The sequence below is a fragment of the Pseudomonas tohonis genome (assembly GCF_012767755.2).
Lineage (GTDB): Bacteria > Pseudomonadota > Gammaproteobacteria > Pseudomonadales > Pseudomonadaceae > Metapseudomonas > Metapseudomonas tohonis.
On the sequence record NZ_AP023189.1, the window covers coordinates 3,541,692 to 3,657,034 of the forward strand.

Here is a 115,343-nt window from a genome sequence, read left to right on the forward strand (position 1 = left end):
TTCCCCTTACGCGCAGCCATGGAGCGCTGCTCGAGGAAGACGGCACCACACGCTTCGCCCTCTGGGCGCCGGATGCCGGCTCCGTCGAGGTGGAACTGGCCGACGGCAGCCGCCACCCGCTGCGCGCCCACGGAGAAGGCTGGTACTGCAGCCGCCTGCCCCTGGGCGCCGGCACCGTCTACCGCTACCTGATCGACGGGCACCTGCGCGTGCCCGACCCGGCCTCGCGGGCCCAGGAGGACGGCCCCCACGGCTTCAGCCGGGTGGTCGACCCCAAGGCCTACCGCTGGCGCCACGCCGACTGGCGGGGCCGCCCCTGGCACGAGGCGGTGATCTACGAACTGCACGTCGGCCTGCTCGGCGGCTTCGACCGCGTCGAGGCGCTGCTGCCCGGGCTCAAGGAGCTGGGCGTCACCGCCATCGAGCTGATGCCCCTGGGGGAATTCCCCGGTGCACGCAACTGGGGCTACGACGGCGTGCTGCCCTTCGCCCCGGACAGCTCCTACGGCCCGCCCGAGGCGCTCAAGCGGCTCATCGACAGTGCCCACGGCCTGGGCCTGATGGTGTTCATCGACGTCGTCTACAACCACTTCGGCCCCGACGGCAACTACCTCGGCCAGTACGCCGGGGCCTTCTTCAACCGCGAGCGCAAGACCCCCTGGGGCCCGGCCATCGACTTCCGCCAGGTGCAGGTGCGCGACTTCTTCTGCGAGAACGCCCTGATGTGGGTGCTGGACTACCGCGTCGACGGCCTGCGCTTCGACGCCGTGCACGCCATCACCGAGAAGGACTTCCTGGTGGAGATGGCCGGCCGCCTGCGCGCCGCCGCCGGCAAGGGCCGCCACCTGCACCTGGTGCTGGAGAACGAGGACAACGACGTCGACCTGCTGGAAAAGGGCTACGACGCCCAGTGGAACGACGACGGCCATAACGTGTTGCATGCCCTGCTCACCGGCGAACGCGAGGGCTACTACGCCGACTTCGCCACGGAGACCACCAGCAAGCTGGCGCGCTGCCTCGGCGAGGGCTTCGTCTACCAGGGCGAGTCCACCCGGCGCGGCCACCTGCGCGGGCAATCCAGCGCGCACCTGCCGCCGACCGCCTTCGTACTGTTCCTGCAGAACCACGACCAGGTCGGCAACCGTGCCTTCGGCGAGCGTCTGGCCAGCCTGGCCGAGCCGGACGAACTCAAGGCCGCCACCGCCCTGCTGTTGCTCAGCCCGATGATCCCGCTGCTGTTCATGGGCGAGGAATGGGGCTCGCGCCAACCCTTCCTGTTCTTCACCTCACACAACGAGGAGCTGGGCCGCGCGGTGCGCGACGGGCGGCGCAACGAGTTCCGCGAATTCGCGGTGTTCGCCGACGAGCAGATCCGCCGCAGCATTCCCGACCCCAACGCCCTGGGCACCTTCACCGGCTCCATCCCCGACTGCGCCACCTGCACCGAGCCCGGCCAGCAAGCCTGGCGCGTCTACTACCGGCGCCTGCTGGAGCTGCGCCACGCGCAACTGGTGCCACGCCTGCCCGGCAGCCAGGCCATCGGCACCCGGGTGCTGGAGGAAAAGGCCGTATCGGCCAGCTGGCGCCTGGGTGACGGCAGCCTGCTGCGCATCGACCTCAACCTCGCCTCCGCCCCGGTACGTGCGCCGCTGCCGCACGACGGCGCGCGGGTGATCTTCTCCAACCGCATGGACCTGGACGACTACCGCCAGGGCCTGCTGGCGCCGCGCAGCGTCGCCGTGACCCTGGAGGACAGCGCATGAGCGACGCCCTGTTGGCCGACCTGGCCGGTGCCGCCGGCCTCAGCATCCACTGGACCGACGCCGACGGCCGCCCGCAGCAGGTGGCCCCCGAGGCCCAGCGCGCGTTGCTCGAAGCTTTGGGCTACCCCGCGCAGAGCGAGCAGCAGATCCACGCCAGCCTCGCCCACATCGACCAGCAGCGAAGCAGCGCCGCCCTCGCCCCCCTGCTGACGCTGGACCAGGGCCAGCCGCTGTCGCTGGCCCGGCATTTCGCCGCCGGCACGCCCTTCCAGCTGCAGCTCGAAGACGGCGCCCGGGTCGACGCCCGGCTCGACCACGAAGGCCGCCTGCCCGCCATCGCCGCCTGCGGCTACCAGCGCCTGCTGATCGGCGACCAGGCGCTGACCCTGGCCGTGGCCCCGCCGGCCTGCCAGAGCGTGGCCCAGCTCTGCGACCACCAGCGCCGGCACATCTGGGGGCTCACCGCGCAGCTGTATTCCCTGCGCCGCCCCGGCGACGGCGGGCTGGGCGACACCCAGGCGCTGGAGGAGCTGGCCCGCAGCGCCGCCGCCAAGGGCGCCGACGCCATCGCCCTGAGCCCGGTGCACGCCATGTTCAGCGCCAACAGCCACACCTACAGCCCCTACTCGCCCTCCAGCCGCCTGCTGTTCAACGTGCTGCACGCCGCCCCCGGCTGCATCCTCGGCGAGCGCGCCATGCAGCAGGCGATCGCCGCCTGCGGCCTGGGTGCCGAACTGGCGCGCCTGGAAGCCCAGCCGCTGATCGACTGGCCCGCCGTGGCCAGCAGCCGCCAGGCCATCCTGCGTGCGCTGTTCGACGGCTTCAGCGGCCCGGAGAACGCCTTCAGCGCCGACTTCGCCAGCTTCCGCGAGCACGGCGGCGACGCCTTGCTGCAGCACTGCCGCTTCGAGGCCCTGCACGGCTTCATGAGCCGCAGCGGCCTGCCCACCGACTGGCGCGTCTGGCCGGAGCAGTACCGCGATCCCCAGCACGAGGCGGTGCTGCGCTTCGCCGCCGAGCACGAGCAGGAAGTCACCTTCCACGCCTTCTGCCAGTGGCTGATCGCCCGGGGCCTGGACCGCGTGCAGAGCGCTGCCCGTGGCGCGGGGATGAAGATCGGCCTGATCGCCGACCTCGCCGTCGGCGCCGACGGTGCCGGCAGCCAGGCCTGGGCCCGCCAGGCCGAACTGCTGACCTCGGTGACGGTCGGCGCACCGCCGGACATCCTCAACCGTTCCGGGCAGAGCTGGGGGGTCTCGGCCTTCTCCCCCGAAGGCCTGCAACGCCACGGCTACCGCGCCTTCATCGAAATGCTGCAGGCCAACCTGGCCCACGCCGGCGGCATCCGCATCGACCACGTCATGGGCCTCAAGCGCCTCTGGGTGCTGCCCCAGGGCGCCCCGCCGGAAGCCGGCGCCTACCTCAACTACCCGCTGCAGGACCTGCTGCGCCTGCTGTCGCTGGAGTCCTTCCGCCACCGCGCCCTGGTCATCGGCGAAGACCTCGGCACCGTGCCCGCCGGCCTGCGTGAAGAATTGGCGCAGCGGATGATCCTCGGCATGCGCGTGCTGCAGTTCGAGCAGGCCGACGGCCGCTTCCTGCCGCCCCACAGCTGGCCCCGCGACGCCCTCGCCACCACCACCACCCACGACCTGCCGAGCATGCGCGGCTGGCTCCTGGGGCGCGACATCGAGTGGCGCGAGGTCACCGGCCAGCGCAGCGCCGAGCACAGCCACGGCGACCGCGAGGCCCGCGCGCGGGAGAAGCTGGCGCTGACCACGGCGCTCTACGCCAGCGACCCGGGCCACGGCCCGGACAGCGACAGCGAGGCGCAGCTGGAGGCCTGCATCGGCTTCGTCGGCCGCACCCCCGCGCCCCTGGTGCTGCTGCCCCTGGAAGACGTGATGGGCAGCGAGGAGCAGCCCAACCTGCCCGGCCCCGGCGACCAGCACCCCAATTGGCGGCGGCGCTGGAGCGAACCGGCCGCCAGCATGCTCGACGGCCCGGGTGCCAGCCGCCGCCTGCAACGCCTCGACGACGCACGCCGCCAGCTGGAGGGCCAAGGCCATGAATGAAGTCCGCGCCACCCTGCGCCTGCAGTTCCACCGGGGCTTCACCCTGGACGACGCCGTGCCCCTGGTGCACTACTTCGCCCGGCTGGGCATCAGCCATGTCTACGCCTCGCCGCTGCTCACCGCGCGCAAGGGCTCGGTGCACGGCTACGACGTGGTCGACCCCACCCGGGTCAACCCCGAGCTGGGGGGCGAGGCGGCGCTCAAGCGCCTGGTCGCCGCCCTGCGCGAGCAGCGCATGGGGCTGATCCTCGACATCGTCTCCAACCACATGGCGGTGGGCGGTGACGACAACCCCTGGTGGCTCGACGTGCTCGAATGGGGCCGGAGCAGCCCCTACGCGCAGTTCTTCGACATCCAGTGGCGCTCCCACGACCCGCTGCTGCGCGGCCAGCTGCTGGTGCCCTTCCTGCGCAGCGACTACGGCGAGGTGCTGGCAGCCGGCGAGATCGCCCTGCGCTACGACGCCGAGGACGGCAGCCTCTACGCCCAGCACTTCGACCATCGCTTCCCCCTCACCCCGCCCAGCTACGGCGAACTGCTGCGGGCCAGCTGCGAGCCGTCGCTGGCGGACCTCGCGGCGCGCTTCGAGGCCCTGGACGGGCAGCCCGATGCCTGGCAACAGGCCCGGGAGCTGCGCCGCCAGCTGGCCGAGGCCACCCCGGACGACGTGCCCATGGCCCGCGCCCTGGAGCATTACCACGCCGACACCCCGGAAGGCCTGGAGCGCCTGCACCAACTGCTCGAGCGCCAGCACTACCGCCTGGCCAGCTGGCGCACCGCCGCCGACGACATCAACTGGCGGCGCTTCTTCGACATCAACGAACTGGGCGGCCTGCGCGTCGAGCGGCCCGAGGTGTTCGAGGCCACCCACGCCAAGGTCTTCGAGCTGATCGCGGCGGGCCTGGTGGACGGCCTGCGCATCGACCACGTGGATGGCCTGGCCGACCCGCGCGGCTATTGCCGGCGCCTGCGCCGCCGGGTCGAGGGGCTGCTCGCCACGCGTCCACGCGCCCTGCTCGGCCAGCACTTCCCGATCTACGTCGAGAAGATCCTCGGCCAGGGCGAACGCCTGGCCGACGACTGGGGCGTGGACGGCACCACCGGCTACGAATTCATGAACCAGGTGTCCCTGCTGCAGCACTCCCCCCTGGGCGAGCTGCAGCTCAACGCCCTGTGGAGCACCCTCAGCGGCCGCTCCGGGCGCTTCCAGGACGAGGTGCTCGAGGCACGCCAGCTGGTGCTCACCAGCTCCCTGGCGGGGGATCTGGAAAACCTCGCCCAGGGCCTGCTGCTGGTGGCGCGCGAAGACATCGCCACCCGCGACCTGACCCTGGGCGCCATCCGCCGCGCACTGCTGGAACTCATCGTGCATTTCCCGGTGTACCGCACCTATGCCGGTGCCTGCGGCCGCTCCGAGCAGGATCGCCGCGTCTTCGAGCAGGCCCTGGCCAGTGCCCGCAGCACCCTGGGCGAGGCCGACCAGCCGCTGTTGCAGCACCTGGACCGCTGGCTCGGCGGCCAGCCCCTGCGCGAGGTGCCGCCCGGCCCGCAGCGCAAGCAGCGGCGCAAGGTCCTGGCGCGCTTCCAGCAACTCACCTCCCCGGCCGCCGCCAAGGCCGTGGAAGACACCGCCTGCTACCGCTCGGCGGTGCTGCTCTCGCGCAACGACGTGGGCTTCGACCCGCAGCAGTTCAGCGGCTCGGTCGCCGAGTTCCACGCCCAGTGCCTGGCGCGCTCGCAGCACTTCCCCGGCAACCTGCTGACCACCGCCACCCACGACCACAAGCGCGGCGAGGACAACCGCGCGCGCCTGGCCGTGCTCAGCGAGCGCTCCGCCTGGTTCGCCGCCCGCTGCGAGCACTGGCGGCGCCTGGCAGCGCCCCTGCGCGCGGTGCTGGACAGCGACGGCGCCCCCAGCGCGGCGGACGAGCTGATGCTCTACCAGTGCCTGCTCGGCAGCTGGCCGCTGGACCTCGACGCCGACGACCGCCACGCCCTGGAGGCCTACCTGGAGCGCCTGCTGCGCTGGCAGGAAAAGGCCCTGCGCGAGGCCAAGCTGCAAAGCAGCTGGAGTGCCCCCAACGCCGCCTATGAAGTGGCCTGCCGCACCTTCCTGCACGACCTGCTGGCGCGCGACACCGCCCGCGAGCTGCGCATCGACATCGCCGCCGCCGCCAACGCCATCGCCCCCGCCGGCGCCCTCAACGGACTCGCCCAGTGCCTGCTGCGCATGACCACGCCCGGCATCCCCGACCTCTACCAGGGCACCGAATTCTGGGACTTCAGCCTGGTGGACCCGGACAACCGCCGCGAAGTGGACTTCGCCCGCCGCATCGACGCCCTCACCGAACCGGCCGACCAGCGCCAGCTGATCGAGCACTGGCGCGACGGCCGCATCAAGCAATGGCTGATCACGACCGTGCTCTCGGTGCGTTATGCCCGCGCCGACCTGTTCGCCCGGGGCGACTACCAGCCGCTGCAGGTGGAGGGCGATCACGCCGAGCAGGTGCTGGCCTTCGCCCGCAGCCAGGGTGGCGACTATCTGGTGGTGCTGGTGCCGCGCCTGGCCAGCGAGCTGCTGGACGAGGCCGTCACCCCACACATCCCGCCAGCACGCTGGGGCGACACCCGCGTGGTGCTGCCCACCGCCATTGCCGACAGCACGCTCACCGGCGTGTTCTCCAGCGCGCCGCTGCACCCCGTCGATGGGCGCATCGCTCTGGCGCAGGCGCTGGCGGACTTCCCCGTCAACCTCTTGTGTTTCAGACCTCACCAGGAGCCACAGCCATGAGTGCAGAAGAACAGCGCATCCGCGAATTCGCCTACCAGATCTGGGAATCGGAGGGCAAACCCACGGGCCAGGAAGCCCGCCACTGGGAAATGGCGCGCAAGCTCGCCGAGTCGGAAACCCGCGGCGAGCGCCCGCCGGCGCCCAAGCCGCGCCGGGTCAGCAAGCCCAAGGAAGTACCGGCCAGCCCGCCCGCCGAGGCCCTCGTCGCCCAGCCGGCCCCGCGCAAGCCACGTGCCGCCAAGGCCCCCGCCGAAGAAAAACCCGCGCTGCTGAAGAAGCCGCGCGCCACCAAGGCCACGCCCAAGGCGCCGAAAGCCTGAGCCCAACCGAGTCGTTTGAGGAGAAGCACCAATGAGCAGGCAACGCTCACGGATAACCGAAGGCCACCCCTTTCCCCTGGGCGCCACCTGGGACGGCCTGGGGGTCAACTTCGCGCTGTTTTCCGCCCATGCCACCAAGGTGGAGCTCTGCCTGTTCGACGCCAAGGGCGAGCGTGAACTGGAGCGTATCGAACTGCCCGAATACACCGACGAGATCTGGCACGGCTACCTGCCCGACGCCCACCCCGGGCAGATCTACGGCTACCGCGTGCACGGCCCCTACGAGCCCGACGCCGGCCACCGCTTCAACCACAACAAGCTGCTGGTCGACCCCTATGCCCGCCAGCTGATGGGCGGGCTGCGCTGGTCCGAGGCGCTGTTCGGCTACACCATCGGCCACAAGGACGGCGACCTGTCCTTCGACGAGCGCGACAGCGCGCCCTTCGTGCCCAAGTCCAAGGTCATCGACCCCGCCTTCACCTGGCCCGAGCAGAAGGCGGTGCGCGTGCCCTGGGACGCCACGGTGATCTACGAGGCCCACCTGCGCGGCACCAGCATGCGCCACCCCGCCGTGCCCAAGCACCTGCGCGGAACCTGCGCCGGGCTGATGAACGCCGAGCTGTTGCAGCACATCCGCTCCCTGGGCATCACCACCATCGAGCTGCTGCCGGTCCACGGCTTCGTCAACGACCAGCACCTGCTGGAAAAGGGCATGAACAACTACTGGGGCTACAACAGCCTGGCCTTCTTCGCGCCCCACGCGGCCTACCTCGCCAGCGGCCACATCAACGAGTTCAAGGAAATGGTCGCGCACCTGCACGACGCCGGCCTGGAGCTGATCCTCGACGTGGTCTACAACCACACCGCCGAGGGCAACGAACTGGGCCCGACCCTGTGCATGCGCGGCATCGACAACGCCACCTACTACCGCCTGCTGCCCGACAACCGTCGCCACTACATCAACGACTCGGGCACCGGCAACACCCTCGATCTCAGCCACCCCTGCGTGCTGCAGATGGTCACCGACTCGCTGCGCTACTGGGCCACCGAGATGCGCGTCGACGGCTTCCGCTTCGACCTCGCCACCATCCTCGGTCGCCATGCCCACGGTTTCGACGAGCGCCACGGCTTCCTCGTCGCCTGCCGCCAGGACCCGGTGCTGAGCAAGCTCAAGCTGATCGCCGAGCCCTGGGACTGCGGCCCGGGCGGCTACCAGGTGGGCGGCTTCCCGCCCGGCTGGGTGGAGTGGAACGACCGCTTCCGCGACACCGTGCGGGCCTTCTGGCGCGGCGACAACGGCCAGATCGCCGGCCTCGCCAGCCGCCTCACCGCCTCGGGCGATCTGTTCAACCAGCGCGGCCGCCGACCCTACGCCTCGGTCAACTTCGTCACCGCCCACGACGGCTTCACCCTGCGCGACGTGGTCAGCTACGACCACAAGCACAACGAAGCCAACGACGAAGGCAACCGCGACGGCAGCGACAACAACTATTCCTGGAACCACGGCGTCGAAGGCCCCACCGACGACCCGGACATCCGCGAGCTGCGCCTGCGCCAGATGCGCAACATGATGGCCACGCTGCTGCTCTCCCAGGGCACGCCGATGCTGGTGGCGGGCGACGAGTTCAGCCGCACCCAGCAGGGCAACAACAACGTCTACTGCCAGGACAACGAGCTGGGCTGGATCGACTGGGAACTCGACGACGAGGGCCGCAGCCTGCTGGACTTCACCCGGCGGCTGATCAGCCTGCGCCGCGCCTACCCGATCCTGCGGCGCGGCCGCTTCCTGGTGGGCGAGTACAACGAGGAACTCGGGGTCAAGGACGTCACCTGGCTGTCGCCCTGCGGCAACGAGATGACCGAGGAGCAATGGCAGGACGGCAACGCCCGCTGCCTGGGCATGCTCATGGACGGCCGCGCGCAACCCACCGGCATCCGCCGCAGCGGCGCCGACGCCACCCTCCTGCTGCTGCTCAACGCCCACCACGACGTGGTCAACTTCCGCCTGCCGGAAGTGGCCCAGGGCACCGCCTGGACGCTGCTGCTGGACACCAACCGCCCCGACGACCGTTCCCTGGAGCGCTTCGAGTTCGACACGGAGTTCACCCTCACCAACCGCTCGCTGCTGCTCTTCGAACTGCAACGGGAGGACGGCTGATGGGCGGCGCCCCGGCCTGCTCCGCCGACCGCCTGGAAGGCGACCTGGCGGAGTACCCGCGCCGGGGCGCCGACACGCCCGGACCCGGTCGCCTCGCCACCTCGGCCGCACAGGGGAGCTGGATGCCATGAGAGCCCACCTCATCCACGGCGACGGCACGCCGCTGCAGGCCTGGAACGCCTCGCAGCACCTGAGCCTGGTGCCGACCATCCGCTGCGAGCGCCTGGTACCGCCGGAAGCCCGCGCGGTGATCGTCGCACCGCACCCGGGCGACGAGGTGCTCGGCTGCGGCGGCCTGCTGCAGCTGCTGTTCCAGCTGCACCGCCAGGTGCTGCTGATCTCGGTCACCGACGGCAGCGCCAGCCACCCCGGCTCGCGCTACTGGACCGCGCACCGCCTCGGCATCGTGCGCCCCCAGGAAAGCGCCGAGGCGCTGCATCGCCTGGGCATCCCGGTGGCGGAGCTGAAGTGGCTGCGCGGCGGCTTCCCCGACACCGGCGTCGGGCGCCACCTGGGCGAGCTCAAGCGCTTCCTCGCCACCTACCTGCAGCCCTCCGACGTGGTCTTCACCCCCTGGCGCGAGGACGGCCACGACGACCATGAGGCGGTGGGGCTGGCCGCCCTCGAAGTCGGCAGCGAGATCGGCGCGCTGGTCCACGAGGTGCCTATCCGGGCCTGGCACTGGGCGAGCCCGGAAGACCCGCGCATCCCCTGGGAGCGTGCGCGCAAAGTCGAACTCGACATCTGGACCCTGGCCCGCAAGCGCCACGCCGTGCAGGCCTTCGCCAGCCAGCTGTACGCCGACCCCGGTGGTGGCCCGCCGGCGCTCGGCAGCGCCAGCCTGGAACGCCTGCAACAGCCCTTCGAGCTGTTCTTCCTATGAGCGTGGCCGACACCTACTTCGACAAGCTCTACCACGACAGCCGCGACCCCTGGGCCTTCCGCCGCCGCTGGTACGAGAAGCGCAAGCGCAGCCTGGTGCTCGCCGCCCTGCCCCGCGGCTTCTACGACAGGGTCTTCGAGCCCGGCTGCAGCAGCGGCGAGCTGAGCCTGCGCCTGGCCGACCGCTGCCACGACCTGCTGTGCTGCGACACCTCGGCGCGCGCCGTGGAGCTGGCCGCCCAGCGCCTGGCCAACAAGCCCAACGTGCGCCTTTTGCAGGCGCGCCTGCCGCAGCAGTGGCCGGGCGGGCGCTTCGACCTGATCATCCTCAGCGAGCTGTGCTATTACCTCGACGCCGACGACCTCGACCGCCTCATCGCGCATTGCCTGGAATCGCTGAACCGCAGCGGCACCCTGCTCGCCTGCCATTGGCGGCCGGAGATCGACGGCTGCCCGCTGACCGGCGACCAGGTCCACGAACGCCTGGCCCGGGGCCTGGGCATGCCGCGCCTGCTGCGCCACGAAGAGCCCGACCTGCTGCTGGAGGTCTGGTGCCACGACGCCACCTCGGTGGCCGAGCGGGAGGGGCTGCGGGAGCACGGTGCATGACCGGCGTCATCCCGGAGCACAGCGAGGAACGGCTGCTCGGCCCCCGCATCGAATCGGTGCTGGCGGCAGCCGCCCGTGTGGGAGCGAATTCATTCGCGATCGACGCCACACCACACACCGTGTTTCACCCGACCTACCCGCCGCCCCGCCATCGATGCCCGGGCCTCACATCGATGCGCGCGCCGCCTTCCCAGGTGCGCGCAGCACACCCTACGGCCGTGCACCGCGCCTCCCCGGACCTGTAGGGGCGAATTCATTCGCCAAGCGGTGCGCAACGCCGCCCGCGTGGGAGCGAATACATTCGCGATCGGAGCCACACCACACGCCGGGTTTCACCCGACCTACCCGCCGCCCCGCCCTCGATGCCCGGGCCTCACATCGATGTGCGCGCCGCCTTCCCAGGTGCGCGCAGTACACCCTACGGCCCTGCACCGAGCCTCCCCGGAGCTGTAGGGGCGAATTCATTCGCCAAGCGGTACGCAGCGCCGCCCGCGTGGGAGCGAATTCATGCGCGATCGGTACTCCACCACACGCCGGCCCGAAACCCGGGCTGCGCCTCGTGCCCAACGGGCAGAAAACCTGAACCGCTCCCTCGCTGCCCAGTCGGAACTATCACAGGTGCCGCCAGGGCACCTGCCGTTTTCCATGCCTGGTCGCCGGCGAGCACCGGCCCGGGCCCGAACAGGAGCCACCCATGAAGGCAGTCGTATTCCATGACGTGGGCGACATCCGTCTCGACGACGTCCCCGAGCCGACCCTGCAGGCGCCCACGGACGCGATCATCCGCCTCACCGCCTCGGCCATCTGCGGCACCGACCTGCACTTCGTGCGCGGCACCGTCAGCGGCATGGTCAAGGGCACCATCCTCGGCCACGAGGGCGTCGGCATCGTCGAAGCCCTGGGCAACGACGTGCGCAACCTGCAGATCGGCGACCGCGTGGTGGTGCCTTCCACCATCGCCTGCGGCAACTGCTCCTACTGCCGGGCCGGCTACTACGCCCAGTGCGACGTGGCCAACCCCAACGGCAAGGAGGCCGGCACCGCGTTCTACGGCGGGCCCCAGGCCACCGGCCCCTTCCATGGGTTGCAGGCGGAGAAGGCCCGCATCCCCCACGCCAACATCGGCCTGATCAAGCTGCCCAGCGAGATCAGCGACGACCAGGCCATCCTGCTCTCCGACATCTTCCCCACCGGCTACTTCGGTGCCGAGATGGCCGAGGTCACCCCCGGCGACACGGTGGCGGTGTTCGGCTGCGGCCCAGTGGGTCAGTTCGCCATCGCCAGCGCCAAGCTGATGGGTGCCGCCCGGGTGTTCGCCATCGACCACCTCGACGACCGCCTGCGCATGGCCCGCCAGCAAGGCGCCGAAGTGATCAACTTCGACCTGGAAGACCCGGTCAAGACCCTGCGCCGGCTCACCGATGGCATCGGCGTCGACCGCGCCATCGATGCCGTGGGCGTGGACGCCGAGCACGCCTGCCACGACCACCACGCCGCCGGACGCATGCGCCGGGAGATGGCCGAACTGACGCCGCGCACCCACCCGGACGGCGACAACTGGCACCCAGGCGATGCCCCGAGCCAGGCCCTGCAATGGGCGGTCGAAGGCCTGGCCAAGGCCGGCACCCTGTCGATCATCGGCGTCTACCCGCAGCAGGCGCGCAGTTTCCCCATCGGCCTGGCGATGAACAAGAACCTGACCATCAACATGGGCAACTGCCACCACCGCAAGTACATCCCCAAGCTCATCGAGCTGACCCTGAACAAGCGCGTCGACCCGGCCAAGATCCTCACCCAGGTCAAGCCGATGAGCGATGCCATCGAAGCGTTCAAGGCCTTCGACCGCCGCGAGAGCGGCTGGATCAAGGTGGAGTTGCACCCACAGCGGATGCAGCCGGCGGGCGATGGCGGCGAAGAAGTGATCGCCGACGAGGCGCAGCTGGAACGGACGCTCGCGTCCGTCACCCCGGCTCCGGGACGCTAGCGGAGGCGAGGATGGCAGAGATCCGTATCGGCATTTCCGGCTGGCGCTACGCCCCCTGGCGGGGTGATTTCTACCCCAAGGGCCTGGTGCAGAAGAAGGAGCTGCGCTTCGCCTCCCGCGCCGTCAACAGCATCGAGATCAACGGCTCCTTCTACGCCCTGCAGACGCCCGAGCGCTACGCCGGCTGGGCGGCCGACACCCCCGAGGACTTCGTCTTCAGCGTCAAGGCGCCGCGCTACATCACCCATGTGACGCGCCTGCGCGAGCTGGAGCAGCCCCTGGCCAACTTCATGGCCTCGGGGCTGTTCCGCCTGGGCGGGAAGCTGGGGCCGGTGCTCTGGCAATTCCCGCCCAGCTTCAAGTTCGACCCCACGCTGTTCGCCGATTTTCTGCAAGCCCTGCCCCACGACAGCGACGCCGCCCGTGACCTGGCCCGCCACAGCGACGCGCGCATGCACGTGGAGGGCTACCTGGACATTCCCAAGGGCCTGCGCCTGCGCCACGCGGTGGAGATCCGCAACGACAGCTTCCTCGACGAGGCCTTCGTCGCCCTGCTGCGCCGGCACAAGGTGGCGCTGGTGGTCGCCGACACGGCGAAGAAGTGGCCCTACGCGGAGGACCTCACCAGCGACTTCGTCTACATGCGCCTGCACGGCGACAAGCAGCTCTACGCCAGCGGCTACTCGGACGCCGCGCTGGACGCCTGGCAGCGCCGCATCGAAGCCTGGACCCGTGGCAGCCAGCCCGAGGACGCCCGGCTGATCAGCGCCAAGGCACCGGCCCGGCGCAAAAGCCGCGACCTGTACTGCTACTTCGACAACGACATCAAGGTGCGCGCGCCCTATGACGCCCGCCAGCTGCTGGAACGACTCGGCCTGGCCGGGCACCTGCAGACCGAACCCGGCCAGCCCCTGGAAGGAGCCGACCTGTGAATACCGTCACCAGTGCCCCCTTGCCCGCCACCGACCTGCTGCCGGCCGTGCACCAGCTGCGCATCATCACGGTGAACACCCACAAGGGCTTCACGCCCCTCAACCGCCGCTTCATCCTCCCGGAGCTGCGCGATGCCGTGCGCACCCTCGGTGCCGACCTGGTGTTCCTGCAGGAGGTGCTCGGCACCCACCAGCTGCATGCCAGGCGCTTCAGCAACTGGCCGCCGACGCCCCAGTACGAATTCCTCGCCGACAGCATGTGGACCGACTTCGCCTACGGCCGCAACGCGGTCTACCCGGAAGGCGACCACGGCAATGCGCTGCTGTCGAAATTCCCCATCCTGCGCTACGAGAACCTCGATGCGTCCATCGCCGGCAACGAGGAACGCGGCCTGCTGCATTCGGTGCTGGACGTGCCCGGCCACCGCGAGGTGCATGCCATCTGCGTGCACCTGGGGCTGCGCGAAGCCCACCGCCGCGAACAGCTGGAACTGCTCTGCCGCCTGCTCGACAGCCTGCCGCCGCTGGCGCCGGTGATAGTCGCCGGCGACTTCAACGACTGGCGCGTGCGCGCCGACGACATCCTCGCCAGCCGCGGCATGGTCGAGGCCTTCGTCAACGCCTATGGCGCCCCGGCACGCAGCTTCCCGGCACGCTGGCCGCTGCTGCGCCTGGATCGCGTCTACGTGCGCAATGCCACCAGCCACTCACCCCAGGTGCTGCTGCGCCGGCCCTGGTCCCACCTGTCCGACCACGCCCCCTTGCTTGTGGAGGTGCACCTGTGAAATTCGACTGGCGTGAAGGCAACCATGTCGAGTTGCTGATCAATGGCGAGGCCTTCTTCCCGGCGGTGTTCGAGGCCATCGACAAGGCCCGCCACGAAGTGCTGCTGGAGACCTTCATCGTCTTCGAGGACAAGGTCGGCCTGCGCCTCAAGGAGACCCTGATCGCCGCCGCACGGCGCGGCGTGCGCGTGGAGCTGACGGTGGACGGCTACGGCACCGCCGACCTCGGCACCCGCTACATCCGCGAGATGACCGAGGCCGGCGTCAACCTGCACATGTTCGACCCACGCCCCCGGGTACTGGGCATGCGCACCAACCTGTTCCGCCGCCTGCACCGCAAGCTGGTGGTGGTGGACGGCGAGCTGGGCTTCATCGGCGGTATCAACTTCTGCGCCGATCACCTCGCCGACTTCGGCCCCATGGCCAAGCAGGACTACGCGGTGGCGGTACGCGGGCCCATCGTCTGCGACCTGCACCGTACCTGCGGCCAGCTGCTGTCCCACAGCGCCAGCGAGGTGCACAGCCTGCTGCCGGAATCGCCGGAAAACCGCGAGGCCGGGCCTGCCCGCATGCTGCTGTCGATCCGCGACAACGAGCGCCATCGCAACGACATCGAGGAACAGTACCTGCGCGCGCTGCGCTCGGCCCGGCAGCGGCTGGTGGTGGCCAATGCCTATTTCTTCCCTGGCTACCGCCTGCTGCGCGAGCTGCGCAATGCCGCCCGGCGCGGCGTACAGGTGACCCTGATCCTCCAGGGCCAGCCGGACATGCCGCTGGTGCGCCTGTGCTCGCGGCTGCTCTACAACTACCTGCTGCGCGACGGCGTGGTGATACACGAATACTGCCAGCGGCCGCTGCACGGCAAGGTGGCGCTGGTGGACGGCGAATGGGCCACGGTGGGCTCGAGCAACCTCGACCCGCTGAGCCTGTCGCTGAACCTGGAGGCCAACCTGGTGATCCGCGACCCGGCCTTCAACCGGCAGTTGCACGACCACCTGCAGCAGCTCGCCGACGCCAAGTGCAATCGCGTGACGTTGCAGCGCATCACAAGGGGCCACTGGTGGCGGGCGCCACTGATCTTCCTCAGCTTCCACTTCCTGCGGCACTTCCCGGCCATCGCCGGCTGGTTCCCCGCCCACTCACCGCGCATCAAGTCGCTGCAGCCGCTGGAGGATGCCGGCGTCGAGCCGGTCTACGAACAACAGGAGAAAAGCTCATGAGCGCGCGCAAGGCCACCTGGAAGACCTGGGCCAAGCGCGGCCTGACGGCGTTCTTCTTCTGCCTGGTGCCGGTGCTGCTGTTCATGCTGGTGAAGAACCTCGACTGGCAGGAAGTGCGCCAGGCCATCGCCAACTACAAGGCCACCACCCTGGCGCTGGCCGGGCTGGCCTGCGCGGCGAGCTACGCCACCTACTGCTGCTTCGACCTGGTGGGCCGCCACTACACCGCGCACAAGCTGCCGGCCTGGCAGACCATCCCGGTCACCTTCGTCTGCTACGCCTTCAACCTCAACCTCAGCTCCTGGGTGGGCGGCATCGCCCTGCGCTACCGCCTCTACTCGCGCCTGGGGCTGGACGTGCCGACCATCACCAAGGTGCTCAGCCTGAGCCTGATCACCAACTGGCTGGGCTACATGCTGCTGGCCGGCTGCGTCTTCTCCCTGCGCCTGGTGGACCTGCCCGAAGGCTGGAAGATCGGCGAGACCGGCCTGCAACTGATCGGCTTCGCCCTGGTGGCCGCCGCCCTCGCCTACCTCGCCGCCTGCCGCTTCTCCAAGCGCCGCAACTGGCGCTTCCGCAACCAGGAGCTGACCCTGCCGAGCCTGCGCATGGCGCTGATCCAGGTCGGCCTGGGCATGCTCAACTGGTCGTTGATGGCGGCGCTGATCTGGATCCTGCTGCCCAAGGAAGCCTTCTACCCGTCGATCCTCGGCATCCTCCTGATCAGCAGCATCGCCGGGGTCATCACCCACATCCCCGCCGGGCTCGGCGTGCTGGAGGCGGTGTTCATCGCCCTGATGCAGCACCAGATGTCCAAGGGCACCCTCCTCGCCGCGCTGATCGGCTACCGCGCCATCTACTTCCTCCTGCCCCTGGCCATCGCCTGCGTGGTGTACCTGGTGCTCGAACGCCGCGCCAAGCAGATCCGCAAGCGCGATTGGGCGCATGAGGGGTGACGCCTATCGCTGTAGGGGCGACTTCAGTCGCCCAGCGATGCGCCGCATCGCCGTAGGTTGGCGCCGAGCGTAGCGAGGCCCAACGGCGTGAAACCCGGCCCCGTCATGTTGGGCTTCGTACCTCAGCCCAACCTATGGAGCTGGCGTTCTGGAGCCCAGCAGATTGCCGAGTTTGCTGATGGCTTCTGTTTCGCCTTGCCGGGCGAGTCCCTTTTAACAATCGCCTTAAAAGGAACCAAAAGCGCTCGCCCCTCCATACGGGTCTGGCTTCGCCAGACTTCCCTCACTCCATCATCGTTTCAGGGGCACGCCGCGAAGGGCCATCCATGGCCCATCGCGGCTCTCGCGACATCCATGTCGCTCAACCCCTGAAACGACGATTGCGCTCGGCCTCCTGAAAGGGGCGTTTGGCCGCTGCTCCAACTTCCTTCCCAGCGCTTCACATTGGTGTACGCATCACCCATCCACTCGCACACCCGCTTCACGTAGGGAGTGCTGTACGTACCGTCCCCGCACCGACTCCCCTTCCGAACGCTAGAACCAATCCCGGCGCTCATCGAAGGCGGCATGCACCAGGGCGACGAGGCGGCGGACTTCCTCGCGCTCTTCTTCGCCGGCACGGACAGCGAGCCAGGCCTGCATGTCCATGCGCGGTTCGAACAACGCCGGCAGGGCCATGAGGTTCTTGTCCAGCTGGCTGACGTAATGGGGCAACAGGCCGATGCAGGCGCTCCACTGGATCATCTGCCGGAGCATTTCGTAGGAGTTGACTCGGGTGACCCCGGCGCGGCGTTCGGCGATGGCCAGGTTCCAGGGTCGCAGCGCCTCGATGCCGGCGTAGCCGTGGAGGTCGACCAGCATGTAGTCCGCAAGCTCCACCAGGCTGCGCGGGCGGCTGGTCTCGCGGGAGTAGCGCTTGGCGATGTGGGGCAGGTATTCCATCTGGGCCAGGCACACCTGGTGGGCGCTGGCGAAACCCGGCCAGGGCGTGGCGTCACCGGGCGGGGCCAGCCATACGCGCAGGTCGGTGTCCGCCGCCGGCGCCTCGCCCTCGTCGAGGCGTGCCAGTTCCAGGCGCACGTTGGCGTGCTGGCGGAGGAAGGCCAGCAGGTCGCGGCCGAGGATGTCGTGCAGCAGCGGCTCGGCGACGGCGATGCGCACCAGCGGCTGGTCTTCGTTCTGCGCCAGGCCCGGGGACAGCACCGCCAGGCGCGCCGCCAGCTGGGTGCGCAGGCGCCGGCCTTCGGGGCTCAGCACCAGGGCGTTGCCCTGGTGCTGGAACAGCGGGTGCCCGGCCCAGGCCGCCAGCACCCCGAGCTTCTTGCGCAGCAGCGTCGGCTTGACGCTCAGGCTGCGCGCCGCCTGCATGAAGCAGCCGCAACGGGCGGCCACCACGAAGAAGTGCGCCGCCTCCATGTCCAGGCCGGCGAAGCCCTCGTCGGCCCCGTGCTCGCTCACGGCGCCGCCGCCGCTTGCCGGGTGGTCGTTCTCCTGCAATGCCATAAACCCTCCTCCGTAAGGTTGCCTCGCGCCGGGCCTCCCGCCCGGCGCCGTCTCAGTGGGCCCGCTCCAGCGCCTGGTTGAGGCTCGCACCGTCGATGCTCAGGGTCGCCGAGCTGACCATGCCGTCCAGGTAGGCCCGTGCCACCTGTTGCTGGCGTTGCGCACGCAAGGCCTGGCGCAGGCGGTCGCGCACCTCGTCGAGACTGGCGACGCGGCCGGGCTGCTGCTCGGTGAGCTTGAGAATGTGGTAGCCGGCCTCGCTGCGCAGCGGCTCGGTCACACTGCCCACGCGCTGGCGGGCGAGTACCTGGCGCATCGCCGGGACGAACTGCGCAAGCGGTTGCAGGCCGGTGTCGCCACCCTGCTCCGCCGTGCGGGCATCCTGGGAATACTGGCGCGCCAGGGCGGCGAAATCGGCGTTGGCAGCCGTCGCGCGGCGGGCCAGCTCGATGGCCTGCTTGCGCACCTGCTCCTCAGCCGCACCGGGGCCGACGGCGAGAAAGATCTGGCTGACGCGGTACAGCGCCGGGGTCATCCAGTTGTCCTTGCCGGCCTCGTAGGCGGCCTGCAGCTCGGCGTCGCCGGGGTAGTCGGCGGGCACCTGGCTGACCGACTCCAGGTAGGTGCGCAGGAGGATCTGCTCGGTGGCGGCGCGGGTCAGGCGCTGGATGTCGGGGCGCTCTTCCCAGCCCTGGGCCTGGGCCTGCTGCAGCAGGGCCTTCTCCGCCAGCCGCCCGCGCACCCAGCCTTCCAGGGCGCCCCGGTCGGCACGCAGCTGTTCGCGGGTGGCCGGCGGCAGGCCATCCAGCACCGCCTGCAGCTCGCCCTCGCCCAGTTCCAGCTCGCCCAGGCGCGCCACCGCACGCTCGGCGGGGGCGGCCTGGGTGGACACCCTCGCCTGCTGCACTTGGGGCGCGGCCTGCACCGCCGCTTCAGGCGCACTGCCCGGGCGCAAGCCGAGCGCCAAGCCCACCGCCAGCGCCACGGCGGCCAGTGCTCCGATGCCGACCATCCGGCCCTTGGCGTTCATCGCGCTCACGCCTCGCTGTCGGCGGTTTCGGCCGGCGCCGGGGTGGCGGCGGCCTGCTCGCGGGCCATGACCTGGCTGTAGTCGCGCAGGTAGGCGATGAACTCCTGCAGCAGGCGGTCCCACAGTTCCATCTGGCCCTGCAGGTGCTGCGGGCTCACGCCGGCGGCGACGATGGCGTCCATCTCCAGCACGAGGAACTCGCCCTGGCGCGAAAGGCGGGCGAAGCGGCGGCTGGCGTTCCACACCTCGGCGAGGCCCGCCGGCAGCTCGCCCTGGATGCGCAGGGCGCAGCTGAAGCAGTAGTCGAGGTAGGCACCCGCGTCAGTGGCCGGATTGCCGAAGCGCACGGCGAAGCCGATGCCCTGGCTGGCGCTGAGCAGTTGCACCACGCCGCCCTGCTCGGTGCGGTTGACGCGGTAGCCGGCGGCCTGCAGGCGCTCGGTGAGCTGGTCGGGGGTGATGCTGTGGATCATGTCGATGGCGGTCATTGCGCGGTTCCTTGTCTGCGGTTCGGTGTCGGCCATGCCGGCACCCGTGGGTCACTGGCCGGCGGCGGGCACCATGGCGGCGTCGAAGTGGGTCTTGTAGAGCGCGTCACCGTAGGTCTGCGCCAGCTCCTCGAACTTCACCCGGGCGCTGCCGGCGAAGGGCTGGCGGATCTTCATCACGTCGCTGACGTCGATCTTTTCGTAGGCCTCGAGGATGTCCTTGGCCACCTGGTACATCTGCTGGTTCTTGGCGGTGCACTGCTGCACCTGCTCGTCACGCGTGGCGAGGTCGGTGGCCAGTTGGGCGCGGGCCGACTCGATGCCACGGGCGCGGCCCAGCAGTTCGTCGTAGGCCTGCTTGAACTTGCCCACCTGCAGGGTGCTGGCCGCGACCTGGGCCTGGGCGGCGCTGCGCAGGCTGTCCTGCTGGCCGGCGAGTTGCTCGGCCTGGCCCTTCGCCTTGGCCAGCTCGGCGGTGAGCTGCTTGATCTGCGCCTGGGCCGCCGCCAGCTGGCCCTCGGCCGCGGTGCGCGCGGCGGCGGCCTGGGCCTGCTCGCTCTGCAACGCCTGCAGCTGCTGGGTGGTGCTGCGCAACTGGGCGCGCAGGCGCTCCTCCATGCCTTCGGCCGAGGCCGCGTTGGCGATGCTGGCCCCCAGCAGCAGGGCAAGGCCCAGCTTCAGCGGCGTGTGCGATCGGGTGTTCATGCTCTCGCTCCTTGGCCACACGCGCGTCAGAAGCGCGTGTTGACCTCCAGTTGCAGGACATCGATGTCGAAGGGCGCGCCGTAGACCTCCTCTGCGCTCAGCCAGCGGACGCTGCCGACGATGTTCTTGTCGAAGCCGTAGTTGGCGCCGAGGAACCAGCCCTTGGCGTTGGTGCCGCCGAGGTGGAAGGACGAGTCGTTGAAGCCGTCCGGCAGGGCGTCGGGCTCGATGCGCTTGTAGCCGGCGTAGAGGTTCCAGTCGCCGTGCTTCTTCAGGTCCAGGGCGTTGCCCAGGGTGAACTGCAGCATCCAGGCGGTATCGCCGCTCTCGATGTTGCCGCTGGCGTCGACGTTGTTGGCCAGCTGGCCGGCCGAGCGCTTGCGGATCTCACCCTCGTCGTAGCCCAGGTTGCGCACGTAGTGGGCCTGGCTGCGCAGCTTGAAATCGTGGAACAGCGCGGTGTCCCAGGCGAGGTTGAGGTCCACCAGGTTGAACTCGGAGGCCAGGCCGAAGTACTGCGGCTGCGGCGTGGTGGTGGGGTTGGCCGGGTCGATGACGATGTTGCGCAGCTGCATCAGGGTGTTGCCCTTCTGCATGAAGGCGGGGCGCGACTCGTCGGTGTCGCAGGCCGGCTGGCCGGAGTACAGGGAACAGGGGCTGGAGCGCCGGCCTTCGATGTCGTCGAAGCGGTAGTAGGCCAGCGCGCCCTTGACGCTGTTGTCCGCGTCCAGCTGCCAGCGGGCGCCGAGCTGGGCGCCGTAGAGCCAGTTGTTCCTGCTGCTCTCCTTGTCGAAGCCGTTGCTGCTGGCGGTGTCGGAGCTGTATTCCACCGGGAAGGCGCCGAGGGTGCCGAACAGCCCCATGTCGCGGTCCAGCGGCTGGTCGAACACCGCCGCCAGGCCGTCGAAGTTGAGGTCGCCCGAGTACAGCAGGTCGGTGGTGTAGAACGGGTTGGGCATGCGCCCGCCGGTGAGGGTCAGGCGCTCGTCGGGCTTGTAGGCGAGGTAGCCCTGGTCGAGCCACAGGTCCTTCTTGCCGAAGCCGCCGCCCAGGGTCTGGGTGGTGGACACCGGGCCGCTGTCGGAGCCGGTGCCGATGCGCATGACCGCCGTCCAGCTCGGCGAGAGCACGGCGCGCATGCCCAGGCGGGCGCGCAGGCGCAGCAGGTTCTCGCGGTCCTCGCGGGTGTTGAGCAGCGGTGGCAGCTGCCGGTTGGTGTTGGTGTTGATGTCGTAGGGGCCGCGGTCGTTGATCCGCGCGAAGTCGACGATGCGGTCGCTGTTGGTGTCGGAGTAGTAGCGCGATTCGCTGCGCAGGCGCACGTCGCCCTCCAGGCTGATGCGCGACACCCAGTCGGGGAAGGTGTTGGGCGCGGCCCAGTTCTCCTGCCTGGCCTGGGCCATGACCTCGGCCTTGACCTGGTCGCGGATCTGGTCGCGGACGATGGCCGGCACGTACTGCACGCGCACCTCGCCCGGCACCCCGGCCGGGGCCGATGGGGCCGTGGCGGCGGCCTGGCGGGCCTGCACGGCCTCGGCCTCGGCCTGCTGGATCAGCGCCTGGGCCTGGTCCTGCTTGAGCACGCCCTGCTGCACCAGCAGGCGGATCAGGTTGATGGTGGCGTTTTCCGAAGGCGCCGGCGGTTGCGCCAGCACCGGGCCGGCCAGGCCGGCGACCACGGCGCCTATCCCCAGCGCCAGTCGGCTCATTCTGCAGATCATGGTTCTACTCCTTGGCTGTTCTTGGTGGCGCGGCCTAGCTGGGCCGGCGTCCTTGCAACGAGATTCGGACCGGCATCGATATCGAGGCCGGCGGGCGTTCCAGGGCGGGCGAGGCACGCAGCGCGGCCAGCACCTTGGCGTCGAGTTCCGGGTCGCCGGTGGATCGCGTCAGCTCCACGCGGATGACCTGGCCGCCCTGGTCGATCCACACGTCCAGGTGCACGCGGAAGGCCAGCGAGCGCAGCTCGGGGCTGTCGCGCATCAGGCGCTGGAAGGCGTAGGCGAGGAACTGGCTGTAGGTGCCGTTGCCCAGGCGCCCACCGCCGCTGCCGGCCATGCCGCCGCCCTTGCCGGCGCCGATGTTGAAGGCGTCGGAACCGGCCTGGGCGTCGCCGTCCATCTGCATGGGGTTGGCCAGGTCGTCGGCGGGCGTAGGCGGTGCCTCCTCCTCCGGCTTGACCTCCTCGGGCTCGGGGGTGGGTTCCGGCTCGACGATCTTTTCCTCCACCGGGGTTTCCGGCTCCGGCGGCTTCTCCTGCACCGGCGGTGGGGGCGGCGGCGGTGGCAGCGGGATGATCGCGGGGATCTTCGGCGCCTCGCGGCGCACGCCGCTCATGTCGTTGGCCCACTGCCAGAGCAGCCAGGCGAGGCCGGCGGCGACCAGCGCCCCCAGGCCCCAGGCCAGCGGCCGGCGCCAGGTCGGCTCGGCCCTGCGGACTTCGGCGAGCCCGCTATCGGGGCCCTTGCTGGGAAAGGTGGTCATGGTCAGCCCTGGTTCGGTTTGCCGGTGACCAGCCCGACCTGGGACAGCTCCAGGCGCCGCAGCAGGTCGAGCACTTCGATGACCTTCTGGTACTGCACCGTGGCGTCGCCGCGCACGATCACCGGGAAGTCGGGGTTCAGCGCCTTCTCGGTGCGCAGGCGGTCCTCCAGCTCCGGCAGGGTCACCGGGTAGGCGTCGAGGAACACCTGGCCGCCGTCGTTGACCGAGATGGCCTTGGTCTTCGGCTGCGCCAGGGAGATGGCGGCGCTGGCCTTGGGCAGGTTGATCTGGATGCCCGAGACCTGGGCGGTGGCGGTGAGGATGAACATCACCAGCACCACCATGAGCACGTCCACCAGGGGCGTGATGTTGATGCTGTCGACGGCGGCGTCCTCGTCGTCGTCATGGCTGCTGCTCAGGTTGGCCATGGCAGCGTCCTCAGGCGGTCAGCGGCGCACTGCCGGCATGGAGGCCCCGCCGGTGCGCCGTTTCGCTGAACTGGGATTCGCCGTGCACTTCGGCCAGGCGGGTGACGAACTCGTCGACGAACACCCGCATGTCGGCGCTGACCTCGCGGTTGCGGGTGGTCAGGCGGTTGTAGCCGAACAGCGCGGGGATGGCGACGAACAGGCCCATGGCGGTGGCCAGCAGCGCGGCGGCCATGCCGGGGGCGATGGCGTTGATGTTCACATCGCCCGCCATGGCGGTGCCGAGGAACACCACCATGATGCCCAGCACGGTGCCGAGCAGGCCGATGTAGGGGCCGCCGGCGATGGCATTGGACAGGGTCGACAGGCGCGAGGACAGCTGCTGGTTCTCGCGGGTGCGCACGCCGTCCATGGAGGCGCGGATGGCTTCGATGGTGGCGGCGGAGATGGACGAGGTGTCGGCGCCCTGGTCGCGGCGGGTGCGGATCTCCTTCACCGCCACCTGGTACAGGCGCCAGAGCGAGGAATGCACCAGGGACTCGTTGAGGGCGCGGTCGTCGGCGAGCAGCTCCAGGCGGGTGCCGACCCGGGCGAACTGCTCGCGGAACAGCTGGTTGGCGCGCATCACGCGGGCCACGCTGCGGCTCTTGCGGATCATGATCACCCAGGACTGGATCATCATCAGCACCAGCACGGCGATGATCACCCAGGCGTCCACCGGCACCGCCTTGAGCAGGAAGCCGAGGCTGCCGAAGCCGAAGCCGGACTGCTCTTCATCCACGCCGTAGGCCACCAGACGCGATTCGGCGCCCTGGGCGGTGGCGTCGGCGAGGATCAGCGCCGCCGGGCGCGCGACCTTGGACAGGCGCAGTTCGTCGATGGCCCCGGCGAAGGCACCGAAGGCGGCTGGCGCCGGGGCTTCGGCGGCGCCTTCCACGGGCACGGCCTGGCTTTGGGGCAGGTCGGCGCCGATGGCGATCACCGAGGCGAAGGCCGGCAGCGAAAGCGCGAGGCTACCGGACTCGCGTCCATTGACGTACAGGCGCAGGGCGCTGCCGTCGGCGCTCAGCGCCAGGTGCTGCCACTGCCCGGCGGCCAGGGCCTGGGTGGCCTGGACGCGCTGGCCGTTGACCTCGACGAAGGGCAGGCCCTGGGCCAGGCCCAGCAGCAGTGCGTTGCCGCCATCACGGCGGGCCAGCAGCAGCTGGTCGCCCGCAGACTGGTCGGCACGCACCCAAGCGCTGAAGGTGAAGGCGCCACCGGCCGGCAGGGCCAGGGACGGGCTGGCCGGCAGCATCAGCGGCTGGCCGTTGAGCTGGGCGGCGCGCCCGATCACCCCGTCGATGCTGCTGGCGGGCGGCGTCTGCCCATGGTTGCCGTAGGCGGTGGTGTCACGCGGGGGTGCACCGACGGCACCGTCGAAGTGGTAGACCAGGCTGTAGTCCGGGTCGAAGGTCAGCTGGCCGTTGCCAGTGGCCGGGGCCTTGGCGTTGCCGTAGTACATCCAGATGTCCTGGCGCTGGCCGCCTTCCACCTGGGGTACGTCCACCCAGATCAGCGCCATACCCATCAGCGGGTCGAAGCTTTCCACCTGGTGGTTGAGCACGGTCTTGTCGTCGGCGGCGACGAAGCGGATGTCCGAGCCGTTCTCGTTGACCCCGTCGAAGCTGAAGTTGCCGGTGTGCAGGCGCACCAGCAGCGGCGTGCGCCCGGCGGCCTGGTCGATGGCGGCGCCCTGGGGCGTGGTGTCGACGGAGATCTGCTTGCGGTAGAGCCAGTCGTCCTGCCACCAGGCACTGGCGATCGCCGGGTACAGGAGCCCCAGGCTGATGAGCGCGGTGAAGATCAAGCGTTGCATGTGTGTCACTCCGGAGTCGGTGCCTGTGGGGTCAGAAGTTCGCCTGCACGCTGAAATGCACGCGCGGGTCTCGTTTTTCGGTGTTGGGGCCATCCTTCAGCGGGTAGCCCCAGTCGAGGCTGCCGGACAGCCATTCGCGCAGCGTGGCGCGTGTGCCCAGGCCGACGCTGGCGAGGCTGTAGCTGTCGTCCTGGTCGGGCAGCGGGTCCTGCAGGGAGAGCTGCGCGCCCTCGGCGAAGGCGTAGAGGCGCCAGTCCTCGACGTAGCCGGCCAGGCCCTTGCCGAGGAAGGCGGCCAGCGAGGGCGTGCGCAGCTCCTGGGAGAACAGCCAGCCGTCATCGCCCGTGCGTTCGGCGGCCAGGTAGCCGCGCACGCTGGTGGCGCCGCCGGCGGAGAACTGCTCGTTGGAGACCAGCGGCCCGGAGGCCAGCTGGAAGCCCAGCTTGGTCGCCGACTGCCAGTCGCCGCCGAAGCCGAAGGTGTAGGTGGCGTCGCCCTTGAACACGGCGAAGCTGGGGTTGGCGCGGTAGCGCTTGTAGTCGAACGCCTCGGCGTCGCTGCCGTAGCCGAGGAACTCGCGGGTGCCGGCCACCAGCGCCAGGCCGAGGCCCAGCTGCGAGGCCTCGGTGTAGCGGTAGCCGTTGTAGCCCAGGGTGATGGGGGCGTACTTGAGCGGCACCTTGTCCTCGGCGCCGCCGAATTGCAGCGACTCCTCGAAATCCTTGAAATCGACGCCCACCGACAGCGAGTGGGCCCAGGGGCCTTCCGGAGGCAGGCCGTAGATCAGCGAGACGCCATAGGAGTGGCCCTTGCCGAGCACGTTGCTGCCGCCGATGGTGGCCACGTCGCTGTCGGACTGGTAGCCGGAGAACTGCAGCGTCCAGCGCTCGTCCAGGGGCGCGGCGTAGGAGCCGGACCAGACCTCGGCGTTGTCGCGGTCCTCGGGGGCGGTGAAGTAGGTCAGCGAGGCGCTGTGGCCGCGCTGGAAGAGGTTGTTGTAGCCGAGGCTGACCACCGAGCGCAGTTTCTCGGTGTCGGCGCTGTAGTCGTTGTTCAGGCCGACGCTGGCCTGCCAGGGGTTCTTGTCCTCCACCTGCAGGTCCACGTCCATGGTCCCCGGGCGCTGGCCTTCGCGCACCAGCGGCACCACCTGGCGGCCGGGGTTGCGATTGATCGCCGCCAGCTCGCCCTGGACCTTGGCGAAGTCGGGCACCTTGCCCTCCTCCAGCGCCGGCACGTCGTCGAGGATGGCCACCGGCGAGTAGTGCCTGGCGCCGACCACGCGCACGCGGCCCACCTTGGTCTCGCTGACCTGCAGGTAGACCACGCCGCCTTCCACCTGCTGCTCCGGCAGCTCGACGAACACCGACTGGTAGCCCTTGCCCTGGTAGCGCTGCTGCAAGGCGTCGCGGGCGCCCTCGATATCGGCGAGGCTGCGCTGCGGGCCGAGGAAGGGGTAGACCGCCTCCTCGATGTCGCGGGCCTCCAGCACCGTGTTGCCGCGCACCACGTACTCGTTGACGTCGACCCGCCGAGCCGGGGCGTCGGCGCTGGCCGCCGGCTGCGCCCCCTCCTCCGCGGACACCGGCGCGGCGTGGATCGCCAACGCCAGGCAGGCCGGCGCGAACGGCAGGCTCAGGGCCGCGACGACGCCTCGTTGGTTGAATGACAGATGACCCACACAGCCCCCTCGTGAAATGGCGCCCGGTATGCCCGGGCCGCCTTCCGTGCAGGCGTGGCCGCGCCCGAACGCGCGTGCCGCACCGCATCAGTGAACGTTTCGTTGTTGGTTCGCCGGCCGCCTTCAGCGTTGCCGTGCGCCGGCCGCGTGCCGGGCCAGCCAGGTATGCAGCTGGGCGAAGTTCAGCGAGAACTCCGGCATCTGCATCAGGCCGCCGGAGAACACCTCGCCTATCACCCGCTCGATCAGGCGCACCGCCTGCGGGTTGTCCAGCACCTGCCCCAGGTCCCGGACGAAGACCGAGAAGCCCCAGACCCGCTGGTTCAGCTCCAGGCCGACGAACCAGCGGAACAGCAGGTTGTAGTTGAGCTGCTCGTAGAGCTGCTTCTCGCTGGGCAGCGAATAGAGCAGTTGCAGCAGCAGCGCATGCAGCAGGGCCGGCAGCGGCACCTGCAGCTGCTGCGCCCGGGCCCAGCCCTGCAGCTCGGCCAGGGCCTGGCCCATCACCTCGTCGATCTGCGGCCGCAACAGGACCAGCGAATGGCCGGGCGGGATGTAGCTGGAGACCTCCTTGAGCGCGCTCTGCCAATCGTCCTGGGACACGATCCAGACCCAGGGCGCGGCGTAGCGGTAGACCGAGACCGGCTTCTTGCGCGCCGCCTCGACGATCTTCGACAGACGCTGGTCGAGCTCCTGCATGCCCACTTTCGAGTAACCGTCCATATTCCCCATCGCCCCTGTTCCACTGGCCTCGGCACGCCCGCAAACCGCGGGCGAAAGTCGTCGCCCTCCCTGGCGACACGTTCCCTTTCGGCGATATCCCTCGCCGTTGACGCTCCGTACATCACCTTGACCGGGGCCGGACGGCACCACCGAACTTTTGTCATCGAATCTTCATGAACGGATTTCGGTGGGGTTGCTTTCAAGGGGCCGGAAGCGTCTGGAATGCGCATTACAGGGGAGACCTGCCCACCTCCGCCCGGTGGATGCGAAGAGCGGCATCCACCCTACACACGGCCCAGCCCCGTGCCTCGCTCAGCTTTTCGTAGGATGGGTAGAGCGCAGCGAAACCCATGCGGCGGATCTCGCAGCCCCTCCCGGGATCGCCAAGGGCTGCGCTCGTAAACGTGCTGTCCGGGGCACCCGGAACCTCTGCCGTCTCTGCAAAAACGGCTCGCCCGAAATGAAGAAGCCCGGCTGATGCCGGGCCTCTTCATGGGTACGTAAAGGGCTTAGCGACGAACGCCAAGGCGATCACGCCGCACCGCCTCGCGGGCAGCACGGAACAAGTCGCTGGCATCCGACAGCAGCAAGTAAGCCGCGTCGGCCACATTGGCCAGATCACGCCCATCGACACAGGAGCCCTCCATGCACGAGAGACTGGCGAGCAAATCTCGCGCAGCAACCAGGCGGTACTCGGCTGTTTCCTGGAGTTCCATGTAGGACCGGCTGCCATCGAGCAAGAGGACAGAAGAACCGGAAGGGTTGGCGGAGAGCGGGCGCAGGTCAGCCATGATGAACACCTCCACCGCTGCAAAGTTGGCTGGGTGCGAATACAGAAGAGATGAAGTTATCGAGAGCGGCGCGAGTCATGACGTGATGCTCCTAGAGTGAGAGCCATCACCCTTCGCGGCCAAGCGAAGGAAATGGGTGACGGCTGTACGCAGGTTGGCCGACCGGGACTCTAGGTGCCCGGCACACCCGAAGGTGTCCCGCGCACAGCCGCCATAACACGACGTCGCAGGCATGAAAAAAGCGCCTGCAATCGGATGGTCGGCGCCTGTGCGCCTAGAGAGTTCGACCGGCCAAGGTCGGCTACGGGATTGACCGCAACGGGCGGACTATATGAGGCAGTGGGAAAGCCTGCAAGGGCAGTTTTGCATGTGAGTACCGCTAACACCTGCCAGGTGCGAGCCCGTAAGAAACACAAAAAAAGAGCGGCAGTCGCCTGCCGCCCTCGGGAAAGGGGTGCCGCCCCAAGGGGCGGCCGGGGGTGAGGTCAGAGGGTCAGGTTGCGCTGTTCCTCCGGAGTCAGCTGGTTGCGTGTCTGGTAGTCCAGCTGGCCGGCGGAGCAGGTCATTGCCGGTCTTCAGGGTGGCGCCGCCACAGGCCTGCTCGCCGCCTCCGCACTCGGCCTCGGCGCCTTGCTGCTGGCCTCCGAGCAGCTGTTCAGCCTGCTCAAGCTCGTCGGCGCGCTCTACCTCTTCTACCTCGCCTGGCAGAGCTGGAAGCAATCGCGCAACGCCGCAAAACCTGTGGCCGCCGAGGAGCAACCGATCAACCCCGGCTTCCGCGTCCTCTACTGGAAAGCCTTCGGCCTCGCCGCCAGCAACCCCAAGGACATCCTCTTCTTCGCCGACTTCCGGCCCCAGTTCATCAGCGCCGGGCGTTCGGTGCAGGGGAACGGCCGCATTGATATCCCGCTGAGACGGTTCTCCTGAAATGACGAAGCCCTGTGGATGCCGGGCTTTTTTATGGTGGAGCTGAAAGCGTAGTTGTAGAGAGTCAATCTAGACGAATCGCACTTCGACCCACGCCACAAAAGCCAGACAAGTCGAAAGCTTGGGTGAGTAGCGGGGTGTTTTGCTAACCAACCACCCCACGCTTCAGATCAACGAGATTACTTAGCAACCCAACTATTAGAACCAGGCCAATAAATTTACACTGCCACGCAAACTACAACTCAAGAATAAAGCTTAGGAAAATATTCACTTATATTACTCCCAGCCAGAACCCTATCAACTGAGAAATCCACAGTCACAGAAACCGCAACCCCTCTACGCAATTCCTCCGGAAAATCCTCAATCCCACCTAAAACACTGGGCATGAGAAACCTGAAATAATCCCCCATTTCAGTTGTTCCGTCGTAGCCCACTGGGTAGTCCTCCCCCGCGCAACTCCCCTCCACCCCATGATAGATATAAAATCCTTTATTTTTCGGGATATTTGCATCCGAAAACCGCCCCCTACGCATAAATTCCTTTAGTAGACTTTCAAAGACTTCCTCGCGAGAGGAGCGCTTACTCCAAGCAGACGCAGAGTACAAATCCACTTCAAACCCCCCATTCTTATCCTTGGGGTAATTTGTAAATCCAGCAGACTCCTCCCATAAAAACTCATTCATCCTATCAAGAAAATCCTCAGCTTTATCCATCATCAGCAACTGCTGCGGCAAATCACCAAAACAATTATTCACCATCATTGCCAGCCTGCCATTTTTATCCATAGCAAACCAAGTATATATAGTGCCAAAACCTGGCATCCAATCTTTATTCAAATCACCCATAAAAATTCACCATGTGTTCTTGCAGTTCCCACACATACCCACCCTAGCATCATCTGGGATATCTTGCTCACCCCAGACCTTGGCAGGCCGAAGAGCCCTTGTAAATTTAAGATTCTCAGGCCTTGACCCCTGCCTAACTAATACATCAGCCCCAGATATCTCAGCACATGCTCCAACCTTATTTGCACATATATCGGTAAACTCACCAACCTTAACCCCTAGTCTTTCCTCAACAAATCGAACCGTATCGGGATGCAGATCAGCAGCAGTAATTCTCCCATTACTACTGCCCACCGCTATACGCCCTGTCTCCGGATCATAGACACCAACCATAGTTGCAATTTTGGCAGCCTGAGTTCGAGATGAAAACTTATTTATCTCTTCAAGCATCGCCTGATCAGCCTGAGTCGATAGGTCGAGATCGTTTGTAGAGCCAACACTCTCTTGATACATCGCCCATGGGAACAGCGATTTCGGCACCGGTTTTGTTTCGGTCCACCATACGCCGGATTCATTTATTTCGCTGCCACCAGTTGATACTGGCCCAGTAGCAACTCCACCAGAACCATACCCACCACTAGAAGCATTCTGACCAGAGGGTTTAACACCAGGATTTATAAGTGGCACATAGTCATCTTCATGAATTAGCCTACCCCCCAGCCTCCCTATTATGCCATTGACTTCATTTACTCTCTCCAGAGCCTCTTCTGGACTAGAGGTTTCTTGAAGCAAGCGCCCTAATGCCTCGTTCATCTTCTTTTGATTATCTGGGCTAGATACAACAGCGATAGCTCCAACAGCCAGCACCACGACCCCGAGCACGGCAAGCTCTGCTAGCGCGAAATTATTGCTACCCACCGGCGCTCGCTCATGTGCAACGCTCTTATTTAGCATCGACATAACTTCAAGAGCAGCCGCAGGATTATCAACAGCCAGTTTATTTATTCGATCTACAACTATTCCTGCCCCCGGAGCAGCTAGCTCCGGCAAGAACATATCCATGAGTTGTTTAGCGGCCGCAAGGCGAGTCTGCTCCCCGCCCTTCAGCAAAGCTCTTTCAGCACTATAGGCTTGAATCACTTTATTGACGGCATCCGGAGGAATACCGCTCCCCACCGCGACTCCCGCAAAAATCAGCTCTCTACTCTGCTCAACCGCATTCTCGGTTTTATAAGCATATTCATCTGCCGCCTGCCCCCATCGCTTTAAGGTTTCAGCCGGACTACCAACAGCCTCCACAGACGACTTGGTCACATAAAGATCCGTACGCTCTTCATGGTCCCTGGTGATCTCATACGCCTTGCTGACATCACGATTGAGCCCAGCGGTGGAGTCGGCACCCGTCTCTGAGTCCTTGCGCACGACGATGTCGCCATTACCCACGGTAGCGCGGACGATCTGTTGGCGATCCTTCTCGTATTCCCAGCCGTTTACGCTCCAGCCGGCTTCGCCTTCCTTGCCTTTGCCAACCTGGCTGGCGTCCTGCGTCGTGCCACCACTGCTGCCTCCGGCGCTATAGGTGCCACCAACGTTGAGGTAGTAGCCGTGCTCCTTGTCCACGCCGGCAATGTCGCTGTGGCCGAGCGTGTTGGTGTCCAGCTTTAGATTGCCGCTGTCGGATGCGATGAGTGCGCCGTCGATCTGGGTGTGGTTTTCAGTGCGGATATCCAGCTTGTCCTTGGCGGTGATGCTGGTCTGCTCTCCCACCCAGTTGGTCTTGCCGGTGGTCTGCCCATAACCGGCGGAGCCACTGAAGCCCGCACCAGGGCCGAAGGTTGCGGTGGCACTGACATCGAACTCCTTGCCTTTCACTTCGCCGGTATCGACGGCAGAGGAAACGTGCAGGTCGCCTCCCACGCGCCCGACGACCTCATCGCCGCGTAGCGTGGCGCCTGAGATGGTGGTGTCTTTGCCACTGTTGAAGTTCAGACCGTTACCCGCGTAGAGATAGGCCTCCTGCTGGCGATCCGCGTCTCTCTCCAGATCGCCCTTGCCCATGTTCACGCTGACATAGACGCCCACCCCTTGCGAGCCGAAGGTCAGGCCGACCTCGCCACCCGCGTTGTGGCGGTTGCTTTCGCTGTTGCTGGCGTTCTGCGCGGAAACAATATTGAGGTCGTTGCCCGCGTTCAGGTTGATGTCCCGCTCGGCCTTCGCCTCGGCACCGATCAAGGTCAGATCGTTGCTGGCCTGAAGATTGATGTCGCGTCCCGCCTCCAGTTGGGTCGCGGTGGAACTGCCCTGGCTAAAGTCCTCGTTCGCGACGCCATTGCTGCCGCCGACCCCGACCTTGAAGCCGCCGGACGTGCCGCCATGTATACCGCCCCAGCTCTGCCGCTCCTGGTTCTCCTCTCGGGTTTCGCCCTTGGCCACGTCCAGGGTGATGTCACGCCCCTTGACGTTGATGTCGCGTCCGGCGCCGAGCTGGCTGCCTTTCACCTGCACATCGTTGCCCGCGGTCATGTTCAGGTCGTTGCCAGCCTCCAGGGTGGAGGCGCGGGTAGTCTGCTCGGTAATCTCCTGGCTCGAGCTCTGCTTGGAGTTGCCCAGTTTCACATCCGCCGTTGGGCCGGCCAGGAACTGGCTGACCGCATCCACACCACGCAAGGCGCTGGAGCCCTGGCTGACGCTGTTCTCACCTTTGCCGGCGTTGCTCACCGCATCCTTGGTGCTGCCGAAGTTGTGATTGAGGCTGATACCCAGGCCCTGACGCTCCTGGACTTCGACATGCTCGATGACCTTGGTCTCGCGGGCAGCATCGATATTGATGTTATGCCCGGCCTTCAGGTTGATGTCGTTGGATGCCGCTAGGTCGGAGCCGATCTGGTTGATATCGCGCCCCGCATTAACGCCAAGATCCTTCCCGGCAGTGATCTGGCTGGCCGCAGCCGTCTGTTGCTCCAGACGGTTCTTTTCCTGGGCGCGATCAGCACCGATGAACAGGTTGATGCCGTTGTCATTGCCAGAAATGCCGATACCGACCTGCTTCTTCTTCTTCCAATCGCGCTCGGCGCTGCTGTTCTGAGCCGCTACGACGTTTACATCACGGCCGGCGTCTAGACTGACATTGCGACCAGCATTGATGCCGCTGCCGATCACGTTGATGTCGCGCTCCGCCTGCAGCGTCGCATCTCGGTCCGCGTACACCTGGCTGCCAACACTGGTACTGCTCTGCGCCTCGCGACCGGCCTCCTTGGCCGAAGAGATCGACAGGAAGCCACCCGAAGTGGAGAGACCGACCTTCTTCTTGTATTCCTCGGTGAGGCTATATGCCGTGTCGTTGGCGGAGACGAGGTTGATGTCGCCGGTGTCCTTCACCAGCCCGGCACGCAATTCCACGTCATTACCCGCGCTGGCTTCACTGGCGCGCAGGCGAATGTCGTTACCCGCCGCGATCACGACATCGTTGCCAGCCTCCAGCTCGCTGGCGACCTGGGTCGCGCTGGTCTTGAGCTGGCTCTTGCCGCTCTTCGACATGCCGAGGAAACCGGACTTGGTCTTCTTGCTGTAGGAGCCGTGCTCCTCGACACCGGACAGGACTGCGACATTCCCGGTCGCTCCTACCAGCAGGTCATTACCGGCATGCAGTTCGCTGCCGATCACGGTGACGTTGCGCCCACCGTCGATGTTCAGGCTGCCATCGGCCGCCGTGCTGGTATTGAGGGTGAGATCGCCACCAGCTTCGACGACGGACGCGATATTGGTGCTGTCGTAGCTTTCCCGCTGCTCGGTCTTCTTGCGCCCAAAGGAGCCCTTGCTCTTCTTGAAGTAAAAACTGGCGTCCTCATCCTTCGCGGAAAGCAGGTTTGTGTCCCGCTCGGCATCCAGGGCCACATCCTTCGCGCCCTTGATCTGGCTAGCGACCAGGGTCAGATCCTGGCCTGCCTCGATGGAGATATCGCCACCGGCCTGAACGACGGACGCCTGCTGACGAATCTGATCGTTGCTGCTCTGGACCTTCTTGCTCTGGGAAGCACGATGGCTCTCGTTGGCGGCCGACTCGATGCTGACATCGCGACCTGCGATCAGCGCCAACTCCTGTCCAGCCGTCACCTTGCTGGCGACTATCCCCAGATCCTGGCCCGCTTCGGCTCGGAGAGCCCCACCGACCTGAACTTCACTGCCGTGCTGGGTGACCTGCGACTGGGTCGCATGGGATTTCTTGTACCGGGCATCAGCACTGTCCACCTCAGCGACCGCACCGATGGTGAGGTCACGCCCGGCGCTCAGGTTGGCGTTGCCTCCAGCCTTGAGTACGCCGCCCAGATTGTTCAGATCGCGGCCCGCGTCCAGATCGAGGCTGTTGGTCGCTTCGATCCTCGCCGCACTATCGACCGACGCCTGGCTCCAGCTGAAACGCCCGCTGTGTTCGGTGTAGCCGACAGAGCGCTCGTTGGTGATATCGCCCTTGATGGCTGCGACGCTGACGTCCTTGCCGTTGATGATGCCGCCCTGGGCGTTGCGGATGCTGTCCGTGGCCAGCAGCGCCAGGAGGTCGCCGGCCTGGACCAGGCCCCTGTTGTCGATGCTTTCGGCGCTGGCCTGGAGGCTCGCGCTGGCGCGCAGGGTGCCCTTGTTGGCGAGGGCACCGCCGCTGATCAGGGCGACGTCGCGGCCCTGGATCAAGGCGCCGGTGGGGGCGAGGCGATTGTTGGCCTGGGCCAGGTAGAGCACCGGTACCAGGACCCTTTCGCCGTTCACGACCTGTTCCTGCATCCACACGATGTCGTGGGTCAGGGCGGCGACTTGCTCGGCGGTGAGGGCCACGCCCGGAGCGAGGTTCAGCGCGTCCTTGCTGGCGATGGCGTTGTCCATCAGGTAGCGATACATGGCCTCGTCGCTGTCCAGGCCGGCGATCAGGCGCTGGCCGGTGCGGGCAATGACGGCTTCACGGATCAGACGCTGCTCGTAGAGGCCATCACCCAGGCGCTTCTGCGCCTGGTCGGGGTCGAAGCCGAGGCGGCCCAGCAGGTAGTCGGAACTGAGGAAGTTCTTCAGGTTGGCGAAGGCGGGGTTGGTCTCCACCAGGTAGCGGTGGCTGGGGTTGCTGCTGACCTGGAACAGGCCGTTCTGGCCCTGGGGCAGGCTGAAGCCCGGCAGGGACAGCGGGTCGACGGACTGCTGATGGGTATCCGGGGGCAATTGGGCGTTGAGGGTGGCGACCGGCTTGGCATCGCTGTTCACGGCAGTCTGGCCGACGCGGCTTGCGCCTCGGTCGATCTGCTCACCTGGGCGTAGCAGGCCGTTCTCGATCGTCTGCGTGCCCTTGATATCGACGCGACCGCCAGCCTGGACCACCGCGTTGGCGACGTCGCCACCACCCGAGGTCTGGGAAACGCTGGAGTTGCGCACACTGCCGATGGCGATAGCGCCCAGCGGCATGGCAGCCGGGTTGTAGTTCGGCGAGGCGGGGTCGTTGTAGTCGTTGTAGCGGCCGATGTTGGCAATGAAGCCGTAATACTCGCTCTCGCTCTTGGTATAGATGTAGTAGTCGTAGTAACGCTTCTCGCCACCAGCTGCGCCGGTATTGAGGAAGTTGCGGGTGTCGAGGCTGATGTCGCCACTGGCGGACACGGTGCTGAAGCGGTTGTCGAAATCCCCACCGACGAAGGTCAGGTCGCCGCCCGCAATGAGGCTGGCGCGAGCCGAATCCTGGGTGATCTTGAGACCGAACTCCTCCTCCACCACATAGGAGGCTTCGCAATGCTTGCCCTTGCAGTTGTCGGTACCGGTAAGGGTAATGCGACCGCTGGTCTGGCTGATGGTGGAAGCGAAGATGTCCTTGCGGTTGATCAGTGAAGCGACGTCCAGGCGCATGTCGCCCGCACTTTCAACGGTGCCGGAAACGTTCTCCAGCAACGCCATCTGCCCATTCGCATCGTCCTTCGCCGCGCTCAGCGCGCCCAGGCTGTAGAGGTCGCCCTTGAGGTTGGTGAGGCTGTTGGCGCGCAGGGCCATGTCGGCGCCGCTGAAGAGCAGGCCCTGGTTGAGCAGGGTCGGGGCTTCGATGCGCAGTTTCTGCGCCGCGCCGAGGGTGCCGCGGTTGTCGAGGCTGGCGACGACCAGCAGGGCATCGCCCACGGTGCTGATGGTGCCGGCGTTGACCAGGCTGCTGCCGAGGCGGAATTCGCCCTTGCCGCCGCTGCGCAGTTGGGCGCCCTGGCCGAGTTCGGCGCTGGCGGCGCTGAGGGTCAGGTCGCCCAGGCTCTTCAGGCTGCCGTTGCCCTGGTAGCGGCCGCTGAGGGCCAGTTGCAGCCTGCCTTCGGTTTCGATGGCGCCGTCGTTGGTCCAGTCGCCGCCGCTGGCGGTGATGTCGTCGATGGACACCAGCTTGCCGCTGACGGTCTGGGTGAAGGTGCCGACCTTGAGGTCCAGGCGCTGGGCCTGCAGCAGGCTGCTGTTGGTCCAGTCGGCGACGTCGAGGCTGAGCACGCCGTTGGTGGTGAAGCTGCCGCCGGCCTGCCCGGCATCGGCCAGGCTGAGGGCGAAGCCCTGGGTGCCGACGTGGCGCAGGGTGCCTTGCTGGTTGCTGAGGCTGGCACTGGTGAGGCTGAACCCGGCGTTACCGATTTCCACCAGGCCGCCGTCGTTGTCGAAGCGACCACCGATGGCGAAGGTGCTGCTGCCGGTGCTGCCGAGGGCGCGCAGCTTGCCACCGGCGTTGCTGGCGGAGCCGAGGTCGAGGTTCAGCGTCTTGCCGGCTTCGATCAGGCCGCCGTCGTTGGTCAGTTTGCCGCTCAGCGTGAGGCCGACGTTGTCGCCGCCGAGGGTGCCGCCCTGGTTGCGCAGGCTGTCGGCGTCGACCTTGACCGCCTGCTTGGCCAGCAGTTGGCCGCCGTCGTTGATGACTTCGCCACGCTTAATCTCCAGGTCGCCCTGGGTGGCGACGATCTGGCCCTGGCCGTTGTCCAGGCGGGTGCTGCTGGTGAGTTCGACGCTGTCGCCCTGGATGCGGCCCTGGCCGTTGCCGAGGCTGTCGGTGCTGGCCTTGAGGGCGCCGCCCTGGGCGTTGAGGCGGCCCTGCTGGTTGTGCACTTCGCCGGCTTCGAGGGTCAGCGTGCCGTCGCCGGTGAGGACCTTGCCGCTGCGGTTGTCCAGGCGGGTGCCGGCAGTGGCCTTGAGTTCGCCGCTGTCGGCCTGGAGGGTGCCGCCCTGGTTGTCCAGTACCTGGGTGGTGAGGGTCAGGCCGTCGGCCTTGGAGAGGATCAGGCCGTCGCCGAGGTTCTTCACCTCGTCGGTGACGGTGACGGTCAGCGCCTGGTTGGCGGCCAGGGTGCCGCCGCTGTTGTCCAGCTGCCTGCCGTCGACCGTCAGGTCCTGCCGGCCGATGAGCTGGCCGCCCTGGTTGTGCAGGGTCTGGGCCTTCACCTGGGCGGAGCCGGCGGCGACCAGTTGCGCCCCCTGGTTGTCGAGCGTCGTGAGGTCGGTGGTCAGGCTGCCCTGGGCCAGCACCTGGCCACGGTTGGCCAGGGTGCCGCCCTGGATGTCGAGGACGCTGGCGGTGTTGGCACTGCCGTCGGCGCGCACGCCGGCTTCCAGGTGGCCCTGGTTGTCGATGCGCGCGGCGCTCAGGTTCAGATCGCCGGCGGCGGCCAGGCTTTCCTTCACCTCGACGGTGCCGGCGCTGGTGACGCGGGCCTTGCCGCCGGCGTAGGCGCCGCGGGTCAGGTCGATGTCGGTGGCCTTGAGGGCGATATCGCCGCTGGCGGCGGTGCGCGCGAGGGTCAGCTTGCCGTTGGCGTCGATCTGGATGTCGCCGCCGCTGGCGGCCATGTCGCCGGCCAGCTTCACGCCCACGCCCTGCTCGGTGCCCACCAGGCGGATCGCGCCGGCGTACATGCCGCCGAGGGCGGAGCTGTCGATGGCCAGTTGCGGCTGTGCGCTGCCATCGGCGGCCTTGGCGGTGGCGGCCAGGGTGGCGGCGTCCACCTCGTTGCGGCCGGTGACCAGGGCCAGTTGCCTGGCGTGCAACTCGGCGTTGATCTGCGCGCTGCGGGTGATCAGCTCGAACTGGTCGACGTTGCCGGCGTTGAGGCCGGCGCCCTCGATGGCGATGGCGCCGCCGTCCACGTCGTAGCGGTCGAGGCGGCCGTTCTCCACCACCGGCTTGCCGGTGCTCAGGGTGACCTTGGGCGTGTTGATGAAGCCGCAGCCGTCACAGGTGATGCCGTGGGGGTTGGCGACGATGACGTGGGCGCCCTGCCCGGCCACCTCGGTGTAGCCCTTGAGCTGGCTGGGGCTGCCACCGCTGACCTCGTTGAGGATGAGGCCGGCGGCGCGGCCGTTGAGGTTGGCGTTGCCGATGATGTAGCCGCCGAGCTGGGTGTTCTGCAGCTTGTCGGTGGCGTTGTTGAGGATCAGCCCCTGCTGGCCGACGTTGTAGTCGGTGAAGCGGTTGTGGGACAGGCCGTTGGCGTTGGGCGTGGCGATGTTGACCACCGGCACGCCGTTGCCGGCGCTGCCGATGCTGGTGTTGCCACCGGCGGCCGCGTCCACCGCGAGATCAGCGGCGGTGGAGACGATGGGGTTGAGGAACATCACGCCGACGAGGACGGTGGCGATGTTCTGGAAGAAGGGGCTGCGAACGTCCATGTACTGGAACTCCGGGCGAAGCTGAAATCAGAAGAAGAGGTCGAAGCGGAAATACACCGGGTGCTCCTGGCGCGTGATGGCGTCAGGGCGTTCCAGGGACCGCGCGAAGGTGACCGAGGCGGCCAGGTGCTGGCCCCGGGCACTGAATTCGAAGGCGTTGCCGCTGAGGCGGCCGCTCTGGCCGGGGTTGTAGCGATCCCCGTGGATCACCCCCAGGTCGTAGGCGAAGGCGGCGCCGTATTCCTGCACGAACGGCTGCAGCGCCGCCCAGGTCACCGGCCGCCGCCAGCGCAGCTGGTTGCGCCAGTAGGCACCGGTGTCGCCGGAGAGGGATTGTTCCTTGAAGCCACGCACCGAGCTGAGGCCGCCGACGCTGATGCGCTGCGGGCTGTAGAGCACGTCTTCGCTGTGCTGGCCGTTGACCAGGCTGTCGACGCTGAAGGATTCGCCCAGCAGCTGGAAGGACTGCAGGTAGCTGGCGGTGAGGCTGTACTTGTTGTAGCGGGCCTCGGGCGAGTGGTGGAACGGTGTGCGGTCGTGCTGGGCGTCGAAGGCGCCGATGCCGCGCTGCCAGCCGACATCGACGTTGACGAAGGCGTTGCCGATGCGCCGGCCGTGGTTGAAGCCCAGCTGGGATTCGGTCAGGCGCGGGCTGGAGTTGCCGAGCAGGCTGTTTTCCACGTAGTTGCGCGTTTCCAGGTGGGCGATGCCGAGGCTGGCAGCGGTCTTGCTGACGCTGTCGCGATGCAGCACGCGCTCGGCACGCAGCTGGTGGTTCTTGCTCTCGCCGTCGGTGCCGAAGGCGAAGCCGTCGCCCTGGTTACGGGTGCGGTAGTAGCTCTGGCTGTAGGCGTAGCTGAAGTTCCACCAGCCGTAGGGCAGGTTGTAGAGGACGCTCTGGTTGGCCGAGTGCTTCCAGTGGTCGCTGGCCAGGTCGCCGCCGCCGCGCAGGCTGAGCTGGTCGGCCAGGCCGAAGGGGCTGTCCCAGTCGAGGCTGGCGCCCCACTGCTGCTCGCCGGTGCTGCGCTGGCCGTCGTTGTGGCGGTTCAGGCCCACGCGCCAGGGCTTGGCAGGCTCGCCCTTGAGTTGCACGCGGCTGCCGCCCACGTCCGCGCCGGGCACCAGTTCCAGTTGCGCGGGGCGCGACGGCAGGCGGTTGATCTGGTCCACCAGCTGTTCCATTTCGCGCAAATCGAGCACCTCGCCGTCGCGCGCGGGCGAGGCCATGGCCAGTTCGCGGTCGCTGGCGATGGCGGAGCTGTCGAGGCCTTCGAGCTTGCCCTCGACCACGATCACGTCCAGCTCGCCGTCGGCCAGGTCCTGCTGCGGCAGGTAGGCGCGCGAGGTGACGTAGCCCTTGTCGATGTAGTGCTGGGTGATGGCCTTGAGCAGCTCGTTGAGACGGCCGCTGTCCAGGCACTGGTTTTCGAACGGCTTGAGCAGCTCGCGCTGGCGTGGCGCGGCAATCAGGTTGGCACCCTGCAGGCGGATGCTGCGGATGTCGAAGCACGGCCCCTGGGTGGCGGGGGCGCTGGGCTGGACGGGGGCCTCACGGCCGGGCAGTTGCTGCAGGTCCTGCAGGCGCTTGCGCTGCTCCTCGAGGATGCGGTCCTGGCGCTCGCGGATCAGGTCGCGATCGCCAGCAAAGGGCGCACCGGGGCTATCAGCCGCGAAAACGGAAAAAGCAGGAAAAAGCAGGCAGAAACCCGCAGCGAAAGACTGCAGACGCATTGCGACCGTCCTTGGAGTAATGGCATATCGACATCGGGGCGGCATTTTTATGGCGCCGGGAACTTCGCTCAAGCCCTTTCCCGACCAAATGCGAACCACTCGTCACTTCGGCCGGTCATGAAGGGCGGCAAATGATAGCCAACTACAAAATCGATGGAGGCCGAGCAGGGTCTACCCGCTCGCTGGGAAATTTCCGAATCGCAGGTAAAAAAAGAGCGGCAGTCGCCTGCCGCCCTCGGGAAAGGGGTGCCGCCCCGAGGGGCGGCTGGGGGTGGGGTCAGAGGGTCAGGTTGCGCTGTTCCTCCGGGGTCAGCTGGTTGCGTACCTGGTCGTCCAGCTGGCCGGCACCGAGTACCTGCACGCTGCTGCCGGGGTCGTAGGTGGGGGTGCGGCCGGCGCCTTCGCCGGAGGGCGCCACGCGCTCGTTGCCGAAGCCCAGCACCTGGACCGTGAAGATCGACGGCTGGCGCTGGCGCGAGGCGGCCTGCTGGTCGCGGGCCACGCCTTCGGCGGCGTCGCTGGCGGAGCTGGCCGCCGAGCTGGCCGAGGACAGCGCGCCGGTGTTCACCGCGGCCACCACCGGCACCCCGCTGGACTTGCCCTGCACCTGGATGTTGGCGGCGTTGACCACCTGCAGCGCGGCGATGTTGACGTTGCCGGAGACGCGGATGCCCGCCTCGCCCGCATCGATGGTGCCCAGGGGCGCCAGCAGGTCGATGTCGCCCGGCGGCACTTCGGCGATGGGCGCCAGGGTGGCGATGCCGGCACCGGTGCTGGGCACGGTGGGCGACAGGGTGACGTTGCCCCAGTTGTCGTAGACCCGGCGCGGTGGCGTGTACACCAGGGTGGTCTTGGAACCCCGCCCGGCGTTGATGTCGCCGGCTGCGGACCAGGCCAGGATGTCGCCGCCGAAGGTGGTCATGATGCGGCTCTGGCCCAGCAGCACGCTACCGTTGGCGAACAGCTGGATGTCGCCCGTGCCCTGGGTGATGACCCCGGCGGTGGACGGCGGGGCCTCGCCCTCGATGCCGAACACCTGTTGCCCGCCCGGGGTGAGCATCTGGATGCCGCCGCCGAAGTTGGTGTGCACCCCGGCGCCGCCGTACATCGTGATGTCGCCCTGGTAGAGGATCGCGTTGCCGGCCACGTCGTGGGTGGGGAACAGCGCGGCGATGGCGTTGCGGCCCCGCAGGTAGCTGCCGAAGCGCGGGCTGGCTTCATCGTTGTACTCGCGGCCGCCGGCGCGCAGCTCGGCGAAGTAGATCTCCCGGGCGAACACCCGTTGCTGCTCCGCCGGCAGCGCGGCGTAGTAGGCGCGCGCCTCCTCGCTCGTGCCGCTGAAGCCGAACCGCTCGGCGAGCCAGGCCGCCAGTTCCACCTCGTAGGTCTTGGCCACGCCGCCACCCACCAGGCTGCCGCCGGCCTCGACGCGGTTGGCCGGGTCCAGGTAGCGCTGGGCGAAGGCCAGGTAGTCCGGGCCGCTGCCGACGCCGGCCTGCATGACGATGTCCGCCCCCGGCCGGTTGTCGCCCGGCACGATGGCGCCGAGGCTGGTCACCGCAGCCTTGTCCTCCATCAGGATGTTGCGCCCGGCGCTGATCTCCAGGGAGCCGGGGCCGGCGACGTTGAAGGTGCTGTAGAGGATGTCGCGGCCGGCCGAGACGATGGAGATGTCGGTGGGGTCGTCGTGGATGAAGAGGTTGCCGGTGCTGGTGGCCAGGCCTGCGAACTGCGACAGCAGCGTGCCGGTCAGCTGGCCGCTGTTGACGATATCGCGGCCGGCCATGATGCGCGCCGGGCGAGCCGCTTCGTACCAGGTCTCGCCCGCCCTCGGTGCACTGGCGAAGGTGATGATCTCACCGGTACGCAGCCCGATGATGTCGCCGTTGAGGGCGTAGAAACGGGCCGGCTCGTCGGCACCGCGGTAGGCGCTGCGGGTCCCCGTGCCACCAAAGGCGAACAGGCTGCGCCCAAGGGCCCCGGCACCAGACAGGTCTCCCTGGTTGGCGCCTCTGGAGTCGAAGTAGTAGAACGCCGGGTTGAAGGGGGTGGCCAGGCTGGACACCGGCGCGTTGCTGGGCGTGATGGCATAACCCCCTGCATAGATCGAGTCGCCTGCCAGGAATTCCAGCTGCGCTCGGCTGCCGGGTGCCAGCAACAACGAATAGCGGGTGGTGTTCAGGCTGTTGTCCGTCCACAGCGCGGATGGGCCGTAGTAGAGGCTGCCGCCCGGTGCGACTGCGCGCAGGATCGACGGATAGACGAACCGGCCATCGGTGGCGGAGAAGTCCATGCGGTCCCGAACACTATCGCTGGAGCCCGCCGCAAGCTCACCGACCTGCGTCGAGGGGGTGAGGTTGCCGCCTGCGGAGAACAGGTCGATGGCCGTGTGGTCGGTCCACAGGCTGAACCAGGAGCGGCCAATGCTCTTGCCGCCATCGAGATCCACCGGCTGCCAATTGCGGGCGTCGGTCCGCCCGGCATCGGCCGCCCCGCCAAGCACAAGGTCACCCCGGGCGCCCAGGCTGATGGTGGCGTCGCCCGGCACTAGTACCAGGCCGCCGGTGGCGCTGGCCATGGTGGCCTTGAAGGGGTCGTAGGCACGGCTTTCACGAGGGTCCTGCAGCAACTGCAGCGGCCCATTGACCTGCTCGATGCCGCCGAAGGAGCCCGCACTGGCACGCACGGTGCCACGCAGGTTGGCCAGGCTGCCATTCAGGTCGTGGCGTTGTGCGACCGGGCGGCTCCGGTCGTCCAGCATCGCCCGCGCCGTCAAGGCCGGGTTGAGCCCGCCGCCCACCTTCAGATCGAGGTCGCCACCGCCGGTGAGCACCAGTTCACCGTCCACCATGCGCCCGGTCGAGCCCACCGCCAGTACCAACCCCTGGCTGCGGGTGGCGATGGTGTTGTCCAGGGTGCCCCGGGCAGCCAGCATGCCGGCGTCACCGCCTACACGTACATAGAGGTTGCCGCCCCCCAGGGTTCCGAACCCCGTGAAACCGGTGAAGGCGACGTTGTCCTGGAAGGGCATGTAGGTGCCGAAGTTGATCCACCAGGCCGTGGGCACTTCGCCATTGACACCGCCGCCCTGGCGCCACAGCCAGCTGCCGACGCTGGAGCTTTCAGGCTGGTCGAGTCCGCCACCGCCCATCAGCTTGGAACCGAGGATATCGCCGGTCAGGTCACCGCCGACGGAAAGCAGCAGGTTGCCGCCATGATCCGGGTACCAGGCGCGATAGAGGCTGCTGGCCCCACCATTGACCAGGGCCTCGTAGCTGCCGCCGTTATTGCCCAGCACCGTGGTATCGGGCATGCCACTGGAACGCAGGGCGAGACTCCGTGGCTGATTGAAGGCGGCCGACTCCGCCAGGCTCAGCGCCGAGCTGCCGGCGGTGTAGATGCCGTACAGGGACTGCATGCCGAGGTCGCCCGCGCTGACGAGGTCGAGGTCACCGGTCCCGGTGCGCAGAACACTGAAGGCGCTGGTACCCGGCTTGTAGTCGTATGCGTACTGCGCTTCGCCGGACTGCGCGATGCACAGCCCTGGCCCCTGGGAACAGAACTCGTCCACGGTCCAGCCGTACTGGTCGGCCAGCTCGCTGGCCGGGCGGCCGGCAAAACTGAGGTCGCCCCACCATTGGGTCGACCCCTCTTCCGTGACCACCAGCGCGCTGTTCATGCACAAGCCTGCGCTCTGAGCGCAGAAATCCTCGACGGACATGCCGAGCTGCACGGCCAGTTCCGCTACCGGACGCCCGGTGTAGGTGCCGTCACCCCAGTAATCCAGGGATGCCTGCTCGGTCAGTACCAACGGGTCGCCGGGCCCGCCCGGCACGGGTCCGCCACCCGGCAGCTGGACACGGCTGACCAGCATCCCGTAGTGGGTATCGGCCACCTTCAGGCTGCCACGCTCGGCGTAGGGATCGACCAGGCGGTTGTCGGCAGCGGCCAGGTCGGCCCCGGCCACAAGGCGCACCGACCAGGACTGCGAGCCCTCCGGCAGCATCTGTGCGGCGGCCCAGTTGCGCCCCTTGCCATCGCCACCGCGCAGGTTGATCTTCTCCACCCCCGCCGCCAGCTTCACATCGGTGCCCGCCGGGATCAGCGCACCCAGCGGCAACAGCACGGCGCCGAGCTGCGCCACGGTGCTGGGGTTGGACAGGCTGGTCGTACTGGCCGGACGGCTTGGCAGCGCCACGCCCTTGGGCCATATCAGCCCGGTCAGTGCGGTGTCGCCCAACAGCAGGGAGCCGCTGCCGAGAATCATGCCCGGCGCCAGGGCCAGGTCCGCACTCAGGCGCGTGCCGGCCGCGTAAGCCACGGTGCGATCCGGGTTGAGGATGTCGCCCGCCAGTACCGTGCCAGCCGGAAGGGAGATACCGGTCGCCAGTTCACCCGCTACGGGCAGACGGGTGCCGGCGGCCAGGGTGATCGCTTGCAGCGGCAGATCGAAATTGAGCACCACCCCGGAGAGGTAGGTGGTGCCGTCCTGCAGTTCGATGCCCGTGCGCGGCACCACCACATCACCATTGAAGGGCTGCTTGCCGGGCGTCAGGACCCAGCCGTCGTTGTCCGGGGTGTCCGGCGGCGGCATGAAGCCGTCGTTGAGACTGCCATAGACACTCAGGTCGCCGCCGGCGCGGATCACCAGGTTGCCCACCTCGCCCGAGCCGTAGACGCCATTCAGCTTCTGGGTATGGGGATTGAGGCTTGCGTAGCGATGGCCGGAAAGGTCCAGGTCACCCTGCACCACCAGGTCGCCATCAGCGGTCTTGCTGACGATCTCGACGCCCGGGCGCAGGTGGAAGGCGTCGGCATAGGCGCCGTTGTTGAGGCCGGCCAGCTTGCCGTTGACCAGCGCGCCATTGGCCAGGGCGTTGTCGATGAAGGCCAGGCTGTCGGTGTGTTTCTGGTCCAGGTAGTTCTGGTCGATCTCCTGGTAGGTGTGCCCGTTGACGGGGTCGGTGACCTCGCGGGCATCGTCGTAGCGCTGCACGCCGTTCACCGCGATCAGCCTGGCGCCCTGGATGTCCAGGCTGCCGCTGGCGTCGATGGCGATATCACCGGCGGTGGCGCCGCCCAGGCGCGGGGCGTTCAGTTCCAGGGTGCCGCGGGCCTTGCCGTCATGGCCACTGGTAGCAGCGGTGCCGTGGCGCAGGTCAATACGTGCGCCCTCGGCCAGGGTCAGCAGGCCGTCGCCGGAGCCCAGTTCCACCACGGCGCGGTTGGGCGAGTCGATGATCTTGCCGTAGCTGTCCACCCGCAGGCGGGTGCCGTGGGCGTCCAGCAGCGCATTGCCGCCAATGGTCAGGCCCTGCTTGCCGGCCAGGCGGATGGAACCCACCCGCTCGCCGCTGGCGTCCACGGTGCCGTTGACGGTGAGCGTGCCACCGTCCACCGAGACGTTGATCGCCCCGGCCTTGAGGCCGTCGCCGATCACCAGGTCGCCCTGCTTGAGCTGGAAGCTGCGGGCTCCGAACACCTGGCCCTGGTTGAGCCGCTGGTTGAGGGCGGCGAAGTCGTCGCTGAGGCTGCCACTGCCCAGGTGCTGGGCGCGGATATCCACGCTGCCGGCCTTGAACGGCACCAGGGTGCCGCCGGCGTCGTAGTAACCGCTGCTGCCACCGAGGATGCTGCCGCGCAGGTCGACGCTGCCGGCACCCGCTGCCAGGGCGGTGGCCTTGAGGCTGCCGGCCTGGTTGTTCGTGGCCGAGAGGTCGATCACCGAGCCGGCCGCCTGGCGGATGTCGCCGTTGCGGCTTTCCAGGATCAGGTCGCCGCCCCAGCTGTACTTGTTCACGTCGTTGAAGGTGACCTTGCGCCCGGCGAGGTCGATGCGCGCGGCATCGGTGAGGCTCAGTTGCGCCTCGGCCTTGAGGCTCAGCTTGCCGCTGGGCAGCACCACGGCCCCCTCCAGCAGCAGGTTGCGGCCGCTGAAGGACAACTCGGCGCCCAGCGCATCGCCCCCGATGCTGGGCAGCACGCTGCCCGTGGGCGCGCTGACGCGGATATCGCCACCCGCGGTGATGCGGTTGACTGAGCCGGCGCCGCCGGTCATCACCGGGGTGCTGATGGTCAGGTTGCCGCCGCTGTACTGGAAGCCCTTGCCGCTGACATAGCCGTCCTGGCGCTGGTACACCGACAGGCCGCCCTTGTGGTTGGCGGTGATGCGGTCGCTGGCGTTGAGGTTGACGTTGGCGAAGCCCACGGCCAGGCGATCGCGAATCGTCGCGGCGGTGGGTTGCGCGTCCGGCTGGTAGCCGAACTCGATGCGCTCGGCGTCGATCACCAGGTTGCCCGCGCCGGTGCCGGCACCACCGGCGATGATGGAACCGGCCTCGTTGTGGGCGCCGTTCCAGATCAGGTTGGAGGTGTGGATGCGCGCGGTCTCGCCCGCCTCGCCCTTGCCGTAGAGGGCCGGGGTGGTCAGCACCAGTTCCTTGAGGCGCGATTTGCCGTCGGCCGCGTAGGTATCCAGGCTGGCGTTGCCGAAGAAGTTGAGCGAGTCGCGAGCGCCCAGCACCAGGGTCTCCAGGGCCGGCGCGCCGGTGCTGGTGTCACCGCGCAGCAGGCGGTCGAGCACCTGCTGGTTGAGGGTCAGGCCGCTGGGCAGCAGGTTGCGGGCGGCGAGGTCGGCCAGCGCCTCGGCACTGCCGACGTTGATGCCGCCCACTGCCAGGGTCAGGTTGCGGGTGCCGTAGTTGACCGCCTCGCCCAGTTCGAAGGCATTGTCGGTGGCCGTGGCGATGGTGCCCTCGGAATAGAGCCCGGTGGTGCCGCTGCAGATGCCGTCGCAGACGCCGATGCGGATGCTGCCCGGGGCCTTCTGCGGCTCCTGCGGGTTGGCGGCGTCGGGCGCCAGCATGTTCAGGTAACCGTTGGAGACGGCCAGCACGCTGTTGCGCCCCGGTTTGTAGATGTAGCCATCGCGGGAGTCACGGGGCGCCGCGCCCTGGCCCAGGGTGCTGATGCTGGCGCCCTGCTCCACCGTGATGCCGCCGGTGGGCCCGGAGGTGACCAGGAAGACTTCCGGGGCCTTGAGGGTCGCACCGCTGCGCAGTACCAGGTTGGTGGTGCGGGCCACGCTACCGCCCGTGCTGCTGGCTCCGTCGTCGAACTGGATGAAGTTGCCGCCCTGGCCGTAGAAGGAGCGCGCATAGGCGCCGATGTTGAGGCTGCCGGCACCGATGGCGTTGAGGGATTCATCGGTCAGGGTCACGCCGTTGAAGCCGGCGGTGGCGCCCTGCCCGGCCCTGACGATCTCCAGGTTGCCCGTGGAGGTCTGGGTGACGCTGGAGGTGCTGCCGCGCCCGCCCTCCCCGCGCGCCTTGAGCAGTTCGCCGGCGAAGCTGAAGCTGGGCCGGTCGGTGGTGTTGTTCGCAAAACTCAGGTTGAAGGCCTTGGCGTCCCTGGGCATCAACGCGGCGGGGATGCCCAGGCGCGCCGCGTCGGCCTGGAGGAACTGGCTGAAGCGGGTCTCGTTGTACTGGGAGTAGCGGCGCAGCACGTCGGCCGGGGTGAGGATCACCCGGCTGGCCAGGCTGTCCCGCGCGCCGCTGGCCAGGCCGAGGGTACCGGCGGTGGACCAGGAGCCATTGCGCATGGCCTGGGTGGCGATGACGCCGCCCTGCCCGGCCAGGCCGTTGACCTCCACGCGGAAGGCCCCCGGCAGCAACGCATAGGTGGATGGCAGCAGCGTATAGGTGCCCGCCGGCAGGCCCGGCACGCCGGCGGCGATGGTGATCTGCTGGCCCACCCTGGGGTCGACCGCGCCGCCCTCGCCGCCCTGGGGCGCATAGCCCGCCTGCACGCCGGGGACGATGGCGTAGACCGGGTTGCTGCCAAGGGCCGGCAGCAGGAAGCCCTCGGCGCCGTACTGCATCAGCGGGTTGAAGCGCGCATCGGTGGAGCCACCGCGCCCGGAGACGAAGCCCGCACCGACCAGCTCGCCACCGCCGGATACATCCACCACCGCGCCCTGGGCGACATCGATCACCTGCCCCACCAGGTCGACCTTGCCCGGCATCAGGCTCTGCCCTTCCTTGAGCAGGTCGTTGGACAGCGACACGCCGTCGTAGAGCCAGGTCTTGCCGTCCACCGTGCCGCCGTAGGGGATCACCAGGCCGGCACCGCTGACCGAGGTGAGGCTGCCGGGCAGCAGGTTGACGATGCTGGCGGGGCGGGTGGCGTCGCCCTGGTAGCCGAGTATCAGATCGCCCAGCGGCGCACGCAGGATGCCGCCCTGGTTGATGACGTCCGCCTGCAGGCTGAGCGAGCCGAAGGCCGAGTAGGGAACGGACGGCAGGCCGCTACCGCTGCGGGCGATGTCGATCCTCGACGCACTCACCTGCCCTTTGACACCGGTACCCGGATAGATCTGGGCGGCGCTCATGGCCAGGTTGCCGGGCACTTGCAGGCGCATGGCGCGGGCATCCTCCGTGCTCAGCAGCCGCAGGTCCCCCTGGCTGCTCAGGTGCACATCGGAGAAGGCCCGACGGTCCACCACCTGCGCGCCCCCCTGCAGCATCAGGATGTTGCCCCGGGCGCCCAGCCTGACGGCATCGCGCACATCCAGCAGGCCTCGGGCCGACAGGTTCAACCGACCCGTGGCAGCGCGCTGTGAGCTGCCGACGCGGATGGCGGTGTCCGTACTTGCGCTGTCTGCAGGCGCCCCCAATGCCCCGGCCAGGCGCAGGTAGCCGCCCCGCAAATCAACGATGGATCCTGCAGCGGCGGTCTCGGCCAGGGCGTAGGTACCGGCATAGAGGTTGAGCGCATTGGCCATGTCCAGGTTCAGGCTGCCGTCGAAGCTGAGCAAACCGGTGCTGAGCAGGGAAAGGTTGTCGAAGCCCCCGCCCACCACCTGATCCACGCCCAGCCGACCGTGTCCGTATTGCAGCCAGGCGGCGCCCTGGCCCGGCTCACCGCCGCTCGGCAGCGATTCGCCCTGGTGTTGCGCCAGGACCAGCTCCCGCGCCTGGCGTACCGCATCGGTCGCCCTGGGGTCGTTTATCCGATAGGACGGGGCACCGAGTGCAACGGAGAGGCTGCCCCCCGATGCCCCTGCGCCACCGGCCTCGGCCTTGAACTGGCCGTCCAGATAAAGCCCGCTGGTGGACGCGAAGGCGATGCTGCCGCCATGGCTGGCCACGGGGGTGGCGCCCTGCCCCGGGATGTCCAGCACGGCCTGGGCACCGGATGCGTCCAGGCGCGCGCCCTGGCGTACCACCACGAAGGCGTCGGTGGCGGTGAGGCCGCCCGTGGCGTGATCGATCTCACCGCCGATGACGATGCTGCCGCCGTTGCGCACCGTGCCATAGCGATTGCCACGGCTGTCCACGGCCGTGACGGCGCGTGCGGCGGCATCCAGCAAGGCATTGTCGCCGATCCAGATGGACTGGTAGGTCTCCAGCGGTTTTTGCAGCTCGGTATCCGGGGCCGAAACGATGATCGAGTTGACCTTGATCCGTCCGCCCCAGGCGTTCAGGGTCCCGTCCACCGTCACCTGGCCGATGCCGGCCAGGCCGATGGATTGGCCGGGGTCGACGTTGAGTATCGCCCCCTTGCCCACCAGCAGAGGGGTGGTGGCGATATCACCCGCCGCCGTGATGCCGCTGCCGGCGCGCAGCGACAGGCTGGCGCCCTGGCGCTGGGTCAGCACGCCCTTGGCGGCATCGTCCAGATAGACCGGGGGCGTCCAGGTTTCCAGGGCGTCACGGGGCGCGCCGCCCGTGGCCAGGTTGGTCGCCCCTTCGCCCTGCCGGTACACCGGCATGCTCACATCCACCCGGGTGCCCTCGGCCACCTCAAGGCCACGGTTGCCCGCCACCTCGTAGGCGGAGAAGCCCTTGGCGAAGAAGTCGCCACGCAGCAGCAGGGTGCCGGCATCGGCCGAGGTGGCGCTGTCGCTGATCAGCACCTTGCCGGCCTGCAACGCCAGGGTGCCACCGCCCTTGACGCCCTGGCCGCGCAGCTCGCCGCCCAGGCCCAGCACACCTGCGCCACTGTCGGTGTTGGCGTTGGCCGCCAGGGTCAGGTTGCCACCCTTGCCGCCTTGCAGCTTGCCGCTGGCCAGCAACGCGGCGCCGGAGGAGACGTCCACCAGGCTGCCGCTACCCAGCAGGGTGCTGCCGCTGCTGCGCAGGGAGACGCTGCCGCCATCGAGGTAGGCCAGCGCACGGCTGTCGTTCGGGTCCAGCAGCAGGTTGCTCCACAGGCCGCTGGTATCGAGCCTGGCTCCACTGGCGAGGATGACGGACGCCGCTCCGCCCAGCGTGGTATCGGCCTTGCCGTTGGCGGTGATCTGGTTGAGCACGTTGCCCAGCCGGATGCTGCCGCCATGGGCGGTGATGTCGGCGTTCACCTGCACCTTCGGGCCGAACAGGGTGACGTTGCCCGCCGGGGCCACCTGCAGGTCGCCATCGACGCGAATGCCCTCGCTGGCGGCCACCTTGATCGCCCCCAGGTTGAAGCCGTTGAGCTGGGCACTGTCAAGGTAGAGGGTGCCCTGGCGGCCGGCCGGCAGGGCCGAACCCAGGTCCAGCCCATCGGCGATGCGGGTGCCGCCCTCGCCGAGGATCACGTTCTTCAGGGTGTTGGCATCGGCGCCCAGGGCGTATTCCAGGGTGCCGCTGCTCTTCACGTACCAGGGGGTGTAGCTGCCCACCACCAGTTGGGCACCACGGGCCACGGCCTTCTGCGACTGGCTGTAGCCGTCGAGCCCGGCCTGGGCGCCACGGGTCTGGCGCTCGCCCTGGTAGGTGTCGCTGGCCAGGGTGCCTTCCAGCACGGCGTTGCGGGTGCCGATCACCAGGGTGCCGGCGTCGCGGCCCACGGTGTAGCCGCCTTCCTTGCGCTCGTTCGGGGCGATCAGCGGGGTGTAGTAGTAGTCGGTCTGGCCCCAGCGCTGGCTGTGGTCCTCGTAGCCCTTGTAGAGGCCGGTGTAGAGGATGTCCCCCGGCGCGCTGGAGAGCTCGTAGAGGCGCCCGTCGGCGCCCTTGAGCCAGGTCTGCCTGATAGTGCCGGCCTGCACGTCCAGGGTGCCGCCGGAGAGGTTGATCTGCGAGCCGGCCTGGGTCACCACCTCGTTGCCGGTGAAACTGACGGTGCCGCCCTGGGCCATCCACTCCGCCACGCTGTGGCCCTGGGTGCCCAGGTAGCCGCTGACCTCCAGCAGGCCGCCGGCGGTGTACCAGCGGTCCGTGGCATAGCCGTTGGTGCCGGCGGGCACGAACACCAGGTCGCGCACATCGACCCAGACGTCGTTGTTGTTCAGGCCGCCGCCATCGCGGTTGACCGAGGAGTCGCGCTGTTCGTTGCCCTGCAGGTTGACCTTGACGCTGTTGGACTCCATCGCGACCTTGACCCCGGTGGCGCCGGAGACGTCGATCACCGCGCCATCGCGCACCAGGCTGCGCTGGCCGGCGTTGACCGCCACCTGGCCACCGGTGGCCAGGGTGATGGAGCCCTTCTGGAAGTCCACGGTGCCGCTGCTGTCGATCTGCACCAGGGACAGGTCGCGGCGGTAGGCGTCGCCGGGAATCACCTTGCCGTCCTGGGTCACCGCCGGGGCGATCAGCGCATCGCGCTGGCTGTCCAGGGCCGTGGCGCTGGCGTCCAGCAGGATGGCGGTGGTGCTGCCCTCGCCCAGGGTCACGCTGCCGTTGGCGCCGGTTGCGGTGAGGTGCACCGTGCCACGGGCATCGGCCGAGGTGCTGGCCAGGGCCGCGCCGTTCTGGCGCACCTGGTTGCCCGCCAGGGTCACGTCGCCGCTGGCGGCGAGGATCACCCCGCTGTTGGTCACGGTGCCCGTGCCGCCGATGGTCACCTCGTTGCCACGGGTGGTGGAGGTCGGGCTGCCGTCGGTGCCATAGCCCTTGCGGATGGTGAAGCTGTCGCCCGCCGCCAGCAGCGCCTGGCCCTTGGGCGTGGCGATGGTGCCGGCATTGTCCACCTCCTTGCCCAGCAGCAGCACGTAGCCGCCGCCGGCCGTGGAGGTGGCCGGCGCGGCGGTGTTGAGCTGCGCGCCCTGCTCAACGCGGATGGTGCCCTGGGCGTTGGTGAAGGCCGGGTTGCTGCCGCTGTAGAGGCCGCCGGTCTTGAACTGCTCGTCGCTGAAGTCGGTGGCCGCGGCCACCAGGTTGCGCACGTTGACCTGGCTGCTGCCGCTGAACACCACGCCGTTGCCGTTGAGGATCATCACCGTGCCGTCGCCCTTGATCTGGCCCTGGATCTGGCTCGGCGCCGTGCTGTTGTTGACCTTGTTCATCAGGGCCCAGCTGGCGTCCTGCTGGAAGGCCACGGTGGTGTCGCGGCCGACGTTGAAGGTCTCCCAGTTGAGGATGGCCTTGTCGGCGGTCTGCTTGATGGAGACCAGCACCTTGCCATTGGCGTCGGTCTGCACCGGCCCCTCGGCGTTGACGAACAGCGGCTTGCCGTCCGGGCCGATCACCACGTTGAGGCCGTTGCCGCCCAGGCCGTTATGAATGGTCTGCGGGCCGCTGGAGGCAGCGGCCCGCCCCGCCGCCTGGGCGGCCTGGGCCGCGGCGATGGCCGCCACCGTGTTGTTCATGTTGGCGAAGCTGCGCCCCAGGCGCTCCTGCACCCGTTGCTGCTGGGCCAGGGGCGGCGGCGTGCCCGGCGCCGGGGTGGTCGGCCGCGTGGTGCCCGAGGCCTGGGCCGCGCCCTTGGCGGCGAACCAGGCGGCGCTGAAGGCCGGCTCCGCCTGGGCGCCGCCGGCCAGCAGCATCAGGGCGATGGCCTGGGCCAGGGGCTTGAGCGGCAGGAAGCCGTCGTGGCGGGTGGCGGTGCGGGAAGCGGGCTTGCTCGGCTGGGAACGCATCACTACGGGTCCTTGTGTTCTCGCGAAAGACGGGCGCATCGCCCTCCCCTGAGGTGCGCGCCATGGCTATACCCCAAGGCGGTGCCAGCGGCCTCCGACCGAACTTTTGTCATGCAAAGTTCATCTGCCCGGCAGGCGGCTGAAACAGGAAAACCGGCAAGGGCGCGAGGCCATTGCCGGTTCGTGGTGCGGGGACCCGATCAGGGCTTAGAGCGGACGGCCGATGCCGGTGCAAGCGGTGGTGTTACCCACAGCCAGGGAGCTGCTCACCAGGAAGAAGCTGTTGCGAACAGCGGTCTTCCAGTCGTCGGTCAGCGGGATCAGCTTGTTGGCGATGATCTCGTCATCGTTGTTGGAGGCGTCGGAAAGGGTGTAGTGACGGTTGATGAAGTTGCGGATGGCAGTCTGGTCGGCGCTGTCCTTGTAGCACTGGCTGAACACCAGGTTGGTGTAGCCGACGATCTTGTAGCCGCTGGCGGGGTTGGCCAGTACCGGAACCCACTTGGAGGGGTCGGCGCGGTCAGCGGCGGTGGACGGCGGAGCGATGGTGCTCAGCGCGGTGGTGACGTTGCCGATGGTGGGCAGCAGGCCGTTGACCTTGGCCACTACGGCGTTGTTGGTGGCATCGACGTCTTCCGGGCCGACGTAGCCGATGGCGCCTTCGGTGGAAGCGACGGTGCTGGCCAGGTTGGCACTGCCGGTGGCAGCGATCCAGGAAGCCGGCTCGGCACCGACATTAGCGGTGGTGAAGGTGCTGTTGGCGGTGAACTTGGCCGAGCACTGGCTGTTCAGGTGACGGGTGAAGATCTCGGTGGTACCGCTGCTGCCGGCACGGTAGACGACCGTGATGGGAGTGGACGGGTAGCTGGCGTTGACCTGGTTCCAGGTGGTGATGGTGCCCGAGAAGATGTCGCACAGCTGAGCACTGGTCAGGTCCAGGTTGTTCAGCGCGGCGCCACCGGCCAGGGTCAGTTTGTAGGGGATGGTCACCGAAGTGGCGGCCGAGGGAACCTGGACCAGCGGGCCCCAGTTGGCGGCGCTGGTGGTGGGAACGGCCGGGGACTGGTGGGCGGCCTGGTAGGTGGAGATCTCGCTGGCGGACAGGATGGAATCGCTGCCGGCGTAGTCGACGGTGATGCCGGCAGCCAGGCCCAGCTTGGTGGAGTCGTTGGTCAGCACGGCGGATTTGCCAGCGCCGCTGCCCACGCCGATGTAGGCGTTGAAGCCCGACGGCAGGACGGTAGCGGTGTTGTACAGGTTCTGCGGCAGAGTGGCGCCGCCACCGACTACGGCAGCCATGGCCTGGGCGGAGCACAGGCCGGCGACGGCCATGGAAACAGCGAGAACATTGCGCTTGAACATGAAGAATCTCCTTTCATCGTGTCTGGACGTTGAGTGGTTCGCTCTTGCATCACGCTGCGGCCTGGCCCCGAGCCACATTCCCCTGCTCGTCGGTGGGCTGGCCACGAGGTAGAAGCTCTCAATTTCCGGTGACAGAGAAAGGAAAAAACCTCGGGAGCCTGTACGGATTTTTTCCAGTACTTCTCGGGAGTTAACGAAACTTTCCTGACATGTCGGCCAGTCCCTGCGGCCGTTTACGCTGGCTATGGATCACCCTCTCCCGCCATTGCTGAGCGGGGCCGTCGTTGCATGACTGAAGGATGAACCCGAGTGGCCCGGAGACGGGGCTCAGGTGTTGGCAAGGCCGGTGCCGGTCAGTGGTTTTTTGTGGGAGCGAATTCATTCGCGAAGGGGCTCGGCAGGATGAACCCGTGCCGTAGGGTGTGCCGTGCGCACCGCCGCTCGGTGCTTCCGGAAAATCCTGATGTACGGGACGAGGCTCGGCTTGTTCAGTGGGTCCCCGCGTACAGGGTGATGACGGTGCACTGAAACCTCCCTGCTCGCCTCGTCACCCTCGCGAACGCGGGGGTCCACTCGACAGACAGCTCGCTACTGCACCAGCTGGTTGATCTCGATGATGGGCAGCAGCACGGCCATGACGATGGTCAGCACCACGCCGCCCATGACAACGATCATCAGCGGCTCCAGCAACGCGGTCATGCCCATGGCGCGGCGCTCGATGTCGCGGGAGAGGGTCTGCGCGGCGCGGTCGAGCATGGGCGGCAGGGAGCCGGTCTTCTCGCCGCTGGCGATGAGGTGGATGAGGATCGGCGGGAACACGCCGCCGGCCTTGAGCGCGCTGGCCAGGCTGATGCCTTCGCGCACGGCGAGGGTGGCGTCGGCCACGCAGGCGGCCAGGCGGTCGTTGGCCAGGGTCTCGCGGGCGGCGTCCAGGGCGCGCAGCAGCGGTACGCCGGCGCTGCCGAGGATCGCCAGGGTGGAGGCGAAGCGCGCGGTGTTCACCCCCAGCACGAAGCGCCCCAGCAGCGGCAGGCGCAGCACACGGGCGTGCCAGGCCAGGCGCGCGGCGCCGTCGCGCAGGTACAGCCGCCAGCCCCAGAAGGCCCCGGCGATGCCGGCGAAGCAGAGCACGCCCCAGGCCCGCACGAAGTCGCTGGCCTGGAGCATCACCCGGGTCAGCGCCGGCAGGTCCTGGCGCGCCTGGGAGAAGGCGCTGACCACCTGGGGCACGACGAAGCCGAGGAGGAAGATGACGATGCCGATGGACACCAGCCCCACCACCGCGGGGTAGATGAAGGCGGTGAGGATCTTGCCGCGCAGGTTGTTGCGCTCCTCGATGTAGTCGGCCAGGCGCTCCATCACCTGGGCCAGGTTGCCGGACTCCTCCCCGGCGGCGATCAGCGCGCGGTAGATGTCGGGGAAGTCGCGCGGGCGCGCGGCCAGGGCTTCGGCCAGGCGCATGCCGCTGCGCACGTCGGTGCGGACCGCGCCCAGGGTCTCGGCGATGTGGCGGCGCTCGGCCTGGTCGACGGTGGCCGACAGCGCCGACTCCAGGGGCAGCCCCGCCGCCAGCAGGCTGGCCAGCTGGCGGGTGGCCCAGGCCAGGTCGCCATCGGACAGGCGCGGCGCGAGCAGGCCGCCAGCGGCGCTGCCACCGCCCTCCTCCTCGGCCAGCTCCAGGGGCGTCAGGCCACGGCTGCGCAAGAGCCCCATGGCACCGCGCGGGCTGTCGGCCTCCAGGGTGCCGCTCTCGATGCGGCCGCTGGCGTCGGCGGCTTCGAAACGGTAGCGGTTCATCAGGCGTCCCTCGTCACGCGGAGGATTTCCTCGGGCGTGGTGAAGCCGTCCCGCACCCAGCGCTCGCCGTCCTCGCGCATGCTGGCCATGCCGGCGGCGCGGGCGGCCTCGCGCAGGCATTGCTCGGCCTCGCCCTGGTGGATCAGGCGGCGGATGTCGTCGTCGATCACGAAGAGTTCGTGGATGCCGGTACGGCCGCTGTAGCCGGTGTGGTTGCAGGCGGCGCAGCCCACCGCGCGCCACTGCCCGGGAACGCCCGGGTCGGGTTCGCGGCATTGCATGCAGAGGCGGCGCACCAGGCGCTGGGCGAGCACGCCGAGCATGCTGGAGGCCAGCAGGAAGGGCTCCACGCCCATGTCGGTGAGGCGGGTGACGGCGGAGACGGCGTCGTTGGTGTGCAGCGTGGCCAGCACCAGGTGGCCGGTGAGGGAGGCCTGCACGGCGATCTGCGCCGTCTCCAGGTCGCGGATCTCGCCGATCATGATGATGTCCGGGTCCTGGCGCAGGATCGCGCGCAGGGCCAGGGCGAAGCTCATGTCGATGCGCGCGTTGACCTGGATCTGGCTGATGCCCGGAAGGTCGTATTCCACCGGGTCCTCCACCGTGAGGATGTTGCTGGTGGCGGCGTCCAGCCGCGCCAGGGCGGCGTAGAGGGTGGTGGTCTTGCCGCTGCCGGTGGGCCCGGTGACCAGCACGATGCCGTGGGGCTGGTGGATCAGCCGGTCGAGCCGCTCCAGCAGCGTCGGCGCCATGCCCAGGGTCTCCAGGCGCAGGCGCCCGGCCTGCTTGTCCAGCAGGCGCATCACCACCCGCTCGCCGTGGCCGGTGGGCACGGTTGAGACGCGCACGTCGATGGGCCGCCCGGCCACCCGCAGGGCGATGCGGCCGTCCTGCGGCAGGCGTTTCTCGGCGATGTCCAGCTGCGCCATGATCTTGATCCGCGACACCAGCGCCGCGTGCAACGCCTTGCGCGGGGCGACCACGTCGCGCAGCGCGCCATCCACCCGGTAGCGCACCACCGAATGGGTCTCGAAGGGCTCGATGTGGATGTCGCTGGCCTCGTCCCGCGCGGCCTGGGTCAGCAGGGCATTGATCATGCGGATCACCGGTGCGCCGTCCTCGGTATCCAGCAGGTCGGTGACCTCGGGCATGTCCTGCAGCAGGCGGTCCAGGTCCACCTCGCTCTCGGCGGCGCCGACCACTGCCGCGGCGCTGCCGGTATCGGCGTAGGCGCTGGCCAGCAGGGTTTCCAGCTCGGCCTCGGTGACCCGCTGGATGGCCGTCGCGCCATGGCGGCGGCGCACCTCGCCAATGGCCCAGCCGGGGGTGCTGGGGCTCACCAGCAGCACCGCGCCCTCCCCCTCGCCCTGCAGCAGCAGGCGCTGGGCGCGGGCCCAGGCGTAGGGCAGCGCGCTCATGGCTGCTCGCCCGGGCGCAGCGGCACGGCGCGCATGGGCCGGGGTTGCGGGGCCGGCAGCGGCGCGGCCGGCTCCAGCGGCATGGCTTGTTCGGCCGGCGGCAGCTGCGGCGCCTGCATGTCGCTGAGGGACCACTTGCGCTCGGGCTGCAACGCGCCCTGGGCACGGCGGATGAAGTCGTAGCGGTTGAGGGTGATGCTGCGCCCCACGCCGTCGTCGCGAATGATGTAGGGCCGCAGGAACACCATCAGGTTGGTCTTGGTCCGGGCGCGGCGGTCGCTGCGGAACAGCGCGCCGATGCCGGGCAGGCTGCCGAGCCCGGGCACGGCGTCGCTGCTCTGCACGAAGCTGTCCTGCAGCAGCCCGCCGAGCACCATGATCTGCCCGTCGTCGAGGAGGATGCTGGTGTCGATGGCGCGCTTGTTGGTCACGGTGCCGGCGTCGTTGTCGGCGCGCTCGTCGACGCTGCTGACCTCCTGGTAGATGTCCAGCTTCACCGTGCCGCCCTCGGAGATCTGCGGCCGCACGTTGAGGCGCAGGCCCACCTCCTCGCGCTCGATGGTCTGGAACGGGTTGTTGCTGGTGCCGCCGCCATTGGTGACGTAGTTGCCGCTGACGAAGGGAATGGTCTGGCCGACGAAGATGCTCGCCGCCTCGTTGTCCAGGGTGAGCAGGTTGGGCGTGGACAGCACGTTGGTGCCGCCCTTGCTCTTCAGCGCGCGGGCCAGGACCTTGAGGTCGAGCACGCGGCCGATGCCGGGGATGTCCACACCACCGGAGACCTTGCCGATGCTGAGGCCGCCCGGCAGCACGTCGATGCTGTTCTTGGCGGCGGTGTTGAGGCCCGCGCCGCCGAGGTTGGCGCCGCCGATCCAGCCGTTGCCGGCCAGGTTGCCGGCCTGCCACTGGATGCCGAATTCGCTGGTGTCGTCCTCGCTGACCTCGACGATCAGGCTCTCGATCACCACCTGCGCGCGGCGCTGGTCGAGCAGGTCGATGACCTCGCGCAGGTTGCGGTACAGCGGGTCCGGCGCGGAGATCAGCAGGGTGTTGGTGGTGGTATCGGCCTGCACGGTGACGCCATTGGCGGAGAAGGCCACCGCGCCCTCCTGGCCGCCCGGCCCCTTGGCCGCCGACAGCAGGCCGCCGCCCGACTGCCCGTAGCCACCGGAGCTGCCGGCCTGCCCGTTGCCGCCGGTGGAGGTGCCGGAGCTGGTGCCGCTGCCCGTGGTGTTCTGCATGCTGCCGCCGAGGTTGCCGCCGTTGAGCTGGGCACGGCTGCCGTCGCCCTGGCCGGCGCCCTCGCCCTCGCCGGTGAGCAGGCCGCGCAGGGCCTGGGCCAGCTTGTTGGCCTGGGCGTTGCGCAGGTACACCACGTGCAGGTTGCTGGGGTTGCCCTGGGCGCTGTCGAGCTTGGCGATCAGCTGGCGGGCCAGCTCGCTGCGTTCGGGGCTGCCGGTACGCAGGATGATGCTGTTGGAGCGCGGGTCGCCGATCACCGCGACCTTCTGCGTGGCATCGTTGCCCGGGCTCTCCATCAGCTCGGCGACCATCGCGGCGATGTCGGTGGCGATGCCGTTCTGCACCGGCACCACGTCGGTGTCGATGGAGCCGGGCACGTCGATGTTGGCGATGATCGCCGCGACCCGCTCGAGGTTCTCCGCGTAGTCGGTGACCACCACCGTGTTGTTGCCCGGGTAGGCGTTGATCGGGTTGTTCGGCGAGACGATGGGGCGCAGCACCGGGATCAGGTTCACCGCGTTCTCGTACTGCAGGCGGTAGGTGCGGGTGACCATGCCATTGCCCGCCGGACGGTCGGCGGCGCTGACCGGGCCGCCGAGCAGCTTGGCGTCCGCCTCCGGCACCACCTGGCTGACGCCGCCCACCTCCACCACCGAGAAGCCCTGCATGCGCAGCGCCGCCAGGAGCATGTCGTAGGCGGTACGGGCCGGCACCTCGCCCTCGGAGACCAGGGTCAGCTGGCCCTTGACCCGGGGGTCGGCGAGGAACTGCCGGCCGGTGGCGCGCGACAGCGCACGCAGCACGGCGGGGATGTCGGCCTCGACGAAGTTCAGCTGCACCGGCTGCTCGCCCAGCCCGGTGGCGCGGGTGTCCCGGGGCGGCGTGCCGGGGTGCCGGGCGGCCTGTTGTGCGCGCTGCGCCCGCGCCACCTGCTGCTGGCGCTCGGCCTGGGCCTGGGTGCGCTCGCGTTCCACCAGGGCGTCACCCTGCCCCACCCGCGCCATGGGCCGGCCCAGCTCGCTGGCGGCAGGGATCGGCAGCGGCGGCGGCGTGCCGCCGGACTGGCTGCAGGCGGCGAGCACCGCCGCGAGGGAAATCGCCGCCCCATGCCGCAGCGGTCGCCGCAGCCCTTGTCCATCGAACCGCTTCATGAGGATTCCTTAGCGCCTGGCGCCTGTTCCATGCCGACGACGCCGGAAAGCCGGGCGTCCGTCCGTTCGCTTTCTGTCCCGCCGTCGCGCCGCAGCCGCACCTGGCGCAGCTCCAGCGGCAGGCTCGGGGTCACGCCCAGCAGCCAGTCCATCACCCCTTGCGCCGGGGCGCCTTGCAGTTCCAGCTGCCAGCGCGGACCGTCCACGTGCAGTTGGTAGTGGCCGGCCAGGCCGTTGCCATCCAGCCCCTGGCGCAACAGCGATTCCAGCGATGCGCCCGGCGCCAGGGCCGCCGGCCCCTGCACCTCGGCCAGCACCGCTTCCAGGGTCTGTGCCTGGGCACGCAGGCGCGGCAGCTCGGCCTGCCAGTGCTCGATGCGCGCCAGGGGCGGTTCGATCAGGGCGAACCACAGCAGCATCGGCGGCAGCGCGATGGCCGCCAGGCGCAGGATGCGCCGGTCGCGCGGGCCCAGCCGCTGCCAGCGCTGGCGGGCCTGGGCCCTCTGCGGGTACCAGGCGCTGCGCAGGCGTTGCAGGCGCTCATTCATCGCGGCCGGCCTCGCCACTGGGGGCGTCGCCCGGTGGCAGCGGCTTCAGGCTCCAGCCATCCGCGCCGATGGCCGCCTGCAACCCGGCCTGGGCCAGGCTCGCCTGCCAGGCCGGGTCCACCGGAGGCTTGCGGGCCCCGGCACGGGGCACCAGGCGCAGGGTCTCGCCGTCGTAGTCGAGGGATTCGAGGGTGCCCAGGGCGAACGGCATGGCGACCACGGCCTGCTGCACCAGGGCGGCGAAGCGACCGGGCCCATCCTGGCTGCCGCCGGCCAGGCGCGCGTCGCGTTGCTGGCGGGCTTGCTGCAGCGGATTGAGCACCACGGGCAGCTGCGGGAAGACCTGTTTCACCCGCTGCGACATCTGCTGCTTGAGCGCCTGCCCCTGCTGGGCCATCTGGGTGGCGTGCAGGTTGAGGCCGAGGGTCCAGACGCCAACGGCCAGGGCGCAACAGGCCAGTGCCCGGCCCCAGCGCCGTGGCCCGCGGACGGGGCCCGCCAACCCCTGCAGCAGGTTGCAGGCGGGCACCGGGCCGGTCCAGCGACGGCTGGCATCGACCGCCTCGCCCGGCAGGCCCTCGGGGACATCGCCAGGCCAGCGCGGTGCCTCGCCGCTCTCCAGCAGGCGCGGCGCGCAGTCCTCGGGCAGGGGGTGCACCCAGGCGCCCTGAACGCTCTCACGCACCAGCAACTGGCCGTCACGCAGCTGCACGCAGGCGGCTCCGGCGTCGACGCCCAGGAAGAACGGCGCGCCATACAGGCCACGGGGCTCCAGCGCGCACTGGCGCAGGCACTGCAGCAGGCGCTGCAGGCGCTCGCGCTCCAGCCAGGCCAGTTGCACCCGGCCGTCCGCCTGGCGCGGGCCGTGCACCAGGTGCAGCGCGTCGCCGCCCCCGAGCACGAGGCCATCGGCCGCACAGCGCACCGCATCGCCCAGGCGCGCGGCGGGCAGCGGCGGCAGTTCGAGGCTGGCCAGCAGGCTGTCGTCCGGGTGCAGGGTCAGCTCCACGGCCTTGCCACGGGCCTGGCGGCCGAGTTCGGCGAGGCTGGCCCGCCCCTCGCTGGCGAGGTGTCCCTGGCGATCCAGCCAGGCATGTTCCACCTGGCTGTCGGGCCCCAGGCCGGCCAGGGGCGGCAGGGCGATCCGCAGCGACGCGTTCATGCGCCCACCCGCGACCAGACGATGCGCGGCTGGCTCTCCTCGGCACGCAGCAGCAGGGCCTCCACCGGGCTGCGACGCTCGCCGGCGCGGGCCAGCCCGCGCACCAGGAACCACTCGCTGGTGATGCCGATGCGCACCCGCTCGGTGGTCAGGTCGGGCATGCGCAGGCGGTTGAGCACGTCACCGCTGTTGATGAACCACTGCCCGCGGTCGCGCTCGGCGACCAGGGCGCGGGCGCGCTCCAGGCCGAGGCCGGGCACCCGCGCGGCGATCACCTCGGCGGAGGTGGTGTTGCCATTGACCCAGGTGGGCATGGGCAGCAGCGTGACGAAGGGCGCCAGGCGCTGCAGCACGTCGGCGGGTACGCCGGGCAACCCGGCGAGGTCCTCCAGGCGGCGCAGCATGGGGCGTCTGGCTTCGATGGCGCGATCCTCTGCCTCGGGCGAGGTCAGCCGGCCGCTGTCGAAACCGCTGCCGCCGGCCGGCTCGCTGCGGGGCGGCTGTAGGCGATAGGCATAGCCGTCGATCACCCGGCGGGCGATGCGCGAGGCCACTTCCGGCGGCACGCCGAGCAGCGCGCAGAGGCGTTCGAAGGTGGCCATCTCCAGCGGGTCGAGCTGGTCGTCCTGCACCAGGTTGCGCAGGTTGAAGCGGCCCTGTTCGTCGATGATCGCGCCCTCGAAGGCGATGCCCTCGCCCAGGTTCAGGTTGCGCAGCGGCTGTGCCCAGGCCTGGTCGAGACGGGTGGCCGCCTCGCGCAGGCGCGCCTCCCAGAGCCGCTGGCGGCTCCACTCCAGGGCACCTCGCGCGGCCCAGGCGCCCTGCAGGCGCTGCTGCTCGCTCTCCACGGCGCGGGTGATGCGCGCCTGGCGGGCGATCATGCCGGCGGCGATGACCGCCACGACGGTCGCGATCAGCAAGGCGCTGATCACCGCCATGCCGCGCTGGCTGGCCAGGGGATGCACGGCGCGGCCTACAGCTGCCAGGAGCCGATGTCGGCATTGACGCCCTCGCCCTCGGGCTGGCCGTCGGCCCCCAGGGAGAAGATGTCCACCTCGCCGTTGGCGCCGGGGTTGAGGTAGTTGTAGGGGCGGCCCCAGGGGTCGTTGGGCAGGCGCTCGAGGTAGGAGCGCCAGTTGCTCGAGGTGGCGTTCGCCGGGCGTTCCACCAGCACCTTCAGGCCTTCGTTCTGGCTCGGGTAGCGGCCCTGGTCGAGGCGGTAGAGCTTGAGCGCCTGCATCAGCCCGGCGATGTCCTGGCGCGCGGCGGTGGCACGGGCCTGGTCGGGGCGGTCGAGCACCTTGGGCACCACCATGGCGGCGAGGATGCCGAGGATCACCACCACCACCATGATCTCGATGAGGGTGAAGCCCTGCTGGCCATTCCGGCCGCGAACCGGGGAGCTGAACCGCGCGATATCCATCTCGACACTCCTTGGGTCTGCCTCGGCCCGCTCCGTGGAGGCGGGCCCGTCCTGTCGACCCGGATTGTTCCAAGCGCATATGTCACTGGTATTGAAAATCCTCGGGAGGATTTCCCCCGCGCCCCGCCACGACGCCCGTGGCATGGGGGGCTGCGCGCCGGCGGGCCCGCGTTTGCGGGCGCCGTCCTCCGGTGTTTCCGTCAGCGTTTCGTCAGACGCCGGCGCTAGGCTGGAGCCTTCTTCCCCGCCCCGTGACCCGCCCATGCGCAAGGCCCACGCAACGCCGCGGCAAGCGGCCGGTTTCACCCTGATCGAAGTGCTGGTGGCGCTGGCCATCGTCGCCGTGGCCATGTCGGCGGCGGTGCGTGCCGCCGGGCAGATGACCCAGGCCGACAGCTTGCTGCGCGACCGCTCCATCGCCCTGCTGGCGGCCCAGTCGCGCCTCGCCGAGCTACGCCTGGAGGGGCTGCCGGGTGTCGGCCGCAAGGTGCTGGACTGTGATCAGGGGCGCCTGCGGTTGAGCTGCGAGCAGCGCGTCACCCCGCTGGGCGACCTGCTGCAGCTGAGCCTGCGCGTGCACGACCGCGAACGTGGCGGCCCGCCCCTGGCGCGCCTGGAAACCCTGGTGGCGCGCGACCTACCGCAGGTGACGCCGTGAACTCAGCGCAACGAGGGCAGCGGCGGCGCGTCGGGCAGGCGGGCGATGGACAGGCGCTGGGTTTCGCCACCCCGGGCGATGATCACCGCGTCCCGTTCGATGGCGTCCAGGCGTACGCCCTCCCCCAGGCTCTCGCCAGCGAGGAAGGCGCGGGGCGGCGCGTCGTCCACCGCGAGGATGGCCACGGCGCCACGCTCCCCGGCGAACAGCCCGGTGAGGCGCACGTCCAGCTGGCTGGCGCGGCTGGCGAACCATTGCGCCGCATCCCGGGCGGCGGCAGGCGCCGGCTGCGGGGCCTGGCCGAGCGCCTGGGCCTGCTGGGGCCCGGGGTCGCCCAGCAGCAACCCCCAGGTGACCAGGCCCGCCAGGGTCGCCGCCAGTGCGGTGCCCTGGACCCATGCGGCGGGGTTGAAGCGGCTGACAAGGCGCATGCGACGGTTCTCCGGAATGTCCTGGCGCCGACGCTAACAGCCGATCTTCACGGTTTTATGTCATCTCCTCCCGAGTGTGCCGGGCACGCGCAACGGGGGTTCACCCTGATCGAGCTGATGGTGGTGCTGGTGATCGTCGGCATCGCCACGGCGGCGGTGAGCCTGAGCATCCGCCCCGACCCGGCGCGCCTGCTGCGCGAGGACGCCAAGCGCCTGGCGCTGCTGTTGCAGAGTGCCCAGGACGAGGCCCGCGCCGACGGCCGCGCCATCGCCTGGCAGCCGGACGCACGCGGCTACCGCTTCCTGCGCCTGGAAGATGGCGGCGCCGATGCGCGGGTGTTCGCCGGCGACCCGCAGCTGCGCCCGCGTACCTGGCAGGTGAGCCCGCTGGACGTGCGCCTGAGCAGCGGGCGCTGGCTGCTGATCGACGCCGAGTGGATCGGCGAGCCGGCGCGCATCGAGCTGTCGGATGGGCACAATAGCGTCAGGGTCGTGCGCGAGCCGTCCGGCCGCATCGAGGTGCAGTGATGAGGGGCCAGCACGGTTTCACCCTGATCGAGGTGATGGTGGCGATCCTGCTGATGGCCCTGGTTTCGCTGGTGGCCTGGCGCGGCCTGGACAGCGTGAGCCGCAGCGACGCGCACCTGCAGGCAACAGCCGAACGCAACGATGAGCTGCTGCGCGCGCTCAACCAGTTGCAGCGCGACCTGGCCCAACGCGCCACCACCGAGTTGCTGGAGCCCCTGCGCCCGGATGCCGATGCCGACGCGCTGCCGGTCCGTTCCGGGCCGCCGGCCCTGGTGCTGCGCGGTGGCGGCAACGGGCCGCCGCGCCTGGAGCTGGTCCGCGTCGCTCCGTCCCGCCCCGGCCTGCTGCTGCGGGTGCGCTGGTGGGTGGAGGGCGACACCCTTTACCGCGCCGCCTCCAGCGCCGGCTCGCGCTACCCGCTGCCGGCACCCGGCCAGGGCGTGGCGGTGATGAGTGGCGTGAGCGATTTCGACCTGCGCACCTGGCGCCCCGGCAAGGGCTGGACCGCACTCACCGGCACCCCGGTGGAGAACCCCCAGGGCCTGGAACTCACCCTCACCCGCCAGACAGCGCAAGGCACCGAGCATTACCGCCAGGTGATGGGGCCGTTCCCGTAGGAGCGAATTCATTGGCGATGGAATGACCGGCCGCTCGCAGCCTTGTGCTGGCTGCGGGTCTTTCGCGGCTGAAGCCGCTCCCACAACTTGGAGCCGTACTGGCGCGGATGCAGGTTGGGTTGAGGCACGAAGCCCAACGCAGCAGAGCCGAGCCCCGCACCGTTGGGCCTCGCTGCGCTCGGCGCCAACCTTCGGCCTGCAGCCCGGGCTACCGCCCCTTGTGGGAGCGAATTCATTCGCGATGGAATGTCCGGCCGCGCGAAACCTTGTGCCGGCTGCGGGTCTTTCGCGGCTGAAGCCGCTCCCACGAATTGGAGCCGTCCTGGCGCGGATGTAGGTTGGGTTGAGGCACGAAGCCCACCGCAGCAGAGTCGGCCCCACATCGTTGGGCCTCGCTGCGCTCGGCGCCAACCTACGGCCTGCAGCCCGGGCTACCGCCCCTTGTGGGAGCGAATTCATTCGCGATGGGATGTCCGCCCGCGCGAAACCTTGTGCCGGCTGTGGACCTTTCGCGGCTGAAGCCGCTCCCACAAATTGGAGCCGTACTGGCGCGGATGCAGGTTGGGTTGAGGCACGAAGCCCAACGCAGTGTGTAGGGTGGATGGCGCTTCACCCATCCACCATCGAGGCCCGGTGAAACACCGCTGGTGGAGGTGAAAAGCGACCTCCACCCTACGCAAACCTCGCCCTTGCGCCCGGCCCGACCTCTCACCGTTGGGCCTCGCCGTGCTCGGCGCCAACCTAGGTCGAGGTGGGCTTGAGGATCAGCGCGCCCAGCGGCGGGAGGTCGAGCACCAGGGAGTGGGGCTGGCCGTGGCTGGTATCGTCCTCGGCGTGCGCTTCGGCGAGGGTGCCGGCGTTGCTGCCGGCGTACCCTTCGGCGTCGCTGTTGAGCAGCACCTGCCAGGTGCCGGGCAGCGGTACGCCGATGCGGTAGCCCGAGCGCGGCACGGGGGTGAAGTTGTGCACCACCAGCAGCGGCGCGCCGTCCTGGCCCTTGCGCAGCCAGGCGTAGACGCTATTGCCCTTGTCGTCGCCGATCAGCCACTGGAAGCCTTCGGCGACGCCGTCCAGCTGGTGCAGCGCGGGCTCGGCGCGGTACAGGGCGTTGAGGTCGCGCAGCAGGGTCTGCACGCCCTGGTGCTCGCCGTAGCGCAGCAGGTACCAGTCCAGTTCGCTGTCATGGCTCCACTCGCGCCATTGGCCGAACTCGCAGCCCATGAACAGCAGCTTCTTGCCCGGATGGCTCCACATGAAGCTGAAGTAGAGGCGCAGGTTGGCGAACTTCTGCCAGCGGTCGCCGGGCATCTTGTCCAGCAGCGAGCGCTTGCCGTGCACCACCTCGTCATGGGAGATGGGCAGGATGAAGTGCTCGGAGAAGGCGTAGAGCAGGCCGAAGGTCAGCTGGTGGTGGTGATGGCTGCGGTTGACCGGGTCTTCGCTGGCGTACTTCAGGCTGTCGTGCATCCAGCCCATGTTCCATTTGTAGGCGAAGCCCAGCCCGCCCTCGCGGGTGGGCCGGCTGACGCCGGGCCAGGCGGTGGATTCTTCGGCTATCACCAGCGCGCCCGGCGCCTCGGTGGCGACCACGTCGTTGAGGTGGCGCAGGAAGTCGATGGCCTCCAGGTTCTCGCGGCCGCCGTGGCGGTTGGGGATCCACTCCCCGTCCTTGCGCGAGTAGTCGCGGTAGAGCATCGAGGCCACGGCGTCCACGCGCAGCCCGTCGATGTGGTAGGCGCGCAGCCAGTGCAGCGCGGAGGCCAGCATGAAGCCGTGCACCTCGGTGCGGCCGAGGTTGTAGATGTAGGTGTCCCAGTCCTGGTGGAAGCCCTCGAAGGGGTGCGCGTACTCGTACAGCGCGGTGCCGTCGAAGCGGCCCAGGCCGTGGGCGTCGGTGGGGAAATGCGCCGGCACCCAGTCGAGGATGACGCCGATGCCGGCGCGGTGGCAGGCGTCGATGAAGGCGGCGAAGTCGCGCGGGCTGCCGTAGCGCGAGGTGGGCGCGAACTGCGACAGCGGCTGGTAGCCCCAGGAACCGCCGAAGGGGTGCTCCATGATCGGCAGCAGCTCGATATGGCTGAAGCCCAGCTCCTGCACGTAGGGAATCAGCTGTTCGGCCAGCTCGTGCCAGTTGAGCACGCGGCCGTCGTTGCCGCCCTCCTTGCGCCAGGAGCCGACGTGCACCTCGTAGATCGACAGCGGGCGGTCGTGGGCCTGGCCGCGCTGGCGGCCGTCCATCCAGTCCTGGTCCTGCCAGTGGAAGTCCAGCGGCGCGCTGACCACCGAGCCGGTGGCCGGCGGCAGCTCGGTGGCCAGGGCCACGGGGTCGGCCTTGAGCGGCAGCAGGCCGTGCTGGCCGAGCAGCTCGTACTTGTACACCTCGCCCGCCTGCAGGCGGGGCACGAACAGCTCCCAGACCCCCGCCGGGTGACGCAGGCGCATGGGGTGGCGGCGCCCGTCCCAGCCGTTGAACGCGCCCACCACGGAGACGCGCCGGGCATTGGGCGCCCACAGGGCGAAACGCACGCCGGGCACGCCTTCGTGCTCGGTGAGCTGGGCGCCGAAGACCTTGCCCAGCTCGCGATGGTTGCCCTCGGCGAACAGGTAGAGGTCGGTCTCGCCCAGCAGCGGGCCGAAGGCGTAGGGGTCCTCGGTTTCCTGCACGCCTTCGCTCCAGTGGATGCGCAGGCGATAGCGCTGCAGCTGCGCGGGCCGGGCGATGAACAGGCCCGGCGTGGCGGCCTGTTCGAAGGGGCACAGGGTCTGGCCGCTGTCGCCATCCAGCAGCTCGACGCCCAGGGCGCCCGGCAGGTAGGCGCGGACCACCGGGCCCTGGTCGTCGTGGTGCGGGCCGAGGAAGGCGAAGGGGTCGCCGTGCTCGGCACGCACCAGTGCCTCGATCTGGGCGCGGTCGGCGCCCTGCTCCATCGTCACATCATTCATTTCTTGCTCCCCAGGAGATGGCGGCCCAGTTCCACCAGCCCCAGCATCGGCACATCCAGCCAATCGGGGCGGTAGCGGGCTTCGTAAAGGATTTCGTAGGCGGCCTTCTCGATGCTGAACAGCGCCAGGGCGGCGGCCTCGCCGTCACGCTCGTGCCAGGCGTGCGGCAGGTTGGCGGCGGCCAGCCGATAGGCGTCAAGGAAGGCCGTGCGGGCCTGGCTGCGGTAGGCGCTGGCGATGCGCTGGCGGGCCTGCTCGGCCTCGCTGGAGGCATCGGCGCCCTGGGCGTTGCGCAGGGCCATGGCGGCGGCGTAGTCGAAGGAGCGCAGCATGCCGGCCACGTCCTTCAGCGGGCTGTGGTGGGCGCGGCGCTCGTCCAGGCTGCGGGTCGGCTCGCCTTCGAAGTCGATGATGAAGGCGTCGCCCTGGGCCACCAGTACCTGCCCCAGGTGCAGGTCGCCGTGCACGCGGATGCGGATGCCGCCGGCGCTGCGCCGGGCCAGCTTGTCGACCACCTCCAGCAGCCCGGCCTGGTGGCTGCCCAGCCAGTCGGCCAGCGCCCGTGCGGAGTCGGAAAGGCCTTCGCGGGATTCGGCCACCCGCTCCAGCGCCTCGCGCAGCTGCACGCCGACGCTGTGGGCCCAGGCGTCGGTTTCCGGCGTGTCGCTGCCCCGGTAGCCGAAGTCGGGGTTGTCGCTGGGGCGGGCGAGCACCTCGTGCATCTCGCCGAGGCGGCGGCCGAGCATGCGGGCGAAGGCTTCCAGTTCCACCAGCGCGGTGTACTGGCTCTCCAGCCCGGACACGCCACCGGCCAGCTCGTCACGCACGGCGCGTTCCAGGGTGTTCTGCGTCCATTGCCAGGCGTCGCCCTGGTTGCTGAGGAAGGCCTGCAGCACCATCAGCGTGTGCGGGGTGCCGGCTTCGTCGACCCGGCGCACCTCGCCCAGCAATGGCGGGATGTTGGCGAAGCCCTGCTCGGTGAGGTAGCCGCCCATCTCGGTTTCCGGGTGGATGCCGGGCAGCACCCGGCGCACCAGCTTGAGCACCATGCTCTCGCCGATCACCGCCGAGCTGTTGGACTGCTCGGCGGAGACGAGATTGACGTCGCCGTCCAGGGCGCCGATGAAGTCCACCAGGCGCGAGGTCGGGGCGAACTGCAGCTCGCTTCCCTGCCAGCGCAGCACCTGGCCGCGACTCAGCTGGCGCACCACCTGGCGGACGAAGCCCGGCAGGGTGAAGGCGTCGGTGAGCAGGCCGACCTGGCGCCCCCGGCGCAGGCGCGCCAGGGCCAGTTGCTCGGGCACGGCGCTGCCCGCCTGGTGCTCGGCGACGAAAGCCAGCGGCAACTGGTAGTGCTCGCGGCGCTCGCCGTCGCGGCTTTCCACCTCGGCCAGCACGCAGAGCTCGTCCGCCTCGCCGAAGGGCACGGCATAGAGCAGGCGCACCTCGCCCGCGCCGTCGCCGGAGAACCAGCGGCGCTTGGGCAGGTAGGCCGGCAGGGATTCGCGCGCCAGGGTGCCGCCGGCGGCGCCGCGCAGCAGCTCCTGCAAGTCGTGCTTGATGACCAGGGTGGGCAGCTCGGGCAGCCGGTCCACGGGGGGTACGTGCCAGGTGGGCATTTGCGCCTCGTCTGCGAGTAGGAACCAGTAGAAGCCGTACGGCGGCAGGGTCAGCAGGTAGTTGAGCTGGCCGATCGGCGGGAATGGCGAGCCACCGACCATCTCGACCGGCACCTTGCCGTCGTAGGCGGAGAGCTCGAGTTCGGCGGCCTGGGCGGCGCGGGACAGGTTGGCCACGCACAGGACGATCTCGTGGCGGCCGTCGGGCCCGGTGTACTCGCGCAGGTACGCGAGGATGCGGCGGTTGGCCGGTGACAGCATCTTCAGGCTGCCGCGCCCGAAGGCCTTCTGCTGCTTGCGCACGGCGAGCATGCGCCGGGTCCAGTTGAGCAGCGAGTGCGGGTCGCGCGCCTGGGCCTCGACGTTGATGGTCTGGAAGCCGTAGAGCGGGTCCATGATCGGCGGCAGCACCAGGCTCGCGGGGTCGGCGCGGGAGAAGCCGCCGTTGCGGTCGATGGACCATTGCATGGGCGTGCGCACGCCGTCGCGATCACCCAGGAAGATGTTGTCGCCCATGCCGATCTCGTCGCCGTAGTAGAGGGTCGGCGTGCCGGGCATGGACAGCAGCAGGCTGTTGAGCAGCTCGATGCGCCGGCGGTCGCGCTCCACCAGGGGCGCCAGGCGCCGGCGGATCCCCAGGTTGATGCGCGCGCGGCGGTCGGCGGCGTAGTAGTCCCAGAGGTAGTCGCGCTCCTGGTCGGTGACCATCTCCAGGGTCAGCTCATCGTGGTTGCGCAGGAAGATGGCCCACTGGCAGTTGGCGGGGATGTCCGGGGTCTGCCGCAGGATGTCGGTGATGGGGAAGCGGTCTTCCTGGGCGATGGCCATGTACATGCGCGGCATCAGCGGGAAGTGGAAGGCCATGTGGCATTCGTCGCCCTCGCCGCTCTCGTTGCCGCCGAAATACAGCTGGGTGTCCTCGGGCCACTGGTTGGCCTCGGCCAGGAGCATGCGGTCGGGGTACTTGGCGTCCAGTTCGGCGCGGATGCGCTTGAGCACCTGGTGGGTCTCGGGGAGGTTCTCGTTGTGGGTGCCGTCGCGCTCGATCAGGTACGGGATGGCGTCCAGGCGCAGGCCGTCGACGCCCAGGTCGAGCCAGAAGCGCATCACAGCGAGCACCTCGCGCATCACCTGGGGGTTGTCGAAGTTGAGGTCGGGCTGGTGGGAGTAGAAGCGGTGCCAGAAGTACTGCCCGGCCACCGGGTCCCAGGTCCAGTTGGACTTCTCGGTGTCGAGGAAGATGATCCGCGTGCCCTGGTAGTGCTGGTCGGTGTCGGACCAGACGTAGTAGTCCCGCGCCCGGGAGCCCTTCTTCGCCTCGCGGGCGCGCTTGAACCAGGGGTGCTGGTCGGAGGTGTGGTTGATGACCAGCTCGGTGATCACCCGCAGGCCGCGGCGGTGGGCTTCGGCGATGAAGCGGCGGGCGTCGGCCATGCTGCCGTAGTCGGGGTGCACGCCGCGGTATTCGGCGATGTCGTAGCCGTCGTCGCGCCGTGGCGAGGGGTAGAACGGCAGCAGCCAGATGGTGTTCACGCCCAGCTCGGCGATGTAGTCGAGCTTGTCGATCAGGCCGGGGAAGTCGCCGATGCCGTCGTTGTTGGAGTCGAAGAACGACTTCACGTGCACCTGGTAGATCACCGCGTCCTTGTACCAGAGCGGGTCGTTGAGGAAGGCGGCGGGCCGCTGTCTCTTCGCCATGGCTCTGCCCTCAGGTCGCGGCGCGGATGCGCCAGATGCCGAAGGGCTGGTGCCAGGGCTCGATGCGCATCCACTGGGTCTTGCCGTGCCAGGTCCAGGTGTGGCCGTTCATCAGGTCCTCGCCGTGGGTGGCGGCGTCCTCGGGCAGGCCCAGTTCCCACAGCGGCAGCTCGAAGTGCGCCTCCTGGGCGTTGTGCGGGTCGAGGCTGATGGCGATGAGGATGAAGTTGGAGCGGTCGGCGGTGCGCTTGCCGAAGTACAGGATGTTGTCGTTCCAGGCGTTGTAGACCTGCAGCCCCAGGTGGGTCTGCAACGCCGGGTTGGCGCGGCGGATGCGGTTGAGCTGGGCGATCTCGCTGACGATGTTGCCGGGCGCCCGGTAGTCGCGCTGGCGCAGCTGGTACTTCTCCGAATCCAGGTACTCCTCCTTGCCCGGCACCGGTGCCGACTCGCAGATCTCGAAGCCCGAGTACATGCCCCAGAGGCCGGAGCCCATGGTCGCCAGGGCGGCGCGGATGAGGAAGGCGGCGCGGCCCTGGCCGTGCAGCGGGAAGGGGTTGATGTCCGGCGTGTTGACGAAGAAGTTCGGCCGATAGCAGTCGCACAGGGGCGGCTGGTTGAGCTCGGTGAAGTACTGGGCGAGCTCCTCCTTGGTGTTGCGCCAGGTGAAGTAGGTGTAGCTCTGGGTGAAGCCGACCTTGCCCAGGCGCGCCATCACCGCCGGCCGGGTGAAGGCCTCGGCGAGGAAGATCACCTCGGGATGGGCCGCGCGGATGTCGGCGATCAGCCATTCCCAGAACGGCAGCGGCTTGGTGTGCGGGTTGTCGACGCGGAACAGGGTCACGCCCTGCTCCACCCAGCCCTTGACCACGTCGCGCAGGGCCAGCCACAGGTCGGGCTGGGCATCCCGGGCGTAGAAGTCGACGTTGACGATGTCCTCGTACTTCTTCGGCGGGTTCTCGGCGTGGCGGATGCTGCCGTCGGGGCGCCAGCTGAACCAGCCGGGGTGCTGGGCCAGCCAGGGGTGGTCCGGGGAGCACTGGATGGCGAAGTCGAGGGCGATCTCCAGGCCGTGCTCGCGGGCGGCCTGGACCAGGGCCTGGAAGTCCTCGCGGCTGCCCAGTTGCGGGTGGATGGCCTCGTGGCCGCCCTCGGCACTGCCGATGGCGTAGGGGCTGCCGGGGTCGTCCGGGCCGGCCTTGAGGGAGTTGTTCGGCCCCTTGCGGTGGGTACGGCCGATGGGGTGGATGGGCGGGAAGTAGAGCACGTCGAAGCCCATGGCCTGGATGTCCGGCAGACGCGCGATGACGTCGCGGAAGGTGCCGTGGCGCTTGCCGTCGTTGGCCGCCGAGCGCGGGAACAGCTCGTACCAGCTGGCGAACTCAGCCAACTTGCGTTCCACGTCCAGCGGGTACAGCGGGCTGCGCACACGGTGGGGATGGGCCTCGACCCGGGTCACGGCGGCCACGGTCTCGGGCGCCAGCAGCAGGGCCACGCGCTCGTCGATGGACTGCGTTTCCTCCAGGCGCGTGAGCAACGCCTGCAGCTCGTCCACCAGGGCCGCCGGGGCCTGTTCCAGGGCCTGGCGCAGCAGCAGCTCGCCTTCCTGCAGCTCCAGCTTGATCGGCACGCCGGCGCCGTGCTTCTTCGACAGCTCGTAGCAGTAGCTGCCGTAGAGGTCCCACCAGGCTTCCACGGCGAACACCACGCGGCCCACGCGCGGCGGCACGAAGCTGGCCTGCCAGTGGTCGTTGCCGAGGAACTCCAGGGGCACGCGCTGCCACTCGGGGTCCTCGACCAGGCGCCAGAGCACCTGGCCGGCGAGCTTGTCGTGGCCGTCGGCGAAGATCACCGCCGTGACGGTGCGAGCCTCGCCCTCGATGGCCTTGGCGGCGAAGCGGCCGCCCTCCAGCTGGGGCTCGACGGACTCGATGGCGATACGCGGGAAGGCCAGGGCCTCATCCAGTTGCAGCGCCCCGGAAAGGCGCGCGGCGGACTCGGCTGGGGTGTTCAGGGACATCGGTCTGGCTCCTTCTGACCGGCGCATGGAGGCCGGCTGGGGCCGCGCCGGGTTGCGGATGTGGTGTGCTAGTTCCGAACCCCCTCGCGGGGCAAAGTTCGAACTTTCTCCGGGGCCACCGGCGGCCGGTTCCGCTGCACGGCACAAGCCATGGCCCCGCACCGCCCCGAGCGGGCATAATCTGCGGCTTTCATCCAGCGGCTCCGCCTTCCATGCGCATTCACGTCACCTTCATCGATCGCGTCGGCATCACCCAGGAAGTCCTCGCCCTGCTGGGCGGGCGCAACCTCAACCTGGACGCGGTGGAGATGGTCCCGCCGAACGTCTACATCGACGCGCCCACCCTCAGCGCCGAGGTGCTGGACGAGCTGCGCGGCGCGCTGCACAAGGTGCATGGCGTGCAGGAGGTGACGGTGGTGGACATCCTCCCCGGCCAGCGCCACCGGCTGCAGCTGGATGCACTGCTGGCGGCCATGACCGACCCGGTGCTGGCGGTGGACCAGGACGGCCGCGTGCTGCTGGCCAACCCGGCGCTGCTGGCCCTGCATGGCGGTGAACTGGAAGGCGCGACGCTGGCCCAGCTGTTCGCCGACGACAGCCTGCACAACGTGCTGCGCGAGCAGGGTTTCCGCCTGCCGCTGCGCGAGGTGACGCTCAAGGGCCAGGCGTTGATGCTCGACGCCGTGCCCATCACCGAAGGCGAGCACCTGGCCGGTGCGCTGCTCACCCTTTACCTGCCCAACCGCATCGGCGAACGCCTCTCGGCCCTGCACCACGATCACGCCGAAGGCTTCGACGCGCTGCTGGGTGACTCCCAGCCCATCCGCACCCTCAAGGCCCGCGCCCTGCGCGTGGCGGCCCTGGACGCGCCCCTGCTGATCAACGGCGAGACCGGCACCGGCAAGGAGCTGGTGGCGCGGGCCTGCCACGCCGTCAGCGCGCGGCACAACCAGCCGTTCCTGGCGCTGAACTGCGCGGCATTGCCGGAGAACCTCGCCGAAAGCGAGCTGTTCGGCTATGCCCCGGGCGCCTTCACCGGTGCCCAGCGCGGCGGCAAGCCGGGGCTGCTGGAGTTGGCCAACCAGGGCACGGTGTTCCTCGACGAGATCGGCGAGATGTCGCCCTACCTGCAGGCCAAGCTGCTGCGCTTTCTCAGCGATGGCTGCTTCCGCCGGGTGGGCGGCGACCGCGAGGTGAAGGTGGACGTGCGCATCCTCAGCGCCACCCACCGCGACCTGGAGAAGATGGTGGCCGAGGGCAGCTTCCGCGAGGACCTGTTCTACCGCCTCAACGTGCTCAACCTGGAAGTGCCGCCGCTGCGCGAACGGGGGCAGGACATCCTCCTGCTGGCGCGCTTCTTCATGCAGCAGGCCTGCACCCAGATCCAGCGCCCGCCCTGCCGCCTGGCGCCGGGCACCTACCCGGCGCTGCTGGGCAACCGCTGGCCCGGCAACGTGCGCCAGTTGCAGAACGTGATCTTCCGCGCCGCGGCCATCTGCGAGAGCAGCATCGTCGAGATAGGCGACCTGGACATCGCCGGCACCGCCGTCGCCCGGCAGAACGACGGCGAGGTGAACAGCCTGGAAGAGGCCGTGGAGAACTTCGAGCGCGCGCTGCTGGAAAAGCTCTTCACCCGCTACCCCTCCACGCGCCAGCTGGCGGCACGGCTGCAGACCTCGCACACCGCCATCGCCCACCGCTTGCGCAAGTACGGGATACCCGGCAAAAGCTGACTTTCAGCTTCATAAAACATCCATATCCATATGTTTTTATTGATAATTTAGTTGGTAAATCATCACGTAGGATGGGTAGAGCGAAGCGAAACCCATGCTGTGTTCCAGCACCTTCTCGATGGGTTTCGCTTCGCTCTACACCATCCTACGGCTTAAAACCTCATATATTTTCTATAAAAAATTTCTAATTTATTGATTTATATAGATTTAAATTCAGGACAATCTTGACCCGTAGCGAATTCGCTACAGCGTAACGACTCCGTAACATCCGGCCCCGCACCCCGCCATTCCTGACATGCCCCCTGCGCCCCATGGAAAACTCCCATTTTCTGTAGCGTTTTCGCTACACCCATCTTCACGCAAGACCTCTCGAATCACCGCCAACCCCTTGTTTTATCTGGCCAAGACCATCCTGGCACCACCCTTGCTAACTAGCCGACCAGACAGCACGGGACGTCGTTCCGTGCGGGGGTCCATAGAGCGCCCGGCAAAGAACCGGGCCAAAGCATCGAGGAGTTCCGAATGAGCGAGTTGCGTTTCACCGCCGAACACGAATGGCTGCGCCTGGAGGCCGATGGCCAGGTGACCGTGGGCATCACCGAGTACGCCCAGGAGGCGCTGGGTGACGTGGTCTTCGTGCAGCTGCCGGAGCTCCAGGCCTATGCGCAGGGCGCGGAAGTCGCGGTGCTGGAGTCGGTCAAGGCCGCCAGCAACATCGTCATGCCGCTGGACGGCGACGTGCTCGAAATCAACGAAACCCTCAACGACAGCCCCGAACTGGTCAACGAAGACCCGCTCGGCAAGGGCTGGTTCTTCCGCATGCGCCTGGCCGACAACGCCGTGCTGGCCGACCTGATGGACCGCGCCGCGTACGAAGCCCTGATCAAGAACGCCTGAGGAGCCCGACCATGCCCACCCAGACCAACGCCCTCGGCACCGCCAACGAATTCATCGCCCGCCACATCGGCCCGCGCGACGCCGACACCCAGGCCATGCTCGACCTGCTCGGCTACGCCGACCTGGAAGCCCTGAGCACCAGCGTCATCCCGGACAGCATCAAGGGCACCAGCGTGCTCGACATGGGCCCGGGCCAGAGCGAGGCCGACGCCCTCGCCGCGATCAAGGCCATCGCCGGCAAGAACCAGCTGTTCACCAACTACATCGGCCAGGGCTACTACGGCACCCACACGCCCTCGCCGATCCTGCGCAACCTGCTGGAAAACCCCGCCTGGTACACCGCCTACACCCCGTACCAGCCGGAAATCTCCCAGGGCCGCCTGGAATCGCTGCTGAACTTCCAGACCCTGATCAGCGACCTCACCGGCCTGCCGATCTCCAACGCCTCGCTGCTCGACGAAGGCACCGCCGCCGCCGAGGCCATGACCTTCTGCAAGCGCCTGTCGAAGAACAAGGCCGGCAACGCCTTCTTCGCCTCCCGCCACTGCCACCCGCAGACCCTCGACGTGCTGCGCACCCGCGCCGAGCCGCTGGGCATCGAAGTGGTGGTGGGTGACGAGCGCGAGCTGACCGACGCCAGCCCCTACTTCGGCGCGCTGCTGCAATACCCGGCCAGCAATGGCGACCTGTTCGACAACGCCGAGCTGGTGGAGCGTTTCCACGCCGCCGGCGCCCTGGTGGCCGTGGCCGCCGACCTGCTGGCCCTGACCCTGCTCAAGGCCCCGGGCGAGTTCGGTGCCGACGTGGCCCTGGGCAGCGCCCAGCGCTTCGGCGTGCCGCTGGGCTTCGGCGGCCCGCACGCGGCCTACTTCGCCACCCGCGACGCCTTCAAGCGCGACATGCCGGGCCGCCTCGTCGGCGTCTCCATCGACCGCCACGGCAAGCCGGCCCTGCGCCTGGCCATGCAGACCCGCGAGCAGCACATCCGCCGCGAGAAGGCCACCAGCAACATCTGCACCGCGCAGGTGCTGCTGGCCAACATCGCCAGCATGTACGCCATCTACCACGGCCCGCAGGGGCTGACCCGCATCGCCAAACGCGTGCACCAGCTCACCGCCATTCTGGCCCAGGGCCTGGCCAAGCTGGGCGTCACCGTCGAGCAGCAGAGCTTCTTCGACACCCTGACCCTGACCACCGGCGCCCGCACCGCCGAGCTGCACGCCAGGGCCCGCGAGCACCGCATCAACCTGCGCGTGGTCGACGACCAGCGCCTGGGCCTCTCCCTCGACGAGACCACCACCCAGGCCAGCGTCGAAGCGCTGTGGGCGATCTTCGCCGACGGCCAGGCCCTGCCCGCCTTCGCCGAGCTGGCCGCGACCATCCCCAGCCGCCTGCCCACCGCGCTGCTGCGCGAGTCGGCGATCCTCGCCCACCCGGTATTCAACCGCTACCACTCCGAAACCGAGCTGATGCGCTACATGCGCAAGCTGGCCGACAAGGACCTGGCGCTGGACCGCAGCATGATCCCGCTGGGCTCCTGCACCATGAAGCTGAACGCCGCCAGCGAGATGATCCCGGTCACCTGGGCCGAGTTCGGCAACCTGCACCCCTTCGCCCCGGCCGAGCAGTCCGAGGGCTACCAGCAGCTGACCACCGAGCTGGAAGCCATGCTCTGCGCCGCCACCGGCTATGACGCGGTGTCGCTGCAGCCCAACGCCGGCTCCCAGGGCGAGTACGCCGGCCTGTTGGCCATCCGCGCCTACCACCTGAGCCGTGGCGACGACCAGCGCGACATCTGCCTGATCCCGCAATCGGCCCACGGCACCAACCCGGCGACCGCCAACATGGTCGGCATGCGCGTGGTCGTGACCGCCTGCGACGCCCGCGGCAACGTCGACATCGCCGATCTCAAGGCCAAGGCCGAAGAGCACCGCGAGCGCCTCGCCGCGATCATGATCACCTACCCCTCCACCCACGGCGTGTTCGAGGAAGGCATCCGCGAAATCTGCGAGATCATCCACGCCAACGGCGGCCAGGTGTACATCGACGGCGCCAACATGAACGCCATGGTCGGCCTCTGCGCCCCGGGCCAGTTCGGCGGCGACGTGTCCCACCTGAACCTGCACAAGACCTTCTGCATCCCCCACGGCGGTGGCGGCCCGGGCGTCGGCCCGATCGGCGTCAAGGCCCACCTGGCCCCCTTCCTGCCCGGCCACGGCCATCTGGCGCGCAAGGAAGGCGCGGTCAGCGCCGCGCCCTTCGGCAGCGCCAGCATCCTGCCCATCACCTGGATGTACATCCGCATGATGGGCGGCGCCGGCCTGCGTCGCGCCTCGCAGATGGCGATCCTCAACGCCAACTACATCGCCCGTCGCCTGGAAGAGCACTACCCGGTGCTCTACACCGGCACCAACGGCCTGGTGGCCCACGAGTGCATCCTCGACCTGCGCCCGCTCAAGGACAGCAGCGGCATCAGCGTCGACGACGTGGCCAAGCGCCTGATCGACTTCGGCTTCCACGCGCCCACCATGTCCTTCCCGGTGGCCGGCACGCTGATGATCGAGCCGACCGAGAGCGAGTCCAAGGAAGAGCTGGACCGCTTCTGCGACGCCATGATCCGCATCCGCAACGAGATCCGCGCGGTGGAAACCGGCGCCCTGGACGCCAACGACAACCCGCTGAAGAACGCCCCGCACACCGCGGCGGAGCTGGTCGGCGAGTGGACCCACCCCTACAGCCGCGAACAGGCCGTGTACCCGACCGCCAGCCTGGTGGACGGCAAGTACTGGCCGCCGGTGGGCCGCGTCGACAACGTCTTCGGCGACCGCAACCTGGTCTGCGCCTGCCCGTCCATCGAGGCGTACCAGGACGCCTGACCGGTCCGGTGGGTTCCCGCCCGCGCGGGAATGACGATGCACGGGGCGCCTTGCGGGTGCCCTGTCACCCCCGCGAACGCGGGGGCCCACCGAACAACCGTCGGGCCGCGAGGCCCGATATCCCCCAATGTCTACGCTGACCCAATAACAACGAGCACGATCCAGGCTCAGGAGCGACACCATGTCCCTCAGCGTCTTCGACCTGTTCAAGATCGGCATCGGCCCTTCCAGCTCCCACACGGTCGGCCCGATGCGGGCGGCCGCGCGCTTCGTCGACGGCCTGCGCCGCGAAGGCCTGCTGGCCGCCACGGAAGTCCTGCGGGTGGAGCTCTACGGCTCCCTCGGCGCCACCGGCAAGGGCCACGGCAGCGACAAGGCCGTGCTGCTCGGCCTGGAAGGCGAACAGCCCGACACCGTGGATACCGAACACATCGACACCCGCCTGGCGCGCATGCGCAAGGACGGCGAGCTGCGCCTGGGTGGCGAGAAGACCATCCGCTTCGTCGAGAAGGACCACCTGGCGATGATCCGCCGGCCCTTGCCCTACCACCCCAACGGCATGATCTTCCGCGCCTTCGATGCCGCCGGGCTGCAGCTGCGCTCGCGTGAGTACTACTCGGTGGGCGGCGGTTTCGTGGTGGACGAGGAAGCCGCCGGGCACGACCGCATCGTCGAGGACCAGACCCCGCTCGCCTACCCCTTCAAGACCGGCAAGGAACTGCTCGCCCACTGCGCCGCCAGCGGCCTGTCGATCAGCGCGCTGATGCGCGAGAACGAAAAGGCCTGGCGCAGCCCCGAGGAGACCAGCGCCGGGCTGCAGCGCATCTGGCAGGTGATGCAGGACTGCGTGAAGGCCGGCTGCCGCAAGGAGGGCATCATGCCCGGCGGGCTCAAGGTCAAGCGCCGCGCCGCCGCCCTGTTCCGCCAGCTCAGCGAGCGCCCGGAAGCCGCCCTGCGCGACAGCCTGACGGTGCTCGACTGGGTCAACCTCTACGCCCTGGCGGTGAACGAGGAGAACGCCACCGGCGGGCGCGTGGTCACCGCGCCCACCAATGGCGCGGCCGGCATCGTCCCGGCGGTGCTGCACTACTACGCGCGCTTCGTCCCCGGCGCCAATGACGAGGGCGTGGAGCGCTTCCTGCTCACCGCCGCCGCCATCGGCATCCTCTACAAGGAGAACGCCTCCATCTCCGGCGCCGAAGTGGGCTGCCAGGGCGAAGTCGGCGTGGCCTGCTCCATGGCCGCCGGCGCGCTCTGCGAAGTCATGGGCGGCAGCGTGCAACAGGTGGAGAACGCCGCCGAGATCGGCATGGAACACAACCTGGGGCTGACCTGCGACCCGGTCGGCGGCCTGGTCCAGGTGCCCTGCATCGAACGCAACGCCATGGGCTCGGTGAAGGCCATCAACGCCGCCCGCATGGCCCTGCGCGGCGACGGCCAGCACTTCATCTCCCTGGACAAGGTCATCCGCACCATGCGCCAGACCGGGGCCGACATGAAGAGCAAATACAAGGAAACCGCTCGCGGCGGTCTAGCCGTGAACATCATTGAATGTTGAGAGCAGCGGCAAGCTTCAAGCCGCAAGCTTCAAGTGAAAACACCGTTTTGCTGCCACCTGCTTGCGGCTTGCCGCTTGTGGCTTGCAGCTTCCGAAGGAGATTTACATGACCCTCGCCAAGACCCCGCTGCACAGCCTCCACCTCGAACTCGGAGCGAAAATGGTTCCCTTCGCCGGCTACGACATGCCGGTGCAGTACCCGCTGGGCGTGATGAAGGAGCACCTGCACACCCGTGAGCAAGCCGGGCTGTTCGATGTGTCCCACATGGGGCAGATCCGCCTGCGTGGCAGCGACGCCGCCAAGGCCCTGGAGACCCTGGTGCCGGTGGACATCATCGACCTGCCGGTGGGCCTGCAGCGCTACGCCGTGTTCACCGATGCCAACGGCGGCATCCTCGATGACCTGATGGTGGCGCGCCTGGGGGCGGACGAGCTGTTCCTGGTGGTCAACGCCGCCTGCAAGGACCAGGACCTGGCCCACCTGCGCGCGCACATCGGCGACCGTTGCGAGATCGAGCCGCTGTTCGAGGCGCGCGCCCTGCTCGCCCTGCAGGGCCCGGCGGCAGTCACCGTGCTGGCACGCCTGGCGCCCGAGGTGGCGAAGATGACCTTCATGCAGTTCGGCAGCGCCCGCCTGCTGGGCGTCGAGTGCTACGTCAGCCGCTCCGGCTACACCGGCGAGGATGGCTACGAAATCTCCGTGCCCGCCGACAAGGCCGAGGCCCTGGCCCGCGCCCTGCTGGCCGAGCCGGAAGTCCAGGCCATCGGCCTCGGCGCCCGCGACTCGCTGCGCCTGGAGGCCGGCCTGTGCCTCTACGGCCACGACATGGACACCGCCACCACCCCCATCGACGCCAGCCTGGCCTGGGCCATCTCCAAGGTGCGCCGCGCCGATGGCGAGCGCGCCGGCGGCTTCCCCGGTGCCGAGCGCATCTTCGCCCAGCAGCGCGAGGGCGTCGCCGCCAAGCGTGTCGGCCTGCTGCCCCAGGAACGCGTACCGGTGCGTGAAGGCGCCGAGATCGTCGACGCCGACGGCACCGTCATCGGCCGTGTCTCCAGCGGCGGCTTCGGCCCCACCCTGGGCGGCCCGGTGGCCATGGGCTACGTCAACGCCGCCCATGCCGCGCTCGACAGCGAGATCTGGGCCGTGGTGCGCGGCAAGCGCGTGGCGATGAAGGTCGCCAAGACCCCCTTCGTGCCGCAGCGCTACTACCGCGGCTGACCCTTTACCCTCGATGCCCCGCAGGCTCCCCCAGCCGAACGGGCCCTCAAGGCGACGGTGCGAACCGTCGCCTTTTCTTTTTCTCAGAACAGGACCTGCCCCGAAATGCAGGATGGAGGTCGCTCCTTACCTCCACCGGCGATGCCTGGTGTCACAACCCAATCCCCGGCCGTGCCACACCGTCGTAGGTTGGCGCCGAGCGTAGCGAGGCCCAACGGTGGTCAATGGGAGGGTGCCAGGGCCATTCGCGAGCAGAGCTCGCTCCTGCGGGTCTCGCTCCGAAGGACGATTCATGGCACGAATCCGCGTCGCTCGTGTGCTTCTTCGCGAATGAATTCGCTCCCACAAAAGCGGACACAGGCGGGCCTACGCAGGTCGCTCACTTCATCACACTCAAGATTACAAATCGCTCGTAACTCATTGATTCATATAGAATTGAAAAATCTAGAATTTACGTTAACTTTTGCCTGCATGCGTTTGAAAGCAGGCGTTTCCGGCGCCGAAACCTTGCCGTAATATTTCTGGCATATCGCCGTCATCTCGCCGTCACACGACTCGGGCAGATTCGCGTCTCACCAATCCTGGGGAGGACCATGAAATGCCCTACAAGAAAACCCTGATCCAATCGCTGACCCTGGCCGCGCTGGCCATCGCCGTTTCCGCCTGCAGCACCCAGCCGGCCGCCCCGGCCAAGGTCGAGGCGCTGAACAACGAGGACTGGTATCAGATCCGGACCGAGAAGGAGCTGTTCGTCTTCGACGACTACGCCACCTATCGCGGCTTCATGCAGAACGGCACCGCCCCGCTGAAGAAAGCCACCGGCAAGAAGGACGGCTTCGACCGCGACATCACCCTGATCCTCAAGGCCGACGACCAGGGCAAGGAAGCCAAGACCAGCGCCCAGCGCTTCCTGGACGTCAGCCTGCCGCCGGCCCAGCCGTTCTACGGCGAGCTGCGTGACGAAGAAGGCATCATCTACGTGTTCAGCCGCTACGGCGACATGATGGACATGTACAAGATCGGCGAGCCCACCTTCAGCTACGTCGACATCGGCGGCGGCCCCGACGGCCAGCGCGTGGTCTACGTCCTGACCAAGGAAGAGCCCAAGCCGGAGAAGCTGATCGCCCAGTTCCGCCGCAACTACGGCATGTGATCCGCTAAGCACGGTCACCCGACGGCAGCGCCCAGGCGCTGCCGTTTTCATTTGTGCGGAAAATGCGCCGCTCTTGTGGGAGCGAATTCATTCGCGAAGAAACCCGGCACCCACCCGCCCATGAACGCCCGTAGGGGCGAATTCATTCGCCCAAGGGCAACGCAGTTGCCCGCCACGCCCGCGCCCGCACCACCCTCTTGGCCGCACCTGCACCCGCATCCAAGCCCGTATCACCGCCCGCAATCCAAACAGGAAACCGAGCGGATTGGGACCCTGCGGCAGCGCTGCGCGCTGCCTGGGCGAATGAATTCGCCCCTACAGTCGCGCCCCAGGACCACCTAGTGCTGGTAGCGCTTGCGGTACTCGCCGGGAGAAACGCCGAAGCGCGCCTTGAAGGCGGTGGAGAAATAGCTGGAATCCGAGAAGCCCCAGGAATAGCCGAGGGCGGAAAGCTTCTGCTCGGCGCCACCCAGGCGCAGGGACTCGGCGCAGAAGTCCAGGCGGCGGTTCTTGATGTACTGCGCCACCACCAGCCCCTTGCGCGAGAACATGCGGTACAGGCCACGCACCGAAACCCCCACCTCGCGTGCCAGCAGCTCCGGGCAGAGCTCCTCGGAACGGATGTGCGCATCGATGAAGTCCAGGGTCTTGCGGAACACCCGCTCATGCACGTCGCCCTCGGCATCGACGGCGCTGATGGCCGGGCGCAGCAGGCTGACCACCGCGTCCAGGGTCGCCTCGCTCTCGTGCTGGCTGAGGCACTCGTGCTGGCTGGCCTCCAGCACCAGGCGATGTGTGAGCAGCGCGATCGGCGAGGTGGCGGCGATCTTCTGCGCGCAACGCACGCTGCCGTAGCGCAGGTTCTGCTCCACCAGGTGGCGCGGCAGGATCAACGACAGCTGCCGGGAATTGGCGCCGTAGGTGAAGTCGCTGGGCAGCGAGGAGTCGATCAGAGTGATGTCGCCGGGCGCCAGGCGCACGCGGTTGCCGCCCTGTTCCATGTTCGCCTCGCCCTGCAGCTGGAAGGCGGCGAAGAAATGCCGGCTGTCGCTCTGCGCCACCTCGTGCTCGGTGCGATAGAGCCGGGCCTGGGCGACATCGACGAAGCTCAGCTTGATGGCGCCGGACTTGTATTCGCGGACCGCCCCGGAGAATTCATCCCCGAGGGTCTTGGCGCAGAAGCGTCCGCATACCTGGTTGATCCGCTGCAGCCATTCGTCGAAGCGGTCGGTTCTCAGTGCACGTGCAGTCATGGCCATGGAGCCTCTGGCTAGCTTTCTTATTGTTATTCAAGGCCGCATCGAGGCGGCCTTCGTTCATTCTTCCTCCGTGCCATCCCGCAACCTGCGGTGCGGCCCGGCGGGACACGCCAAGCACTTCGCCCTCCAGGGCATTTCGAGACAGGGAGCCCTATTTAAGCCCGCCGAATCGCCGATAGAAACTTTCGCCGACATCCGGCAGGGGTCCGTCTGCGGTTTCCAGTGCGCCATTGAGCCATTCCTCGGCCTTGGCTTGCACCAGGCGATAGATATTGCGGCACAACTGGCGCGCCGCACGCCCTTCCCAGTCGCCCGGCAACAGCTCGTCGGGCAGCTGCGGGTCGCGCAGCAGCAATTTGCGGTACTCGTGTATCAGCAGGGTTCGTGCCAGGAAGCAGTCCTGCGGCTGCAGCGCCTCCTGTTCGCGCAGCGCCTGCCACAGCGGGCGGAACAGCTGGATGAATTCGCTGTAGTGCGCCGCCAGCTCGTCGATGTTCCAGCTCTCGCGAACCTGCATGCGCAGGGCCCTGGAGGCGAGCACATCCTGGGCGGTGGTCTCGAAGACGATGGTTTCCTCCAGGGCCTCGAGGTCCTGCAGGGTGGCGTTCACATCCACGCGGTCGCAGCGCGGGCAGGCCAGCACGATGGGGGAAATCGCACCAAAACCTTGCCATTCCAGTTCCTCGCGCACCTGTTTGCGCTTCTCCTGGGGCAGCTGCGAGAGCATCACCAGGCACCAAGAACCGTCCCAGGCCGGCAGGCTGGAGCTGTACACCCGCTTGAAGGCCTTCTCGAAACGCCGCCGCCCGGTGCCGGTGAGGCTGTAGTAGCTGCGCCGGCCGACCTTCTCGGCGGTGAGCCAGCCTTCCTTGGTCAGGCGGAAGATCGAGGTGCGGATCAGGCGCTCGTTGACGCCGATCGGCTCCAGCAGCTGGATCAGGCTGCCCAGCCACACGGTGCCGCCATGGGGCTCGATGGCATCGCCGTAGAGGGTGATGATCAGGGAGCTGGCGCGCAGCGGCGTCTGCTCCTGGAAACGGGTGATGAGGTGCTGCAGGGGAGCGAGGGACGTCATGGGCGAACCGGGCGCTGGAAAGTTGCCGAATATACCCGTCGCATCGGCGCGCTGACCACAGCCGCACTCACGCCGACTCCCCCTTCGGACGCAGTCCATCGACACGGTTGCGCGGGCGACCGGCCTCCACCGCCGCCAGCGGCTCGCAGGCCACCAGGCTGGCCATGCAGCGCCGCGCCAGCACCTGGTACTCCCGGGTGCCGCGCTGCTTCCAGGCCACCTCCTCGTCGCCGAGGCGGCGCTTCACCTCGGCCGGGGCACCCATGACCAGGGACTGCTCCGGGCACTCGAAGCGCGCCTTGACGAAGGCCGCGGCGGAGACGAAGGAGCGCGCACCGATATGCGCGCCATCCATCACCACCGCATTCATGCCCACCAGGGCGTCCTCGCCGATGCGGCAGCCGTGCAGCACCGCGCCGTGGCCGATATGGCCGTTGCGCTCCACCACCGTGTCGCTTTCCGGGAAGCCGTGCATCACGCAGGTGTCCTGGAGGTTGGCGCCCTCCTCCAGGACGATCCGCCCGAAGTCGCCGCGCAGGCTGGCCAGCGGGCCCACATAGCAGTTGGGGCCGATGATCACGTCGCCGATCAGCACCGCCGATGGGTGCACGTAGGCGCTCGGGTCCACCACCGGAACCAGGCCGTCGAGGCTGTAGCAGGTCATGGCGCAACACCCCGCGCGATGGGTTGAAGCAGGAAAAGGCGGCTCATGGTCGATCCTCGCAAGCGGATACCGCGACAAAAAGCGATGCGGCAGGCGAGGCAACTTGTATCACATCATTTTTATCGGATAAAGCCAGCGATCGCGTATCGGTTGACGCAACGCCACCGACTGCCGCCTGCAACCCGCATGAATACTGGAAAGCAACCGCACACCCAGACAAAAGGACAGCGCCGACCACGCCGGGAAACGCAAGGAGACGCCCCATTAAAGACACACAAATACAATTCAATACTTATTGTTTTGTATCGCTTCATGCGTATACTCCGGCAAACGCCAGCCCGCCCCTCGGACGGATGCCTGGCCATCCAACAACAAATGCCGGCCCAGATGCCGTGCGTGCGCCGTGAGGGCCCCTTCCAATGCCCCAGACTCTCGTCGTCCTGCCACCGGATAGAGGCGTGCGCCTCATCACCCTGCAACGCCCGGAGGCGCTCAACGCCCTGAACACCCAGCTGCTGGGCGAACTGGCACTGGAACTGGACGACGCCGAGCGCGACCCACAGACCCGCGTGGTGGTGCTCACCGGCAGCCGCAAGGCCTTCGCCGCCGGCGCCGACATCAACGAGATGGCCGAGCGCGACCTGGTCGGCATCCTCGACGACCCGCGCCAGGCCCACTGGCAACGCATCGCCCGCTTCCCCAAACCCCTGATAGCCGCAGTCAACGGTTTCGCCCTGGGCGGCGGCTGCGAGCTGGCCATGCACGCCGACATCCTCATCGCCGGCGAGGACGCCCGCTTCGGCCAGCCGGAAATCAACCTCGGCATCATGCCGGGCGCCGGCGGCACCCAGCGCCTGCTGCGCGCCGTGGGCAAGTCCCTGGCCATGCAGATGGTGCTCAGCGGCGAGGCCATCGACGCCCGCCACGCCCAGCGCGCCGGCCTGGTGAGCGAAGTGACCCAGCCGGAATTCACCGTCGAGCGCGCCCTGGCCATCGCCCGCGTCATCGCCAGCAAGGCACCTCTCGCCTTGCGACTGGCCAAGGAGGCGCTGCTCAAGGCCGAAGACACCGACCTCGCCAGCGGCCTGCGCTTCGAGCGCCACGCCTTCACCTTGCTGGCCGGCACCGCCGACCGCGCGGAAGGCCTCGCCGCCTTCCGCGAGAAACGCACCCCCGAATTCACCGGCCGCTGACCCGGCCGCCCACCACTCGACTCCATAGAGCGCACGCCATGAATTTCGAGCACATCCTGTTTTCCATCGAGGCAGGGGTCGCCACCCTCAGCCTCAACCGCCCCGAACAGCTGAACAGCTTCAACGCCGCCATGCACGGCGAGGTCCGCGAGGCCCTCAAGCGCGTGCGCCAGGACCCGGAGGTGCGCGTATTGCTGCTCACCGGCGAAGGCCGTGGCTTCTGTGCCGGGCAGGACCTGGCCGACCGCAATGTCGCGCCGGGCGCCGAGATGCCCGACCTGGGGCTGTCCATCGAGCGCTTCTACAACCCGCTGATCCGCGCCCTGCGCGACCTGCCGCTGCCGGTGATCTGCGCGGTCAACGGCGTGGCCGCCGGCGCCGGCGCCAACATCCCGCTGGCCTGCGACCTGGTGCTGGCGGCGCGTTCGGCCAGCTTCATCCAGGCCTTCTGCAAGATCGGCCTGGTCCCCGATTCCGGCGGCACCTGGAGCCTGCCGCGCCTGGTCGGCATGGCCCGCGCCAAGGCCCTGGCCCTGCTGGGCGACCGGCTGAGCGCCGAGCAGGCCGAGCAATGGGGGCTGATCCACCGCGTGGTGGACGACGCCGCGCTGCGCGACGAGGCCCTCAAGCTGGCACGCCACCTGGCCACCCAGCCCACCTACGGGCTGGCCCTGATCAAGCGCGCCCTCAACGCCAGCCTGGACAACGGTTTCGACCAGCAGCTCGAGCTGGAGCGCGACCTGCAGCGCCTGGCCGGGCGCAGCGAGGACTACCGCGAGGGCGTGGGCGCCTTCATGGAGAAACGCACCCCGAGCTTCAAAGGACGCTGAGCCCATGCACGCCCTGAACAAGGAAACCCCGGTGGCCGTGATCGGCGCTGGCGCCATGGGCGCCGGCATCGCCCAGGTCGCCGCCCAGGCCGGGCACCCGGTGCGCCTGTACGACACCCGCACCGGCGCCGCCGCCCAGGCCATCGCCGGCATCGACCGGCAGCTCGCGCGCCTGGTGGAGAAAGGCAAGCTGGACGCCGCCACCCATGTCGCCACCCTCGCCCGCCTGCGCCCGGCCGATGAGCTGGAGGCGCTGGCCGACGCCGGCCTGGTGATCGAGGCGATCGTCGAGAAGCTGGAGATCAAGCGCGAGCTGCTGCAGCGGCTGGAAGCGCTGTGCGCGCCGGGCTGCATCCTCGCCAGCAACACCTCGTCGCTGTCCATCACCAGCCTCGCCGCCGGCCTGCGGCACCCGGGCCGCGTGCTCGGCATGCACTTCTTCAACCCGGCGCCACTGATGGCGCTGGTGGAGATCGTCTCCGGCCTCGACAGCGAGCCGGCGCTGGCCGGCTGCCTGTTCGAAACCGCCCGCGCCTGGGGCAAGCAGCCGGTGCACGCGCGCTCCACCCCCGGCTTCATCGTCAACCGCGTGGCGCGCCCCTTCTATGCCGAAAGCCTGCGCCTGCTGCAGGAAGGCGCGGCCGACTGCGCCACCCTGGACGCCCTCATGCGCGAGGCCGGCGGCTTCCGCATGGGCGCCTTCGAGCTCACCGACCTGATCGGCCACGACGTCAACTACGCCGTCACCTGCTCGGTGTTCGACGCCTACTACGGCGACGCCCGCTTCCAGCCCTCACTGATCCAGAAGGAGCTGGTGGAAGCCGGCCGCCTGGGACGCAAGAGCGGCCGGGGCTTCTATGACTACAGCGAAGGCGCCGAACGTCCGCAGCCCTCCACACTCGCCAGCACGGCGACGGTGGAGGCCTGCGCCCTGGAGGGCGACCTCGGTACCGCCCAGCCCCTGGCACAGCGCCTGGAACGGGCCGGCGTGCAGGTCACCCGCCGTGACGGTGCCGGGCTGCTGCGGGTCGGCGACGCCACCCTGGCCCTGAGCGACGGCCGCCTGGCCACCCAGCGCGCCCGCGAGGACGGCCTCGACAACCTGGTGCTGCTGGACCTCGCCCTCGACTACGGCCGCACCGAGCGCCTCGGCATCAGCTGGGCGGCCGGCACCCGCCAGGGCGCCATCGACGCGGCCGTCGCCCTGCTCGCCCGCGCCGGCATCGGTGCCAGCCCGCTGGCGGACGTCCCCGGCCTCGCCGTGCTGCGCACCGTGGCCATGCTCGCCAACGAAGGCGCCGACGCCCTGCTCCACGGGGTCGCCAGCGCCGCCGACATCGACCTGGCCATGTGCGCCGGGGTCAATTACCCGCGCGGCCCGCTGGCCTGGGCCGACACCATCGGCCTTCCCCAGGTGCTGCGGACCCTGGACAACCTGCAGGCCGCCTATGGCGAGCCGCGCTACCGCCCCTCGCTGGCCCTGCGCCGCCGGGTGGCCGAAGGGAGGACCCTGCATGACCAACCGTGAAGCCCTGTCGCTGGCCGAGGCCTGCGCCAGCACCCTGTACGAACGCGACGCCGCCAGCCAGGCCATGGGCATGCGCCTGCTCTCGGTGGCCCCCGGTGCCGCGCGCGTGGGCATGAGCGTGCGCGCCGACATGCTGCAAGGCGTGGGCACCTGCCATGGCGGCCACCTGTTCGCCCTGGCCGACTCGGCCTTCGCCTTCGCCTGCAACACCTACAACGAAGTCACCGTGGCCATCGGCTGCAGCATCGACTACGTGGCCCCGGCGCACCTGGGCGACACCCTCACCGCCCAGGCCACCGAACAGAGCCGCAGCGGCCGCACCGGCAACTACCACGTGCGCATCGAGAACCAGAACGGGCAGCTGATCGCCCTGTTCCACGGCAAGTCCTACAAGGTGCGCGGCACCCTGCTCGACGAGGAATCCCTGCATGAATGACGCCCTGATCATCGACGCCGTGCGCACGCCCATCGGGCGCTATGCCGGCGCCCTGTCCTCCGTTCGCGCCGACGACCTCGGCGCGGTGCCGATCCGCGCCCTGATGCAGCGCCACCCCGAGCTGGACTGGAGCGCCGTCGACGACGTGATCTACGGCTGCGCCAACCAGGCCGGCGAAGACAACCGCAACGTCGCGCGCATGGCCGCCCTGCTCGCCGGCCTGCCGGTCACGGTGCCCGGCACCACCCTCAACCGCCTGTGCGGCTCGGGGCTGGACGCCATCGGCAGCGCCGCCCGCGCCCTGCGCTGCGGCGAGGCCGGGCTGATGCTGGCCGGCGGCGTGGAATCCATGTCCCGCGCGCCCTTCGTGATGGGCAAGTCCGAGCAGGCCTTCGGCCGCAGCGCGGAGCTGTTCGACACCACCATCGGCTGGCGCTTCGTCAACCGCTTGATGAAGCACCAGTACGGCATCGACTCCATGCCCGAGACGGCGGAGAACGTCGCCGAGCAGTTCGGCATCAGCCGCGCCGACCAGGACGCCTTCGCCCTGCGCAGCCAGCTCAAGGCCGCCGCCGCCCAGGCCAGCGGTCGACTGGCGAAGGAGATCGTCCCGGTGGAGATCCCCCAGCGCAAAGGCCCGTCGAAGTGGGTGGAGCACGACGAACACCCGCGCGGCGACACCACCCTTGAGCAGCTCTCGCGCCTCGGCACGCCCTTCCGCGAAGGCGGCAGCGTCACCGCCGGCAACGCCTCCGGCGTCAACGACGGCGCCTGCGCCCTGCTGCTGGCCAGTGCCGATGCCGCCCGGCGCTTCGGCCTCAGGCCACGCGCCCGGGTGGTGGCCATGGCCTGCGCCGGGGTCGAGCCGCGCATCATGGGCATCGGCCCGGTGCCGGCCACGCGCAAGGTGCTGGCCCTCGCCGGCCTGTCGCTCGCCGACATGGACGTGATCGAACTCAACGAAGCCTTCGCCGCCCAGGGCCTGGCCGTGCTGCGCGAGCTGAAACCGGCCGACGACGATCCACGGGTCAACCCCAACGGCGGCGCCATCGCCCTGGGCCACCCGCTGGGCATGAGCGGCGCGCGCCTGGTCACCACCGCGCTGCACGAACTGGAAGCCCGCTCCGGCCGCTACGCCCTCTGCACCATGTGCATCGGCGTCGGCCAGGGGATCGCCCTGGTCATCGAAAAACTGTAACCGCCACACCGGGCCGGGAAGGCCGGGAGTATCCTGCCTTCCTGCACTCAGGCGCCCAGCGCCACGCACAAGAACAATACGAGTGATGAAATGAACATGATCGCCAATGCCGCCTTGCTCGACCCGATGGAAACCGCCAGCGTCGACCAGCTCCGCCAGCATCAGCTGGAGCGCCTGCGCTGGAGCCTCGACCACGCCTACCGCAACGTGCCCCTGTACCGCCAGCGCTTCGACGAACTGGGCGTGCACCCGGACGACCTGAAGAGCCACGACGACCTCGCCCGCTTCCCCTTCACCGGCAAGTCCGACCTGCGCGACAACTACCCCTACGGCATGTTCGCCGTGCCCCAGGAAGAGGTGGTGCGCATCCACGCCTCCAGCGGCACCACCGGCAAGCCCACCGTGGTCGGCTACACCCAGAACGACATCGACACCTGGGCCAACGTGGTGGCGCGCTCGATCCGCGCCGCCGGCGGCCGCAAGGGCGACAAGGTGCACGTCTCCTACGGCTACGGCCTGTTCACCGGCGGCCTGGGGGCCCACTACGGCGCCGAGCGCCTGGGCTGCACCGTGATCCCCATGTCCGGCGGCCAGACCGAGAAGCAGGTCCAGCTGATCCGCGACTTCCAGCCGGACATCATCATGGTCACGCCCTCCTACATGCTCAACCTGGCCGACGAGATCGAGCGCCAGGGCCTGGACCCGCACAAGCTGGCCCTGCGCCTGGGCATCTTCGGCGCCGAACCCTGGACCGCCGAACTGCGCCGCGCCATCGAGGAGCGCCTGGGCATCACCGCCCTGGACATCTACGGCCTCTCGGAAATCATGGGCCCGGGCGTGGCCATGGAATGCGCCGAGACCAAGGACGGCCCGACCATCTGGGAGGACCACTTCTACCCCGAGATCATCGACCCGGTGACCGGCCAGGTGCTGCCGGACGGGCAGATGGGCGAGCTGGTGTTCACCTCCCTGTCCAAGGAGGCGCTGCCGATGATCCGCTACCGCACCCGCGACCTCACCCGCCTGCTGCCGGGCACCGCGCGCCCCATGCGGCGCATCGACAAGATCACCGGGCGCAGCGACGACATGCTGATCATCCGCGGCGTCAACGTCTTCCCCACGCAGATCGAGGAGCAGGTGCTCAAGGTCCGCCAACTGGCCGAGACCTACGAGATCCACCTCTCGCGCACCGGCAACCTCGACAGCATGGAAGTCCATGTCGAACCCCGTCATGGCCTGGAGCCGCTGGACCAGGCGCAGGAACTGGCGCTGTGCAGCGAGCTGGGCCGCCACATCAAGACCTACATCGGCATCACCTCGCGCGTCGTGCTGCGCCCGGCCTATTCGCTGAAGCGCTCCGAAGGCAAGGCCTGCCACGTCTACGACAACCGCGCCAAGGCGTAAGCCGCCGCAAATGAAAAGCCCCGCACAGGCGGGGCTTTTTCATGCTGCTATCGGTCAGGCGTGGGTCGGTGGCTTGATCAGGCTCTCCGCAGGGATGCCGAACATCTCGTGCAGCTTCCAGATCATCGGCAAGGTGAGGGAGCGCTTGCCATTGAGCACCTCGTAGACCCGATTGGGGCGCCCAATGGCCGGCACCAGATCGGCCACGGTCAGCCCGGATTGTTCCATGCGGAACTTGATGGCCTCCACCGGCCCCGGCAAGTCGACCGGGAAGTGACGCGCCTCATAGGCCTCGATCAGGGTGAGCATCACCTCGAAGAAATCGCCCTCGGGCGTGTTCGGCTCCGGCTCATTCTCAAAGAGCGGCGCCACCAGCTCGAGCGCTGCGCGGTAATCCGCATCGGTGCGAATCGGGCGAATATTCATGGTCTCTGATCCATTTCCACGGTGTTGGCGTCGATAGCGTCGTACTCCCGGTGAGTGCCGACGAACTTGATATAGAGCGCACCGAAGCGGCAGGCGACCGCAACCACCAGCCGATAGTCGTTGCCCTTGATATTGAAGACGACCCGGCGGCTTTTGAGGATGCTCGCGTTGCGGTACTGGTCCTTGATATCGGCTGGGCTTTCCCACTGCGCCCGCCTTGCCTCATCGATCCAGGCCAGCAGGGGCTGCTCCGCCTCGGGATGACGCTCCCAGAAAGCCTTCAACTGGCTGATCGCGACGATTCTCATGGAGGGCGATGCTAGTCCCAGGATGGGATCATACACAACCTGGAACCGCCACGCCGCCTGTCGGAACAACACGGGTATCCGCCCATGAATTGTCTCAATCGCCAATCCTGAAACGACTACCGAACGAGAGCGGCACGCGGATCGCCGCGCGCCACGAACCAGGAGATCGCTCATGAGCTATGTAGATGGATTCGTCGTCCCCGTGCCCACCGCCAAGCGCGAGGCCTATATCGCCCTCGCCCGCACCGCCGCCCAGGTGTTCAAGGACCACGGCGCCCTCAGCGTCGTCGAGTGCTGGGGTGATGACGTGCCGGAGGGCAAAGTGACCTCCTTCCCCATGGCGGTGAAACGCAAGGACGACGAGACGGTGGTGTTCTCGTGGATCACCTGGCCCTCCCGCCAGGCGCGCGACGAGGGCATGAAGAAATCCATGGACGACCCGCGCCTGCACCCCGATCCCGAGAAGATGCCCTTCGACGGGCAACGCATGATCTATGGCGGCTTCGAGGTGATAGTCGACGCCTGATGGGCATGGGTAGCCCGGCTTCAGCCCGGGACTTCTTCGCGAATGAATTCGCTCCCACAAGGGCGGCGCGATGCGCCGCTTGGCGACTGAAGTCGCCCCTACAGAAAGCGGTCAGCTCCGGCGTTGGGGTGTGCTGAGCGGTGGGCTGAAGCCCACCCTACGCACACCCGATCAGGGCTCCAGCATTGGGGATTGCAGGGCCACCAGCACCCCGTCCGCCCAGCGCAGGCGTGAGGCGACGCGGCCCGAATCCTCGCGCGCGGGTGCGGCCAGTTCGGTGGCGCCCTCCGCCAGGGCCTGGGCATGCAGCTCGGCCACATGCGGGGTGACCAGCAGTACTTCGATCGCTTCCATCAGCCCCTCGCCTCATCGGTTGCCGTGGACGAGCCCGCGCAGCGAGCGCACCAGCCAGGCGACGGCCATCAGCTCCAGCGCCACCAGCACGCCCAGCAGCTCACCGAGCTCGGCCGAGAACAGCGGCAGGCACAACCCGCCATCGGCGCAGGCGAAGAACGGACGCAGCACCGCCACCAGCACCACCATCCCCAACCCACAGGCCAGCAGCGCGAGTGCCAGGCGCCCGAGCGCCACCGAAGAAGGCACCGCGAACGGCCACGCCCCCTGCCCCCGCCAAGCCACCAACGCCGTGCCGGAACCCGGATGGAAACAGAAGGAAGAACACCCGCGCCTGAACATGAAAGCCTCCAATGCCGATGGCAGGCCGGCAGTATGCAAAGGCGCGCGACGCCGGTCTTTTAAGCTTTGGAAGGCAATTGTAAAAAATAGTAAAGGGAACGGAAACTGACGGCTTCTCCTGAAATATTGAATCTCTTTTCATTAGCCGGAAGCTTGAAGCCTGAAGCTGGAAGAAAAAGCCAACAAGCGCCCAGCCACAGCCAATCACTCTGGCTCTGGCTCTGGCTCTGGCTCTGGCTCTGGCTCTGGCTCTGAGCTTCAAGCTTCAAGCTTCAAGCTTCAAGCTTCAAGCTTGCCGCTTGCCGCTTGCCGCTTGCCGCTTTCAATTCCGACACCCGTTTTTTAATTTGATATTTATTTTTGTATCATTTAAAACTAGCGCCATGGCCAAGCCACCCCACGAACCCGCATGGCTGGAGAACGGCATGTACGCACAATTGGTAGAGACCGGCGTGAAGCGCGTGAAGGCGCTGGAGGAGATGTCCCCGGAAGAGCGCGCCTTCCAGGAAAAGATCGATGCGGAAATCAAGATCGAGCCGAAGAACTGGATGCCGGACGCCTACCGGCAGACGCTGATCCGGCAGATTTCCCAGCATGCGCATTCCGAGATCGTCGGCATGCTGCCGGAGGGCAACTGGGTGACCCGCGCGCCCACCCTCAAGCGCAAGCTGCAGCTGATGGCGAAGATTCAGGACGAGGCCGGCCACGGCCTCTACCTCTACAGCGCCATGGAGACCCTGGGCGCCTGCCGTGACGAGGAAGTGGCCAAGCTGCACAGCGGCCGCGCCAAGTATTCGAGCATCTTCAACTACCCGACCCTGAGCTGGGCCGACATGGGCGCGGTGGGCTGGCTGGTGGATGGCGCCGCCATCGTCAACCAGGTGGTGCTGCAGCGCACCTCCTACGGCCCCTACTCCCGCGCCATGATCCGCATCTGCAAGGAAGAGTCCTTCCACCAGCGCCAGGGCTACGAAATCCTCCTGCACATGATGCGCAACGGCACCCGGGCGCAGAAGGACATGGTCCAGGACGCCATCAACCGCCTCTGGTGGCCCTCGCTGATGATGTTCGGCCCCAGCGACGAACACTCCCCCAACAGCGCCCAGTCCATGGCCTGGAAGATCAAGCGCCAGGGCAACGACGAGCTGCGCCAGCGCTTCATCGACCAGACCGTGCCGCAACTGGAGCTGCTCGGCTGCACCGCGCCGGACCCGCACCTGAAGTGGAACGAGGAACGCGGCCACTACGACTTCGGCGAGATCCAGTGGGACGAGTTCTACGAAGTGCTCAAGGGCAACGGCCCCTGCAACCACGAGCGCATCGCCACCCGCCGCAAGGCCATCGAAGACGGCGCCTGGGTCCGCGAAGCCGCGGTGGCCCATGCCCGTAAACAACAACAGAAGCGCGACGCCGCCTGACCAACAAGAAGCGGCCTGACACGAGCAGGCCCACGCGAGGAGATAAAACCATGTCTGAATGGACCCTTTTCGAGGTCTTCGTGCGCAGCAAGCACGGCCTCAACCACAAGCATGTCGGCAGCGTGCACGCCGCCGACGCCGCCATGGCCATCGAGAACGCCCGCGAGCTGTACACCCGCCGCAACGAGGGCGTGAGCCTCTGGGTGGTGCCCTCCGCGCTGATCACCGCCTCCTCCCCCGACGAGAAGGAGCCGCTGTTCGACCCGGCCGAGGACAAGGTCTACCGGCACGCCAGCTTCTACGAGCTGCCGGCCGAAGTCGGCCACATGTGAGGCGCCTGCCATGACTGCCAAGCACGACCTGATCGAATACCTGCTGCGCCTCGGCGACAGCGCCCTGGTGCAGGGCCAGCGCCTTTGCGAGTGGTGCGGCAAGGCCCCGGCCCTGGAAGAGGAACTGGCGTTGATGAACGTCGGCCTCGACCTGGTGGGCCAGGCCCGCAACTGGCTGGAATACGCCGCCGAGCTGCAGGGCGAGGGCCGCGACGCCGACCACCTGGCCTACCGCCGTGACGAGCGCGCCTACCGCAACCTGCTGCTGGTGGAACAGCCCAACGGCGACTACGCGGTGACCATCACCAAGCAGTTCCTCTACGACGCCTGGCATTTCCAGGTGCTCCACGGCCTCAGCAACTCCAGTGACGAACGCATCGCCGGCATCGCCGCCAAGGCCCTCAAGGAAGTCACCTACCACCTGCGCCGCTCCAGCGAATGGGTGCAGCGCCTGGGCGACGGCACCGAGGAAAGCCACCGGCGCATGCTCGCAGCGACCCGCGAGGTGTGGCGTTTCACCGTCGAGCTGGTGAACGGCGACGAGGTGGAGCAACGCCTGGCCGCTGCCGGCATCGCAGCGGAGCCTGCGGACATCGCCGCCGCCTGGCGGGCCAGGGTCGCCGATACCTTCGCCAGCGCCACCCTGCCGCTGCCGGAGCCGGCCAGCCACTTCTACCTCTCCGGTCGACGCGGCCTGCACACCGAGCACCTGGGCCTGCTGCTGGCCGAGATGCAGTTCCTGCAGAGGGCCCATCCCGATGCGTCCTGGTGAGCTGATCGCCAGCGACCGTGGCGCCCGCCCCGGCGTGCCCGCCGACCTGGCGCGCGCCTGGTCGGTGCTCGGCGCGGTGATGGACCCGGAAGTGCCGGTGGTCAGCGTGGTCGACCTCGGCATCGTCCGCGCCCTCGACTGGCAGGGCGGCCACCTGCACGTGGTGGTCACCCCCACCTACTCGGGCTGCCCGGCCACCGAGGTGATCGAGCGCGACATCGAACGGGCACTGGAAGGCGCCGGTTTCGCCGCGCCGAACCTGGAACGCCGCCTGGCACCGGCCTGGACCACCGACTGGATCAGCGACGAGGGCCGCGAGCGCCTGCGCGCCTACGGTATCGCCCCGCCCAGCGGCAGCACCAGCAAGCGCGCCCTGTTGGGGGACGCCCCGGAAATCCGCTGCCCGCAGTGCGGCAGCGTGCATACCGAACAGTTGAGCGAATTCGGCTCCACGGCCTGCAAGGCCTTGCACCGTTGCAAGGACTGCCGGGAGCCGTTCGATTACTTCAAGTGCATATAGGAGAGCGAACACAGTCCGTTGCCACTGGCACCGGTTGTATTCGTCCTCCATGCGGTAAAGCCGCGGGAGAACAACAATGAGCAAGTTCCACAGCCTGACCATCAAGGACGTGCGCCCGGAAACCCGCGACGCCGTATCCATCGCCTTCGACATTCCCGCCGCGCTGCGCGAGAGCTTCCGCTTCACCCAGGGCCAGCACCTGGTGGTGCGCACCCAACTGGACGGCGAGGAAGTGCGCCGCTCCTACTCCATCTGCACCGGCGTCAACGACGGCGAGCTGCGCGTCGCGGTCAAGCGCGTGGCGGGTGGGCGCTTCTCCAGCTGGGCCAACGAGCAGCTCAAGGCCGGCCACAGCCTGGAGGTGATGCCCCCGTCCGGCCACTTCAACGTGCCGCTGGACCCGGTGCGCCGCGGCCACTACCTCGCGGTCGCCGCCGGCAGCGGCATCACGCCGATCCTTTCCATCGTCAAGACCACCCTGGAAACCGAGCCCCACAGCCGCGTCACCCTGCTCTACGGCAACCGTTCCAGTGCCTCCGCACTGTTCCGCGAGCAGCTGGAGGACCTGAAGAACCGCTACCTGCAGCGCCTCAACCTGATCTTCCTGTTCAGCCGCGAGCAGCAGGACGTGGACCTCTACAACGGCCGCATCGACGCCGACAAGTGCGGCCAGCTGTTCCAGCGCTGGATCGACGTGCGCGCCCTGGACGCCGCGTTCATCTGCGGCCCGCAGGCGATGACCGAGACCGTGCGCGACCAGCTCCGCGCCAACGGCATGCCGGCCGAGCGCATCCACTTCGAGCTGTTCGCCGCCGCCGGCAGCGAGCACAGGCGCGAAGCCCGCGAGGCCGCCCAAGAGGCAGGCAGCGCGCAAAGCCGGGTGACGGTGATCAGCGACGGTCGCGAAGTGAGCTTCGCGCTGGCGCGCAACAGCCAGAGCCTGCTCGACGCCGCCAACGCCCAGGGCCTGGAACTCCCCTACTCCTGCAAGGCCGGCGTCTGCTCCACCTGCAAGTGCCGGGTGGTCGAGGGCGAGGTGGAGATGGACAGCAACTTCGCCCTGGAGGACTACGAGGTGGCCGCCGGCTACGTGCTGTCGTGCCAGTCCTATCCCGTCAGCGAGAACGTGACCCTGGACTTCGACCAGCTCTGACCCCAACCCCGAACCGTAGGGTGGGCCGGGCGGCGCTCCGTTTCAGCCCACCAGCACGCCACGCGCGCCCATCGGTGGGCTGAAGCCCACCCTCCGAGAAGCACCAGCTCCGCCCGTTTCACTTGCGCTGCACCGCCTCGACAACCACAAGAAAAGAGAGAGCAACCATGACCCCGCACGACCTCGATCGCATCCGGCAACACCCGGATTTCATCCAGCTGGTCCGGCGCAAGCAGCGCCTGACCTGGTCCCTCACCGCCGCCATGCTGGCGATCTACTACGGCTTCGTGCTGCTGGTGGCCTTCGCCCCGGAGCTGCTCGGTCGTTCCCTCAGCGGTGGGGTCACCAGCGTCGGCATGCTGGTGGGCGTGGTCATCATCCTGCTGGCCTTCGGCCTCACCGGCATCTACGTGGCGCGCACCAACCGCGTGCTCGACCCGCTGAACGACAAGCTCAAGCAGGAGTGCGCGCCATGAAGCCCCTCCTCGCCCTCTGTGCATCCTCCGCCCTGCTGGCCTCGGGCACTGCCCTGGCAGCCGATGCCGGCGCGCGGCCGTTGAACTGGAACGCCATCTACATGTTCCTGGCGTTCGTCCTCTTCACCCTCGGCATCACCCGCTGGGCCGCCCTGCGCACCCGCTCCACCGCCGACTTCTACACCGCCGGGGGCGGCCTCAGCGGCTTCCAGAACGGCCTGGCGATCGCGGGGGACATGATCAGCGCGGCGTCCTTCCTCGGCATCTCCGCGATGATGTTCATGAACGGCTACGACGGCCTGCTCTACGCCCTGGGCGTGCTCGCCGGCTGGCCGATCATCCTCTTCCTGATCGCCGAGCGCCTGCGCAACCTGGGCCGCTTCACCTTCGCCGACGTGGTCTCCTACCGCCTCGACCAGAGCCCGATCCGCATCACCGCCGCCTTCGGCACCCTCACCGTGGCCCTGCTCTACCTGGTGGCGCAGATGGTCGGCGCCGGCAAGCTGATCGAGCTGCTGTTCGGCCTCAGCTACCTGCAGGCCGTGCTGCTGGTGGGCGTGCTGATGGTCTGCTACGTCACCTTCGGCGGCATGCTCGCCACCACCTGGGTGCAGATCATCAAGGCGGTGCTGCTGCTCTCGGGCACCAGCTTCATGGCCTTCATGGTGCTCCGGCACTTCGGCTTCAGCACCGAGGCGATGTTCGCCGCCGCCACCTCGGTGCACGCCAAGGGCGCCGCGATCATGGCCCCGGGCGGGCTGCTGTCGAACCCCGTCGACGCCATTTCCCTGGGGCTCGGCATGATGTTCGGCACCGCCGGCCTGCCGCACATCCTCATGCGCTTCTTCACCGTCAGCGACGCCAAGGAGGCGCGCAAATCGGTGTTCTACGCCACCGGCTTCATCGGCTACTTCTACCTGCTGCTGATCGTGGTCGGCTTCGGTTCCATCGTCATGGTCGGCACCAACCCCGAATTCCGCGACGCCGCCGGCGCCATCATCGGGGGCGGCAACATGGTCGCCGTGCACCTGTCCCACGCCGTGGGCGGCAGCCTGTTCCTCGGCTTCATCTCCGCCGTGGCCTTCGCCACCATCCTCGCGGTGGTCGCCGGCCTGGCGCTGTCCGGTGCCTCGGCGGTGTCCCACGACCTCTACGCCTGCGTGGTGCGCAAGGGCCAGGCCAGCGAGCGCGAGGAGATGCGCGTATCGCGTATCGCCACCCTGGGCATCGGCGTGCTGGCGGTGATCCTCGGCATCCTCTTCGAGTCGCAGAACATCGCCTTCCTCTCCGGCCTGGTGCTGGCCATCGCCGCCTCGGTCAACTTCCCGGTGCTGTTCCTCTCCATGTTCTGGAAGGGCCTGACCACCCGGGGCGCCGTCGCCGGCAGCCTGGCCGGCCTGGCCTCGGCCATCGCCCTGCTGGTGGCGAGCCCGGCGGTCTGGGTCAACGTGCTGCACCACGAGCAGGCGCTGTTCCCCTACGCCAACCCGGCGCTGTTCTCCATGACCCTGGCCTTCTCCAGCGCCTGGCTGTTCTCGGTCACCGACCGCTCCGAACGCGCCACCCGGGAACGCGGCCGCTACCTGGCCCAGTTCATCCGCTCCATGACCGGCATCGGCGCTGCCGCCGCCAGCCGTCACTGACTCCTCGGCCGCCCCATGCTCCTGCCGGAGCCGGGCGGCCCCTACACCTCGGACACCGCCTCAAGGAGAACCACCATGAGCAACCTCACCACCCTGCAGAGCCTCATCGCCGGCCGCTGGATCGGCCAGCACGGCGCCCAGACCCTGCGCAGCGCCATCGACGGCAGCGCGCTGTGCCGCACCCATGAAGAGCGCCCGGATTTCGCCGAGGCCGTCGAGTTCGGCCGCCGCCGGGGCATCCCCGCGCTGATGGCGCTGGACTTCCAGCAACGCGCCGCGCGGCTCAAGGCCCTGGGCCTGTACCTCAACGAGCGCAAGGAGCAGCTCTACGCCCTGTCGCGCCACAGCGGCGCCACCCGCGCCGACAGCTGGATCGACATCGAAGGCGGCAGCGGCACCCTCTTCGCCTATGCCGGCATCGGCACCCGCGAGCTGCCCTCGGGCAACGTGGTGCACGAAGGCCCGGCCATGCCGCTGGGCAAGCAGGGCCTGTTCGCCGGCACCCACATCCTGGTGCCGCGCGGCGGCCTCGCCGTGCACATCAACGCCTTCAACTTCCCCATCTGGGGGATGCTGGAGAAGTTCGCGCCGAGCTTCCTCGCCGGCATGCCCTGCATCGTCAAGCCGGCCACCGCCACCAGCTACCTGACCGAGGCCGCCGTGCGCCTGATGCACGAATCCGGCCTGCTGCCCGAAGGCAGCCTGCAACTGGTGATCGGCGGCACGGGCGACCTGCTCGACCGCCTCCAGGGCCAGGACGTGGTGACCTTCACCGGCTCCGCCGACACCGCCGCCAAGTTGCGGGTGAACGCCAACCTGGTGCGCCACTCGGTTCCCTTCAATGCCGAGGCGGACTCGCTCAACTGCGCCATCCTCGCCCCGGAAATCACCCCGGACGACCCGGAGTTCGACCTCTTCGTCAAGGAAGTGGCCCGCGAGATGACGATCAAGGCCGGGCAGAAATGCACCGCCATCCGCCGCGCCATCGTGCCGGCGAAACACATCGACGCCGTGGCCGAGCGCCTGCGCGAGCGCCTGGCCAAGGTGGTGATCGGCGACCCGGCCATCGACGGCGTGAAGATGGGTGCCCTGGCCTCCCACGCCCAGCAGGCCGACGTCGCCGCGCGGGTGGAAACACTGCTGGCCGGCAGCGAGCTGCTGTTCGGCGCCCGCGACGGCTTCGCCCCGCAGGGTGAAGGCGTCGCCGAAGGTGCCTTCTTCGCCCCGACCCTGCTGCGCGCCCGCGACCCGCATGCCGAAGGCGGCGCCCACGACATCGAGGCCTTCGGCCCGGTGAGCACGCTGATGGCCTATGACGACATCGACGAAGCCATCGCCCTCGCCGCCCGTGGCAAGGGCAGCCTGGTGGCCAGCCTGGTGACCCGCGACCCCGCCGTCGCCGCTTACGTGGTGCCGCGCGCCGCCGCCCTGCACGGGCGCCTGCACATTCTCGATCGCGAATCCGCCGCCGAATCCACCGGCCACGGCTCGCCGCTGCCGATGCTCAAGCACGGTGGCCCCGGCCGCGCCGGCGGTGGCGAGGAACTGGGCGGCCTACGCGCGGTGAAACACTACCTGCAACGCACCGCCGTGCAGGGCTCGCCGACCATGCTCGCCGCCGTCACCGGCGAATACGTGCGTGGCGCCAAGCTGATCGAGACCGAGGTGCACCCGTTCCGCCGCTGGTTCGACGAGCTGCAGGTCGGCGAGTCGCTGCTCACCCACCGCCGCACCGTCACCGAGGCCGACATCGTCAACTTCGGCTGCCTCTCGGGCGACCACTTCTACATGCACTTCGATGAGCTGGCGGCCAAGGAATCCCAGTTCGGCAAGCGCATCGCCCACGGCTACTTCGTGCTCTCCGCCGCCGCCGGACTGTTCGTCTCCCCGGCCCCGGGCCCGGTGCTGGCCAACTACGGCCTGGATACCCTGCGCTTCATCAACCCGGTGGGCATCGGCGACACCATTCAGGCGCGCCTGACCTGCAAGCGCAAGATCGACCAGGGCAAGAAGAGCGCCAAGGGCGAACCCCAGGGCGTGGTGGCCTGGGACGTGGAAGTCACCAACCAGAACGGCGAGCTGGTCGCCAGCTACGACATCCTCACCCTGGTGCTCAAGCGCCCTGCCTGAGCCAGGTATCGCGCAGCACCTCCCCGCAACTCCAGGTAGCCCGGGCTTCAGCCCGGGTTCACCCCTCTGCCCTACACCCGAACGATTCCCACGCAATCTGGCATGCACAGCCAAGCGGTTGGCAAGCAGGCACAAGGCTCGCGCGAGGGCGATACGTACCATCGCCGCATGGGCCGATCCGCGTAGAGCCCCCCACGCCAACACCAACAACAACGGGAATCCCACGCATGCAAACTCTCACCCGCGTCACGCCGCTGTTCCGCCTTTCGACCCTGGCCCTGCTGGTGGCCTGCGCCACCCAGGCCGGGGCCTACGAGCTCTACGCCGACGAGGACACCCACCTCAACGCCGACCTGGAAGCCGTGTTCGGCGTCTTCCACAGCCAGAAGAACTACGCCACCACCGGCACCAAGGACAAAGGCTCGTCCAGCTGGCGCGAGGGCTACATCAAGTACGGCATCAGCGGCGACCAGGGCCTGGGCGGCGCCGGCACCGGCTACGGCGCGTTCAACCTGCTCAGCTCCGCCACCTGGGGCGATGGCGACGCGGCGGGCTTCACCGACGGCGACGAGCGCACCACCAAGATCGAGGACGCCTACCTCGGCTGGCGCTCCGGCAGCCTGTTCGAGGCCCTGGGCGAGGACGGCATCGACGTCTCCTTCGGCCGCCAGAACATCTCGGTGGGCGACGGCTTCCTGATCAACGGCGACGCGCTGAACCTGGGCAACGGCCCGGCCGATGGCGAGTTCGACCGTGGCGGCGCCTACTGGCTGGCGGCGCGCAAGGCCTTCGACCAGACCGCCGTGCTGCGCATCGGCGGCAAGGACGGCTGGCGCGGCGACCTGATGTGGCTGAAGTCCGACAACCGCTCCCAGGCCAGGCCCGAGCTGTTCGTCGGCACCCTGGAGCACGTGGCCGAGCAAGGCACCGTCGGCCTGACCTGGATCGACATCCGCGACATCGATGAAGAGTACGCCTCCCCCATCCAGCTCGACCGCGACGGCATGAAGACCTACAGCCTGCGCGCCCAGGGCAACGCCGGCGTGGAGAACCTGTTCCTCTCCGGCGAATACGCCTGGCAGGACAAGAAGACCGCCGACAACGAGGACGCCTGGTACCTGGAAGCCGGCTGGACCTTCGCCGACCTGCCCTGGAGCCCCAGCGTCAGCTACCGCTACAGCCGCTTCTCCGAAGCCTTCGACCCGCTGTTCTTCGGCTTCAACCGGGGCTACGGCACCTGGTTCCAGGGCGAGGTCGCGGCCAACTACGCCGGCCCCTTCAACAGCAACACCCGCGTCCAGCACGTGGCGCTGAAGGCCACCCCGCTGGAGAACCTGAGCATCGGCGCGCTGTATTTCGACTTCGACACCATCGACCGCAACCTGGGCAACTTCGACGGCCGCGAGCTGGACCTCTACGCCGAGTGGGCGGTCAACGACAACCTGGTGATCATGCCGGTGGTGGGCCTGTTCGAGCCCAGCCGCAGCGCCGACAACGGCGGCACCCAGATCGGCAGCAACGACCGCAACCTCTACACCCAGCTGGTCTTCGCCAGCCACTTCTGAGCCCCTGGCGGCGGGCCTCCCGCCGCCCTTCCCCCCGAGCACGCCATGCGTACACCTTCCCTGAGCATCCAGAGCCGCATCACCCTGCTCGCCAGCGCCTGCCTGATCCTCGTGGTGGCGCTGCTGGTGGGGCTTTCGCTGTACCAGACCCGGCTCAGCACCGAACGCGTCAAGGCCTCCAGCAGCCGCATGCTGGCCAACGCTGCCGAAGCCCACATGCAGGCCCAGGCCCGCGTGCAGGCGCTGCAGATCCAGCGCACCTTCCTGCAGACCTACGAATACGGCCAGGGCCTGTCGCGCTTTGTCCTCTACCTGCGGGCGCGGGCGACGGCCGGCGAGCTGACCGCCGCCGAACTGCGCCAGCGCGTGGCCGAACAGATGCGCAGCGCCGTCCTCGCCAAGCCCGACCTGCTCGGGCTTTTCGTCATCTTCGAGCGCGACGCGCTGGACGGCGCCGACAGCCAGTTCGTCGGCCAGGACCAGGCCTTCGGCAACGACGCCGGGCGCTTCTCGCTGTACTGGGTGCAAGGCAAGCCCGGCGAGCTGCAACCGGTGGTCGGCCCGGAGCAGATCCTCACCGACACCTCGCCCGGCCCCAGCGGCAGCCCCTACAACGCTTTCTACACCTGCCCCCGGGACAGCCGCCGCGCCTGCCTGCTGGAACCTTATTTCGACGACGCCTCCGGTACCCGTCGGCTGGTCACCAGCGTCGCCTTCCCGCTGATCGAGAACGGCAAGGTGATCGCCGTGGTCGGCCTCGACATCAGCCTCGACGCCCTGCAGCGCAGCGCCCTGGACGGCAGCGCCCAGCTGTTCGACGGCGCCGGCCAGCTGGGCATCCTCAGCACCGGTGGCGTGGTCGCCGGCTACAGCGCCGATGCCAACGCCCTGGGCAAGCGCCTCGACCAGGCCCTGCCCGAGGGCGCCGACGCCGTGCTCGGCAGCCTGCGCGAGGCCAAGGCGCGCAGCCTGGTGGACGAGCAGCGCATCCGTGTCCTGGAGCCGCTGGAGCCCATCCCCGGCGCCGCGCCCTGGGGTGTGCTGGCGACGGTGCCGCAACGCGTGCTGCTGGCCCCGGCCGAAACCCTGCAGAAGGAGCTGGACGCCGAGCGCCTGGCCAGCTCCGCCCTGGAGTTCGGCCTGGGCAGCGGCGCCGCCCTGCTCGGCGTGCTGCTGATCTGGTTCGCCGCCTTCCGCATCACCCGCCCGCTGCAAGGCCTGACGCGCATGCTCGAAGCCATCGCCCAGGGCGAAGGCGACCTCACCGGTCGCCTGGCCGTGCACTCCCGCGACGAGTTGGGCAAGCTGGCCGCCGCCTTCAACCGATTCGTCGAACGCATCCACGCCTCCATGGGCGAGGTGGCCTCGGCCACGGGGCGGGTCAACGAGGTCGCCCAACGGGTGCTGGCCGCCTCCAACGCCTCGCTGCGCAACTCCGACGAGCAGGCCCAGCGCACCAACAGCGTGGCTGCCGCGATCAACGAGCTGGGTGCCGCTGCCCAGGAGATCGCCCGCAACGCCGCCGACGCCTCGCACCAGGCCTCCGATGCCCGCGAACTGGCCGAGGAAGGCAAGCAGGTGGTCGGCAAGACCCTCACCGCCATGCATGAGCTGTCCAGCAAGATCAGCGCCTCCAGCGCACAGATCGAGACCCTCGCCGGCAAGACGGTCAACATCGGCCAGATCCTCGACGTGATCAAAGGCATCTCCGAGCAGACCAACCTGCTCGCGCTCAACGCCGCCATCGAAGCGGCCCGCGCCGGTGAGGCCGGCCGTGGCTTCGCCGTGGTCGCTGACGAGGTGCGCAACCTCGCCCACCGCACCCAGGTGTCGGCCCAGGAGATCCACCAGATGATCGAGGAACTGCAGGTCGGCTCCCGCGAGGCGGTCGGCACCATGAGCGAGAGCCAGCGCTACAGCCAGCAAAGCGTCGAGATCGCCAACCTGGCCGGCGAACGCCTCTCCAGCGTCACCCAGCGCATCGGCGAGATCGACGGCATGAACCAGTCCGTCGCCACCGCCACCGAGGAACAGACCTCCGTGGTCGAAGCGCTGAACATGGACATCACCGAGATCAACACCCTCAACCAGGAAGGCGTGGAAAACCTCCAGGCCACCCTGCGCGCCTGCGCCGACCTGGAGCAACAGGCCGAACGGCTCAAGCACCTGGTGGGCAGCTTCCGCATCTGACCGGCAGCCCCGTGCCCCCTGGGTTGAGTGGATCCCCGCGTTCGCGAGGATGACGAGGGGCGGAAAGGTTCGCGTTACCCCGTCACCCCGTGGGAGCGAATTCATTCGCGATGCGGCGCCCCAGGCAACGCCGTGCCCGCCGGCTTGAGTGGATCCCCGCGTTCGCGAGGATGACGAGGGGAGCACAACCATCCCCACACACCGTCACCCCCGCGCACGCGGGGGCCCACTGGACAACCGGCACTACACTTTCACCTGTACGCAACCCCCTGGCACGCCGGCACAACGGCTGGCACAGGCAGACAACGGGTTGGCAGACAGAGCAATTTCCCTGGCACAGCCACAAGGCAGACTGGTACTGCAGAAATCTGCCAACGTACCCGCGATCCGCCAGACCAATAATTCAGGGAGCCCCCCTAATGCGAATAAACAGGATCCTCGTCCATTCAGCGCTGAGCCTCGGCCTTGCGCTGGCGGGGCTGAACGCCCATGCGGACCTTCCCGCCGACACCATCGGCCAGGTGACCTTGCCCTTCCCGCCCGAACCGCACCGCGCCTACATCGTCGACGTGGAGTTCGAGAACTTCGTCGCCGGCCGCGTGACGGTGGTGGACCCGGAGAAGAAGAAGATGCTCGGCATGGTCAGCACCGGCTTCGCCGCGCCCTCGACCCTGAGCCGCGACGGCAAGCGCCTGTACACCGCCGACCTGTTCTATTCGCGCGGCACCCGGGGCACCCGTACCGACGTGCTGACCGCCTGGGACACCTCGACCCTGTCGCCGTCCTGGGAGGTGCTGATCCCCACCAAGCGCGCCGAGATGCTGACCCAGCGCTACTCACTGGGCACCAGCAGCGACGACCGTTTCGTCTACGTCTACAACTTCACCCCGTCCACCTCGGTGACCGTGGTCGACACCCAGGCCAAGGCGGTGACCGCCGAGATCGCCATCCCCGGCTGCGTGCTCAACTACCCGGTGGGCAAGCGCGCCTTCGCCTCGCTGTGCGGCGACGGCAAGCTGCAGGTGATCACGCTGGACGAGAGCGGCAAGGAAGCCTCGCGCACGCAGACGCCGTTCTTCGACCCCAACGCCGAGAAGCTGGTGGAGCGCGGCATCGCCGTGGGCGAGCGCTACTACTTCACCACCACCGAGGGCGAGGTGCGCGGGGTGGACTTCTCCGGCGACACGCCGAAGATGCTCGAACCCTGGTCGCTGACCACCGACGCCGAGCGCAAGGCCGGCTGGGCACCGGGTGGCTGGCAGCTGCTGGCCGTGGCACCGAAGCTCAACCGCCTGTACGTGCTGATGCACGACGCCCACGAGCCGATGAAATGGGAAGACCCGAGTCCCTTCGTCTGGGTCTACGACCTGAAGACCGGCAAGAAGGTCGCCACCCTGGAAGCGCCCAACCCGATCTGGAGCCTGGCCGCCACCAACGACGACAAGCCATTGCTGCTGGGTACCAACATCACCGGCGGGCTGGAGGTCTTCGACCTGGCCAGCGGCAAGCACACCGGCACCATGGAAAAGATCGCCAAAACCCCGATCCAGATCCTCAGCCACTAGGAGGTCCGCATGTACAGCGACCCGATCTTCATCATCGCCAGCGCCCTCGCCGTCGCGGTGATCCTGGCCAGCGCCGCGACCCACAAGTTGCGCGCCCCGGCCCGGTTCCGCGACCAGGTGGAGGCCTATCAGCTGCTGCCCAAGGCGCTGCTCAAGCCCTTCGCCCGGCTGCTGCCGCTGCTGGAGGTGGCCCTGGCCTTCGCCCTGCTGGTGCCCGCCAGCCGCAGCGTCGCCGCGCTCGGTGCGGCCCTGCTGCTGGCCGCCTACGCCGGCGCCATCGGCCTGAACCTGTGGCGCGGCCGTCGCGACATCGATTGCGGCTGCTCCGGCCCGGACCAGTCCCAGCCCATCCGCCCGCAGCTGCTGCTGCGCAACGCGGTGCTGGTGGCCCTGGCGCTGGTCGCCACCCTCACCCCCGGCGCCCGCGAACTGGGCGTCTTCGACGGCTTCGTGGTGATCGCCGCGGCCGCCGTCGCCCTGCTCATCTATGCCGCGGCCGATGGCCTGCTGGCCAACAGCCCCCGTCTGCTCAAACTCATTGGAAGGTGAAATATGGAAGGCCTGATCGTTTCCAACATCCTGCTCTGGTGCCTGCTGCTCGCCCTGGCCTTCGCCGTGATGGGCCTGGTGCGCCAGATCGGCGTCCTCCACGCACGCCTGGCCCCGGCCGGCGCGCTGATGATGGACAAGGGCGTCGCCGTCGGTGATGCCGCACCCAAGGTGACCGCCGCCGACCGCAACGGCCGCCCGGTGAACTTCGGCTACGCCGGCGAAAAGGCACAGCTGCTGTTCTTCCTCTCGCCCACCTGCCCCATCTGCAAATCCCTGCTGCCGGCCATCCGTTCCATCGCCAGGGAACAGGCCGACCGCCTGGAGGTGGTCTACGTCAGCGACGGCGACATGGACGCCCAGGCCGCGCTGATCCGCGAGCACAAGCTCGAAGACGTCACCTACGTGGTCGGCCCGGAAGTGGGCATGACCTACCAGATCGGCAAGCTCCCCTACGCCGCGCTGATCGACAAGGCCGGCACCCTGCGTGCCAAGGGCCTGGTCAACTCCCGCGAGCACCTGGACAGCCTGTTCGAGACCGAACACCTGGGCAGCGCGACCCTGCAGCAGTACCTGCACGGCGGCCATTCCCATGGCCACTCGCACTCCGCACAACAATAAGGAAGGGAGACTTCCATGAAACTGCTCGATCTCCTGTTCGAACGCTCCGCCCGGCACGTCGCCGACACCACCTCCCGGCGCAAGCTGCTGGCCCGCTTCGGCTCGCTGATGGTGGCCGGCGCCGCGCTGCCGGTGCTGCTGCCCATCGACCGCACCGCCAAGGCCCTGGCCGCCGAGGCGCCCCAGGCCGGCGACCCGGGCGACCCGACCAGCTGCGACTACTGGCGCTACTGCTCCATCGACGGTTTCCTCTGCAGCTGCTGCGGCGGCACCGTCACCTCCTGCCCGCCGGGCACCGAGGTGTCCCAGGTGACCTGGATCGGTACCTGCCGCAACCCGGCGGACGGCAAGGACTACATCATTTCCTACAACGACTGCTGCGGTAAGCACAGCTGCGCCCAGTGCGCCTGTACCCGCAACGACAGCGAGGAGCCGGCCTACCGCCCCTTCAACAACAACGACGTGAACTGGTGCCTGGCCGCCAAGTCGCACATCTACCACTGCACCATCTCGGTGATCCGCGGCGTGGCGATATGAACGGAGGGGTTGTCATGCGAGCACTGCTGATCGCCGCGCTGGCCTGCGCCATGGCAGCCCCGCCGGCGTTCGCCCGGGCCATCCCCGACCCGCACCAGCGGGCCGCGCCCGGCAACGAGGCGCAGCAGAAGCCGATCTCCCAGGCGGGCTACAGCACGCCGGTGAACTACCAGCTGCAATGCGCCGGCTGCCACCTGGGCGACGGCACCGGCTCGAAAGCCAACGACACGCCACGGATGAAGGATTTCGTCGGCAACTTCCTCAAGGTCGAGGGCGGCCGCGAGTTCCTCGTGCGCGTGCCGGGCATGTCCCAGTCCGCGCTCAACGACGCGCAGCTGGCCGACCTGCTCAACTGGCTGATGCGCGAGGACGGCATGGCCGGCAAGAGCATGCCCGCGCGCTACGTGCCCTACAGCGCCGAGGAAGTCACCCGCCTGCGCAAGGTGAACATGCTCAACCTGCCCGGCACCCGCGCCGAACTGATCGCGCGGATGCGCGAACAGGGCATCCCCATCGAGGACGGCATGGACTATTGAGTGCCCCGCTCCACCTTCGAGCCCGCCTTCATGGCGGGCTTTTTATTGGGCTGCGGTGGCCCATTGTGGGAGCCGATGGAGTGCCTGCTCACTCGCAGCAAGGTGCCGGCGGGGGGGCTTTCGCGGCTGAAGCCGCTCCCACAGGGAAAGCCCGCAGCGAGGCCGGGCGTCGCGGCGTTGGGCCTCGCTGCGCTCGGCGCCAACCTACGGCACCGTGCCCGATCGTAGGGTGGATGACGCTCTTTTCATCCACCAGCGGTGTCCCAGGAGACTCCGAGTCGGGGCAGCGGGCGAATGAATTCGCCCCTACACGCTTCACACCACCAGGCTGAGCCAGGCCGAGGCCAGGAGCAGCAGCGCCATGGCCTGGTTGAAGCGCTTCTGCGCGGTGGCGCTGCGCCACAGGCGGGCGCTGCCGAAGCCGAGCAGCGCCCAGGCGCCCATGCAGGGGATGGACACCAGCAGGAACACCAGGGACAGCGTCACCACCCGCGCGGCCTTGTCGGCGCCCTCCCCGGCGAATACACCGACCACCGCCAGGGCCATCATCCACACCTTGGGGTTGACCAGCTGCAGGCCGATGGCGCCGCCCAGGCCGAGGCGCGCACCGGGGTCGGCCGGGTCGTCCAGCGAACGCGCCTCGCTGCGGAAGATCTGCCAGGCCAGCCAGCTCAGCCAGGCGATGCCCGCCCAGGCCATGGCGCGTTGCAACAGCGGGTGGCTGGCCAGCGCCTCGCCCAGGCCCAGCCCCACCAGCAGGACGATGGCCGCAGCGGCGCAGCAGGCGCCGAGGACGATGGGCAGCGCCGCACCCAGGCCGAAGCGCGAGGCGTTGCTGAGCACCAGGATGTTGGTGGGCCCCGGGGTGATGGAGGCGACGAAGGCGAACAGCAGGAAAGGCAGCAGCTGTTCCATGGTCAGCCCCCGCAATGAGGGTGAAGCGAGAGGGAACGGGACATCGGCGAGGCTCCTGTGAAGACGAGCCCCATGTTCACCGCCGCGCGCGGCTCAGTCTGGAAGCTTTGAGCAGCGCTTGCGGTAGTCCGCCGGGGTCAGCCGGTAGGCGCGGCGGAACCAGCGCCCGAGGTGGCTCTGGTCGGCGAAGCCGAGGGCGCTGGCGACCTGCGCCGGCGTGTCGCCCCGGGCCAGCAGGGTGCGGGCGCGAGCCAGGCGCAGCTGGATCAGGTAGGCGTGCGGGGCCAGGCCGAAGGCGGCCTTGAAGGCACGGGTGAGGCGGAAGCGGTCGACGCCGGTGATGCGGGCCAGGTCGTCCAGGCCGATCTCCTCGTCCAGGTGCGCGTGCAGGTAGTCCCGCGCGCGCAGCGCCACCCGGGGCAGGCGCGGGTCCTGTGGCTGGCACAGGCGCCAGTGCAGGTGCCCGGTCATCTTCGCCAGCAGGTTGTCGATGGCGGCCTGGCGCAGCATGCGCACCTCCTTGCCGTGCAGGGCGTTGAAGGCCTGCAGGGTGGCATGCGCCAGGGTCGGGTCGTGGGCCAGGGTGTCGGCGAAGCTCGGCTGGCAGCCGGCCGGGGCGTCCTCGAACAGCGCGTGCATCTCGCGCTCGATCCAGTGCGGGTCGAGGTAGAGCGTGGAATAGGTGAAGCCTTCCTCGGTGGGCGCGTGGCCGTCATGGATCTCGCCCGGCTCCAGCAGGAACACCTGCCCCGGCGTGCTGACGTTGCGCCGGCGCCGGCAGTTGAACTGCTGCACACCCTGTTCGGTGACGCCGACCAGGTAGCTGTCGTGCCAGTGCGGGTCGTAGGCGTGGCCCTGGAAATGGGCGCGGATGGTCTCGATGCCCGTGTCACCGTCCTGCGCGAGATCGATCCAGTTGCGATGTTCCAAGGGGCTCTCCAGGGGCCAGGGTGCAAGCCTGCACCGGGCGCGGTCGGAAGGCCATTATCGGTCGTCGGAAAAAACGCGTCTGGAAGATTCGTGCAGCAAACGGCCCCTTGCGGGGCCGTCGGCGGATCAGGGCTTCTGGCTGTAGCTCTGGATCAGGTTGGCGTAGGCCGGCAGGTGGCCTCCGAGGATGCCGCCGAAGCCCTCGATGTCGTTGCGCCAGTCACGGTGCAGCTCGCAGCCGACGCTGAACCAGTTCATCAGCTGGGCACCGGCCTGGCTCATGCGATCGAGGGCGGCGTCGCGCACCACCGGGTTGAAGGTGCCGGAGGCGTCGGTGACGACGAAGACCTCGAAGCCCTCCTCCAGCGCCGACAGGGTCGGGAACGCCACGCAGACGTCGGTCACCACGCCGGCGATGATCAGTTGCTTGCGGCCGGTGGCCTTCACCGCGTTGACGAAGTCGGCGTTGTCCCAGGCGTTGATCTGGCCCGGGCGCGGGATGTAGGGCGCATCCGGGAACAGGGCCTTGAGCTCCGGCACGATGGGGCCGTTGGGGCCGTTCTCGAAGCTGGTGGTGAGGATGGTCGGCAGGTTGAAGAACTTGGCGATGTCGGCCAGGGCCAGCACGTTGTTCTTGAACTCGTCGGGGGTGAAGTCGCGCACCAGCGACAGCAGGCCGGCCTGGTGGTCGACCAGCAGCACGGCGGCGTTGTCCTTGTCGAGGCGGTTATAGCGGTAAGCCATGGCATTTCTCCTTGCTTCGGTTGGACGCCGGCCGCGTGGGGCCGGCGGAAGGTTGTAGGGGCGACTTCAGTCGCCCGGGGCGGGGCAGCCGTCCTGAATCAGAAGGCGAAGCACGAGCAGCCGAAGGCGCCCCAGAAACCCTGGAAGTCGCTCACCGGCACGCTGGAGAGGCGCGCCCGCTCGTGGCTGTGGGCGTGCACGCCGCACGGGCCGACGCACTGGTGCACCTGCGCCACCAGCGGCGCACTCGGGCGCCAGTGCCCGGGCACCTTGGCCACCGGCGACCAGTCCGGCATCACCGGCACGGTCGGCGGCGCGAGGTCGTCGAACTCGGCGGCGGCGTGCACCACCTTGCCGTCCACCACCGTGAGCACGGATTCGATCCACTTGATGGCTTCCTCGTCGACGCTGAAGTAGTCCGCCGAGAGCGCCACCAGGTCGGCCAGTTGGCCCACCTTGATCTGGCCCTTCTTGCCCTGCTCCGAGGAGAACCAGGCGCTGCCGTGGGTGAACAACTCCAGCGCGGTGGCGCGGCTCAGGCCCTGCGGGTACAACTCCAGGCCGCCGACGGTGCGGCCGCTGACCAGCCAGTAGAGCGAGGTCCAGGGGTTGTAGCTGGAGACGCGGGTGGCGTCGGTACCGGCGCCCACGGGCACGCCCTCGGCGAGCATGCGCTGGATCGGCGGGGTCTTCTCGGCGGCCTTGGAGCCGTAGCGCTCGACGAAGTACTCGCCCTGGAAGGCCATGCGGTCCTGGATGGCGATGCCGCCGCCCAGGGCGCGCACGCGCTCGATGTTCCTGGGCGTGATGGTCTCGGCGTGGTCGAAGAACCAGGGCAGGCCGTTGAAGGGGATGTCGCGGTTGACCTTCTCGAACACGTCGAGCATGCGCGAGATGGATTCGTCATAGGTGGCGTGCAGGCGGAAGGGCCAGCGCTGCTCCACCAGGTGGCGCACCACCGGTTCCAGCTCCTGCTCCATGGTCTGCGGCAGGTCCGGGCGCGGTTCGAGGAAGTCCTCGAAGTCGGCGGCGGAGAACACCAGCATCTCGCCGGCGCCGTTGTGGCGGAGGAAGTCGTTGCCCTGGCCGTACTTCACCGAACCGGTCCAGCGCTTGAAGTCCTCGAGCTCTTCCTTGGGCTTCTGGGTGAACAGGTTGTAGGCGATGCGCACGGTGAGCTGGTCCTCCTTGGCCAGCTGCTCGATCACCTGGTAGTCCTCCGGGTAGTTCTGGTAGCCGCCGCCGGCGTCGATGGCGCTGGTGACGCCCAGGCGGTTCAGCTCGCGCATGAACTGGCGGGTGGAGTTGACCTGGTATTCGAGCGGCAGCTTCGGGCCCTTGCTCAGGGTCGAGTAGAGGATCATCGCGTTGGGCCGCGCCACCAGCATGCCGGTGGGCTCGCCACGGCTGTCGCGGACGATCTCGCCGCCCGGCGGGTTGGGCGTGTCCCTGGTGTAGCCGACCACCTTGAGCGCGGCGCGGTTGAGCAGCGCGCGGTCGTAGAGGTGGAGCACGAACACCGGGGTGTCCGGTGCGGCCTTGTTCAGCTCCTCGATGGTCGGCATGCGCTTCTCGGCGAACTGGAACTCGTTCCAGCCACCCACCACGCGCACCCACTGCGGCGTCGGCGTGCGGTCGGCCTGCTCCTTGAGCATGCGCAGGGCATCGGCCAGGGACGGCACGCCTTCCCAGCGCAGCTCCAGGTTGTAGTTGAGGCCGCCGCGGATCAGGTGCAGGTGCGAGTCGTTGAGGCCGGGGATGACGCTGCGCTTCTTCAGGTCGACGACGCGGGTGGCGTCGCCGCGCAGGGCCATGGCCTCGGCGTCGCTGCCGACGGCGATGAAGCGGCCGTCCCTGATGGCCACTGCCGTGGCGCTGGGGTTGTCGCGATCCACCGTGTGCAGGCGGCCATTGAAGAGGATGAGATCTGCTTTCATGTCGGTTCCCGAAGTGGCGGCGAAAGAGGCGCCGGGCATGCCGGCGAAAGGCAGGGCGGACCAGAGCGCACCCGCCGCGCCCAGCACGGAGCTGTTGGCGAGGAAGCGG

80 protein-coding genes and 3 pseudogenes (1 of these 83 only partly in view) are annotated in these 115,343 nt (G+C 68.6%); 45 read left to right on the plus strand and 38 right to left on the minus strand.

Features of this window, described 5'->3' with window-relative positions:
* From treZ to HSX14_RS16275, 13 genes are all read left to right on the plus strand, one after another.
* On the plus strand, positions 1-1,763 hold the 3' portion of the coding sequence (gene treZ, locus HSX14_RS16215; protein WP_173179898.1) for a malto-oligosyltrehalose trehalohydrolase. Its footprint begins 4 nt before the window's first position; the window shows 1,763 of its 1,767 coding nt (coding positions 5-1,767); the start codon falls outside the window, past its left edge; it ends in the stop codon at positions 1,761-1,763.
* Positions 1,760-3,838: a 4-alpha-glucanotransferase gene (gene malQ / locus HSX14_RS16220; protein ID WP_173179896.1), complete on the plus strand. Its 2,079-nt coding sequence runs from the start codon at positions 1,760-1,762 to the stop codon at positions 3,836-3,838. The genes treZ and malQ overlap by 4 nt, the downstream gene beginning before the upstream one ends.
* Complete coding sequence (locus HSX14_RS16225) at positions 3,831-6,629, plus strand: malto-oligosyltrehalose synthase (protein WP_173179894.1); 2,799 nt, start codon at positions 3,831-3,833, stop codon at positions 6,627-6,629. Before malQ ends, HSX14_RS16225 begins: the two co-directional genes overlap by 8 nt.
* Positions 6,626-6,949 carry a DUF2934 domain-containing protein gene (locus HSX14_RS16230; RefSeq protein ID WP_173179892.1) on the plus strand — a complete coding sequence of 108 codons (324 nt, stop codon included), beginning with the start codon at positions 6,626-6,628 and terminating at the stop codon, positions 6,947-6,949. The genes HSX14_RS16225 and HSX14_RS16230 overlap by 4 nt, the downstream gene beginning before the upstream one ends.
* Positions 6,950-6,980: 31 nt before the next feature.
* Complete coding sequence (glgX, locus tag HSX14_RS16235) at positions 6,981-9,107, plus strand: glycogen debranching protein GlgX (protein ID WP_173179890.1); 2,127 nt, start codon at positions 6,981-6,983, stop codon at positions 9,105-9,107.
* A gap of 127 nt (positions 9,108-9,234) precedes the next feature.
* Positions 9,235-9,990, plus strand: coding sequence for a PIG-L deacetylase family protein (locus tag HSX14_RS16240; RefSeq protein ID WP_173179888.1), 756 nt, complete (start codon positions 9,235-9,237; stop codon positions 9,988-9,990).
* Complete coding sequence (locus HSX14_RS16245) at positions 9,987-10,598, plus strand: class I SAM-dependent methyltransferase (protein ID WP_173179886.1); 612 nt, start codon at positions 9,987-9,989, stop codon at positions 10,596-10,598. The genes HSX14_RS16240 and HSX14_RS16245 overlap by 4 nt, the downstream gene beginning before the upstream one ends.
* Entirely contained in the window at positions 10,595-10,843 is a 249-nt protein-coding gene (locus HSX14_RS16250; RefSeq protein WP_173179884.1) for a hypothetical protein, read from the plus strand. The genes HSX14_RS16245 and HSX14_RS16250 overlap by 4 nt, the downstream gene beginning before the upstream one ends.
* Positions 10,844-11,292: 449 nt before the next feature.
* Entirely contained in the window at positions 11,293-12,582 is a 1,290-nt protein-coding gene (locus tag HSX14_RS16255) for a zinc-dependent alcohol dehydrogenase (RefSeq protein WP_173179882.1), read from the plus strand.
* Positions 12,583-12,593: 11 nt separating this feature from the next.
* On the plus strand, positions 12,594-13,514 hold the full coding sequence (locus HSX14_RS16260) for a DUF72 domain-containing protein (protein WP_173179880.1): 921 nt from the start codon (positions 12,594-12,596) through the stop codon (positions 13,512-13,514).
* Positions 13,511-14,299, plus strand: a complete 789-nt coding sequence (locus tag HSX14_RS16265; protein ID WP_173179878.1) for an endonuclease/exonuclease/phosphatase family protein — start codon at positions 13,511-13,513, stop codon at positions 14,297-14,299. Before HSX14_RS16260 ends, HSX14_RS16265 begins: the two co-directional genes overlap by 4 nt.
* Positions 14,296-15,519, plus strand: a complete 1,224-nt coding sequence (gene clsB / locus HSX14_RS16270) for a cardiolipin synthase ClsB (RefSeq protein WP_173179876.1) — start codon at positions 14,296-14,298, stop codon at positions 15,517-15,519. The genes HSX14_RS16265 and clsB overlap by 4 nt, the downstream gene beginning before the upstream one ends.
* Positions 15,516-16,475, plus strand: coding sequence for a lysylphosphatidylglycerol synthase domain-containing protein (locus HSX14_RS16275; RefSeq protein ID WP_173179874.1), 960 nt, complete (start codon positions 15,516-15,518; stop codon positions 16,473-16,475). Before clsB ends, HSX14_RS16275 begins: the two co-directional genes overlap by 4 nt.
* A 534-nt stretch (positions 16,476-17,009) precedes the next feature.
* On the opposite strand, the gene HSX14_RS16280 is transcribed toward HSX14_RS16275, so the two are convergent.
* From HSX14_RS16280 to HSX14_RS16330, 11 genes and pseudogenes are all read right to left on the minus strand, one after another.
* Entirely contained in the window at positions 17,010-17,978 is a 969-nt protein-coding gene (locus HSX14_RS16280) for a LysR family transcriptional regulator (RefSeq protein ID WP_173179872.1), read from the minus strand.
* A 52-nt stretch (positions 17,979-18,030) separates the two neighbouring features.
* A complete protein-coding gene (locus tag HSX14_RS16285) occupies positions 18,031-19,008 on the minus strand; it encodes a peptidylprolyl isomerase (RefSeq protein WP_173179870.1) in 978 nt (325 codons plus the stop codon).
* Between the two features lie 5 nt (positions 19,009-19,013).
* Complete coding sequence (locus tag HSX14_RS16290; RefSeq protein ID WP_173179868.1) at positions 19,014-19,496, minus strand: YbjN domain-containing protein; 483 nt, start codon at positions 19,494-19,496, stop codon at positions 19,014-19,016.
* Positions 19,497-19,547: 51 nt separating this feature from the next.
* Complete coding sequence (locus HSX14_RS16295; protein WP_173179866.1) at positions 19,548-20,201, minus strand: DNA repair protein; 654 nt, start codon at positions 20,199-20,201, stop codon at positions 19,548-19,550.
* Positions 20,202-20,227: 26 nt separating this feature from the next.
* Positions 20,228-21,922, minus strand: a complete 1,695-nt coding sequence (locus HSX14_RS16300; RefSeq protein WP_173179864.1) for a putative porin — start codon at positions 21,920-21,922, stop codon at positions 20,228-20,230.
* Between the two features lie 34 nt (positions 21,923-21,956).
* Positions 21,957-22,685: an energy transducer TonB family protein gene (locus HSX14_RS16305; protein WP_173179862.1), complete on the minus strand. Its 729-nt coding sequence runs from the start codon at positions 22,683-22,685 to the stop codon at positions 21,957-21,959.
* 2 nt (positions 22,686-22,687) lie between these two features.
* The gene (locus HSX14_RS16310) at positions 22,688-23,113 is read right to left on the minus strand and encodes an ExbD/TolR family protein (RefSeq protein ID WP_021221719.1); all 426 of its coding nucleotides are present in this window, start codon (positions 23,111-23,113) and stop codon (positions 22,688-22,690) included.
* Between the two features lie 10 nt (positions 23,114-23,123).
* The gene (locus HSX14_RS16315; RefSeq protein WP_173179860.1) at positions 23,124-24,971 is read right to left on the minus strand and encodes a DUF2341 domain-containing protein; all 1,848 of its coding nucleotides are present in this window, start codon (positions 24,969-24,971) and stop codon (positions 23,124-23,126) included.
* 31 nt (positions 24,972-25,002) lie between these two features.
* Positions 25,003-26,571, minus strand: a complete 1,569-nt coding sequence (locus tag HSX14_RS16320; RefSeq protein ID WP_373874781.1) for a ShlB/FhaC/HecB family hemolysin secretion/activation protein — start codon at positions 26,569-26,571, stop codon at positions 25,003-25,005.
* 407 nt (positions 26,572-26,978) lie between these two features.
* Positions 26,979-27,384, minus strand: a pseudogene (locus tag HSX14_RS31790) (transposase); the annotation flags it as partial.
* Between the two features lie 500 nt (positions 27,385-27,884).
* Positions 27,885-28,166, minus strand: a complete 282-nt coding sequence (locus tag HSX14_RS16330) for a hypothetical protein (RefSeq protein ID WP_111264383.1) — start codon at positions 28,164-28,166, stop codon at positions 27,885-27,887.
* Positions 28,167-28,751: 585 nt separating this feature from the next.
* Here HSX14_RS16330 and HSX14_RS16335 point away from each other — a divergent pair.
* Positions 28,752-29,036 (plus strand): annotated as a pseudogene (locus tag HSX14_RS16335) (LysE family translocator); the annotation flags it as partial.
* 299 nt (positions 29,037-29,335) lie between these two features.
* Here the strand turns inward: HSX14_RS16335 and HSX14_RS16340 are convergent.
* The 12 genes from HSX14_RS16340 to gspG all read right to left on the minus strand — a co-directional run bounded on the left by HSX14_RS16340 (position 29,336) and on the right by gspG (position 63,205).
* Complete coding sequence (locus tag HSX14_RS16340; protein ID WP_173179856.1) at positions 29,336-29,938, minus strand: hypothetical protein; 603 nt, start codon at positions 29,936-29,938, stop codon at positions 29,336-29,338.
* A 6-nt stretch (positions 29,939-29,944) separates the two neighbouring features.
* Positions 29,945-38,530: a hemagglutinin repeat-containing protein gene (locus tag HSX14_RS16345; protein WP_178132787.1), complete on the minus strand. Its 8,586-nt coding sequence runs from the start codon at positions 38,528-38,530 to the stop codon at positions 29,945-29,947.
* A gap of 27 nt (positions 38,531-38,557) precedes the next feature.
* On the minus strand, positions 38,558-40,261 hold the full coding sequence (locus HSX14_RS16350; RefSeq protein WP_175384262.1) for a ShlB/FhaC/HecB family hemolysin secretion/activation protein: 1,704 nt from the start codon (positions 40,259-40,261) through the stop codon (positions 38,558-38,560).
* Between the two features lie 277 nt (positions 40,262-40,538).
* A complete protein-coding gene (locus HSX14_RS16355; RefSeq protein ID WP_173180186.1) occupies positions 40,539-53,102 on the minus strand; it encodes a filamentous hemagglutinin family protein in 12,564 nt (4,187 codons plus the stop codon).
* A gap of 207 nt (positions 53,103-53,309) precedes the next feature.
* Positions 53,310-54,464 (minus strand): substrate-binding domain-containing protein, encoded by a 1,155-nt coding sequence (locus tag HSX14_RS16360; RefSeq protein WP_173180188.1) that lies wholly within the window; start codon positions 54,462-54,464, stop codon positions 53,310-53,312.
* 588 nt (positions 54,465-55,052) lie between these two features.
* The gene (gspF, locus tag HSX14_RS16365) at positions 55,053-56,261 is read right to left on the minus strand and encodes a type II secretion system inner membrane protein GspF (RefSeq protein WP_173180190.1); all 1,209 of its coding nucleotides are present in this window, start codon (positions 56,259-56,261) and stop codon (positions 55,053-55,055) included.
* Positions 56,261-57,679: a type II secretion system ATPase GspE gene (gene gspE / locus HSX14_RS16370; RefSeq protein WP_173180192.1), complete on the minus strand. Its 1,419-nt coding sequence runs from the start codon at positions 57,677-57,679 to the stop codon at positions 56,261-56,263. The genes gspF and gspE overlap by 1 nt, the downstream gene beginning before the upstream one ends.
* Entirely contained in the window at positions 57,676-60,072 is a 2,397-nt protein-coding gene (gspD, locus tag HSX14_RS16375; protein WP_173180194.1) for a type II secretion system secretin GspD, read from the minus strand. Before gspD ends, gspE begins: the two co-directional genes overlap by 4 nt.
* The gene (gspM, locus tag HSX14_RS16380; RefSeq protein WP_173180196.1) at positions 60,069-60,620 is read right to left on the minus strand and encodes a type II secretion system protein M; all 552 of its coding nucleotides are present in this window, start codon (positions 60,618-60,620) and stop codon (positions 60,069-60,071) included. Before gspM ends, gspD begins: the two co-directional genes overlap by 4 nt.
* Entirely contained in the window at positions 60,613-61,782 is a 1,170-nt protein-coding gene (gene gspL / locus HSX14_RS16385; protein WP_173180198.1) for a type II secretion system protein GspL, read from the minus strand. Before gspL ends, gspM begins: the two co-directional genes overlap by 8 nt.
* Positions 61,779-62,720 (minus strand): type II secretion system minor pseudopilin GspK, encoded by a 942-nt coding sequence (gene gspK / locus HSX14_RS16390; protein WP_173180208.1) that lies wholly within the window; start codon positions 62,718-62,720, stop codon positions 61,779-61,781. The genes gspL and gspK overlap by 4 nt, the downstream gene beginning before the upstream one ends.
* 35 nt (positions 62,721-62,755) lie before the next feature.
* On the minus strand, positions 62,756-63,205 hold the full coding sequence (gene gspG / locus HSX14_RS16395; RefSeq protein ID WP_173180200.1) for a type II secretion system major pseudopilin GspG: 450 nt from the start codon (positions 63,203-63,205) through the stop codon (positions 62,756-62,758).
* Positions 63,206-63,467: 262 nt separating this feature from the next.
* On the opposite strand from gspG, the gene gspI reads away from it, so the two are divergent.
* Positions 63,468-63,863, plus strand: coding sequence for a type II secretion system minor pseudopilin GspI (gene gspI / locus HSX14_RS16400; protein ID WP_173180202.1), 396 nt, complete (start codon positions 63,468-63,470; stop codon positions 63,861-63,863).
* 2 nt (positions 63,864-63,865) lie between these two features.
* On the opposite strand, the gene HSX14_RS16405 is transcribed toward gspI, so the two are convergent.
* Entirely contained in the window at positions 63,866-64,294 is a 429-nt protein-coding gene (locus HSX14_RS16405) for a type II secretion system protein N (RefSeq protein WP_173180204.1), read from the minus strand.
* Positions 64,295-64,351: 57 nt separating this feature from the next.
* Here HSX14_RS16405 and gspH point away from each other — a divergent pair, with 57 nt between their 5' ends.
* Together gspH and HSX14_RS16415 are read left to right on the plus strand one after the other, a co-directional pair.
* Positions 64,352-64,822 carry a type II secretion system minor pseudopilin GspH gene (gspH, locus tag HSX14_RS16410; protein ID WP_175384263.1) on the plus strand — a complete coding sequence of 157 codons (471 nt, stop codon included), beginning with the start codon at positions 64,352-64,354 and terminating at the stop codon, positions 64,820-64,822.
* The gene (locus HSX14_RS16415) at positions 64,822-65,439 is read left to right on the plus strand and encodes a PulJ/GspJ family protein (protein ID WP_173179613.1); all 618 of its coding nucleotides are present in this window, start codon (positions 64,822-64,824) and stop codon (positions 65,437-65,439) included. Before gspH ends, HSX14_RS16415 begins: the two co-directional genes overlap by 1 nt.
* 741 nt (positions 65,440-66,180) lie before the next feature.
* On the opposite strand, the gene glgB is transcribed toward HSX14_RS16415, so the two are convergent.
* The 3 genes from glgB to HSX14_RS16430 are packed head-to-tail and all read right to left on the minus strand — an operon-like array spanning position 66,181 to position 73,719.
* Complete coding sequence (glgB, locus tag HSX14_RS16420; protein ID WP_173179615.1) at positions 66,181-68,382, minus strand: 1,4-alpha-glucan branching protein GlgB; 2,202 nt, start codon at positions 68,380-68,382, stop codon at positions 66,181-66,183.
* Complete coding sequence (treS, locus tag HSX14_RS16425; protein ID WP_173179617.1) at positions 68,379-71,699, minus strand: maltose alpha-D-glucosyltransferase; 3,321 nt, start codon at positions 71,697-71,699, stop codon at positions 68,379-68,381. The genes glgB and treS overlap by 4 nt, the downstream gene beginning before the upstream one ends.
* A 10-nt stretch (positions 71,700-71,709) precedes the next feature.
* A complete protein-coding gene (locus HSX14_RS16430) occupies positions 71,710-73,719 on the minus strand; it encodes an alpha-1,4-glucan--maltose-1-phosphate maltosyltransferase (protein WP_173179618.1) in 2,010 nt (669 codons plus the stop codon).
* Positions 73,720-73,931: 212 nt separating this feature from the next.
* On the opposite strand from HSX14_RS16430, the gene HSX14_RS16435 reads away from it, so the two are divergent.
* From HSX14_RS16435 to HSX14_RS16460, 6 genes are all read left to right on the plus strand, one after another.
* Positions 73,932-75,452 (plus strand): sigma-54-dependent transcriptional regulator, encoded by a 1,521-nt coding sequence (locus HSX14_RS16435; RefSeq protein ID WP_173179619.1) that lies wholly within the window; start codon positions 73,932-73,934, stop codon positions 75,450-75,452.
* A gap of 522 nt (positions 75,453-75,974) precedes the next feature.
* The gene (gene gcvH, locus HSX14_RS16440) at positions 75,975-76,349 is read left to right on the plus strand and encodes a glycine cleavage system protein GcvH (RefSeq protein WP_173179622.1); all 375 of its coding nucleotides are present in this window, start codon (positions 75,975-75,977) and stop codon (positions 76,347-76,349) included.
* Positions 76,350-76,360: 11 nt separating this feature from the next.
* Complete coding sequence (gene gcvP, locus HSX14_RS16445) at positions 76,361-79,225, plus strand: aminomethyl-transferring glycine dehydrogenase (RefSeq protein ID WP_173179624.1); 2,865 nt, start codon at positions 76,361-76,363, stop codon at positions 79,223-79,225.
* A gap of 181 nt (positions 79,226-79,406) precedes the next feature.
* Positions 79,407-80,783 (plus strand): L-serine ammonia-lyase, encoded by a 1,377-nt coding sequence (locus HSX14_RS16450; protein ID WP_173179626.1) that lies wholly within the window; start codon positions 79,407-79,409, stop codon positions 80,781-80,783.
* Positions 80,784-80,889: 106 nt separating this feature from the next.
* Complete coding sequence (gene gcvT, locus HSX14_RS16455; protein ID WP_173179628.1) at positions 80,890-82,005, plus strand: glycine cleavage system aminomethyltransferase GcvT; 1,116 nt, start codon at positions 80,890-80,892, stop codon at positions 82,003-82,005.
* Between the two features lie 598 nt (positions 82,006-82,603).
* Entirely contained in the window at positions 82,604-83,158 is a 555-nt protein-coding gene (locus HSX14_RS16460; RefSeq protein ID WP_111262645.1) for a hypothetical protein, read from the plus strand.
* Between the two features lie 338 nt (positions 83,159-83,496).
* Here HSX14_RS16460 and feaR read toward each other — a convergent pair whose 3' ends face one another.
* From feaR to paaY, 3 genes are all read right to left on the minus strand, one after another.
* Positions 83,497-84,411 (minus strand): transcriptional regulator FeaR, encoded by a 915-nt coding sequence (gene feaR, locus HSX14_RS16465; RefSeq protein ID WP_173179630.1) that lies wholly within the window; start codon positions 84,409-84,411, stop codon positions 83,497-83,499.
* A 157-nt stretch (positions 84,412-84,568) separates the two neighbouring features.
* Positions 84,569-85,492: a phenylacetic acid degradation operon negative regulatory protein PaaX gene (paaX, locus tag HSX14_RS16470; protein WP_173179632.1), complete on the minus strand. Its 924-nt coding sequence runs from the start codon at positions 85,490-85,492 to the stop codon at positions 84,569-84,571.
* A 67-nt stretch (positions 85,493-85,559) separates the two neighbouring features.
* A complete protein-coding gene (gene paaY, locus HSX14_RS16475) occupies positions 85,560-86,156 on the minus strand; it encodes a phenylacetic acid degradation protein PaaY (protein ID WP_173179635.1) in 597 nt (198 codons plus the stop codon).
* A 419-nt stretch (positions 86,157-86,575) separates the two neighbouring features.
* Here paaY and paaF point away from each other — a divergent pair, with 419 nt between their 5' ends.
* The 6 genes from paaF (at position 86,576) to paaK (ending at position 92,745) form a co-directional block, all read left to right on the plus strand.
* On the plus strand, positions 86,576-87,349 hold the full coding sequence (gene paaF / locus HSX14_RS16480; protein ID WP_173179637.1) for a 2,3-dehydroadipyl-CoA hydratase PaaF: 774 nt from the start codon (positions 86,576-86,578) through the stop codon (positions 87,347-87,349).
* 38 nt (positions 87,350-87,387) lie between these two features.
* Positions 87,388-88,179: a 2-(1,2-epoxy-1,2-dihydrophenyl)acetyl-CoA isomerase PaaG gene (gene paaG, locus HSX14_RS16485; RefSeq protein ID WP_173179639.1), complete on the plus strand. Its 792-nt coding sequence runs from the start codon at positions 87,388-87,390 to the stop codon at positions 88,177-88,179.
* 4 nt (positions 88,180-88,183) lie between these two features.
* Positions 88,184-89,707: a 3-hydroxyacyl-CoA dehydrogenase PaaH gene (gene paaH / locus HSX14_RS16490; protein WP_173179641.1), complete on the plus strand. Its 1,524-nt coding sequence runs from the start codon at positions 88,184-88,186 to the stop codon at positions 89,705-89,707.
* Positions 89,694-90,143, plus strand: a complete 450-nt coding sequence (paaI, locus tag HSX14_RS16495) for a hydroxyphenylacetyl-CoA thioesterase PaaI (RefSeq protein WP_173179643.1) — start codon at positions 89,694-89,696, stop codon at positions 90,141-90,143. The genes paaH and paaI overlap by 14 nt, the downstream gene beginning before the upstream one ends.
* Positions 90,136-91,341: a 3-oxoadipyl-CoA thiolase gene (gene pcaF, locus HSX14_RS16500; RefSeq protein ID WP_173179645.1), complete on the plus strand. Its 1,206-nt coding sequence runs from the start codon at positions 90,136-90,138 to the stop codon at positions 91,339-91,341. The genes paaI and pcaF overlap by 8 nt, the downstream gene beginning before the upstream one ends.
* 90 nt (positions 91,342-91,431) lie before the next feature.
* Positions 91,432-92,745, plus strand: a complete 1,314-nt coding sequence (paaK, locus tag HSX14_RS16505) for a phenylacetate--CoA ligase PaaK (protein ID WP_173179647.1) — start codon at positions 91,432-91,434, stop codon at positions 92,743-92,745.
* A 54-nt stretch (positions 92,746-92,799) separates the two neighbouring features.
* Here paaK and HSX14_RS16510 read toward each other — a convergent pair whose 3' ends face one another.
* Positions 92,800-93,171: a helix-turn-helix domain-containing protein gene (locus HSX14_RS16510; RefSeq protein ID WP_173179650.1), complete on the minus strand. Its 372-nt coding sequence runs from the start codon at positions 93,169-93,171 to the stop codon at positions 92,800-92,802.
* A complete protein-coding gene (locus tag HSX14_RS16515; protein ID WP_173179651.1) occupies positions 93,168-93,479 on the minus strand; it encodes a type II toxin-antitoxin system HigB family toxin in 312 nt (103 codons plus the stop codon). Before HSX14_RS16515 ends, HSX14_RS16510 begins: the two co-directional genes overlap by 4 nt.
* Before the next feature lie 172 nt (positions 93,480-93,651).
* On the opposite strand from HSX14_RS16515, the gene HSX14_RS16520 reads away from it, so the two are divergent.
* Positions 93,652-94,005, plus strand: coding sequence for a DUF1428 domain-containing protein (locus HSX14_RS16520; RefSeq protein WP_173179653.1), 354 nt, complete (start codon positions 93,652-93,654; stop codon positions 94,003-94,005).
* 171 nt (positions 94,006-94,176) lie between these two features.
* Here the strand turns inward: HSX14_RS16520 and HSX14_RS16525 are convergent, their stop codons facing one another.
* Positions 94,177-94,359, minus strand: coding sequence for a hypothetical protein (locus tag HSX14_RS16525; protein WP_173179655.1), 183 nt, complete (start codon positions 94,357-94,359; stop codon positions 94,177-94,179).
* Between the two features lie 12 nt (positions 94,360-94,371).
* A complete protein-coding gene (locus HSX14_RS16530) occupies positions 94,372-94,596 on the minus strand; it encodes a hypothetical protein (RefSeq protein ID WP_173179659.1) in 225 nt (74 codons plus the stop codon).
* A 530-nt stretch (positions 94,597-95,126) separates the two neighbouring features.
* Between HSX14_RS16530 and paaA the strand changes: the two genes are divergently transcribed.
* The 15 genes and pseudogenes from paaA to HSX14_RS16605 all read left to right on the plus strand — a co-directional run bounded on the left by paaA (position 95,127) and on the right by HSX14_RS16605 (position 110,708).
* On the plus strand, positions 95,127-96,119 hold the full coding sequence (gene paaA, locus HSX14_RS16535; RefSeq protein ID WP_173179661.1) for a 1,2-phenylacetyl-CoA epoxidase subunit PaaA: 993 nt from the start codon (positions 95,127-95,129) through the stop codon (positions 96,117-96,119).
* 50 nt (positions 96,120-96,169) lie between these two features.
* Positions 96,170-96,451 carry a 1,2-phenylacetyl-CoA epoxidase subunit PaaB gene (paaB, locus tag HSX14_RS16540; protein ID WP_111262632.1) on the plus strand — a complete coding sequence of 94 codons (282 nt, stop codon included), beginning with the start codon at positions 96,170-96,172 and terminating at the stop codon, positions 96,449-96,451.
* A 10-nt stretch (positions 96,452-96,461) separates the two neighbouring features.
* Entirely contained in the window at positions 96,462-97,223 is a 762-nt protein-coding gene (gene paaC / locus HSX14_RS16545; RefSeq protein ID WP_173179663.1) for a 1,2-phenylacetyl-CoA epoxidase subunit PaaC, read from the plus strand.
* A complete protein-coding gene (paaD, locus tag HSX14_RS16550; RefSeq protein WP_173179665.1) occupies positions 97,210-97,743 on the plus strand; it encodes a 1,2-phenylacetyl-CoA epoxidase subunit PaaD in 534 nt (177 codons plus the stop codon). The genes paaC and paaD overlap by 14 nt, the downstream gene beginning before the upstream one ends.
* A gap of 76 nt (positions 97,744-97,819) precedes the next feature.
* A complete protein-coding gene (gene paaE / locus HSX14_RS16555) occupies positions 97,820-98,896 on the plus strand; it encodes a 1,2-phenylacetyl-CoA epoxidase subunit PaaE (protein ID WP_173179667.1) in 1,077 nt (358 codons plus the stop codon).
* Between the two features lie 167 nt (positions 98,897-99,063).
* Positions 99,064-99,372 carry a DUF485 domain-containing protein gene (locus tag HSX14_RS16560; RefSeq protein WP_173179668.1) on the plus strand — a complete coding sequence of 103 codons (309 nt, stop codon included), beginning with the start codon at positions 99,064-99,066 and terminating at the stop codon, positions 99,370-99,372.
* Positions 99,369-101,015: a cation acetate symporter gene (locus HSX14_RS16565; protein ID WP_173179670.1), complete on the plus strand. Its 1,647-nt coding sequence runs from the start codon at positions 99,369-99,371 to the stop codon at positions 101,013-101,015. The genes HSX14_RS16560 and HSX14_RS16565 overlap by 4 nt, the downstream gene beginning before the upstream one ends.
* Before the next feature lie 75 nt (positions 101,016-101,090).
* On the plus strand, positions 101,091-103,145 hold the full coding sequence (gene paaZ / locus HSX14_RS16570; RefSeq protein WP_173179672.1) for a phenylacetic acid degradation bifunctional protein PaaZ: 2,055 nt from the start codon (positions 101,091-101,093) through the stop codon (positions 103,143-103,145).
* Positions 103,146-103,372: 227 nt separating this feature from the next.
* Entirely contained in the window at positions 103,373-104,710 is a 1,338-nt protein-coding gene (locus HSX14_RS16575; protein ID WP_173179674.1) for an alginate export family protein, read from the plus strand.
* Positions 104,711-105,820: 1,110 nt separating this feature from the next.
* Positions 105,821-106,900 (plus strand): annotated as a pseudogene (locus HSX14_RS31645) (methyl-accepting chemotaxis protein); the annotation flags it as partial.
* Positions 106,901-107,319: 419 nt separating this feature from the next.
* On the plus strand, positions 107,320-108,465 hold the full coding sequence (locus tag HSX14_RS16585; RefSeq protein ID WP_173180357.1) for an amine dehydrogenase large subunit: 1,146 nt from the start codon (positions 107,320-107,322) through the stop codon (positions 108,463-108,465).
* A 9-nt stretch (positions 108,466-108,474) separates the two neighbouring features.
* Positions 108,475-109,014, plus strand: coding sequence for a MauE/DoxX family redox-associated membrane protein (locus HSX14_RS16590; protein WP_173180356.1), 540 nt, complete (start codon positions 108,475-108,477; stop codon positions 109,012-109,014).
* 3 nt (positions 109,015-109,017) lie between these two features.
* Complete coding sequence (mauD, locus tag HSX14_RS16595; RefSeq protein ID WP_173180355.1) at positions 109,018-109,635, plus strand: methylamine dehydrogenase accessory protein MauD; 618 nt, start codon at positions 109,018-109,020, stop codon at positions 109,633-109,635.
* Between the two features lie 15 nt (positions 109,636-109,650).
* Complete coding sequence (locus HSX14_RS16600) at positions 109,651-110,172, plus strand: methylamine dehydrogenase light chain (RefSeq protein ID WP_021217250.1); 522 nt, start codon at positions 109,651-109,653, stop codon at positions 110,170-110,172.
* Positions 110,173-110,186: 14 nt separating this feature from the next.
* Complete coding sequence (locus HSX14_RS16605) at positions 110,187-110,708, plus strand: cytochrome c family protein (RefSeq protein ID WP_173180354.1); 522 nt, start codon at positions 110,187-110,189, stop codon at positions 110,706-110,708.
* 315 nt (positions 110,709-111,023) lie between these two features.
* Here HSX14_RS16605 and HSX14_RS16610 read toward each other — a convergent pair whose 3' ends face one another.
* The 4 genes from HSX14_RS16610 to HSX14_RS16625 form a co-directional block, all read right to left on the minus strand.
* The gene (locus HSX14_RS16610) at positions 111,024-111,623 is read right to left on the minus strand and encodes a LysE family translocator (RefSeq protein WP_173180353.1); all 600 of its coding nucleotides are present in this window, start codon (positions 111,621-111,623) and stop codon (positions 111,024-111,026) included.
* A gap of 93 nt (positions 111,624-111,716) precedes the next feature.
* The gene (locus HSX14_RS16615) at positions 111,717-112,553 is read right to left on the minus strand and encodes an AraC family transcriptional regulator (RefSeq protein ID WP_173180352.1); all 837 of its coding nucleotides are present in this window, start codon (positions 112,551-112,553) and stop codon (positions 111,717-111,719) included.
* A 126-nt stretch (positions 112,554-112,679) separates the two neighbouring features.
* Complete coding sequence (ycaC, locus tag HSX14_RS16620; protein WP_173180351.1) at positions 112,680-113,297, minus strand: isochorismate family cysteine hydrolase YcaC; 618 nt, start codon at positions 113,295-113,297, stop codon at positions 112,680-112,682.
* Between the two features lie 98 nt (positions 113,298-113,395).
* Positions 113,396-115,234 carry an amidohydrolase gene (locus tag HSX14_RS16625; protein ID WP_173180360.1) on the minus strand — a complete coding sequence of 613 codons (1,839 nt, stop codon included), beginning with the start codon at positions 115,232-115,234 and terminating at the stop codon, positions 113,396-113,398.
* Positions 115,235-115,343: the final 109 nt, after the last annotated feature.

Coding starts and splice junctions, on each gene's coding strand:
- malQ (WP_173179896.1), top strand. CDS start 1,760: ATGAGCGACGCCCTGTTGGCCGACCTGGCCGGTGCCGCCGGCCTCAGC.
- HSX14_RS16225 (WP_173179894.1), top strand. CDS start 3,831: ATGAATGAAGTCCGCGCCACCCTGCGCCTGCAGTTCCACCGGGGCTTC.
- HSX14_RS16230 (WP_173179892.1), top strand. CDS start 6,626: ATGAGTGCAGAAGAACAGCGCATCCGCGAATTCGCCTACCAGATCTGG.
- glgX (WP_173179890.1), top strand. CDS start 6,981: ATGAGCAGGCAACGCTCACGGATAACCGAAGGCCACCCCTTTCCCCTG.
- HSX14_RS16240 (WP_173179888.1), top strand. CDS start 9,235: ATGAGAGCCCACCTCATCCACGGCGACGGCACGCCGCTGCAGGCCTGG.
- HSX14_RS16245 (WP_173179886.1), top strand. CDS start 9,987: ATGAGCGTGGCCGACACCTACTTCGACAAGCTCTACCACGACAGCCGC.
- HSX14_RS16250 (WP_173179884.1), top strand. CDS start 10,595: ATGACCGGCGTCATCCCGGAGCACAGCGAGGAACGGCTGCTCGGCCCC.
- HSX14_RS16255 (WP_173179882.1), top strand. CDS start 11,293: ATGAAGGCAGTCGTATTCCATGACGTGGGCGACATCCGTCTCGACGAC.
- HSX14_RS16260 (WP_173179880.1), top strand. CDS start 12,594: ATGGCAGAGATCCGTATCGGCATTTCCGGCTGGCGCTACGCCCCCTGG.
- HSX14_RS16275 (WP_173179874.1), top strand. CDS start 15,516: ATGAGCGCGCGCAAGGCCACCTGGAAGACCTGGGCCAAGCGCGGCCTG.
- HSX14_RS16280 (WP_173179872.1), bottom strand. CDS start 17,978: ATGGCATTGCAGGAGAACGACCACCCGGCAAGCGGCGGCGGCGCCGTG.
- HSX14_RS16285 (WP_173179870.1), bottom strand. CDS start 19,008: ATGAACGCCAAGGGCCGGATGGTCGGCATCGGAGCACTGGCCGCCGTG.
- HSX14_RS16290 (WP_173179868.1), bottom strand. CDS start 19,496: ATGACCGCCATCGACATGATCCACAGCATCACCCCCGACCAGCTCACC.
- HSX14_RS16295 (WP_173179866.1), bottom strand. CDS start 20,201: ATGAACACCCGATCGCACACGCCGCTGAAGCTGGGCCTTGCCCTGCTG.
- HSX14_RS16300 (WP_173179864.1), bottom strand. CDS start 21,922: ATGATCTGCAGAATGAGCCGACTGGCGCTGGGGATAGGCGCCGTGGTC.
- HSX14_RS16305 (WP_173179862.1), bottom strand. CDS start 22,685: ATGACCACCTTTCCCAGCAAGGGCCCCGATAGCGGGCTCGCCGAAGTC.
- HSX14_RS16310 (WP_021221719.1), bottom strand. CDS start 23,113: ATGGCCAACCTGAGCAGCAGCCATGACGACGACGAGGACGCCGCCGTC.
- HSX14_RS16315 (WP_173179860.1), bottom strand. CDS start 24,971: ATGCAACGCTTGATCTTCACCGCGCTCATCAGCCTGGGGCTCCTGTAC.
- HSX14_RS16330 (WP_111264383.1), bottom strand. CDS start 28,166: ATGGCTGACCTGCGCCCGCTCTCCGCCAACCCTTCCGGTTCTTCTGTC.
- HSX14_RS16340 (WP_173179856.1), bottom strand. CDS start 29,938: ATGGGTGATTTGAATAAAGATTGGATGCCAGGTTTTGGCACTATATAT.
- HSX14_RS16345 (WP_178132787.1), bottom strand. CDS start 38,530: ATGGACGTTCGCAGCCCCTTCTTCCAGAACATCGCCACCGTCCTCGTC.
- HSX14_RS16350 (WP_175384262.1), bottom strand. CDS start 40,261: ATGCGTCTGCAGTCTTTCGCTGCGGGTTTCTGCCTGCTTTTTCCTGCT.
- HSX14_RS16355 (WP_173180186.1), bottom strand. CDS start 53,102: ATGCGTTCCCAGCCGAGCAAGCCCGCTTCCCGCACCGCCACCCGCCAC.
- HSX14_RS16360 (WP_173180188.1), bottom strand. CDS start 54,464: ATGTTCAAGCGCAATGTTCTCGCTGTTTCCATGGCCGTCGCCGGCCTG.
- gspF (WP_173180190.1), bottom strand. CDS start 56,261: ATGAACCGCTACCGTTTCGAAGCCGCCGACGCCAGCGGCCGCATCGAG.
- gspE (WP_173180192.1), bottom strand. CDS start 57,679: ATGAGCGCGCTGCCCTACGCCTGGGCCCGCGCCCAGCGCCTGCTGCTG.
- gspD (WP_173180194.1), bottom strand. CDS start 60,072: ATGAAGCGGTTCGATGGACAAGGGCTGCGGCGACCGCTGCGGCATGGG.
- gspM (WP_173180196.1), bottom strand. CDS start 60,620: ATGAATGAGCGCCTGCAACGCCTGCGCAGCGCCTGGTACCCGCAGAGG.
- gspL (WP_173180198.1), bottom strand. CDS start 61,782: ATGAACGCGTCGCTGCGGATCGCCCTGCCGCCCCTGGCCGGCCTGGGG.
- gspK (WP_173180208.1), bottom strand. CDS start 62,720: ATGGCGGTGATCAGCGCCTTGCTGATCGCGACCGTCGTGGCGGTCATC.
- gspG (WP_173180200.1), bottom strand. CDS start 63,205: ATGGATATCGCGCGGTTCAGCTCCCCGGTTCGCGGCCGGAATGGCCAG.
- gspI (WP_173180202.1), top strand. CDS start 63,468: ATGCGCAAGGCCCACGCAACGCCGCGGCAAGCGGCCGGTTTCACCCTG.
- HSX14_RS16405 (WP_173180204.1), bottom strand. CDS start 64,294: ATGCGCCTTGTCAGCCGCTTCAACCCCGCCGCATGGGTCCAGGGCACC.
- gspH (WP_175384263.1), top strand. CDS start 64,352: ATGTCATCTCCTCCCGAGTGTGCCGGGCACGCGCAACGGGGGTTCACC.
- HSX14_RS16415 (WP_173179613.1), top strand. CDS start 64,822: ATGAGGGGCCAGCACGGTTTCACCCTGATCGAGGTGATGGTGGCGATC.
- glgB (WP_173179615.1), bottom strand. CDS start 68,382: ATGAATGATGTGACGATGGAGCAGGGCGCCGACCGCGCCCAGATCGAG.
- treS (WP_173179617.1), bottom strand. CDS start 71,699: ATGGCGAAGAGACAGCGGCCCGCCGCCTTCCTCAACGACCCGCTCTGG.
- HSX14_RS16430 (WP_173179618.1), bottom strand. CDS start 73,719: ATGTCCCTGAACACCCCAGCCGAGTCCGCCGCGCGCCTTTCCGGGGCG.
- HSX14_RS16435 (WP_173179619.1), top strand. CDS start 73,932: ATGCGCATTCACGTCACCTTCATCGATCGCGTCGGCATCACCCAGGAA.
- gcvH (WP_173179622.1), top strand. CDS start 75,975: ATGAGCGAGTTGCGTTTCACCGCCGAACACGAATGGCTGCGCCTGGAG.
- gcvP (WP_173179624.1), top strand. CDS start 76,361: ATGCCCACCCAGACCAACGCCCTCGGCACCGCCAACGAATTCATCGCC.
- HSX14_RS16450 (WP_173179626.1), top strand. CDS start 79,407: ATGTCCCTCAGCGTCTTCGACCTGTTCAAGATCGGCATCGGCCCTTCC.
- gcvT (WP_173179628.1), top strand. CDS start 80,890: ATGACCCTCGCCAAGACCCCGCTGCACAGCCTCCACCTCGAACTCGGA.
- HSX14_RS16460 (WP_111262645.1), top strand. CDS start 82,604: ATGCCCTACAAGAAAACCCTGATCCAATCGCTGACCCTGGCCGCGCTG.
- feaR (WP_173179630.1), bottom strand. CDS start 84,411: ATGACTGCACGTGCACTGAGAACCGACCGCTTCGACGAATGGCTGCAG.
- paaX (WP_173179632.1), bottom strand. CDS start 85,492: ATGACGTCCCTCGCTCCCCTGCAGCACCTCATCACCCGTTTCCAGGAG.
- paaY (WP_173179635.1), bottom strand. CDS start 86,156: ATGACCTGCTACAGCCTCGACGGCCTGGTTCCGGTGGTGGACCCGAGC.
- paaF (WP_173179637.1), top strand. CDS start 86,576: ATGCCCCAGACTCTCGTCGTCCTGCCACCGGATAGAGGCGTGCGCCTC.
- paaG (WP_173179639.1), top strand. CDS start 87,388: ATGAATTTCGAGCACATCCTGTTTTCCATCGAGGCAGGGGTCGCCACC.
- paaH (WP_173179641.1), top strand. CDS start 88,184: ATGCACGCCCTGAACAAGGAAACCCCGGTGGCCGTGATCGGCGCTGGC.
- paaI (WP_173179643.1), top strand. CDS start 89,694: ATGACCAACCGTGAAGCCCTGTCGCTGGCCGAGGCCTGCGCCAGCACC.
- pcaF (WP_173179645.1), top strand. CDS start 90,136: ATGAATGACGCCCTGATCATCGACGCCGTGCGCACGCCCATCGGGCGC.
- paaK (WP_173179647.1), top strand. CDS start 91,432: ATGAACATGATCGCCAATGCCGCCTTGCTCGACCCGATGGAAACCGCC.
- HSX14_RS16510 (WP_173179650.1), bottom strand. CDS start 93,171: ATGAATATTCGCCCGATTCGCACCGATGCGGATTACCGCGCAGCGCTC.
- HSX14_RS16515 (WP_173179651.1), bottom strand. CDS start 93,479: ATGAGAATCGTCGCGATCAGCCAGTTGAAGGCTTTCTGGGAGCGTCAT.
- HSX14_RS16520 (WP_173179653.1), top strand. CDS start 93,652: ATGAGCTATGTAGATGGATTCGTCGTCCCCGTGCCCACCGCCAAGCGC.
- HSX14_RS16525 (WP_173179655.1), bottom strand. CDS start 94,359: ATGGAAGCGATCGAAGTACTGCTGGTCACCCCGCATGTGGCCGAGCTG.
- paaA (WP_173179661.1), top strand. CDS start 95,127: ATGTACGCACAATTGGTAGAGACCGGCGTGAAGCGCGTGAAGGCGCTG.
- paaB (WP_111262632.1), top strand. CDS start 96,170: ATGTCTGAATGGACCCTTTTCGAGGTCTTCGTGCGCAGCAAGCACGGC.
- paaC (WP_173179663.1), top strand. CDS start 96,462: ATGACTGCCAAGCACGACCTGATCGAATACCTGCTGCGCCTCGGCGAC.
- paaD (WP_173179665.1), top strand. CDS start 97,210: ATGCGTCCTGGTGAGCTGATCGCCAGCGACCGTGGCGCCCGCCCCGGC.
- paaE (WP_173179667.1), top strand. CDS start 97,820: ATGAGCAAGTTCCACAGCCTGACCATCAAGGACGTGCGCCCGGAAACC.
- HSX14_RS16560 (WP_173179668.1), top strand. CDS start 99,064: ATGACCCCGCACGACCTCGATCGCATCCGGCAACACCCGGATTTCATC.
- HSX14_RS16565 (WP_173179670.1), top strand. CDS start 99,369: ATGAAGCCCCTCCTCGCCCTCTGTGCATCCTCCGCCCTGCTGGCCTCG.
- paaZ (WP_173179672.1), top strand. CDS start 101,091: ATGAGCAACCTCACCACCCTGCAGAGCCTCATCGCCGGCCGCTGGATC.
- HSX14_RS16575 (WP_173179674.1), top strand. CDS start 103,373: ATGCAAACTCTCACCCGCGTCACGCCGCTGTTCCGCCTTTCGACCCTG.
- HSX14_RS16585 (WP_173180357.1), top strand. CDS start 107,320: ATGCGAATAAACAGGATCCTCGTCCATTCAGCGCTGAGCCTCGGCCTT.
- HSX14_RS16590 (WP_173180356.1), top strand. CDS start 108,475: ATGTACAGCGACCCGATCTTCATCATCGCCAGCGCCCTCGCCGTCGCG.
- mauD (WP_173180355.1), top strand. CDS start 109,018: ATGGAAGGCCTGATCGTTTCCAACATCCTGCTCTGGTGCCTGCTGCTC.
- HSX14_RS16600 (WP_021217250.1), top strand. CDS start 109,651: ATGAAACTGCTCGATCTCCTGTTCGAACGCTCCGCCCGGCACGTCGCC.
- HSX14_RS16605 (WP_173180354.1), top strand. CDS start 110,187: ATGCGAGCACTGCTGATCGCCGCGCTGGCCTGCGCCATGGCAGCCCCG.
- HSX14_RS16610 (WP_173180353.1), bottom strand. CDS start 111,623: ATGGAACAGCTGCTGCCTTTCCTGCTGTTCGCCTTCGTCGCCTCCATC.
- ycaC (WP_173180351.1), bottom strand. CDS start 113,297: ATGGCTTACCGCTATAACCGCCTCGACAAGGACAACGCCGCCGTGCTG.
- HSX14_RS16625 (WP_173180360.1), bottom strand. CDS start 115,234: ATGAAAGCAGATCTCATCCTCTTCAATGGCCGCCTGCACACGGTGGAT.